We start from the raw sequence: 96,045 nt of genomic DNA, 5'->3' as shown, positions 1-96,045 counted from the left end.
GCGGCATGAGCGGCATGAGCGGCATGAGCGGCATGAGCGGCATGAGCGGCATGAGCGGCATGAGCGGCATGAGCGGCATGAGCGGCATGAGCGGCATGAGCGGCATGAGCGGCATGAGCGGCATGACATCACCCCAAACCGCGCCGTCAACCCCTGAAACACCGTCCGTCGCGACACCAACCCTCGTCGTGGATGACCCCGGGTCACCGCCGAAAAACGTTGAGAACCAGAACGTTGCGACAAACCCGGTTGATCGTCTGGCAGAACCCGGCGACGGGCTGGAGCAGAATGGGCGAAAGGTGCTGAGCTATGCCATGCTGCGGGCCCTCAGACCTGCTCCCGATCTGCGCCCGCCCAGCCGGGAGATCATTCTGCATCTGACGGGTAATATGATGCGGTATATCTGGGGCTTCGATGCCAGAAAGTTCTCAGAGGCGGGGCCGATCCATCTCGCGCTTAACGAGCGGGTGAGGATAACGCTTATCAATGACACGATGATGGAGCATCCGATCCATCTCCACGGGTTCTGGAGCGAGCTTGAAAACGGCCAGGGCGATCTGCGCCCCAACAAGCACACCATCATTTCGCAGCCGGGCTCGAAGCTGAGCTATCTCGTCACGGCAGATACGCCAGGCATGTGGGCGCTTCACTGTCATCTCATCTACCATATGCATCTTGGCATGTTCAGAACGGTGGTGGTGTCATGAAGCACCTGATACGACCTGCCCTCTTTGCTGCCCTGTCTCTTGCTGGTGTCTCACAGGCGCGAGCGGAATCCGCCTCGACAAGCGCCATGCAGTCCATGCCCAGCTATATAGATGGCATCATGCCCGTGATGGATCAGGGTGTCTGGGTTCATGGCCTGCTCAACCAGTTCGAGGGACGCGTGGCCGGACAGAACTCGAGTTTTCGCTGGGACGGCGAAGCCTGGGTGGGTGGTGATTACAACCGTCTCTGGCTGCGATCAGAGGGCACGCTGACAAAGGGACGCATGAGCGACGGTGATCAGGAGCTTCTCTACAGCCGCTCAGTCTCGACCTATTTCGACGTTCAGGGCGGTGTACGAGTGGATCTGGATAGCGGCCCCACCCGCACCTGGGGGGCGTTCGGCATACAGGGGCTGGCGCTCTATCAGTTTGAAGTGCAGGCCACGGCCTATGTGAGCGATCGTGGCCGTTTTGCCGGTCGGTTCGAGGGATCCTACGATATCCCGATCACCAACCGCCTGATCCTGCAACCGCAGGTCGAGCTGAACCTCTATTCGAAACAGGACAAGGCACGTGGCAACGGCGCCGGACTCTCCGAAATCGATACAGGGCTCAGGCTGCGTTATGAGATATGGCGCAAATTCGCCCCCTATGTCGCCATGACCTATGACGGCGCCCTGCAACAGGCGCGCCGGTTCGCCCGCGAGCGAAACGACAGCGCGGGCAATCTGCGCCTGACATTTGGCATCAGAAGCTGGTTCTGAAACCAGCAGGTAGAGCCTTCCTTATTCACTCGCTACGAGAAGTTCTGCCGCCTTCCGGAAAAATCTTAGCGAGTGACGCGCCATGGCGGCTGCGACCGCACGGCGACCCCGGAAGGCGCGATTGACCGAAATACGCTCTGCAGCGATAGCGATTCTCCAGGCTCGGCCAACGGCACCCCGATCATTCACGATCGGGCGTGACCGCGCCTCAATGTCATTCCATTGATGACCTTTTACCCAGCCCTCGCGCATGGTTGAAATCGGCACAAATTATAGACCTGATTTATTGGAAGACCGAATAAAAATACGCAAGATACAAATGAGAATTGTTTATATAGTTTGAATATATCGCAAGAATCCGTTAACTTTGCAGGTAAAATACTTCCCACAGAAGTGTTGCGGAAAAATCACGGTGACTTTCCCAAATCGTGGGTTTTGGTGCGGGAATGTCAATCCGCTTGTCATAGAATGAAATATTGATAGGACGAGGCCAATCGGCCACTCAGGGGGCCAACAATCTGACCTAAAGAGTGTGAACGAACATGCCTGTTTCAAGAACCGGGGGGCTACGTTCTCTCTGGGCTGCCGGAACCGTTCTGGGGAGCTTCTTCCTCAGCATTCAGGCACATGCCCAGACAAAGAGCCTGCAGACGAGCTCAAGTAACGAGACCGCTGCGATGCTCGACCCGGTCGAGAAAATCTCAACAACGACCAATTCTTCTGGCCCGAACAAAGATAGCCCGGCGAGCCTTTTCGGCAGCCCATATGACCGCTCTCAGCCTACGCTGGGCACGGTGCGTCACCCCTATATCCCCGTTCCTGGCAATGAGGCCCTGTTTCCAAAAAGCTTCTCCGACTGGCTCAAACAGCCGACCATGACGGGAGACTGGGGCGGATTGCGTACACGGTTGCAGAATATGGGCATCACGCCCCAGGGCCATTATCTGCAGGACAGTGCCGGCAACCCTGTTGGCGGCAAGACACAGGCAGTTCGTTACGCTCACGAAGTCGGTATCGGCGCTGACGTCAATTTCGCGCAGCTTACTGGCCATAACTACGGCATGTTCCACGTCCTGCTGACCGAGCGTGCTGGTCTCGGCATCGGCCAGAAAATCCCTACACTCAACAGCCCGCAGCAGATCTTCGGTTCTGGCGAGACGATCCGTTTCACACGGCTTTCGTGGGAAATGCAGTGGAGCCGGTATGCCGATACCGAGATTGGCTGGATCAATACCGAAAACGATTTCGGTCAGTCGACCATGCATTGGGGCATGAGTCTCTATTGCCAGTTTGAATCGAACGCCATCTGCGGCATGCCTCAGGCGCTCGCAAGTAATTCGGGCTATGGCTACTATCCGACAGCCCATCCAGGCGCTTTTCTCAAGCTTTATCCGTTTGGTAACGAGCGGATGCTGGTGTCGGCAGGAATCTATAACGTCGACCCCACCATCTCGAACACAGGCTACGCCTGGAAGCTAGGACTGCATAACTCGACAGGCGCCTATCTTCCCTTCCAGATCGGCTATCATTTCGGTGGCACTGACAGCAAAGGGCGCCTACCCACCAACGTGAAATTTGGCGGTTACTGGGATACGTCCGAAGTCAATAATGTCTATGCTCAGCTCGCAGGTTTTGAGTTGTCGAATGCTGCTTTGGGCAATCTGCCCATCGAGAAGGTACGAGGCCGTTACGGCGGCTGGTTCATGGCCGACCAGATGCTTCAGCGCGACAAGAGTGACTCGTCGCGCTCGACAGTGGCGTTCATGTCTTTCACTTGGGGTGACCCACGCACGGCTATTGCGCCTTACTTCATTACCTGGGGTATCGTGCGTAAAGGTACGTTCTGGAACCGACCGAACGACACAATCAGCCTTGGTGGGAAGTTCAACTTCGTCAATCCCAAGCTGGGCGCCTATGTCGGCGCGCTACAGGTCCAGCAAGGCGCCGATAATGGATTGCTGAAGCCGAGCGGTGAACATGCTGGCGAACTCAACTATGGATGGCGTCCGACACAATGGCTGACTGTGCGACCGGGCCTGCAGTATATCTGGCATCCTGGTGGGACGAACCGCTACAAGAATGCCCTTCTCCTCGATTTCGAGACTGGCGTCACCTTCTGAAGTCTGTCCCAATGCCTAAGAAAGCGCCCCTCTCCGGAGGGGCGTTTGTCGTTCCGGCCCTACCCTCCCCGTCAGATATGGTCAAGAAAAAGGGCAAGTCACGGGTGGCCTCCGAGGGGTGGGCATTTCATAAAACTATCATCTTATATCTGTATCTTCTTGTTGCTGGCGCCGATAGAACGAGCCGTCATCTAGATCTATTGAGGTCATACAATGCAGCTTTCCCGTATTTTCGGTGCTCTCTCCCTCTCCCTGGCTCTGAGCTGCGGCGTTTCGCACGCAGCCACCATCACCGGGGCCGGGTCGAGCTTCGCCGCGCCGATTTATGGCGCCTGGGGTGAGACGGCGCAGAAAGCCATTGGCACCTCCGTCAATTATCAGAGCGTCGGTTCGGGCGCCGGACAGAACCAGGCTATCGCGCGCACGGTCGATTTCGGCGCGTCGGACAAGCCAATGGAAGCTGCCAAGCTCGACAGCAACAAGCTCTATCAGTTCCCGACCGTCATGGGCGGCATTGTCGTGATCGTCAACGTGCCTGGCATCGCCCCGGGCAAGCTGAAGCTCGACGGCCCGACCATCGCTGGCCTGTATGACGGCACGATCTCCACCTGGAATGACCCGCGCATTGCCGCCCTGAACCCGGGCCTGAAGCTGCCTGACTCGGATGTTGCGCCCATTCACCGCGCTGACGCATCGGGAACCAGCTTCGTATTTACCTCTTACCTCTCCAAGGTTTCGGCCGCATGGAAGGGCAAGTTCGGCGCAGGCACGTCGATCGCCTGGGCTGGCGGCGCAGGTGCACGCGGCAATGATGGCGTTGCTGCTGGCGTCAAGGAATCCGAGGGCGGTATCGGCTATGTCGAATATGCCTATGCCAGCCGCAACCATCTGAACATGGCGCAGCTGCGCGACCATGACGGCGCCTTCATCAGCCCCAATGCTGCATCATTCTCGGCTTCCGCCTCTCATGCTGACTGGGACCACGCCGATCGCTATGCGGTTGACCTGCTGGATATTGCTGGCGCGAATGCTTGGCCAATCATGAGCGCGACGTTTGTTCTTGTTCCGACCGATCCGAAGGACCCCGCTCAGGGCAAGGCCGTGAAGGACTTCTTCAGCTTCGGCCTCAAGAGCGGCAACCCCGATGCGATCAAGCTGGATTACGTCCCGCTGCCTCAGTCGGTAAAGGATGCCGTGATCAGCAACTGGCCCAAGAACTGAGGGTATTGCGTTCCGGCCTCTTCGGCCGGGACAATCCCGTTTCGATATTTCCTTGATCGGACCGTTCACGCTCTGGAATGCCGCGATGTCGATCCGGTATTCCAGAGCGTTTTTGTTATGTGCCCTGATCATGCCCGGCTGTCTGTCTGACAACGGCGCAGGGCAGTTCCCTGCCAACAGACGTCCAGTCCTCCCCCTCAAGCCAGCGTAGCGCCGGCGCTCCTGCCCCATAAAAAAAGCGCCTCGTGCGAGCGGACATCGTGCCGTCGCCGAGGCGCTTTTCGTTCATGCCGTCAAATCCGGTTTGCTCAGGCGCCAGGCGCTGAACGAAACAACGGCATGCTTATTTGTTCAGGCCCGGCCGAAACGGACGCAATCATCCAGCACGTCGATCGAAATGATCGCTGCATTGGCCGTGTCTTCACGCTCGAGGTCGAGGCGGGCATCACCCTTCGTCCAGCGGCACTGATCGCTCTCGAGAACCGTCCATCCAACATAGGGACGATCCAGAAGGTGAGCATCCTGCCGGATAGCTGCCGAGGCCTCGAAAACCGTGATCTCGCCGATCAGAACCCCGAGCGCGCGCCGATCATCTCTGTGAACACCAATGACGTCATAGGGTCGTGCAGCCGCCGACACCATGCGTACGGTCGAGACATGTTCCGGCAGATGGAAGCTGTAACGCGATCCCGCCATGGAGCGGGGAAGAAGCTCCTGACCATCCTCTGTAACAAGGTGGAAGTTCAGGGCATCCGGCGTTGCGCCTTCGTCCTGCATCTCCTTAAGACCCAGCTTCTCGCGCATGGCCAGAATAGCGTCAGGCTCGACGCAGACTGCCATAAGAGAAATGGCAGTCTCGAAGCTCAGCGTTGTATTGAGAAGCACCGTGGTATTGTTGAACAAGGCGCGATAACCATCATCGCCATAGCTCTCGACACGAGCACCATCAGCCTCGATCACTTCATGATCATGCAGGTCAATGTGGAAATAGCGATATGTGCTCACGCTCTTGTCGAAATAGACCTTTTCCCCATCGACCAGGCTTCGTGCCATGAAAAGTCGGCCCTCAACCTCGATCCCATGGTCGGCGGTCACCCGCAGATCCTTGAACGGCATACCATGGCCGAGCGCACCCTGACGAATAACGACCGGGTAGCCTGCACGGTCATCATGCTCTGCAGCCTTGACCTGGCAGACCCCCACAGACAGCGCCTTGATCGGACGCCAGACTGCTTCACCGTTGCGGAAGACAGCCACTTCATCCGTCAGCGCAAGCGCCTCGACATTCTTGTATCCGGCCGCCGTCAGGATGCGCGTGCCTTCGAGGAAGCAGGGCATCTCCTGATGCGCATCCGGATCGTACACCCCCGGTGCCGTAGCGCCACCCGTTGAAACGTCGTAGGAGACATTTTTGTCACCCGTGGCATTCTGGATAATGAGCGACGTGCTCCCAGGCGCCCAGATAGGAAAGGGTGTCTCGCCAGGTGTCTCACCGTTCTGGTTAGCCCAGTGCAGTTCTGAAGGATCAGGAATTTTGTCATTACTGACCAAAATCCATCCGCCGGATACACTATAGGATACGAAACCGTTCTCGGTTTGATAGCCACCCGTTATGGTCCCCGGGCCGCTGAGCACAACATTGCCCTCTGCATCGACATAGGTCCACGTCGTACCATCGAACTGGGCCTTGAGCGGTCCCACAGGCTGGTTCTCGTTTTTCGCTGCCAAGGTGCCATCTGCATTCATGACATAAAGGTAGACGTCATTCAGCTCTGACGGGAGATAGCCCGATGGCAAGGCAACGCCCGGCATAGCCGCGTGGGCATTCGGATCATAAGTGCCTGGCGAGATGACGCCGCCCGGAATCTGGCCATAGGAGAGCGACGAGCTTCCTGAGGTATCACTCAACTTCAGGGAACTGCTCGTACCGAAGAAATCTGGCACTGACGACGAACCGAGCACATTGCCTGCCTGGTTTGTCCAGGTGACCTTTGACGGGTCAGAAATCTTGTCGTTGCTGAATAAAAGAACGCCTTGCGTCACATCGTACGAGACGAAGCCGTTCTCTGTCTGATAAGCACCGGTCGCCCCGTTTTGCGAGCTGGAGATAATATTCCCCGAAGCATCGGTATAGGTCCAGTTCTTGCCATCGAAACTCGCTGTGAGCGGCCCTATGGGCGCGTTGCCGTGGGTCGCTGTAACCGTACCATCCGAATTGAGCAGATAGACGTAAATATTCTCCAGACTGGTCGGGAGATAACCTTCCGGGAAAGGTACGCCCGGCATAACAGCGTGAGCATTAGGGTCGTAACTACCTTGCGTTACAACGCCGCCTGAGACCTGCGAGAGCGAGAGCGACTGGTCTACAAGCGTATCAGACAATTTGATCGAGGTGGTCCACCCCGCGAAATCAGGAAACCCGTTAGCGCCTGGTACGGACCCAGACTGATTGGCCCATCTTACATGCTCGGGATTGGTAATCTGATCGTTGCTGAAAAGAAGGGCCCCTCGGGACGAATCATAAGTGATGAAGCCATTCTGGGTCTGATACATGCCCGTGGACGCATTGGGCGATGTCGCAACGACGTTTCCAGACGGATCCGTATAGGTCCATGTCTTGCCGTCAAAACTGGCCTTGAGCGGCCCAATGGCAGCATTATTATTGGTGGCCGTTACGGTGCCATCCGAATTCAATAGATAGACATAAACATTATCGAGCGTGGTCGGAAGAAAAGTGTCCGGTAGCGGCAACCCGGGCATAATCACATGCTCATTCGGATCGTAGTTGCCCTGCGTGACAACGCCGCCGGAGACCTGCGAGAGATATAGTGACTTATCGACAATCGTATCCGAAAAAATGATCGAAGAGCTCGACGCCGCAAAATCAGGAAACCCGTTAGCGCCCGGCACAGAACCAGACTGATTGGCCCATCTTACATGCTGGGGATCGTTAATTGGGTCATTGCTGAAAAGAAGGGCGCCACGAGACGAATCATAGGTGATGAAGCTATTGCGGGTCTGATACATGCCCGTAGACGCATTGGGCGATGTCGAGACAACATTTCCAGATGCATCCGTATAGGTCCATGTCTTGCCGTCGAAACTGGCCTTGAGCGGTCCGATGGCAGCATTATTATTGGTGGCCGTAACGGTGCCATCCGAATTCAGCAGATAGACATAGATATTATCGAGCGTCGTTGGCAGGAAAGTGTCCGGCAGCGGATTACCCGGCATCACGTTATGCGCATTCGGGTCATATATCCCCGGAGAGGTCACCCCGCCCGGTATGACCGACAAAGAAGCCGATTGATTGTCTGTCTTGTCAGTAAGCGTAATCGACGTAGTCGATCCGGTAAAACTCGGAAATCCAGCGTCACCGGGCACCGCACCCGATTGATTGGACCAGCTAACCTCGTCGGGTTTGGCAATTTTGTCGTTACTGATCAGATAGGTCAGATTGTAATTGGTGTGGACGACAAATCCGTTTTCCGTCTGGTAGATCCCGGTCATACCCGCCAGAGAGTTCGACACGAGATTGCCGTCACCATCCGTGTAGATCCAGCTCTTGCCATCGTAACTGGCAGTCATTGTCGGAATGGCCTCGTTGTCATAGCCGGCCATGATCGAGCCATCGGGCTTCAGAACATAGATATAGACATTGTGAAGCGTGGTCGGCAGATAGCCATTGGGGAATGCGACACCTGGCATCGTCGCATGCGCGGTCTCGTCATAGCTGCCTGCAGAGGAATTGGCGCCGCCGATAACCTGCTGAAAGGAAATCGGATAGTAGCCATTTTCGTCGGATAGAGTCAGCGAGGTTGACCGGTCCGCATAATCTGGAAACTGCCCGTCTCCGAGAGGGACGCCATTCTGGTTCGCCCAATGTACCTGAGACGGATTCAGGATCTGATCGTTAGTGAAGAGAGTGATCCCCGAATACGGACTCCACGACACGAACCCGTTAGACGACTGAAAAACACCAACAACAGGACTCTGACCCGCCAAAACCACATTACCCTGTGAGTCGACGTAACTCATATCCGCGCTGTTATAGTTTACTGTCAGAGGGCCGATTGCTTCATTATTATAAAGAGCCGTAACCGTGCCATCTGCATTCAACCGATAGGCGTAGACGCTGGGGATTTCGTTCGGGAGATGATTTGAAACTGTGCTCACGTCATTCTTCTCTTTTTTTTGTAGACCAAATCTAGACGATTACCCCGAGTTTTGTTGCGACAAACTATCTCGCGAGATGATTCGTTATAATCAGATACACTATCTGCAAGCAACGGCATGGATATTGGAGGAATATCGACAAAAATACGATATTTTCTACTTAGTGATAGAATATATTTATCGTGAAATTTCGATATATATAAATAAAAAGCCAAAAATTCATAGGACTTATAAATCAAGGCGAATATTATGCAACCATCATGCAAGAGCTTTATAGAAAGCGCCCATTGAAATCCCTAAGGGTAAACAGTTGGTTAAACCCGATCCGGCAACAATAGGGCGCATTCCTTCTTCATTTGAGATGGAATATCAGCACATTAACAGTGAGATAGTCAGATCAGTCGGATGACGACTTTGCAAGAATCTGACCTTCTCCCCCTGGGAAGACGAAGTCACTATTCGCGACAAATCGTGTCATTTCCATTTGCACATGGGATTGTTAGAGCAAACATAAAAATTTTTATTTCTGTTTTCTATTTTGTTTTATGTATTGATCTATATCAATATCTATAAAACGTGAACTTTATTAACTAAACTGAACGTTGACCACCGCTATTCCTTGGGCGCATCGTCAATCCAAGGAATGAACGAACCCGCTTCCATTGAACAATTCCTATCCTCATTCAGGGTGCGGGCTTGTATTTATTCCGTTAAAAAGGAGTATTCGTGATGAAATGGTGGGGTCCAGTCCATGAGCATTACGCCATGACCGATATTCAGTCATTGACGCTCAGTATCGTTGCAACCGTATTCGTTGCGTCTGTTATCGCCGTAACCGTGAGGGCAATGAAGAAAAAGCGCCTTCAGACATCACACATCAAAACACTCTGACGCGAGCTTCCGGTCCGGCTATTTGAGAAGAGGGCGCAAGCCCCGAAAAAAGGCAGCCAGACCGAGGAGGAGGAGCGCGATGGCCATGAGCGGCAAGGCTGCGATGGGAGCGTGAGTAAGGAGCACACCTCCAAACAGGCCACCAGATGAGACGGCCAGGTTCCACGATGTCGTCGCCATAGCCTGCGCCACATCGATGGACGAACCGCTGACATGCGCCATCGCACTTTGCGTCAGGGCGGCAAAACCACCTGTGGACAATCCCCACAGCACGATCGCCAGACATATAACAGGCGGATGAGTCAAACCGCCCATGAGAATAACGCTTGCTCCCACAAATGTCGTCATACTGACGAATGTCAGGGATGCCATATGCCGATCTATCAGCATCCCCGTGACAAATAGCCCCACCACTGATGCCGCCCCGAACAGCAGTAGCAGCGCATCGATACGAGCACTCAGACCAGCGGGCGTTACCAAGGGCTCGATATAGACGTACAGCAGGCTATGTGCCGCGACAAAACTGAAGATGATGGCGAGGGTGGCAAAAACCCCCGGCAGTTTGATCGTGCGAAAAATGCTGAAGCTTATTTCGCCCTGGCTACCCGACGCATCGGGCAGAACGATGATGGCCCAGAGAAGAAGCAAAACCGAAAAGCCACCGAGGGTGGCAAAAGCCCCGCGCCATCCTATCATCTGCCCCAAAGAGGCACTGAGTGGCGCGCCCAGCACGAGGGCAAGCGTCACACCCGAACCGGCCAGAGCAATCGCGCGCCCTCGCTGCCCCTCGGGTGCAAGCCGCGTCGCATAGCCTGCGAACATAGCCCAGATCAGGCCGCCACAGCATCCTGCAATAAAGCGGATGATCAGCGACAGGGTAAAACTGGTCGTGAGTGCATTGCCGAAATTCACGAGTGAGAAACCGATCAACCCGGTGAGAAGGAGTTTCTTGCGCGCCAGGCGGTGAGTGAAAGCTGTAGAAGGCAGAGCGGCAAAGAGCGCTCCAAGGGCAAACGCTGTTATGAACTGTCCTCCCACAGCTTGGGGAACGCGTAACCCGGTCGAGATGGAAGATAACAGCCCGGCAGGCATGATTTCCGTCAGCAGCGTCACGAAGGCAGCCATCGCGAGCACAAGCATGGCATGCACCGGCATGCGCGCTTCCCTTTGTTCAACCGATGCCTGCATTGGAGATATGTCCTTTCCTACTCAGCCGCTTCATTCCCACGTCTGTCTCTGGCACATATTACCCAGCGAAGATGTAGCCAGAGGCTTTCCATAGAGGCGCTGAGTTCGGATTTTGGTTCGAAAAGCCAACTGCGAGACAGACCATGCTGCAGACGCGGCGGTAACGCATCCTGACTAGATAGCCAAGATGCACGCGACCGATTTTGCTATGTGACACGCGTCCGGGCGCCTGTGAGGTATCACGGGCGACGCCTTGGGGGGGCAAAAACCCTACGACATGCCTCTATGAAGAATTTCCAGTCTGAGAGCCCGGACCCGGATGCAGACTCACCCTGATACCTGAAGGTCTGGCTTTAAGTTATCCCAGAGAACAGAGGTAATGGTGGAGCGTAAGCCCTCGAGGCTTCATCTGAAGGAGCACCTCCCCCAGTGATCTCAGTTAGTCGCAGAGCTTGTTGCAAACAGAATCGACTCAGGCCGCGCTCAACGATAACGCGACCTTGAGATATCCGCAAAAGCGCACCAACCCGAACGGAGGGCCGCGTTCACACCGGTTTTTCAGGGGCGAACGTCAGCGACCTCCATCTACAGCGGCCGCGAGCAGCGGTGCGAGTGCGCTTTGCGCGCCGTGGCGAGAGGCTCAGAAAGCTGCGGTCAGACTCAGGTTGAAGGAACGGCCAAGTCCGGCGAGCGGGCCGAGAACCCCCGTCTGCTTGTAATCGCCGAGTGAGAGACCACCGAGCGGCAGATAATATTTCTGGTTCATGACGTTCTCGATACTTCCATCGAGCGTGAATTTGCGCCAGCGATAGCTTGCGCCGAGCCCGAGCAACGCATAGCCGGGCGTTCTAGGCTCGTTGCGCAGCCAGTCGACGGTCGACTTCTTTTTCACCAGCGTCACATCGACCCGGCCAGTCACGTTCTGCCAGGTCTCACGCAGCCCGACCGTGCCGTTGACGGGCATCTGGTGATAGAGCCCGGAATGGGTGACAAAATCCTGACCGCGCACCCAGCTGAACGTGCTGACGATCTTGCCCTGACCAAAACGCTCACTGTCCCACAGGCGATACTGACCCGATCCATTGAGCCCATAGCTCTGGGCGTTGTGGTTGACGAATTGCAGCATCGACAGGCCATTGCTCAACGACCCAATGCGCATCACGTTTATATAGCCTTCGGTATATGTATAAAACGGCTGCAGCTTGACGTTCCACCCCTCCCCTTTCGGGTCATGCCATGTCATCGTGACGCTGGCCGTATTGGCGATTTCGGGGCGAAGATTCAGATTGCCTACATAGCCATTGCCATCGCCAAACCAGCCGATCATGCGCATCGCCATGGCACCACGTCCCCATGCATAGCGTTCGTACAAATTGGGTGAACGCGTCTTGCGCGCATAACCGCCCTCGATCATCAGGCTGTCCAAAGCATGCCAGCGTCCTGTTGCGGTCACGTCGAAATTCGTATCGGTGCGGCCACGTGATGCGGCATTGAAACGCCTGGCAGCCATGATATCGGCCATCTGCATCATGCCCATCCAGGAATAGGGCGCGACCTTGCCCGTGTTCATCATGATCAGGTCATTACGCAAGCCGAGCTGCGTCGAGAAACGCCGCGTCCATTGGGCGTTCCACTCGATATAATGACCCAAGCGGTCACGATGCCCGTTATTGATATTGTGAAAGGTATTGGGCCCCATCATCATGCTGTTGGCCAGCGGTGGCCACCAGTCATTGAGACCGTTATGGTCATAGCCACTACCGATCTTGATTTTGTGACGCGTCGAGAGCGGTATGGTCAGATCGATGGCATATCCCGCCGTGCGGGCATCGGTATTCATGGGCATACCGGTTGTGGCGCTATGACCACCCTTGTCACTCATCATGTTCATGACATGGTCAACGCGCTGCCAGAAGCCGCGCACGTCGAGAGTGGCCCAGTTGAACTCGCCACGATACTTGCCGTTGACGAAGGTCGAGCGATTATTCGTCATATCCATATACTGGTTGGGAAATCCCTCATAGGGAATGTCCTGCTGACCAAAGGTCAGCGCCAGCAGATGATTGTCCTTCTTCAACCCGGCCGTAACGGCATGATTATAGGAAAGATAGCTGGTAGAGCGTACCTGACGGCCGTCTCCGCCTGTATGATAATTGCTGGCATGGGCATAAGATCCGGTATAGCGGATACTGAACATGTCATTGGCAACCGTGACAGTGCCCGAGGCGCCCGAGCCGCCGCCATTGCTGCGATAGTCACCCCTGACATGACCGGTCACGAGTATCTTGCCGCTCTTTGCAAAAAGCGGGTCGCGGCGCTCGACCTTGACGGTGCCACCTGTGCTGTCGCCACCGATACTGACCGGAGTGACGCCCGCAATGGCCTCAGCCGTCGAGACGCTGTCGGGGTCGATATAGGACATCGCCGGGTTCATGTGATTGGGACACGCCGAAGCGATATGCATGCCATCAACGATGGTCGCAACACGATCATCCGCCATGCCATTGAGCACCGGAAGCGCCGATACGCCACCCGCCGAATACATGCTGTAGCCCAGCGACCCTTTAAGCAAGGCCGCTGTATCAGCAGAGTGAATGGCCGTGCGGCGTATGCCTTCGACCCGGAGATATTCCACCTTGCCGTCTTCTTCAGGCGCGAGAACCTGTTTTGTGTCGGTCGCAGCGTGGGCATCGAAGGCGATGATGAGGGCGAGAACTGAGGTGCATCCGAGCGCGAGGCGCGCATGACGGAGCGACCTGCCAGAACGGGGCAGAGTCATGACAAGATTATCCTGATCGAAAACGAGACAAGCCGCTGCCTTCCTGCATTCGCCTTTCGCGAAGCCGGAAAACAGGGGCGCTTGCAAGCAATCAGGTCAGAGGGGGTGCCTGGGCAGGCGGCATGACCCATCGCAACCCGGGTGGCGCACGGCATGGCGGAAGGGTGACAAGCTGACTCAGCTTCAGGCTACGCGCGAAAGCGACAATCAGCGCGATGGCGAGAATGAAAAACCCGAGCTGCAAAAGCGGACAAAGAGCGCAGGCTGAATCATGATGATGCCCGGTGCTGTGGCCCTTGGGCTCGGCTGGCATGACCATGCCCGCCTCATCGCAACCGGTCATATTCTCGGCCATGCCCGTGGGCACCACTCCCGGGGCGGCAATGTCGACGCCGATCAGACGCACAATTTCCGATCGGGGCGTTTCGTCAGGGCGCGCAAGACTCTGGAGCATGAGCGACACGAGAAAAGCCAGAAGGACAGGAACAGCTACAGCAAGACGAGAGATCGTCCTGCCTTTGCGTCTGCTCTGTCGGTTTAGCGTCGCCGCGTTAATCGCCCCGTCCCTTCACGTGTCCGGTCTAGTGGGCAGAGAGTTACAACCTGAAACAGGTGGCGTCCAGAGAGATAAAACAGGACCCGAATACTCCCGCTTCATTCCGGTGACAAAACCGACATCTTCTGGATGTATGCCGATTCGTTGTTGAATAGAAACATATTACGTGAAGGTCTTGGTTTGTATTTCCACTGCCTTCATGGGACAGGCGCCAACCCCCTTTCGGAGCAAAGCACCTGTCAGCCGCTGGATGACGAAGCCGAACCTCAGGCTTCCATGAGGGCCTGACCGATATAGCCGCCCTCTTTGCGTCCGGGACAGGCAAAAAGTCCGCCTCCGATATGGGTCGTATACTGGTTCATCATGTCGAATTTCGACATATTCTCGAAAATCTTCACAAACGCGTTTCGAGGGTCCTGCTGCCAGCTCATGAACAACAACCCGGCGTCCATTTCCATCCCCTGGCGCCACGGCGGCCAGCGCTCGGCCGTGAAGCTCAGACCGTTATCATAGGAGTAGGCCCGCCGCAGGATCTGCGCGCCTCCGTTTTCCTCAGGGGCTGCGAGGCGCGCATGGGAGTTCTGCACCGTTACCAGATTGCCGTCACGGTCCTTCTGCGTGAGGGTAAGGGGCTCGAATTCATCACGGCCTCCTATTGGAGCACCACTCAGCTTCTCACGCCCCATCGTCTCTTCCTGAAAGCTGACCGGTGTGCGATCCCAGTGCTCGAGGGCAATACGAATGATGCGCGATACGAGATAGCTGCCGCCCTGCATCCACGGCAGGTCGGATTGCGCCGCCCAGATATAGCGATCAGCCGACGCCGGGTTTTTCGTGTCGGGATTGATCGTGCCGTCCTTGAAACCCATGAGATTGCGCGGTGTCTTGCCCTTGCCGAAACTCGGCAGGAACCCGGCCTGCGCCCAGCGCGGATTGGCGATATTATAGGCAAGCCGCGTCAGCGCGCGCGACGCATGCAGCGTGGTCTGAGGGTCATTGGCACAGCATTGCACACACAGATCGCCCCCTGAACGTGCATCGACCAGCTGATCGCCGGTAAAGCGCGGCAGATCGGCCATGGCTGGGGTCCGATGGGCCTGCAGCCCGAAACGGTCCTTCCCGTCTTTCACGAATAGGGTCGGACCAAAGCCGATCGTGATGGTGAGATCGCGATCCTTCAGCCCGGCAATCTCGCCTGAATCGACCAGACCCTCGACGGATTTTCCAGCCATCAGGGCGTCTGCCGCCTCGGTCCATTTTTTGAGTAGCGAGACCAGTTCCTCGCGCTTCGTCGTCGCAACGTCGAAGGTGATGAAATAGGCAAAGGGCTGCTGAGGGGTCAGGATACCCGGCTGGTGAATGACCGGCGTTTGAGCGCCAAAAGCCTGTTCAGCGAGAGGTGCGACGCTGCCAAGGGCTACGGAACTCGCGATGAAACCGCGCCTGCCAAGGCGAAAACCTTTTTCCGTATCTGTCATGGCTGACTCACATTCAATGTGTTCATGTCGTCTTCGACATAATAAAAGCTCTTGCCATCGGGGGTCATGGCTAGACCGAACAGATCGCCATTTCCCGGCGGCTGCTGCGCCTGATCGGCGTCGACCCATTGCGCGTAGATCTGCTTCTTGGCCGCCGGGTCAATTTCCACGACCTGACCGTTTCGGCCATTTGCGACGAGCAGATGGTGGCCCGGCACCCAGATCATGGCGAGCGGCCAGTTCAGCAGGCCACCCTTGGTGATGACCCTGCCAACTGCGTCGTTCTGCCGTGTGACCGGCTCGGTACGTGTCAGCGCATTGTCAATGGCCGTCACTTCGTTGTCGTAACCATCGGTCACATAGAGCGTGCCATCGTCATCAAGCGCCAGTCCCGTCGGCCCGAACAGAAAGTTGTCGCGGTCCGCACGCGCCGAAAACCCGCTAGCGACAACGGTCTGCTTTTCAAGAACTGGCGGGCTGTTATCGGGGATGCTGAGTTCGAGGCGGAGAACCGTCGCTTTCTGCAGGATCGGCGGATAATGTGTCTGCGGGTCGACCACATTCGGACCCGGCAGGTCGAAACCTGTCATGGAGACGAAAAGCGTGGCCTTGTCGCCCTGATCGACACTCGCAATATCGCCCCAGGGCGCGTTGATGAGCGGCCCCTTCCAGGTGGTAATATATTTACCGTTGGCATCGAGCAGGATCAGACATCCATCGCCTTTGGTCGTGGTGGTGCCATCCTTGCTGGGGGCGCTACCAACGATGATCCAGCCTTTTTTCAGGATGGTCAGCGCCGTTGTAAGCCCCACCCCGCCCGGGCAGGCCGCAAGGTTGCTGGGCAGATTGGCGAAGAGCCGCGCATTGCCCGACACGGGCGAATAGGCAACGATCGTCGTGCCGGTGCCCTGCAGATTGCTGATATTGTTGAAGTTCGTAACCAGAACTTCGTCCTTTTTCAGCACACCCATATCATGCGGCACGACAACAACGGCGTAGGGGTTCAGATCGCCATTGCCGGGGCTGGTCGATGCCAGCGTCGTATGGCGATGCAGCGTCTCGAGAAACCCCTTCGGATCCGCCTTCGCAGGAGAAGCGGCAGCCACAAGAGTGAGGGCGGTGCAGGCAGCAATCGAAAAACGAGAAAACATGGAACCTCTCACAGCGCGATATTGGTTCTAAACCCGAAGACGAGCTCATCGCGCAGGCGTCGGTCAGGATGGGACGGATTGGGGATGCCGCCACCGGGGTTGAAAATGTACTGGAAATCGGGTTGCCACTGCATCCAGCCGGTAAACTGATACTGATAGGTCAACTCGACATAGGTCTCGCCGCCCTGTGCCGGGGAATAGGCGCCCGAATAGCGCCTGACGGCTCGATCATAATTGGCCAGCGCACCACTGACATGGGTGTAGCCCATACCAATGCCGAACACGTCGTCAGTGCGATATGGCAACGGATCATTGAAGGTGAGACCGAAATTGAGACTGAAATCGATGGGCACGCGATCGGATTGCGGTGTTCCCATTGCACGGCCGAAAATACTGATGGTCCGGTTGGCATCGGTATGGCTGCGCCAGATCATCTGATCCATAACAGCGTAGAAACTGAACGCACCACGATGCGTGCGAGCCGTCCCGTTGCTGTCAGGCGACGCAAGGGATACACCTGTATTATCCCAGAACTGGTCGGCAAAAGGCTCTGAATCGTACCAGCCGCCCACGCGGTAGACATGGGAGAGCGGCTGAACCTCATCGGGTGAAACCATCGCCCCCAGTGCGGGGTAGACATATTGCAACTCGGCAATAGCCAGCACGCCCCGATTGAGCGGAAAGCTTGTGCCGGACGGGTTGGTTATTTGCGGGTCACCGTCGCGATCTCTCGTCGGGCTGCCGCTATAGACACCGCCAAGCAGATAGAGAGGCGTCGCGAGCCAGTATTTGCCACGCACACCGAGGGCAGAGAGCGGATAAGCCGGCCCGCCTCCGGGCATGTCGGCAGAAGGCACCATCGGCCAGCCGAACATCGTATTGGCAAATACCAGAGCATTGCTACTGACCATGTATTCCTGATCGAGGCTCTGCTGGCCAATCTTGATGTCGAGTTTCTGCTGATCGAGGAATTTCTGGTCGTACCAAAACTCCCACAAGCGTGTGGAACGATCGGCCTCGATACCGCTCACTGTCTGCAGGGCCATCAGATTATCGGCGCTGAAATTACGCCCGTGAATCTGCTCCATGCTGACGTTGAAGGTTCCGCCATACAAACCGACAGCACGTTGTGTGTCGACCTGAAGCACGGCGACGGTCAGACCATTATATCCTGCGCCGCGATGACTACCTCCTGTCGGATTACCAAAGACTTCGGAGGTTTCCTGAATGGCGAGAACCGCGCCGTATTTCCCGAGTTCCGGGCGTAATCCCCACATATTACCGAGAAGATTCGATGATCGGCGCCAGTTGGAAAGAAAGCCGAAAACACCCGAAGAGTCGTCATCACTCGCCCCTGCGGCATTGCCGAGATTGACAGGCGGAGGAACAGCGCGTGCCGAGAGCGGTAACGACAGCCCGGTCAGACCCAGGCAGGTCACTAATATTCTCGTTCTTCGGGCCTGAGCCTTCGGGCGTCGCCGTGGTCGGAAATCACACATTTATCGCTCTGGACTTGCTGATATTGATAATCGTTCTCAGTCATACCAGCAAAATTTTGACATGGAAGATTAATAGCCATTAACAAACGAAAACGTGTTCCTTGACTTGGAAATCCCACTTTATGGGACTATTCTTTCTAAAAATACCTCTAGATAAGATCGAATACTAAAAATCAAGGAAAAATATACCAGAGCAGATTACACTTTCCCAATCTCTATCGAGTGAGGCTCCCGTTCAGCCCCAGACCAAATTTGTTATAATGTATCAATTTACACAGAAAGACAGACTCCGTATCCCTGCCCGGTCTGCCCTGCTGCAACGGACTGTCTGACGTGTCGAAATACGCTTTTTTCCTTGCTTCTCCGCTTCTCTGCGCCCTGAGCGTCGCGCCCGACTGCGCATTTGCCGAGAGCCGCGACAAAACCGCCCATGACGAGCGTCAGGAAAAAGCCCCGGTCACTGCCCGGACCCCACCCGCAAAGCGCGAAATCGTGACGGTGCGCCGCCATCGCACCAATGCAGACGGGACAACAGGCCGCTCCATAGGGGGCGGGCTCATGCCCAACCAGTCGGCGCCGCGGTCTCAAAGCGGGGTAAATCGCGATTTCATTGCCAGACAATCGCCAACCGTTTCGCCAGTTGCGATGATCGCCGATCTGCCCGGCGTGGTCTATTCGGGCAATGATCCGCTCGGTACCAATGACGAACAACAGGGGCTTTCAGTACGCGGCCTGGACCAGACCGAAATCGGCTATCTGTTCGAAAACGTGCCAGCAGCACCGCCGCTCTTCCTTGTGCCCTATGCTTCGGCAACCGCAGATAATGAGAACATCGCTTCGATCACCCTGGCGCAGGGCGCGGCAGAAACAGCCTCGCCTCTTTATAATGCGGTGGGAGGTGAATTGTCGGTCAGAATGCGCAAACCATCGGATGAGAGAGGCGGTTTTATAGGCGGATCATGGGGTTCGTATAATCTCAATCGCGAGTTTCTGCGTCTTGAAAGTGGCGTTCTGGGCAAGACGGGTGTGAAGGGCTTCGCCTCCTTCTCCTATCGCAGTGCTGACCAGTGGCGCGGCGCAGGCACGTCCCGGCGCTTTCATACTGATATGCGCCTGATGAAGGAATGGGGTCAGAAAAGCTCGGCCTCAGTGATCTTTTCGTTCAATCGCGACCGGGGCTATTATCTGCTCCCCCCCACACTCGCGCAGTGGCAGCGTCTTGGCACAAACGCCAATTATGCCGCCGATTATGTGCCGGGCGACAGCAGCTACTATAAATATCAGGAAAATGCGCGTGCGCAGAGCTTCCTGTCGGCCCCGGTCTCACTCCATCTCGATCGACATCTGACCCTCGATCTGACGCCCTACTTCATTTATGTCTGGGGCTATGACAGCTACGGAACGACACTGAGCCGAACCAACAGCTATAACGGCGCGATGGCGGCAGGCGCGCTGCAGGTTCCGGCGAGCCTCGGCAATAGCTTCGCCTCGGTTGCTACCGACGTTTATCACCAGTCGCATCCCGGCCTGAACAGCGCCCTCCATTACGAGACGGGGGCGAACCGCCTGTCTCTGGGCTACTGGTATTCCTATTATGATTTCTCCAGTCTTTCACGCTATGTTCTGCCGGACTCACAGGGGGGCGTTTCAAACCAGTGGGGCGCCTTTCCCATCCTCACAGCGGCAGGAGCGCCGCTTTCCTCCTATGACGCACGGCTTCTTCAGCAGATCAATGCGATCTCTCTGACTGACAGGCTTCATCTTCTGGACCGGAAACTCACCCTGTCGGCGGGGCTACGTATGGTGCTGGTCTCGCGCTCGGTAACCAATCTACTGCCCGGGGCGCGCTTTCGCAACGGCGCCAGCTATGCATCACCCCTGCCCCAGTTTTCGGCCGCCTATAATCTGACGCCTCATGACCAGATCTATATCAACGGCACGACAGGCTTTCGGGCGCCGTCTGGCATTTCCAGCTATCAGGACCGTTTCAGCATCGCGACAGGTCGGCAATCGCGCGTTGCCTCCTCAGACATCAAACCAGAATATTCGATCGGTGAGGAGCTTGGCTTCAGGCACAAGGGAATGCTGACGCTTTCTCTGGCGCTCTTCAACTACAATTTCACCAATCGGCAGGTTGCCACGACAACAGTCCTGAACGGTGTCACGACAAGTGAATCGATCAATGGTGGCGGACAGACGGCGCGAGGGGCGCAATTCGAACTCGGCCTGCGCCCGTGGCATGGCTTCAGCCCCTATCTTTCGGGGCAGTATATCCACGCCACGATCGACAACAACATCCAGTCCGGTGCCGATTATCTGCCGACCAAGGGAAAGCGCCCCGTTCGTACTCCGACACTCTCAGGCTCGCTCGGCCTTTCCTATGATGACGGGCAGTTTTTCGGCCTGTTTGACGGGCATTATGTCGGCCCTACCTATTCAACATTCATGAACGATGAGCGTATCCCCGGCTTTGCAACGGCCAATCTCTCTCTCGGCTACCGCCTCCAGAAAACGACAAAGCTGAAGACACCACAAATCCAGCTCAATCTGATCAATCTCGGGCGCTCGGGCTATCTGTCGGGTGTCAGCGGCGTCTCGCTCAATCGTAACGCGACACAAGGGGTGTTTGGCACCACCATCGCCGGGAGGGCGCCGACTTACTTCGTCGGAGGTGGCTTTGCCGGCGTGGTGTCGCTTTCTTCCGGTTTCTGACGGGGCGACAGGCGCCACTCTCAGAGGAGTGACGCTGAGTATGACAGAATGTTGCGAAAGCGAATCAGTGCTTCTCATCGTATAAATCTTATTTTATCGTTTCCGCAATGTAACGGTCGAAAGCGGAGATGACAGGGACGGTCCCCGCACGACCCACAGGGTGCATCCATACCGCAGCCCTGCTCACCCTCGAAACCCTGCCTTGCATTGCCACGGATCCTTACCACTCCAAAGGCGTGCCTGGCTGTATTTTGTTTCGATATCGTATTGTTCCGATTATAATTCCAAAAGGGCTTTTGATGAGACGACGTGCCTCCCTGCTTACCGCCTCACTTGGTGTTTTGAGCGCCATGGCCTGCATGCCCGACGCACGGGCCGAGACCCTTCCCTCGAAGGGTACCCATGGCAGCGTGAGCAAGTCGCGCGCGCCAGCGGTGCAGAAAGCACCCAAAAAATCTTCGCATCGTGCCAAGGCGATATCCGGCGAAGAATCCGTCATCGTGACCGGCACCCATGCGGTCAATCGCAAGGCGCGCGACAGTACGAGCCCCGTTACGGTCATTTCAGCAGCCGAACTGGCGCGATCGGGCCAGCTCAACCTGACCGATGCCCTCACCCGCGTCTATCCGGCCATCAATATCCAAACACGCGGCAGTGATACGGGGGCGTTGACGGCATCAATCCGTATGCGTGGCCTGAACCCCAACCAGGTGCTGGTGCTTGTCGATGGCAAGAGACGCCATGTAACCGGCAACGTCGTGCAGAATCCGGGTCCGCAATTTGGCTCGACCCCGGTCGATCTCAACATGATTCCGGCCAATGCCATCGACCATATCGAAGTGCTCGAAGATGGCGCAGCCGCGATGTATGGCTCTGACGCGATCGCCGGCGTCGTGAACGTCATTACCAAGAAGCAGGATCATGGGCTGAACATGAGCGCCCAGACGGGCGCAAATGCCTATGCCGGAAGCGGCTGGAATTATCAGCTCAACGCCGATGGCGGCATGAAGCTGGGCCGTGACGGCTATCTGCATCTGAGCGGGCAGATCTACCATACGGACCATTTCTTCACGAACACGGTTGATCACAGGTTGCTGCCCTACGCTCCTGCAGGGGCCAATCTCAGCGGCTATTACGGTATCCTGCCGGGCGCCATCAAGGTTCCCTACAACTCCAACAAGATCACCAGCACGCCCGAAGAAACACGTGAGAATCTTGGTATCGATTTCGGCAAGAAGATCTCCGAGACAATCGATTTCTACGGCCTCATTACCTATGGCCACCGCCATGCAGAGGCAATCCAGAACTATCGCGTACCCAGCATCGCGCCGTCTCTTTATCCGCTGGGCTTTTCGCCTATCGAAACAATCGAGGAAAACGACTATCAGGCCAATCTTGGCGTCAAAGGCAGCCATCTTTTCGGGTTCGACTGGGATCTGAGCACAGTTTATGGTGCAGACGAAGAAGACATCATCACCAAGAATACAGCCAATACCGGCATGCTGAGTGCTGCCTGCCAGACCACCGACCGAAGCAAGGCGTATTTCTCGTCGCAGGGCTGCGGCTACTCGCCGACCAGCGCACGGGCGCAGACCTATCGCAACGCGATGTGGACCAATAATCTCGATATAAGGCGCAACTTCAAGATTGCGGATGCCGTACCCATGACCCTGGCCTTTGGTGGTCAGCACAGACTGGAAATGTACGACATCATTGCGGGCGAGCCCCCTGCCTACGAGGCCGGTGGCACTCAGGGCTATGCCGGCGCTGCCCCGCAGAACGCCGGAAGCTGGAGCCGTAATATCTGGGCGGCTTATATCGATGACGATTTCCATCCGCTGCCCAAGCTCGATATCGATCTCGCCGGACGCTTCGAACACTACACAGACTCTGGCAACACTGAAAACGGCAAGGTCTCGGCACGTTACGACTTCACCAAGCGCATCGCTGTGCGCGCCACCATCAGCAACGGCTTCCGCGCACCGACCTTGGCCGAGCAGCATTACAGCGCGCTCAGCGTCGGCCCAACCTCTGCCTCGGGTCTGCTGCCCGTGGCCTCGGAAGCCGCCAGAACGCTCGGTGCAAGCGCCCTGAAGCCTGAACGGTCAACAAGCGCAAGTGGCGGCGTGGTGCTTGAGCCGTTGCCGAATTTTCATGTCGAGGCCGATGTCTATCAGATCAATCTGAGAGATCGTATCGTTCAGGGTGGATCGGTTGTTGGCGCTCAGGCCATCACTGCCATCGAGCAGATGGGCTATACACTTCCCGGTGGCGCAACGCTTACCAACCCCACCGGGTTTTCGGCCTATTACTTCTCCAACGGGGCCAGCACGCGCACCCAGGGCATCGACATCAAGGCCGATTACCGACTGCGCCTGCATCGCTTCGGCAATCTGCTGCTTTCGATGGGGCTGAACATCAACCGTACCCGACTGACGCATAACGGTCTGTCGGCAACAGGCAATCCTCTGCTCAACGCCCAGACCATTTCCTATCTCACCAGTGAGTCACCACGCAGCAAGATCGTGCTCAATGCGTATTATACGATCGGCAACTGGGACGTTAACCTGCGGCAGACCCGCTATGGCGAAACCGTGGGCATGCTGACCTATCAGGACTGGACCCCTGCAAGTGCGATCTGCCCGCTCAACGGCAAGGCACTGCGTGGTTCGAATACGTGCTTTGCGCAATTCAAGAACACACCACGTTGGCTGACCGATCTGGAAGTCGGCTATCGGTTCGGCGAGCACTGGCATGTCGCTGTCGGGGCAAACAACATCTTCAATATCCGCCCGCGCAAGGTTCCGGCCAATCTCGCAAGCTACGGCGTCGGGATCTATGACAGCGCCTCGGCTCAGGTGCCGATGAATGGGGGCTATTATTTCGGACGCGTAAACGCGAATTTCTGAGGCAATCACGCTTCGGTGTGAAAAAAAAGGCCAGAGGCTTTTGCCTCTGACCCTTTTTTATTGGCGTGAGCCCGACGCTTACTGGAACGGCAGGTAACGCAGCGAGAGGAATACCATGTTGTCGTTGGTATGCGGCGTACCGCCAACCCCGCTGAACGAGGTGACATAGGTGTAGGAATACTGGGCGCCAACACGCAGTGTGCCGTAATCGCCGTGCAGATAAGTCCACCAGAAACCGGCCGTACCCTGAACAACACGGTTGATACTGGTCTGGCAGGCGCTGGAAGAAGCCCCTTCGATATCGCAGCCGCCGACGCTGTAAAGCGGGTTGCCATAACCATAATGCTTGCCACCCACGTTGAAATAGGAACGTGAGCGCAGCATTTCCATACCGCCATAAGCATAGAGCTGCAGTGCCTTGGTGGCGTTACCATAAAGCCCGACAAGCACATTTGCCGCAGGCATGGGCTTGACCTGGCCCTTCTGGTCGATCGTCACGTCAGGAATATTGGACGTGCCATAACGACCGATACCCGTACCAACGAGGCCCGACGCCTGGAAGAAGATCTTGTGCGACTTTTCGACCGGCAGGATAAGCCCGCCGCCACCGCCGCCCGCAAGCTTGGTGCTGCTCTGGCCCGTGCCTGTATAGGAGACCCGGCTATGCGCAAAACGCAGCAGCCCGGTCAGCTCGTAATGACCCCAGCCCGGATCGGCTGCCAGCTTGCCGATGATATCCGGCGCAACGTCGGTCGAGTAGTTCGTCGACGGGTTGTTCACGTTCACGCCGGCGTTCTGGTAGGTGCCCGAGGTCGCCCCTGTCGGCAGATACTGACCGCCCGAACCGACAGCGATGACCTGCTGCGGATTTTCGACAGAGACACCCACATTGTAGCGCCCATGATCGAAGCCCTTGACCAGGCGGATCTGCGTGTTGCGGGTCCAGTTGAAGCCCGGAATGTACTGGGCATCGATCGAGAGCGGCACCTGCTCGTCACGGGCGCGCATGCCATGGTTGAACATGGTCAGCAGCGACCAGTTCTGACCACCAAGCAGGGTCAACTCGTCGACATCGTCGATCAGCTGACCGTAGAAGACGCGTTCACGAAGCACATAGGAATTCGACTGGCGGGAATTCGATGACGAGCCCGAGCCCTGGAAATCGGTCTCGATATAGGCCTGGGCGCGGAGATTTCTTGTGATATCGCCTTCGACCAAAGCCGCCAGACGACTTTGACGGGCTGACTCGTGGAATTCGTTGATATGGTAGTTCGGGCTGTTCGCGAACGGGATCGAGCCGAAATTCGACGAAATGTCAGACACGTTGTTACGCGACCTGAACATCGTGGCCGCTTCGACATAACCACCCAGGGTGATACGCACGCCACCGATCTGGATCTGACCACGATGGAGCGGCCCGTAAAGGTCGGTCACGCGACCGGTCGGTGTGCCGGTCAGCTGACCATAAGGCGTTGCTGCATTGACGGGCGGGAGCAGCACATTGCTGTTCGGGCCCGGTGCCGAAGCTGTTGCAAAACCAGCGCCGGGGCTGGCCGCGCCCGACCCGTGCGCCGGTGCCCCGCGATAGCCGTTGCGGGCACCGTAGGGATCATTTTCTTCATTCTGACGCTGCTGTGCCAGCTGGTCATGAATACGCTTCATCTCGCGCTGATGCTCGCGCTTCATGTCAGCGAGCTGCGACTGCATGGCCTTGATCTGCTTCTCCATCAGACTCATCTGATCGAGGCTGGCGGCTCGCACCGGGGTCGCCACGGCGAGCGACGCCAGCGAGACCGATGCCAGCAGCAAGCGACAGGCACGGGGGAAAGAGGTCATGTCAGTATCATCTTCCGATGCTGCGGTTGGTGTGAGCCTCCCTTACTGACTGCGCCTCGCGACTGCCTGCGAAGCTTTGATGACTCCCATATGACGGAATTATGACAGTCATCCCAATACATTGTTTAAAAACGATTTTTTCAAAAGTCTCTTTTTCACTTCATGGCTCTTCTCTAACAAAGTATGGCAAGTTGTGGTTTTGAGGCCACAGATCAGCGTCTGTCGTTTCGAACTCATATTGTGAGCAAATCGATCTGATATTGTTTGTCTGTCGGTTGCAGCGCGGGCATCAGAGTCGCCGCAATCAAGAGGAGATCCAGCCATGAGGCGACGGCAATTTACGTTGGGCCTTGGTGCAAATTTCCTGACTCTGGGCGGGTGCGCGACATCCCCCTTTTCCACCGTCGACAGACTCATGACGCAGGCGGTCCATGACGGAAAAATGCCTGGTGCCATTCTCGTCATCGGGCACCACAATACGGTGGTGCACCGTTCGATCATCGGTCACCGCGCCCTCGTACCAGAGAGGGAAAAGCTCACGCTCGACACAGTCTTCGACATGGCATCGCTGACGAAGCCTCTCGTCACGGCGCTCTGCCTCATGCAACTGGTAGAAGCGGGCAGGCTTTCCCTCGACACGAAGGTCAGCGCGCTCCTTCCCGATTTCGCCGCGAACGGCAAAAGCGATATCAGCCTTCGTCTCCTGCTCACCCATTATTCCGGTCTGCCGCCAGACCTCCCCCTCGCCACGCCATGGCAGGGTCGTGGTGAGGCGCTTCGTCTTGCCTGCGTCTCGCCCCTTATGGCCCGGCCGGGTTCGACATTCATCTATAGCGACATCAATTTCATCGTGCTTGGCAGGATTGTCGAAATCGTTTCAGGCAACAGCCTCCAGCAACAGGCCCGGCAGGGAATTTTTGCGCCCCTCTCCATGAACCATAGTGACTTTCTGCCGCGACCGAGCGAGCAAAAGATCATCGCACCAACGCAGTATCAGGATGATGGAACGATGCTGCGCGGGGTCGTGCACGACCCGACAGCAAGACGTATGGGCGGAATTGCCGGTCATGCCGGCCTTTTTTCTCGTGAAGACGATCTGGTGCGCTATATCACAGCCCTGATTGCGCGCCGGTCAGGACAGAAAAGCGCGTTTCCGCTCTCGAGAGCGGGCGTCCTGCTTATGACGACACCGCAGCAACCCAAAGACAGGCGTGAGCTGCGCGGGCTGGGTTGGGATATCGACACCCATTATTCCTCCCTGCGCGGAGAAGGCTTCCCGCTAGGCTCATTCGGCCATACGGGGTTCACAGGGCCATCGCTCTGGATTGCGCCGGAAAGCGGCAGTTTTGTGCTGATCTTGACAAACAGGGTTCACCCCAGGGGTGGGGTGAGCCTTGTTGCGCTGAGACGCTCAGTGTCTACCGAAGTCGCGCACGTTCTTTCCACGTTGTAAAGCAACCGGACCGAGAGACTGGATACGGCCATTCGGTCTGACGTGCCCTCAGAGGATCGTATAACCGCCGTCGATCAGAAGATCGGCACCATTGATCATCGCAGCACCCGATGAGGCGAGGAAAACGGCTGCAGCCGCAATCTCTTCCGGTATGGCAAAACGACCTGCGGGGATACGCCGTATGGCCGCCTCACCTTTCTCGCCGGCCCAGGCCTTTTTGCCCAGTTCCGTCAGCACGATGGTGGGCGAGAGGGTGTTGACTGTAATGCCGTGCTTGCCCCATTCGGCAGCAAACGTCTTGGACATGCCAATCACGCCGAATTTCGAGGCGCAATATGCGACATGTTCCTCAATCGCGACAGTTCCTGCCTGGGAAGCGAGATTGATGATGCGCCCGCCCTTGCCTGCATCGATCATGACACGGCCCACTATCTGCGTGACGAGAAAACTGCCCCGGAGATTGATCGCGATCGTCTTGTCCCAATGGTCGAGCGACAGCGTCTCAGCAGGCGCGAGAAACACGACACCGGCACAATTGACGAGAATATCGATCGCACCGAAAGCCGCGACCACGTCGGCCACCATCCTGCGCACTGAATCCGGATTGGAAACGTCACAGGAAAACGGTTTTGCCGCCTCGCCCAGTTCAGAAGCCTTCGCTGCGGCATTGTCCTGATTGACATCGACGACAGCAACCTTGGCCCCTTTTCGCACATAGGCGCTTGCGATTGCCGCACCGATACCGGAAGCCCCACCCGTAACAAGCGCGATTTTGCCCTTGAGGCTGAAATCGAGATCAATATCGGCAGCTGAGAAGTTCATCTCCACGATCACACTCCTTGTGATAAATCACATAATGCGTATGACATTTGTGGCAGATGCGTAAGCGGTTCAGCCTGGATATCACGGGGAGTTCAGTGAAACTCCATGTTTAGTGATAATCGTGACAAAGATCACGACGACGAGAAAAGACGTCGCTGCTGCGTAGGAGAAGTAAAAAAGGGTTTTACCGATATCTGTCTTTGCGAGAGCAGGCGATCGCAAAAATGAAGAGTCTGACTAGAGGTATGCTTTGATGAATATACCATAACCACGCAGATAAATCGATTATACCTTAAATATCATGACAATAATTCCTGTTAAAATTAACCATTTATCAGCAAACTGATATATAATAAATAACAGTTCATGTTATGAAAATAACTGCCATCATAACAAATACGATAACATTAACGTGATTATAACGACGAATCGCAAAATTGAGTCGGGATTACCGATCTATTGACGCAATATCATTGTGTCGCCCCAACCTGCGACGGCAGCCAAACAGAACAAGAAAATACGTTTCTCCAAATAATGATACAGCATTGAAATCATTTTTCCTAAAAGGATCAGAATGATGACGGCCAATCGGAATGTATCCATACGTGCAAAGCAGATCGTCAGCTACGATATCGCTCTTTGCAGCACGACTGCCGAAACAATTACCAGGATCGTAGATCACAGCAGCGGACACAGACTCATCTTCGTCGATGAGGGGCTTCCTCCCCAGCACCGGGATGAGTTTCTCAACCAGCTTACTGCGGCGGGCGTCACCTTTACCGTTCGCTCCGTTCCGGGTGACGAAGAGAACAAGACTCTCCCCAATGTGCTCGACGTCGTGAAAGCGATGAACGAATGCGGTGTGAAACGGCGCTCTGCGCCCAGCGTCGTTATAGGGGGCGGTGTCGCCCTCGATATCGTCGGCTTCGCTGCCAGCCTCTATCGACGTGGTGTGCCCTATATACGCGTTCCGACCACATTGCTTTCGATGGTCGATGTAAGCGTTGCAGCCAAGACCGCAGCCAATCATCTGGGCTATCGCAACCGCATCGGCACGTTTCACCCGGCCAGCCTGACACTCGTCAATATGGATTATCTGGGCACCCTGCCACGCCGCCACGTCGCCAATGGGTCGGGTGAAATATTCAAGCTTGCCGTCATCAAGGATGCCAAGCTTTTCGATCTTATCGAGGCCTATTCCTTCAGCCTTGCCAAAAGCCCCGACGATATATTCGAGCGTGAGAAAGAGGCGATCGGCGAGATCATCTTCCGCTCGATCGCGGGGATGGCAGAAGAGCTCGAGCCCAATCTCTGGGAAGGCAATCTCGAGCGCGTGGTCGATTATGGCCATACATTCAGCCCCCTGGTCGAGATGACCCATATTGCCGAACTGCTTCATGGCGAGGCCGTGGCACTCGATTGCCTGTTCAGTGCCATCATCTCCTATCATCGCGGTACATTGTCGCGCCGGGCGCTTGAGCGCCTCTTTCAGGTTGCCTATCGCCTCGATCTGCCCGTTTTCCATCATGGCTTCCAGAACATTGCCCTGTTGATCGACGCGATCGCCGATTCAGCAATCCATCGTGACGGCAAGCAGAATGCGCCGCTCATGAGCGGTATCGGCTCGGCCTATTTCGTCAACGACATCGACGAAACCGAAATCATGCGGGCAGCCGAAGCCATGAAGTGCATCCATGAACAACGCCTGCACGAAAAAACAGAACTCGTCGGGGGCGTCTGATGCAGTATCGCAGCTTGGGAAAATCCGGGCTCGACGTCTCTCTGTTTTCTTTCGGTACGGCCACGTTTGGCCGTACCGACGGGTTTTTCAAAAGCTGGGGAAATGTCGGTCAAAGCGATGCAGACAGGCTCATTGCCTTCTGTATCGATCGGGGCATCAATCTTTTTGATTCGGCCGATAACTATTCCGATGGCGACGCTGAAACCATTCTTGGCGAAGCGCTGCGTGGTCGGAGCAATTCGGTGATCGTCTCAACCAAAACCTCCTGCCCGCTCGGCAGTGGACCAAACCAGTCTGGCGCGTCGCGTTTCCGCCTGATCGAAGCATGCGAAGCGAGCCTGAAACGGCTCAAGCGTGATCATATCGATCTCTACACCATGCATATTTCCGATCAGGTAACACCGGTTGAAGAGACGTTGCGCGCTCTGGACGATCTCATAAGGGCAGGCAAGATACGCTATATCGGCGTCTCCAATTACGCCGCATGGCACCTGATGCGCGCGCTTAGCGTCTCGGAGCGCGCACATTATGCCCGTTATATTGCCTATCAAGGCTATTACTGCCTGATCGGCCGCGATTACGAATGGGAGTTGATGCCCCTGGCCCAGGATCAGGGGCTCGGGTTGATGGCATGGAGCCCCTTAGGCTGGGGCCGTTTGACCGGAAAGCTGCGACGCAACGCGCCACAGAGTGGCGAGGGCCGCATCGCGCAGGGAGGCGCCGCAGGCGGGCCGCCTGTTGATGAATCCTATCTGTATCGCGTGACCGACCAGATGGAACGTATCGAGGAAGAAACAGGGTTCAGCTTTCCCCAGATCGCCCTTGCCTGGCTTAAGGACCGCCCCACGGTTTCGACCATCCTGCTGGGCGCGCGCAAAATCGATCAGCTTGAGGCCTCACTCTGCGCTCTCGACCAGAGCCTGAGCGCAGACCAGAGGTCACGACTGGATGAAGCCAGCCGCCAGCCTGCACCCTATCCTTACTGGCATCAGCAGACGTTGCCGGAACGCAATCCAATCACATCACTTTGGTAAGAAGCGCCTAGGCAAGAACATGTCATCATGGACTTCTTGACAAAGAACTTTCTGGATCGTGTTATTCTTTTCGACATGGCATCGTTTACAGAATTACGATGCATCATGTCGAAGGAAAGACGCTTTGAGTTATGCCGCAACTCTTTCTGGTCAGCGTTTCGTCTTTCGTGACCTTCGCCATCTTCTGGCCAGCGCATCGCCTTTAAGATCTGGCGATGTGCTGGCCGGACTGGCAGCCTCTTCATCCACAGAAAGAGTAGCAGCCCGCCTTGCCCTTGCCGATCTGCCGCTCAGCCATTTCCTGTCCGAGGCCCTGGTACCGTATGAACGAGACGACGTTACCAGGCTGATCATCGACGCACATGACAAGGCAGCATTCGCGCCGATTGCTTCAATGACAATCGGGGGTTTTCGCGACTGGCTGCTTTCCCACCAGGCCGACACGGCACGCCTTGCCGCCATCGCGCCAGGCGTCACCCCGGAGATGGCCGCCGCCGTCAGCAAGATCATGCGCAATCAGGACCTGATTGCCGTAGCGCGCAAAATCGAAATCATTACCCGCTTTCGAAATACAATTGGCCAGAGAGGCGTACTCGCCTCACGTCTGCAGCCCAACCATCCGACCGATGACCTGAAGGGTATCGCGCTCTCGACCCTCGATGGTCTGCTCTATGGCTCGGGCGATGCGGTCATTGGGGTCAACCCTGCCAGCGACAATGTGGAGAACGGTCTTGCCCTGCTCGACATGCTCGACACCATTCGCCAGACCTATGATATCCCGACACAGAGTTGCGTGCTCACCCATGTGACCAACACCGTTGAAATCATCAACCGGGGCGGCGCGGTAGATCTCGTCTTTCAGTCGATTGCCGGCACACAGAAAGCGAATGAAGGGTTCGGCGTTACGCTCGGCCTGCTGCATGAGGCGCATGAAGCCGCGAAAAGCCTCAATCGCGGCACGCTCGGCGATAATCTCATGTATTTCGAGACGGGACAGGGTGCCGCCCTCTCTGCCGGTGCCCATCACGGGATCGACCAGCAAACCGTCGAGACAAGGGCCTATGCCGTCGCCCGGGCGTTCAGCCCGCTTCTGGTCAACACGGTCGTCGGCTTTATCGGGCCAGAATATCTCTATGACGGCAAGCAGATCACAAGAGCCGGGCTGGAGGATCATTTCTGCGCCAAGCTGATGGGCGTGCCGATGGGCTGCGACGTTTGCTACACCAATCACGCCGAGGCGGATCAGGGCGATATGGACGCTCTGATGCTGCTGCTAGGGGCTGCGGGCGTGACCTTCCTGATCGGCGTGCCCGGTGCAGATGATGTGATGCTGAATTACCAAAGCCTCGCATTCAGCGACATTCTGACCACGCGCAGCGTTCTTGGCCTTAACCCTGCCCCGGAATTTGCGGCATGGCTGGAAAAAATGGGGCTTTACGACGCCACCACCGCCCGCGCTCTGGCGCCTCCGCTGCGTGAGACGGAGCTGTCACGCATGATCGGTTTCCAGCCATGAGCGATCTCCCTGAAAAGCCATCGACTGCAAGCGATCCATGGCAAAAACTGCGTGACCTCACGCGCGCGCGCATCGGGCTGGCACGAACAGGCAATGGGCAAACCACCCGGGACGTTCTGAGCTTCCAGGCCGCCCATGCCATGGCACGCGACGCCGTGCACATGGCTTTCGATCTTGACGGCCTGAGACACGACCTTGCCCCTGCCGCGCCTCTCATCGTTTCGAGCGCCGCCCCCGATCGCACGACCTATCTCAGCCGCCCCGATCTGGGGCGAAGCCTTGCCCCGGCATCGAAGGAGCTCCTGCCAAGGGGCGATTGGGATCTCGCTTTCGTTCTCGCGGACGGGCTTTCCGCACAGGCGGTCATGCAACAAGGGCCCGCAGTTTTTCATGCCTGTCGCCGGGCATTGCCAGCATGGCGCATTGCCCCGCCTGTCATTGCGCTGCAGGGCCGCGTTGCGATTGGCGACGATATCGCCGAGGCACTGGGCGCGCGCATGGTGGCGGTGCTGATAGGAGAGAGGCCGGGTCTGAGCGTTCCGAACAGCATGGGAGTCTACCTGACCTATAACCCTGCACCCGGTTGCCCTGATTCACGCCGTAACTGCCTGTCGAATATCCACCTTCATGGCCTGGGCATCGACGAGGCCTGCGTCAAGCTCGTCTGGCTCATGCGCGAAGCACAAACGTTGAAGCTCACCGGTGTGGGCCTCAAGGAGCGCGCACCCCAGCTTTGGGCTCCGGGCACTCCCGAAGCCTCACATCAGACCATCGCTCCCACCCCTGAAAAGAGAGATACGCCATGAGCCAGCCTCCTCAACTGCAGAAAAAGCTCGGTGCGTTTCATCTCTGGGGCATTGCTGTCGGGCTCGTCATTTCCGGAGAGTATTTCGGCTGGAGTTATGGCTGGGCTACTGCGGGCACGCTGGGCTTTCTTGGCGCGACATGCCTGGTGGCGCTGATGTATACGGCCTTCATCTTCAGCTTTACCGAGCTCACCTGCGCCATTCCCCATGCAGGCGGCCCGTTTGCCTACGCCCAGCGCGCCCTTGGGCGTGTGGGTGGCACGGTGACCGGCCTCGCCACATTGGTAGAGTTCATCTTTGCCCCGCCGGCCATAGCGCTGGCCATCGGGGCCTATCTCAATGTCCAGTTTCCAGGGCTTCCGCCGAAGCTGGCTGCAACGGGCGCCTATCTGGCGTTTATGACACTCAATATCGTTGGAGTGCATGTGGCTGCGACCTTCGAGCTCTTCATCACCATTGCCGCCATCATCGAGCTTCTGGTGTTCATGGCCGTTGTCGCCCCGTCCTTCTCCTGGGCGCATTTCACCCATATGGGCTGGGGCACTGCCCCCCATTTCGGATGGGAGGCCATGGGTGGGCTTTTTGCCGCCATACCTTTTGCGATCTGGTTCTTTCTTGCGATCGAAGGCGTGGCCATGGCCGCCGAAGAGGCCCGCAACCCCAAGCGCTCGATACCGATCGCCTATTGTGCGGGTGTGCTGACACTCGTTGCCCTTGCTTTCGGTGTGATGATCTTTGCGGGTGGGTCAGGCGACTGGACGACGCTGGCCAGTCTGAACGACCCCTTGCCAGAGGCCATGAAGCGCGTGGTGGGGCAGCACAGCCCCTGGCTGTCGATGCTGGTGTGGCTCGGGCTGTTCGGGCTTATCGCGTCGCTGCATGGCATAATCATGGGGTTTGCCCGACAGATCTTCGCTCTGGCCCGGGCGAATATTCTCCCCCGCTCTTTGGGTACCCTCCATCACCGGTTTCACACTCCGCATCGCGCCACAATCGCAGGCAGTGTCATAGGCATCCTCGCGATCTATGCCGATAGCATCATTTCCATCCATGGGCAGTCTTTGACTGCGGTTCTGGTCACGCTTTCAGTTTTTGGCGCCCTGACGATGTATGGCGCAAGCATGATCAGCCTGTTTGTCCTGCGCAGGCGCGAGCCCGGCCTCGACCGCAGCTATAAAGCGCCGCTCTATCCGATTTTACCAGCAATCGCGCTCGCTGGCGCCGCCATCAGCTTCGTCGCAGTAACGTATTATAATTTTATATTGTTTCTATACTATACAACCGCACTTATTGTGATCACCATTTACCTTACAATACGCCAGAGATCCGATAAGGGAGGGAAAGGCAGTATTCTTTTATCGGAATGATTATATGGGAAAATCCTGCCTGAGCATTTTCTTGCCCGGCGTCTTCCTGACGCTGGGTGGCCAATCGATCGGCGCGACACTCTCCACGCCGCAAACCATCTCCACAGAAACGCCTGTTTCCGGCGACGCCTTCAAACCTGATACCGTCACACCAGAAGGTGCCAGAACCGGGAACAAAGCTGCGGCTACTCCGGTCAAGCTGAAACAGACCGGCTACTGGCACGACACCGAAATACATCTCACCATTGAGGGTGGCATCGCGGCCAATCCATGGACGACATCCGGGCGCAATTTCGGACAGTTCTTCCTCGACCGCGCCAACACGGTCACGCTCAACCAGATCATGGGTTCCGTGTCACATCCTGTGGCGGATGTAGGATCGGGTTATGGCATCGGTTTCATGGTTGAAATGATGTATGGCTCCGACGCGCGTTTCGATCCGACCACCGGCATGGCAGATAATGCCCTCACGGGCCTGTATCAGTTCGCGCCGACACAGGCGCATGTCGACCTGCATGTTCCATGGCTGGTGCACAACGGCATGGATTTCCAGATCGGACAGTTCTACGGAATCATGGGGGCAGAAGGCATACCCGCCCTCGCCCGACCGTTCTATTCCTTCAGCTATGCTTCTGACTATATCGTCCCGTTCGAGACGATCGGCATCCTCAGCACGACTCATCTGAACGACCATTACAACGCCATACTGGGTATCGATGCCGGAAACTCGACCAGCTTCGGCAGGGCAGGCAACAACAACAAACCCAAAGGCTATATTGGCGTCTCATTTACAGGCCTGTTGGCCGGTCGGCTGGACGGCCATCTAATCGGCCATTTCGGGCCGCAGAGTAATAACGGTGCCCCTGTCGCGTCTGCCGATGGGTGGACAAGCGCCGGTCTTGGCTCGAAAGCCAACGGTCTGATGCAGTATAATGGTGATCTTCTGCTGACCTATCATCTCAGCAAGACGCTCTCGACCACGCTGAACGCCATCTATCTCCGTGACGACGCGACACGAAATGACAGCTATGGTGTGACCGGCTATGTAGCCTGGGATATCAACCCGTCACTAACGCTCAATCTGCGCGGCGAGATCTTTCGCGACAATACAGGGTCGATCATCGCCTCATATGCCAGCATGACGTCTTTCACCAACATGCTGCGTAATGCGCCCTATCCGTATTTCATTGCTCCACCCACAACCTATGGTGCCCTGACCGCGGGGGTGACCTATCGTCCCGACTTCATCAACAGACATATCAAGACAGGCAAGCTGCTTTTCAGGCCTGAACTCAGGCTCGACAAATCGCTGAACGGCACGCAGCCCTTCAATCGTGCCGCCTCGGTTGCCGATCCCGTCATACGCGACGGGACAAATAATATGTTCTGGTTCTCCTGCGACGCCGTCTGGTCATTCTGAGCCGTCGGCAGGAACGCTGCGCTCAGCGTTCCTCCCTGAAATAGGGCGTTCCCAGAGCCGCAGGCGCGGCCATGAAACGGCGCATGCCGGGCAGCAGCATCGCGGGGACGATCATGAACAGGATCGTCCCGAGATAGGGCGTCATGTTGAGAATAGCCGGAGGAACGGGCCACCCCTGCGCCTGCCCGAAGAAACTCAGAGACATCACGAGACCGAACAGAAGCGATGAGGCTGCTGCCAAAACAGGCCGGTAGCCACAGAAGATGACAAGCGCGACCGCGATCCAGCCGCGCCCTGCTATCATGCCCTCAGACCATACGGGCATGACCGAGAGAGTCATGTCCGCGCCAGCCAGACCGGCCAGCGCCCCCCCGATGACTACGGCCCCGAGGCGAAAACGCCTTACCGGAATACCTACAGCATCCGCTGCGCCGGGATTTTCACCAACGGCCCTGAGGCTGAGGCCGAGACGGGTGCGAAACAGGACGATATGGCAGAGCAGAGGCAGAAGCCCGAACGCAAGATAGACAAACGGGCTCTGGTCAAAGAGCGGGCCGACAAGCGGCAGATGTGACAGGACAGGAATGGGCCAGGATGAGAAACCTGCCGCAACCGGCAACCCGGCCACGTTGTGACCGATCACGGCGCTCAATCCGAGCCCGAGAAAGGTCAGGGCCACACCGCATAGCGTCTGGTTGGCCGACCCATTGACCGTGGCAAGCCCCAGAACGAGCGCCCCGCCAGCACCAACCGCAACGGCTGCGAGACATCCAAGCCAGGGAGAAACCGAGGCGTCGGCAGCCAGAACCGCCGTAACCGCGCCAAGAGCCATCAGGCCTTCGACACCGAGATTGATCACACCGGCCCTTTCGGCCAGAACCTCGCCCTGGGCGGCAAGAGCGAGAATGCTGCCATAGGCAAGCGCATGGAGGATAAGCGAGATCCAGAGGGTCATTTCTGCGTCTCCAGCCGTACATAGGCCGCGAGCTCATCACTGACAGCAATTGCGAAGACCAGCAGCCCGGTAATGGCCAGAACGGAAGATGCACTGACCTGCAGCGTCTGCAGGACGATGCCCATGTTGAGAATGACCGCCATGAGGAACGCGGCCGGGATCAGTGCCAGGGCAGATTGCCGGGCAAGCAGCGCCACCACGATACCGAGATAGCCATAGCCATGGGCCAGACCACCCTGAAGCCGGTGTACCGTCCCAAGCGCCTCCATCATGCCACCAAGGCCAGCGAGCGCCCCTGAGAAAACGAGCGCCATGAAAAGACGTGGCGCCACCGACACCCCGGCGTAATGCGCGGCTTCCGGATTCGACCCGCTCAATGTCAGCTCGTAACCGAAGCGACTGCGCCCGAGCAGCAGACCAAGTGCCGTGACAACGGCCAGAGCAAGCGGACCGCCCCAGTGAACGACACCATAAATCGTCGGTATCGCGGCGTGAATTCTCTCGCTCGAGACCTGCGCGCCCGTGACACGATCAGCCCAGGGGCCGGTCACCAGATAATAGACGAGATAGGACGCGATGAAGTTGAGAAGAAGCGTCGTGATGATCTCGCTTACCCCAAGCCAGGCGCGCCCCGCAGCGGGCACGGCGCTCCAGCAGGCACCGGCGATCATTCCGGCCATGGCGGCGAGCGGCAGGGTAACGAAAGCAGGAAAGGGAAGAAACAGCCCGACGGCCGACGCTGCCGTCGCCCCCGCCAGAAACTGCCCTTCGGCACCGATATTCCACAGCCCGGCACGCAGGGCCAGCCAGACGGCAGCCCCCGTCATGAGCAGAGGCGTCATATAGAGGGCCAGGTTTTCAAGACCGAACTCGGTACCGAAGGTCGACGTCACGACAAGCGTTGCCACCGTGCCGAGATTGAGCCCGAGCAGCATCAGCACGAGAGCGAGCACAAGGAAAACGAAGCCCAGCGCCAGGGCCCGACCGATAAAGATGCGCCGGGCCGGAACGACGGAAAGGCGAATACGACGGCTCATGACGACGCGCCTCCATTCCGACCGCTCATCAGAGCGCCGATGCGGGCACGATCATAGTCGCCCCTGGGTACGACGGTCATCAATCTGCCACCGCATAACACGGCGATGCGGTCGCTCAGCGCCATGAGTTCATCAAGGTCTTCTGACACCAGCACCACCGCCCTTCCCTCGTCACGGATATCGGCCAGGGTTTGGCGCATCAGGGCAATCGCACCGATATCAAGACCACGGCTAGGATAGGAGGCCACAAGCGCGCGATGGCTGATCATCCGCTCTCTTGCGAGCACGAGACGCTGCTGATTGCCGCCGGACAAGGCACGAATAGGCGTTGCGGGCTCGGCGAGGCTAACCTGTGCCTGATCAAGCAGCGAGCGGGTAAAGCGCAGTGCCTCTGAAGCGTGATAGGCGAGCCGCCCGCCTATCGGGCTGGTGCGAAACAGACGCATGACAGCATTCTCGGTCACTCCAAGCGCGGGAGCGAGCGCCTTGTGCAGCCGGTCTTCTGGCACATAGCCGATCCCGGCCTCACGAAACGCATTCGGTCCGCGCCCGCGCATGTCCTTGCCATCCACGAGCACATGGCCGGTTTCTGATGAACGCAGCCCTGCCAGAAGATCGGAGAGCTCGGACTGACCATTTCCCGTCACTCCGGCAATGCCAAGAATTTCGCCTGCGCATATTTCCAGCGAGAGCGGATGCAGCCGCATCTGCCCGGCCCCGTCCCGGCATGATACGTTCTCGAGCACCATGACCGCGTCGTCGTCTGTGCGTGGCATCTTGCGCGGATAATCGCTTTTCTGTTCCACCGGACGACCGATCATTTCAGTCACCAGCGTCGAGGGCTCGGTATGAGCGACAAGATGCGTCCCGGAGACGCGTCCGTGGCGAAGCACGGTCACCCGATCGGCAAGCGCCATGATCTCATCAAGCTTGTGACTGATGAGAATGACCGCGCCACCCCCGTCGCGAAAGCGGCGCAGCGCTGCATAAAGCTCGCCCACTTCGAGAGGGCTCAGCACTGCCGTAGGTTCATCAAGGATCAGCAGCCGAGCGCCGCGCGAAAGGACACGCAGGATCTCCACGCGCTGCTGTTCGCCCGATGTGAGCGTATCAATTCTCGCTGAAGGTCTGATATCAAGACCATAGCGTTCAGCCTCGACCTCTGCACGACGCGCCATGGCGGACGCCGAGAGCCTGAATCCTGTCTCGCGCCAGCCGAGTGCCAGATTTTCCGCAACCGTAAAGCGCGAAACCAGCTTGAAATGCTGATGCACCATGCCGATCCCGGCAGCGATCGCCGCCTCGGGACTTTCGAAGCGCACGCCATAGCCGTCGAGGATCAACTCGCCTTCATCGGGCTGATAAAGACCCGTCACGATGTTCATCAGGGTCGATTTTCCGGCCCCGTTTTCGCCCAGCAAGGCGTGGATCTCGCCGGGATAGAAATCAATCGAGACATCCTTGTTGGCCACGACGCCCGGAAAATACTTCGCTATGCCGGAGAGCGTGAGAAGCGGTGGCGCTCCTGCGGGCAGATCTGCCGGACGGGTCTCTTGATTATGCAGGAGATCAGACAAGCCCCGACACTCCCTCGACCTGCCAGCTCCAGTGAAAGATTTCCATATCGGTCATGGTCTGACCGGCAGGGACGCGTATCTGGCAGTTGGAATCCTTGATCGGCCCGACGAAAGGCGACCATCCCGCCAGCATCCTGTCGCGCGCTGCGTCGGCTTCACGCTGTATGGCGAGCGGCACACGAGCACCCCAGCTATCACGGTCTACGCCATGGCCAAGTGTCAGGAACGTGCCTTTGGGACGCCATGTTCCCGCAATACGTGCCGCGATGGTCTCGCGATAATAGGCCTCGAAATCGAGTACGACCGAGCTGACATAGGCTTTTGGCCCGAATTGCCGCATGTCCGTGTTCCACATGGCCGCCCAGACATTGCGTTCCTCTGCCACACGCAGATAGCCGGGATCATCCATGATGCCGCACAGGAAGTCGCACCCGCTATCGATCAGCGCCGCCCCTGCCGAAGCCGCTGCCTGCGGGTCGAACCAGGAATTGATCGAGATGACCCGCATCGTCGCCTCGGGATTGACCGAGCGCGCACCGAGCAATGTGGCATTGGCACTGGCTATGACGGAGGAAGTCGGAAACGATGCCACATAGCCCAGCCGTCCAGTCCGGCTCAGGCGCGCTGCGGCAATGCCAATCACATAGCTGGCATACCAGTGCGTGATGTAATACCAGGCCAGATTACTCGTAACCGCATTGCCATCGCATTCGAGAAACCCGACATCGGGCGCCTGATCGGCAACATCCTTGATGAAGTCACCATAATTCGAGGTCGAAATGACCATCTGCGCGCCCTCGGCCACGAACTGCCGAAACAGGCGCGTGGCATCGGCGGAATAAGGGACGCTCTCGACATAGAGCGAGCGCATTTTCGGGAAATGCGCCTTGAGTGCCCGTATGGCCTTGTCATGCATCTGGGACCAGCCGCCATCATTGATGGGGCTGGTATGGCCGAAAGCCACGAGCAGATCTTCTTCCGCAATCGGAGCAAAGCGCGGCTTTGCCTGGGCCGTCAAAGGCAGGGCCGCCAGCGGGGCCGCTGCGAGAAGGGAGCGACGCGTCAGCAGGGACCGGGGCTTCAATGACACGCGGCGATCCCGGGCATGGTAACGAAACCGGGCAATTGTCTGACCTTTCTGACGAAGCGCCTGATAGCAGGGTAAAGATCCATGGCGATACCGAGATCGCGCGCAAGACCGGCAATCGGGAAGACCGCAATATCGATAAAGCCGACAGACACGCCGGAGAGCCATTCCTGCCCATTGAGATAGGCATGGCTCAGACGATCTTCGAGCACGCGAAAGATCAGTGTCACGTCATCCGTCTCCGCTTTTTCAGGCAGGGTCGCGCCGAGTGCCTGCCGCCGCGCCTGAGAGAAGCTTTCCAGCGCCTCCAGAGCCCATTCGAGCGCGTGCCGTGCCTCGCCTTCCGGCCAGGCGCGTTCGACATCGGGCAGTCGTGAGAAATGACGCAGGATCTCGTAAAGCCCGACGCAATAGACACCTTCATCGTCACCAAGCGTCGGACCGAAAATTTCGGCACGACGATCGGTCTGGATCGTGAGCGGAATAGCGAGCAGCGACGCAGCAAGACGCGCCGCATAGCTTCGCTCGTCCATCACCCAGCCATTGAGGCTCAGCATCGTATTTCTTCCATGGAATCACGCAAACTAAGCAGCCATTCCGCCGCCTTGAGACGCGTCGAGGCGTCTCTGACAGCCAGATGCACCATGGTGACTCCCTCTTCCGGGCTGTGCAGGGCGAGAAGCCGGTCGGAAGACAGGCGCCATTGCCCCTTTTCAAGCACGAGCGCCTCACGCAGTTCCGACAGCGTCACGCGTATGGCGAGACTGCGCACGCCATGCCAGGTGCCTTCTGCCGGAGGTATGAGCGGCCGGTTCTCGCCACTGTCCAGCGCAACCCAGATCAGTCCGGCCTTCTCCTCGACATGGAAACTCTGCGTTCGGATCGTAGAGGGCGGGTTGAGCGCGGGGTGCGCCGGTATGGCCCGGCAACGCCCCTCATGGTCAAACTGCCATCCGTGGTAGAGACAGGCGAGCCTGTTATTGCGGATGAAGCCAAGGCTGAGCCGGACGCCTCGATGGGGGCAGCGATCCTCCCAGCCATGAACCACGCCCTCCTCATCGCGCCAGAGAACAAGTTCCTGCCCCTCATGACGCACGGGCACGACATCGCCGAAAGCAACATCCATCGACAGCGCTACCGGGATCATGCCACGGCTTCCCGCCATTGGGAGACCACACAGCTGGCCGGGCCGATCACGCAGGCCATGATGAACATTCCAACAAGAGCATGAGCTCCGCGCAGCAGAAAAACGATCTCATGACCTTCCAGCCGTTGCGGTGTCATGTCGATGCCCAGAAGCCGGGCCCGGCTTTCGGCAAAATCCCGAAACGCCGCAACATCGAAACGACCGGAAAGATGCAACATGATTGAACTGGTCATTCCCTCTCCGGGTCGGATGCTGGCATTGACCATGATCCTGCCAGTAATATTTTTTTTGACAAGCGCAATGCCGCTACTAATGTGACCGGGCACGCAACGAATGGAAGGATCGGCAGGATGCAAGGGTCACAAAGCGCCGATCCGGTCTCGACACGACAGTGGTATCCTCTCGGCGTGGTCGAAAATCTGACATCCAGCTTCATCGAGACCTGCCTGCTGGGCCAGGCTGTTCGATATAGGCTGGACGAACATGGCCATACCGAAGCCTTTAGTGGCGATCGACTGCTTTCAAGCCGCGCCCGCTATGGCCTTCTCTGGACCACGCTCGATACGGATCATGGCTCTGACGACCTGATACCGGGCATTCCCGAAGCGGATGAAGCAGACAGAAATCTCGTCTGTTGCGGCTCGATTGCGGTCAAGGCGTCGGGCTTGCGTGTCGTCGAGAACTTTCTGGACATGGCGCATTTCCCTTTTGTCCATACCGATATCCTCGGGGCCGAGCCTCATACGGAAGTCGAGCGCTATACGGTCGAGACACGGGCTGAGGGCCGCGAGATCTGGGCAACAGAGTGCCGCTTCTTTCAGCCTCAGGCGGCGCTTTCTGCCGAAGGCGGCCTGATGACGGATTACATCTATCGCATCGCTGCGCCGTTTTCGACGCTGCTTTACAAGACCAGCCCCGATGATCCGGAGCGCAAGGATGTCATTGCTCTGTTCGTTCAGCCCATGACACCCGGAACCTGCCGCGCGCATCCTGTCATGTTCCTGCTGGACAATGACTCCAGCCATGATGCTCTGGTCGAGTTTCAGCAGATGATCTTCCTGCAGGACAGGGTCATTCTCGAAAACCAGCGTCCTGTGGCCATGCCCCTCGACGCAGCAAGCGAAATCCCGACACTGGCTGATCGGTCTTCAGTCGCCTATCGTCGCTGGCTCAAGGCGCAGGGGGTCACTTTCGGCGCGGGTCCAGGCGCCTCTGCCCGATCGAGCCACCCTTCACCCACCGGACTGGAGACAGCATCATGACCTCGATAGCGAAAGAGGCCGATTTCGTCTTTCTGCGCAAGGCCTTCGAGGTTGCCGACCAGTCGCGCCTTGCGGGTGATCATCCCTTTGGCGCGGTTCTGGTCGATGATCAGGGCGCGCTCGTGATGAGCCAGGGCAATGGCTACAGCGCCGAGGGCCATGACATGACAGCCCACGCCGAGCGTCTCCTGGCCAGCCGTGCGAGTAAATCCTTCTCACCGGACCGGCTGCATGGCTTCACGCTCTACAGCTCGGCCGAGCCTTGCGCCATGTGCGCGGGCGCCATCTACTGGGCGGGAATAGGGCGTGTGGTTTACGGCCAGTCCGAGGCGCATCTGAAGGCAATGACCGGCGCGCACCCCGAAAACCCGACCCTTGATCTGCCCTGTCGGCAGGTGTTTGCTGCAGGTCAGACCGCAACCGAGGTGATCGGCCCGCTGCTTGAAGAAGAAGCGGCCGCTCTTCAGCGCAACTTCTGGCGGGAGCACCTCTAAGTTTTTTCAAGCCCGTTCTTTTGGATGAGATGACGATCCGGGTGGCCGCAGGCCCGGAACAGGGTCAGCGCGGATAACTCACTCTTTCAATTGAAAGGCGTTTTCCATGTCCACCTCCCTGCTTGTTACCGATGCCTGCCTCTACCTCGATCGCGGCCTCGAAATTCCGAACGGATGGATCCGTCTCGAAAACGGTCGTGTCGCCGGCTATGGCGCCATGACCACGCCCGCGCCTCAGGCCGCCCGTGTTCTTTCTGCCGGAGGGCGGCTGGTGACACCTGGCATGGTGAACGCCCACCACCACATGTACCAGAATCTCACCCGCGCCTATGCCCCGGTGGTCAACGGCACGCTTTTCGAGTGGCTTCAGGGTCTGTACCCGCTATGGGCAACACTGGATGAAGAGAGTGTCTATCTCTCCTCCTATATCGCCATGACGGAATTACTGCTTGGCGGCTGCACGACATCAATGGATCATCACTATGTCCATCCCCGCCCCAGACTGATCGACGCGCAGATCAAGGCGGCAAGAGATATCGGATTTCGTTTCCACGCCACGCGCGGCTCCATGACGCGGTCGGTCAAGGATGGCGGACTGCCCCCCGACAGCGTGGTGCAGAGCGAAGATGTGATTCTTGAAGACAGTGAGCGCCTTATCGGCCTTTTCCACGATCCCAATCCGGGCGCCATGACCCGTGTCGCCCTTGCTCCCTGTTCTCTCTTCAGCGTGTCGGAAACGATCATGAAAGAGAGCGCCCTCATGGCAGAGCGTCATGACGTGCGCCTTCATACCCATCTCGCCGAGGACCACGACGAGGACGTTTACTGTCGCGAGGTCTATGGCTGCACCCCAACCGAATATTTCGAGCGCTCGGGCTGGGCCAGCCATCGCTCATGGGTGGCTCATTACATCTATCCAACAGGCGACGAGATTGACCGTCTCGCCCATAAAGGTGTCTGCGCCGCGCAATGCCCCTGCTCGAACATGATGATCGGCGGCGGCTCGGCTGACGCGATGGATCTGCGTCGAAGGGGGATGAAGGTTGGTCTGGGCTGCGATGGCTCTGCGTCAACCGATCACGCGTCGCTTTGGCTTGAAGCCCGCATGGCATTGCTTCTGGGGCGTTATCGCAATGGCCCGCATTCCATGACGGCACGAGACGCACTCGACATGGCGACACGAGGGGGGGCCGCCTGCCTGGGATGGGAGGATGAGATTGGCCATCTGCGTCAGGGAGCCTGCGCTGACCTCGTGATATGGCAACTACCCGCTGTGTCGCGTGCCGGTGCGCTGAGCGACCCGGTAGAGGCTCTGCTTCGATGCGCACCAGCGACCGCATGGTACACCATCGTCAATGGCCGCGTTCTTGTCTCGGAAGGCCAGCCCTGCCAGAGCGGGCTGGAAACCGTGCTGCGCGATCACGAACGCGCAGCACGACGCATGCAGAAGCTCGATTGAGAGGAACTGCGCTCACCCCGCCATGAGATTCATCGCGGGTTGAACCTTGCGTGATACGCAATGCTGACGTGAAACCAGCCTCCAGCCCTGCCCGTTAGCAATTTTCCTGAGAAGAACCAGAAAAAGAGGCGCAAGTCTGGAGGCCGGAATGAGTAATCGTCAGGGTTTTGCAGCCTAATCAGTCGCTTCAGGACCAGACAATCCTGTCGACAGAAGCAGCTTTCACACCTCGACCGATTGCAAAACCGCCCTCGATCGAAGATTGTTCGCGGAATAGTCCAATTTCCATCGCCATTGCGGGATCCCGGTTTCCTATGAGTCATGACACGCCCCTGATCGGTATTCTGGTGATCGGTCTCGGGTTGGCCTTTATTCTGGGCACTATTGCCCAGCGCATACGCATTTCGCCGCTGGTGGGCTATCTGCTGGCGGGCATTGCAGTCGGCCCGTTCACCCCGGGCTTCGTCGCCGATCAGCCTCTGGCGTCGGAACTCTCGGAAATTGGCATCATTCTGCTCATGTTCGGGGTGGGTCTTCATTTCTCGCTCAAGGACCTGATAGCGGTCAGGGCTATCGCCGTGCCGGGGGCTCTGTTGCAGGTCGTGGCCTCAGTCGCGATCGGAGCCGGCAGCGCGTGGCTTCTGGGTATGTCCGCTGGCGCCTGCCTCATTTTCGGCATCGCTCTGAGTGTCGCAAGTACGGTTGTTCTTCTGCGCACATTGCAGGAACAGCGTCTGATCGAGACCGAACGCGGCAGATTGTCAGTGGGTTGGCTGATCATTCAGGATCTGGTGACGGTGCTGGCCCTCGTCCTGTTGCCGATTTTTGCGCCTCTGATGAAGAGCGGCGCCCATGAGCCCATCAACATTCCCGGCCTTGCCCTCACCATTGCTCTGACACTGGGCAAAGTAGCTGCTTTCATGGCGTTGATGCTGGTGGTCGGGCGCCGGGTGATCCCGGCCATTCTGCACTACGTGGCCCATACCGGATCACGCGAGCTTTTTCGCCTTGCCCTGCTGGCACTGGCACTTGGTGTCGCATTTATCGCCACTGAGTGGTTCGATGTCAGTTTTGCGCTTGGGGCATTCGTCGCTGGCATGGTGCTCAGCGAGTCCGAACTCTCTCATCGAGCGGCTGCGGAAACACTCCCGCTGCGTGACGCCTTTGCCGTACTGTTTTTCATCTCCGTTGGCATGTTGTTCAACCCGCTGGTTCTGATCAGACAGCCTTTGCCGCTGCTTCTGACCTTTCTGGTCATTCTCGTTGGTACGCCGCTCGCGGTCATTGCCATTCTGAGACTGCTCCGTCAGCCCTGGAACACCACGCTCTTCATCGCCAGCGGGCTGGCCCAGATTGGCGAGTTCTCATTCATTCTCGCAGCGCTGGGCATGAAAATGGGCGTGCTAGACGCACGCGCGCAGGATCTGATTCTGGGGGCGTCGATCCTGTCGATCCTCATCAATCCATTTATCCTTATGGCGACGCAGCGGATCGAAGCCTGGATTACACGGCATACAACCGCGCCAGCCCTGCCCTCGCAGGACGAGGCGGGCATTCTGTTGCCGCCGCCGACGCCAACCCAGCTCGAAAATCATGCCGTTGTGGTGGGTTGTGGCCGCGTCGGGCGTCTTGTCGTCGAAGGGCTTGTTCAGAATGGCTGGCCCGTGCTGGTGGTCGAGACAGGAAAACTGGCCGACAGCTTTGCGGCCAGCAGCACAATCGAACTTCTGGTTGGCAATGCCGCCGAAGCGCGTACGCTTAAAGCCATGGCCCTCGAAAAAGCGCGGCTGCTGATGGTGGCTATTCCCGAGCCGTTCGAAGCCGGTCAGATCATCGCGCAGGCCAAGGCGATCAATCCCGGTCTTATGGTCATCGCCCGTGCCCATTTCGACAGCGCAGTCGAGCATCTCAAGGAGCTTGGAGCCGATCATGTCATCATGGGTGAGCGTGAAATGGCTCTTGCCATGCTTGCCATGACGGCAAACGACCTGCCCTTCGACTCACGTCCTCCCTTGAGCGATCCTTCGTCCGATACAGGGATGGAAGCAGTCCCCGTCTGACCAAAGGCAGCGGCTTGCTGTGCCGCCTCCGACGGGCATCTGAAGCCAGTCTGTCGACAGCAACGTGACGAAGTGTGTCAATTGTGGCTTTTCTGACATAGTCGTCAGGATCGAAATGAGCCAGGTAAGCTTTTCACATTGCTGTCATATCTTAAGCCGTAAACAGTGCTCAACAGTGACAAATGTCATGGTTTCGCACTGACCTGAACGAGGCTTCACCCCCTCTTTCCGGATCGTGGTCGTGCGGAATTGTAACGGATCGTTGCTGAATTCTGATTCTCGGTTTGGAAGATCGACACAATGTTCTCTCGCATGGCGCTCCTCTGTGGCACCACAGCTCTGATGGCATCATTGCTGCCCGACGCACGGGCGCAGGAACCTGCCCATACTGTGGCGCCGACGCCGACACGTCACACCGGACAGAACACCACGCCACGCAGCGCGGAAGCCGCATCGACAGCACCGTCGATGCTGGGTGCAACGGCACCGACCGATGAACGCATCGAAGTGACGGGGCATAATTACGGCGATGGCGTTACACGCCGCGCCTTCGGTGGCGGTTTGATGACGCCTTCCGACAGCCCGAAATCCGTCTCTGCCATCACGCGTGACTTCATCGCGAAACAGAACCCGGCCCTCAACCCGATGCAGCTGATCGCCCTTCTTCCGGGCGCCAATGTGTCTGATACCGACCCGCTAGGCATGACAGGCGGCAATATGTCGGTACGCGGTCTGACAGAATCCCAGATGGGCTTTACGCTCGAAGGCTTTCCGATCAATGACATCGGCAATTTTGCTGTGTATCCGCAGGAAATCGTCGACGCTGAAAACCTGAAGACAGTGCGCCTGGCGCAGGGATCAGCCGATCTCGACAGTCCCCATATCAGCTCATCGGGCGGTGTGGTCGACATGTACATGATCGACCCCAAGAACAAGATGGGCGGCATGGTCGACATCACCTATGGGTCTTTCAACGCGACACGCGGTTTTCTGCGCTTCGATACGGGACGCATAGGTGCCACAAATCTGCGCGCCTATTTCTCCTATTCACAGGGGCGCCAGGACCATTGGCGCGGCCCCGGCTGGGACAACAAGAAGCACGGCGAAATGAAGATCGTGAACGACTGGGGTGATGGCAACCGCATTTCTCTGGCCGTAGTCGGCAATAATATCCAGAACAATGCCTACCCGAACGTGACAAAGGCAAGCTGGGATAAATGGGGCACCGGTATGACCAATCCGGTCGGCTCCAGCGGCCTGTCGCCCACAGACCCGCCGAACACGGTTTATGAATCCAACTACTATGTTCCTTCAAAGGCCGGTTCGGTCAATTACTACAAGACGCGACCGAACCCCTTCACCAATATCTATGCGTCTATGCCGTCGACGTTCAAACTGAACGATCATCTCGTGCTCACGGAAACACCGTATTTCTGGTATGGTTACGGCAATGGCGGTGGCGCCCAATATACCGATATGTCCAAATTCGTTTACGGCAAGCAGACCCTTGCCGGAACGGTGAATGGCGTCGGCAAGGGCATGCAGGTTCTGTATAATCCGTCGCTTACCGAAACCTACCGACCGGGCGCCACAACCAAGCTGACCCTGACGACCGGCGTCAATCGCTTGATGGTCGGTTACTGGTTCGAATACGCCAAGCAGCGCCAGACCGCGCCCTACAGTTTTGTCGGTGCCGACGGCACGCCGCTGAGCCAGTGGGGCGATGACAATAATGTCGTGCTGAGCAATGGTGCGAAGGCCCAGTATCGTAACACTCTGACGCAGACCCAGGTGCATACGCCGTTCATTGGTGACAGCCTCACGCTGCTGCATGGAAAACTGACCATTGATGCCGGGTTGAAATACTCGATCGTCAAACGCTCGGGCACCAACTATCTGCCTGATGTGCGCAGCAAGTATGTGACTACAGACTACAATCAGGCTCTGCCGACTGCCGCGGTTCGTTACAAGATCGATCAGCATAACCAGGTCTTCGTTTCCGTCTCGACGAATTTCCGTATGCCGCAGAACTATGCGCTCTATGATTCCGGCAGCTTCAATCAGAAGACCGGTCTTTATTCCACCCTTGCCAACCCCGATCAGAAGGCTGAAATCTCGATTTCAGAAGAGGCAGGCTGGCGTTATCAGGACGATCTGATTTCGACCGCCCTCACCTATTTCCACTACAACTTCACCAATCGCCTTTATACGCAATCCATTCAGGACCCTGCCTCGGGCGCATTCTACACCACCAATATCAATGCTGGTGGCATGCACTCCGATGGTTTTGACGCCGAATTCGGCACAAGGCCCTTTCATAATGTCCGCCCCTATGTCTCGGTCGAATATCTGCATGCTGTGACGGATAGCAACATCCCTGCCGGGTCAGGTACGGGTGCGGATTATGTGCGCAGTGCAGGCAAGAAAGCACCACAGGCTCCTGACTGGCAGGTCGGTTTTGGCCTCGATTATGATGACGGCAAGCGCTTTGCGAATTTCAACCTGAAATATGTCGCCCGCCAATATGCGACGTTCATGAACGACCAGAGCATTCCCGGCTATGTGCGTATGAATATCGGCCTCGGTTATCGCTTCCCGAAAGTCAGCATCTTCAAAAGCCCGGTCCTGCGTCTGAACCTGCAGAATATCAGCGATAACCGCTATCTGAACTGGATCCAGTCGCCGCAGGCCAACGCCAACGCCACAACCGGCGTCTTCGGCAAGACGATCGCTGGCTCGGCTCCGAGCTACAAGATCGCCTCTCCGTTCGCCGCTCTGGCAACATTGACCAGCGACTTCTGAACTTGGGACCTTCACCTGATATTCCCTCCAGGTAGGGAATATCAGGGATTATATTTACACCGAGACCAGCAAGAGACATCCAGCTTTACGTGCGGCGCCCGCCGCGCAAGAGCATGAGAAACCCGATAGAAAACGAGCAGCCACAGCTGGCTCGGCCCAGGAGGTCTTTCCCGTTACTCTTGCGCGGCGTCGTGCAGTGACCGTCTCGTCACCCGAAAATCCCTATACAGACAAGCCTCTACCCGCGCTCTTGCGCTGACATCACTATGTCTACGTCCAGAGAGGGCGTTGGCTGCGCCAGCTGAGATTAGGTGACTTGCAGGAACCCAACTCATCGCCTCATCATGATCTGCGATATCTGTCAGGGCTGCAGCCATAGGTTTTCGAGAAAGCCTCGCGAAAAGCGCGTTCCGACAGATAGCCAACTCTTGCGGCAACCGACTCAATCTTCATCTTTCGATCCGATCTGAGCAGATCGGCAGCAAAGGCCATGCGCCAGCCTATCAGATGCTCCATCGGCGTCATGCCGACCAGCCGTCGAAAACGATCAGCGAAAGCCGAGCGCGACATGCCAACTTGCTGGGCAAGCCCGGATACGGTCCAGACCATCGAAAGGTCATCATGCATCAACTGCATTGCCCTGTGAATTCTGGTGTCACCCATCGCCCTCAGCCACCCGGCGCCGTCGATCCGGGCATTGTCCCTGATCGCCTGCCTGAGGGTCCGTATCATCAGTATCTCTGCCAACCGGTCGACCGTGGTCGACGCACCGGGCTCGACGCTTAAAATCTCGTCACGCATCATCTTCCGAACCTGACGCGACAAAGTATCGGCCTCACTTGCGGACACATGCAGGATTGGCGGCAATTCCTGGAACAGCAGAGGGGCCTCCGCCGATATGAGCGTAAAACAACCGACCACAAGAGAAACGCCTGCGCCTGTATTCTCCTGATATTCCAGGGTGCTCGTCTCCTGCCATGTCGCAAGCTGGGATGCGGTCAACGGCGTTGTGAAGGCGATCTCGGCATCGCTGCGAAGATGAAAACGGGAGGCAGCAGGAAAAAAGAGAAAATCTCCCTCGCACAAAGTGATGAGCGGCCCTTCGTCCTGATTGATGAGGCACTGCCCCTCCATCACGGCCATGAAAACGGCATGCTGCTTTGGAAAAGCCAGACCATAGCGCCCCGCCAGGGTGATACGCCCCCACACCTCCCCTTGCGTTCTGAGAGACAGGAAGATCCGGTCGAGCAGATCCATTCTACAACGTCCCCTTCACTGAGTGACATCTGGCGCTTTCAGCCGGATTTCTGGATATATAGGGATATATCCGCCAGACCCTATCGATAAGGTTGAGCTCTCACAAGCTGGCAGCACGAAGGAAGACGCCAATCGCTCAGCGCGATCCGCGGCTTTCGCATGATGCCCCTGACGGAAAGAGCTTCACCATGCACACGCTTTACAGCCGCATCGACAAGGCGATGACCGCCATCGCAGCGCATTCGGATCGATATTGTTGTTGCGTCCTCAACGAGCAGGGCCAGGAAATCCTGTTTTTCCGAAGCACCGAAATCCTGCCCTGCAGTGAGGGTTTCAGCCGTGCAAAGGCTGTCACAGCTCATGCCTTTCAGCTCGACACGCAGACGCTGCTTGCCCTGCCGCAAATCACAGGGGCCATCAAGGACACACGCTACTGCTTTCTTGCGGGTGGACTGATCTCTCACAGCCCGACCGGCGAAACGCTGTTCATCGGGCTGTCAAGCGACAAGCCGGACAGCGATCACACGGCAGCACAGGCTGCTGCACAGGCCCTCACCTCCACGGAGATATCGTCATGACCAGCATTCTTATTACCGGCGCCGGAACAGGGTTCGGCCGCATGCTCGCCTTTTCCCTCGCGCGTCGCGGCCACAGCGTGCATGCCAGGGTTGAAATAACCTCGCAGGTCGGCACCTTGCGGCAGGAGGCCGAGGCACTGGGGCTGACGCTCGAAGTCTCGAGGCTCGACATCACTTCAGTTCGTGACCGAGGACGTATTCTTCGCGAAGATTTCGATATCCTCGTCAATAATGCCGGTATCGGTCAGGGCGGCTCGCTCGCCGACATGCCCGACGATATTTTGCGCGAGCAGTATGAAATCAACTTCTTTGCAACGCTCGCCCTGACGCGTGAATATCTCCATGCTCGCAGGAATAGCGGGCCGACACGCATCGTTTTCATGTCGTCCATTGGCGGTATCCTAACCGTTCCGTTTGCAGGTGCCTATTGTGGCTCAAAACACGCGCTAGAAACGCTTGCGCAATCACTGCATCAGGAATTCGCCGAGCGCGATGTTACCATCGCCACCATCAATCCGGGCCCTTATCAGACGAATTTCAACGACCTGATCATGGAAGGGCCGCGCTACTGGCAAAGCGAGAACGATCTCTTCGATTACAGCGCGCTCAGCTTCGACATGCCGCAATACAAGGACGATCAGGATATCGAGACCATGGCCGATATCACACTCGATCCCAAATCACGCTTCCGCAATATCCTGCCACGCGAACTGGAACAGCATATTCGCGAGCAGGAACAGGCAGTCTGGAACTGGTAATCATGTGAGGTCAAGTTGTTACACAGGCGGGTCAGGTCTCAGCGGGTCATGCTCTAGAAAGCAAGCCAGCACTTCAGAGACCACAAAAGGCTGCAACCTGTCTTGGCGAGCGAGAAACAACGCGTGGATTCAGGCGCGTTTTCTCTCGCACGCCAACGCGCAGCATGGCTCCCTCGCTTGGGTTCGAACCAAGATTGGCGGAATCAAAATCCGCTGTCCTATCGATGAGACGACAAGGAATAAGCTGCAGCAGGTCACACAGCGAAACCGCCGTGCGGGCATGCAGTATTTCGTTGATTAGTGCTAGGGGCACGGATCTGGCACAGTTTGACACGATATGACTCGTCTCGAAACGTGCCGGGATAGACCGCAGCGAACTAATGCCTATCAAGGCCAATCTTCAAAAAACGGCGGTTTTCTGCGGGTGAGGATGGTGGGTGCGACAGGGATTGAACCTGTGACCCCTGCCGTGTGAAGGCAGTGCTCTACCGCTGAGCTACGCACCCATCCTGCGGTGACGCGTCTCTAGCAAAGGGCAGGAGACGCGACAAGATGCAAAACGAAAAAACCTGATCAGAAGCCAAACATATGATCGAGCGAGAAGCCGCCTGCCCCGTTTCTCTGGCCATGATAGCCAAACAGGCGGCATGACATGTCACGAATCAGCACGTAGCCGCCAATCCCTGCCTCAGCGAGTTTTTCGGCACCGAAAATCTCGTGCGGCCAGACCATGAACGACCCTGACGGATTGATGCTTATCTTGCGGCGCTCCAGCTCCACACCGGCGTTGGAATAAAGATGGAGGATGGTTTCCGAAGCCTCCGTCCCCTCTACCGATGCGGGATGGATAAGGCAGGAGAAGCTCTCATGCCCTTCCTGACCCAGCTTCAGGAACAGGCGTGTCGTCAGACCCGGCGGCGGGCCGGAATAGGATTGCGGCTCGGAGCGCCAGGTCATGAGCGTATTGAAGATATGACCGCCGAAACTCGTCTCGGCTGAGTGGCCGTTCTCACGGTTCTCGTAGCGCATGAGGGCATGCATCCAGCCATCGCCTTCGCCGCCATCGCGAAAATCATAGACAAGGTCCGCATGACCGGCACGATCGGTCAGTTCATGCAGGGCAATGGCTGTCTCGTGATTACGCGGGAGGTTGCCGAGAAATTTCTGTCCGACCAGCGTTCCTGACTCGTCGAAGATATCCAGCCGCAGCGGCAGGCTGGTGATTTTTTCCGACATCGGGTTTGGCTGCACGACGCTCGTGAAATGCCGTGGGTCGAGAATGGGAAATGGCAGGACGAAGCCGCGCCCCATCGATTTTGGAAGCTTGCGCAGCGACGGCTCGGGCGACAGATCGCGACGCTCGACATTGAGATGCGCAATACGTGTCAGGGCGCCCTGGGTAATTTCGTAGCGCGGCCGGACAAGGTGGTTGCCCGAACGCAGTTCGAGCTGGGCTGGCCAGACGATGCCTGTCACCAGCGCGCCCACATCGAGCGCATAGGTCGAAAACGGCCCAACCGCCACAGGCACCTCGAAATGCTTTTCCTCGCCCATCTGATTGATGGTGATCGCCCCGGCAGGGATCGGCGTTGCATGGCTGTTCTGAATCCAGAGCACCAGCTTCTCACCGTCACGGGGCGCAGGAAGCGTCGCAAAGCGCGGCGACGGCCAGGCATTGGCATCATGCGTGACCGAGAGGCTCGGCTCGCCGTTCTTGCCATAGGTATCGAGTGCGTATTTCACGACATCATGCCCGCGCGCGCCGAGAACATGAATGAAAAGCTGCCCACAGAATGCGGGCAGATTGAAGCGCTTCCGGATGACAGCGCTATCCACCACGATGCCGGCAGGCGCGTCGGGCACTTCTTCCTGCCACTCGGCCAGAATGACGCCATTCTCATCGTAGAGGCGCATCCAGTAACGCACATCGACCGCGTCGTAGTTGCACCAGTAATTGGCCGTCACCAGGCGTGTGCTGAAGCGTGAGTCTTCGCGAAAGAAAGCGAAATTCGTCGCAAAATTCAGCTTGTCGAGATAATTGCGCGGATTGCTCAGCATCCAGTCGGGCAGCTTTGCGGGCTCGAGCGAAAGCACCTGCTGGTTGGAATGTGTCACGCGGGCAAGGCGCGACAACATTTTTTCATGCTCGAATGACAGCGCCAGCACAATCGTCGCATCACCCGCGGAGAGGTCTGTCAGGGCATGCTTTGTGCCACCCAGCCCATCCGGCTGGCCAACCTGCTCGCTGTCATGCGTATAGACGCCTGCGTTTGGTTTCAGGCCCGGATAAAGCGCGACCAAAGTGCGCAGCCAGTTAGCCGGGTCGTAAACCGCGAAAGCGCCCCCTTCTGTCAGTGTCGTTTCCAACCTCCTGAGGGCCTCACTCGCCACCGGATGGGCAAGCGCCTTGTAGAGGATGTTTCCGCCGCCCTGAGCGTCGAAGGTGATGATATCGAGCATGGTCGTCCTGTACCCGTTTTCTTTATTACGGACCCCGCCACTCCTGCTTCAGAGAGCGAGACGCCGAATCATTTCATCTGCCCCTCTGCCGGTATCGTCAAGCGCCGTTACTGACCAGGGGGCCCATTTACCAGTAAAGGGACGAACGCGGTCGGCTTCTGCCAGAGTGCGCACAAACGCTGAAATCCGGCGCGACCGACCCGGCAGATCGATAATCATGACAGGCGCATCGGTTGCAGCGGCTTCAGACATCATCGAAACGCTGTCGGTTGTCACCGCAATGGCGTCTGCACAGGCCAGCAGCCCGTGATAGGGGTTCTCTCCCTCCCCGTCCCAGATCCAGGCAGGATGCGCGGCGAGCCTTTCCTTCAGCACATTCAACGCCTCCGCGTCGGTGCGGCGCGACGGTGTCAGAGCAACGGCAACAGGGGCGCTGTTCATGATCGTGATCAGATGATCGGCGAGACCTCGTGCCTCAGTAACTCCAAAACCAAAACGGCCATTGGCGCCGCCAATCAGCACACTCAGCAGAGCCCTGTCAGGCACAGCCAGACGCTGCTGCCATTTCGCCCGTGCAAGGTCGAGCTTCGCCCTCGTCACACCATGAAGCGCTGTGCGCACCGACACGATATTCGGCCCGGCGATCTCATCATGCACATTGGCGATAATCAGATCGAAGTGACGGGCCGCCATGCGCGGGTTCTGGATCTGCACCAGAGGCAATCCCGTTCGCTTTTTGACCGCAGCGGCGACTGCGCCCCCCGTTCCGCCGACGCTGACAAGCAGCCGCGTCTCTTCGGGCAGCTCGATTGGCGCGGTTGCACGCAATGGCGCAGGACAGAACCGGGTGGGGATACGCTTCCAGAATCCCTCAATACGGACCGGATGGAAATGCCATTCCAGTCCCGCCCGTTCGACAAGACCGCTCGCCTGGGCGCGCATTCCGGCAAAATCTTCAGCAATGATGGCTACACTCATAACTGAACAATTCCTTCACCCGCAGAACTTTGGCAAGAAGCAGTCATGACCGAAGCTTTCTCGACCGACACACCACTTTTCGACCCTCTGATCATCGCCGGACTGAAACAGGTCGGTATCGACAAGCCAAACGAGGTGCAGACGCGCGTTTGGCCGGAAGTGCTGAGCGGCAAGGATGTGCTGCTGATCGCACAGACCGGCTCAGGCAAGACCGCCGCTTATGCGGCGCCAGCGTTCCAGCATCTGCTTGCCTCCAAGGACACGCGTCAGCCGGGTGCGCCCCGTGTACTGATTCTGGCCCCCACACGTGAACTCGTCACCCAGATTGCCGGAGTCTGCCGCCAGATCGGCAGAAGACTGGCCTTCCGCACCCGCCTGCTCTGCGGTGGCCTGCCGAAAGATGCCCAAGTCGAGGCTCTGGCGGAGGGCGTCGATATTGCCGTGGCGACCCCCGGGCGGCTGATCGATCTTCTCATGAGCGGCGCCTGCCGGCTTGATGCCACGACGATGCTCGTGATCGATGAGGTCGATCAGATGCTGGATGAAGACTTCCTGACCGCCATGGACGAGATCATCCCGCATCTTCCGGACAGGCGTCAGGCCATGCTGTGCTCGGCAACACTCCCGGCTGCCGGGCGGGCTCTGGCCAATCGCCTGCTCTACAAGCCGGTCACACTCGAATTCGCCACCCAGACCGTAACGCCGCGACGCATCAAGCAACGAGCAATGTTCGTCGAGACGGAAGAGAAGCCGGCTACGCTCACCCGGCTGTGCGCCGAGACAGAAGGACGCCAGATCGTCTTTCTGCGCACGAAGGCGTCGGTCGACCAGATCGGCAAGCTTCTGCGCAAGGCGGGACTGTCCATCGCCGTGCTGCATGGTGACCTTGCCCAGGGGGCAAGACAGAAAGCAGTCGACGCGCTTCGCGCCGGGCGGGCTCAAATTCTGCTGACCACAGACGTTGCCGCGCGTGGGCTTGATATCGATGACGTGGCTCTGGTCGTGAATTACGACCTGCCAGAAAAAGCCGAGACATATGTTCATCGCATCGGTCGAACCGCCCGCGCAGGCAAGAGAGGTGCCGCACTTGCCTTCTGCACGCGAGATGAACGCGTATTGCTGCGCGCCATCGAAAAAGAGATCGGCTATCGCATCAGCATCGTTTCCTGAGAGGGCTGGCCTTGAGGTTTGTCATGACAGGGGTCTAAACTCTTCGTTATGACCCCTCCCAAGGCCCGACTGATGGACAGCGTCGCGATTCTGGAAAAGCTTATCGCGTTCGACACGACAAGCCGGAACCCCAATGTGCCGCTGATCGAGTGGATCGAATCCTGGCTCGATGCGCATGAGGTGCCCTATTCGCGGCATCGCGGGCCGGAAGACGGCAAATGGAATCTGCACGCCATTCTGGGGCCTCAGGAGAAGGGCGGACTCGCTCTTTCCGGCCATGTCGATTGCGTGCCGGTAGAGGGACAGGACTGGTCGCGTGATCCCTTCACCCTGACCGAAAAGGACGGCAAGCTTTACGCACGTGGTGCTGCCGACATGAAGGGCTTCGTCGCAGCCATGCTGGCGGCCGTCCCGGCTATCAAGGCGAAGACACTCAGCAAACCCGTGCATCTGTTTTTCACCTTCGATGAAGAAATCACCTGCAACGGCGCGCGCTATCTCATCGAAGACGTGAAATTGCGGGATCTGATGCCGGATTTCTGTGTAATCGGTGAGCCCACGCTACTCTCGCCGATCATCGCCCATAAAGGGCGCTTTACCATACGCGTGGACATCAAAGGCCGGCCGGCACACTCGTCACAACCGGCGCTGGGCGCGAATGCCCTGCATGCTATGGGGCGCGCCATCGCTGAAATCGCTGCCATGGCCGATGAATTCGAGCGCGACGGCCCGCATGTCAGCGGCTTCGAACCCGATCACACAACCATGCAGGTCGGGCTCGCGCAGGGCGGCAGCATTCTGAACATCGTGCCCGAACAGGCGAGCTTCGAGATGGAATGGCGCGCTGTTCCGGGCGACAGCAATGAAGCGATTTTTGCGCGCATCCGCCATCGCCTCGCTCCTATCGACCAGGCCCTGCGTGACGCCTGGCCTGAATGCGGTCTGGAGTATACCGCCCTCGTCGACCTCCCCCCTCTGGCACTGCCTGAGAGCGCGCCTCTCGTTTCACTGCTCCAGCAGATTACGGGCCGCAACAGCGCGGGTTATGTCTCGTATGGTACGGAGGCGGGCATCTATCAGCAGGCAGGGTTGCCGACCATTGTCTGCGGACCCGGTGATATTGCCCAGGCCCATAAGCCCGATGAATGGATAGAGCGCGACCAGCTGACGCGGTGCGAAATCATGATCGAGCGCCTCGTGCGACAGGTGTGTCTGGCTCCATGAGTTGTGGGGCTTCACCGCGGGACCATCATCCGGTGCGCAAGCGTCGCCAGCGCCTGCTTCCCACGCTCGCCCTGCCCCGCCGTCTGCCAGACTTTCCCATCCTGATCGAAACGCCCGACCTTACCCCCTGGGAAAAAGGCAATAACGGCATCGCTGGCGTCATTGAACGCGATAGCGGTATGCCAGGCCCCGAGATAACCGTAGTCTCTCTTATTCACGGTAATGAGTTTGCCGGGGCGGCAGCTTCAGACCGCCTGTTGCGCGAGGATATCCGTCCGATTTGTGGCGTGCTGCGCTTTGTTTTTGCCAATATGGCAGCGTTCCGGCGTTTCAATCCCGAAAATCCCACAGCGTCGCGTTTCATCGCTGAAGATCTCAACCGGGTATGGTCGCATGACCGTCTCGACCTTCCCCCCGGTTCTGTCGAGATGGAACGGGCAATAGAATTACTGCCGATCATTCAGCGCAGCGATCTGCTTCTCGACCTGCACTCCATGCTCTGGGAGTCAGCGCCGCTCTTCATCTCGCCTCAGACCGAGCGCTCCATTGCGCTGGCGGGAATGCTCTCGTCGAGATCGGACACTCAGTTCCTCACCCTCACCGATCTCGGTCATGTGGGTGGCGCCCGTCTGATCGAGCATGAGCGATTTATGGCTGCCTCAGGCGCACCTGCCAGCGTTTTGCTTGAAGCCGGACAGCACTGGCGCCCCGAAACGGTAGAAATCAGTGCCCGTGTGATCAGGCAATTTGTCGATAATGCTGCTTTTCTGCATTTCGGCGCACGACATACCGACAACGGTGCTGCGCATCAGGCCACAGTGACCGATAACGTTGTCGCAAGAAGCGCGAGCTTTGCGTTCACTGAGCCCTATCAGGGCGGCCACGTGATCCAGTCGGCAGGGACGGTTATCGCCACCGATGGCGAGGACGAAATCTGTACGCCCTACGACCATTGCGTGCTGATCATGCCCAATCTCTGTGTCAGGCGCGGCCAGCTTGCCGTGCGTCTCGCACGACGTCTCTGACAGCCGCCCCGGTCACGGGGCGACTGGCGAAGGTCTCTCTCAGGCGCCGGGATAAGCGACGTCGTAGATCGGGAAGCGACGGCAGAGCGTCTTGACCTCTTCATGCACGCGCTGCTCGACGGCATCCTGCGCATCGGTGCCGAAAGCGCTCAGAACCTCATCGATCATGCGGGCAATGGTGCGGAACTCTTCCTTGCCAAAGCCACGCGAGGTCGCAGCCGGGCTGCCGAGACGGATGCCCGAGGTGACAAAGGGCTTTTCCGGGTCGAACGGAATGGCGTTCTTGTTGGCCGTGATGCCAGCGCGCTCGAGAGCGGCTTCGGCGATCTTGCCTGTCACCTTCTTGGGGCGCAGATCAACAAGCACCAGGTGGCAGTCGGTGCCGCCGGTCACGATGTCAAAGCCACGCACAACCAGCTCTTCCGCCAGAACGCGGGCATTATCAGCAACCGCCGTCTGATAGGCCTTGAACTTCTCACCCTGCGCTTCGCCGAATGCCACGGCCTTGCCAGCGATGACATGCATGAGCGGGCCACCCTGCAGGCCGGGGAACACGGCCGAGTTTACCTTCTTGGCAATATCGGCGTCATTGGTGAGCACGATGCCACCACGCGGGCCGCGAAGGGTCTTGTGGGTGGTGCTGGTAACAATATGAGCGTGGGGTACAGGGCTCGGGAACAGACCGGCCGCGACCAGACCCGCGAAATGGGCCATGTCAACCATCAGATAGGCGCCGACTTCATCGGCAATACGACGGAAGCGGGCGAAATCGATATGACGCGGATAGGCCGAACCACCAGCCACGATGATCGTCGGCTTGTGCTCGCGTGCCAGACGCTCCATTTCCTCATAATCCAGCGTGCCATCTTCGGCGCGTACGCCGTACTGCACGGCATTGAACCACTTGCCGGAATAATTCGGTGCTGCGCCATGGGTCAGGTGACCACCAGCGGCAAGGCTCATGCCAAGCACAGTGTCACCCGGCTTACCGAGCGCCATGAAAGCCGCCTGGTTGGCATTGGCGCCCGAATGCGGCTGAACATTGGCGAATTCGACCCCGAACAGGGCCTTGATGCGTTCGATGGCAAGATTTTCGACGCGGTCGACATCGACGCAGCCGCCATAATAGCGCTTGCCCGGCAGGCCCTCAGCATATTTGTTGGTCAGAACCGAGCCCTGGGCTTCCAGCACGGCAAAGGACGTGATGTTTTCGGACGCGATCAGTTCGATCCCGTCCTGCTGGCGCACCAGCTCGGCATTGATGATCGCCGCGACCTCTGGATCGGCCTCATTCAGGCCGCGATGAAAGAAATCGTGCTGAGCGGACATGTTCTCGCGAGTTGACATTCTTTTCTCTCCCAGAGGGGGCGCGCAGACGCACAAAATGGCGTATCACGAACGCCAATATCCCAGATTTCCCCCCGCCGCCAACCCGTTTAGCGCGCGTGACACGTTTTAGAGGAAGACTGAATGCCCCAGCCCCTCGCCGCTCTCTGGCGACGCAAACCGATCGATAGCGGTACGAATGACACCGCCGAACATGGCATGAAGCGCGTTATCGGCCCGTTTGCCCTTATCGCGCTGGGTGTCGGGACGACTGTCGGGGCCGGGCTTTTTTCTCTCACAGGTATCGCCGCAGCCCATAATGCCGGGCCCGCCGTTATTCTGGCTTTCGTGGTTGCCGCCATTGCCTGCGGCTTTGCCGCTTTCTGCTATGCCGAGCTTGCCAGCATGATTCCCGCGGCGGGATCGGCCTATTCTTATGCCTATGCGACTCTTGGCGAACTGGTCGCCTGGATCATCGGCTGGGATCTCGTTCTCGAATACACAGTTGGTGCCGCTGCGGTTGCGTCGAGCTGGTCGAGCTATCTGTCTTCCATTCTCGGGCAGTGGAACCTCCACCCGGATCCGAGATGGATGGCCTCGCCCATGACCATGGTAACGCTGGCCGATGGCAGCTCAGCCCATGGCTGGATCAATCTCCCCGCCATGGCGGCGCTCGTTCTGATCGTTCTGCTTCTGCTGCGCGGCATTACCGAATCGACACGCATCAATGCCATTGTGGTGGTGCTCAAGCTCTCCGTCATCCTGGCATTCATGATTTTCTGCACGCCCTATATCCAGAGCGCGCATTATACGCCGTTCATTCCCCCCAATACGGGCGAGTTCGGTCATTTCGGCCTTTCCGGGATCATGCGTGCAGCGGGCATGATCTTCTTTGCCTATCTTGGCTTCGACATCATCGCGACCACGGCACAGGAAGCGAAACGGCCTGAGCGCACCATGCCGATCGGCATTCTGGGCAGTCTGATGATCTGCACCATCATCTATATCGCCTTCGCCTTCGTCCTGACCGGCGTCGTCGATTATCGCCAGATGGAGAATGATGGCAGCCCGGTTGCTACAGCCATCGACGTGACCCATCTCTTCTGGCTGCAGGGTGCGCTCAAATTCAGCATCCTGTTCGGTTATACCTCGGTGCTGATGGGCCTCATGATGGGTCAGGTACGCGTGTTCTACGCCATGTCGCGCGACGGGTTGCTGCCCGCCATTTTCGGTCGCCTGAGCCCTCGCACCCGTGCCCCCGCCGTCTCTCACCTGATCTTTCTTGTCGTCACCTGCCTTCTGGCCGGGCTCGTGCCCATTTCGGTACTGGGCAATATGACCTCCATCGGCACCTTGCTGGCCTTTGTCCTTGTCTGTGTCGGTGTGCTGATCCTGCGTATCCGTGAGCCGAACCGCCCCAGGCTTTTCAAGGCGCCGGGCGGTCTGATCATGCCGATCTGCGGCATCATCAGCTGTGCCGTCGTCATGTTTTCGCTCGATAGCCTGACCTGGCTGCGGCTTGTTCTGTGGCTGATTGCCGGGCTGGGCGTGTATGCCGCCTATGGCTACAAGAAAAGCAAACTCACCACCGGGGAGCTGTCTCGATGATTACTGGCGCCTATCCACTTAGTCGCGCCCGCCGCAACCGCTTTGACGGGTTCACCCGCAAGCTGGTCGCTGAAACCACGCTGACGACCGACAACCTGATATGGCCGATCTTCGTATGTGACGGTCAGAACACGCGGACGCAGGTCAGCTCCATGCCTGGTGTTGAACGCGTCAGTATCGATTTGCTGGAAAGTCATCTTGAGGAAGCTGTGGCGCTCGGCATCCCCGCCGTCGCCCTTTTTCCGATCACCCCACCCGACATCCGTGATTCGAAGGGGCGTGAGGCCACGAACCCCGATAATCTGATGTGCCGGGCAGCCCGCGAAATCAAGCGCCTCTATCCCGATCTGGGGCTAATCGGTGATGTGGCCCTCGATCCCTATACCGACCACGGGCATGACGGGCTGATCGAGAATGGGTATGTCGTCAATGATGCCTCGGTCGAGATACTCGCCCTTCAGGCCATGAACCAGGCCGCTGCAGGCATCGATATCATTGCGCCATCCGATATGATGGATGGCCGCATAGGCGCCATCAGAGCAGCACTCGACAAGGCGGGCTATGAAAACACCCGTATCATGTCCTATGCCGCGAAATATGCCTCGGCATTTTACGGTCCGTTCCGTGACGCGCTTGGGTCGGGCGGCCTGCTTAAGGGCGACAAGAAGACCTATCAGATGGACCCTGCCAATACTGACGAAGCCCTGCGCGAAGTGGCGCAGGATCTACAGGAAGGCGCCGATATGGTCATGGTCAAGCCGGGCATGCCTTATCTGGATATCATCCGGCGTGTGCGCGACAACTTTGCCGTACCGACCTTCGCCTATCAGGTGTCAGGCGAATATGCGATGCTGATGGCCGCCATACAGAATGGCTGGCTCGATCGCGATCGCGCCATTCTGGAAAGCCTCCTCGCCTTCCGGCGCGCCGGATGCAACGGCGTACTGACCTATTTCGCCGTCGAAGCGGCACGGCTTATCGCGCGCGGCGCATGACCCTCACCCGGCAAGCAAGAGGCCATGCGGCCCATGCTGCCGGGCTCGAAGCTGAACGACGCACAGGCGCGTTTCTGCTTAAGAAAGGCTGCTGCATTCTCGCGACGCGATGCAGGACACCCTATGGCGAAATCGATCTCATTGCGGCCTCGCCAAAGAGACTTCTCTTTGTCGAGGTGAAGCAGCGCAGGACCCTTGATGAGGCCGCGTTCGCACTCTCACCTGCCCAGCAGAAAAGGCTGTTACGCGCAGCCGAATATCTCATTCACAAAAACGCTCTGTGGTGCCGGGAAGAGACGCGCTTTGACCTGGCCCTTCATGACATGTCGGGCGGAATGCGCTGGATTCCGGATATCCTGCGGTCCTGTTGAACCGCAAAGTCGCGCAATGAATACGCGACACGCGATGCCTTTTGCAAAAGGCATCGGAACGATCAGTCTGTAGAGGAAAAAGCGAGAGGGTTTGAAAGGATATCCCGACAGGGAATCCTGACAGGCTACGCCAGATCAGCCGTGACGGCGGGCATGATGCGCCTTGCCGCTCACCGGAGCCTTTGCATGGTAGACGACGGTGTGAACCAGCGAACGACGCGACGGCATGGCAGTGTGATGCGCAGCAGCCTGATGGATGGCCGCAGCATGATGGCTATGGCTGACAACGGGGCGATGATAGACTGGGGTGGCGGTCAGTGCGTCGAGGGTAAGCTTGGAGGCTTCCCAGTCGGTGATCTCTCTTGCCTTGGCGTCGGAAGAAGCGAAAGCGGCTCCCGCAACGACAACTGAAGTGACAAGCTTGAGAACCGAAAGACGCCGCATTTTTACTTCCCTCTGAATGACTTCAAGCAGGTTATGCAGGAGACGCTGAGGGCAACAAGAGGCGAAGAAGCAAATTTTTCACGAGAAATTCTGACGTTGCATTACTGCCACAGTTTGGGTCAAAACGGTGGCAGAACGCATAATTTATGGCATAACCAAGGCAGGATCAGACCACTTTTTTGGCGATATTCTTCTCTTCGAAAAGAGACTCCAGTTCGCCGCTCTGGAACATGTCGGTCACGATGTCACAGCCACCGATGAACTCGCCCTTGACGTAAAGCTGGGGCACTGTCGGCCACTGCGAGAAATCCTTGATTCCCTGGCGGATTTCCGCGCTTGCCAGCACATTGGCCGTTTCGAAATCCACACCCATATGGCCGAGGATCTGGACGACACGAGCCGAGAAACCGCATTGCGGGAAAAGCTTGTCGCCCTTCATGAAAAGCATGACAGGGTTGGCGTCGATAAGCTGTTGGATCTGCTGGAAAATGGCTTCTGCCATGGTTCACTCCTGTTCGCGAGAGCCGCGTTGGGTCGATAATACGCGATTATAGACCCAACAAGTCTCGATTGTCAGGGGGTTTGTGTTTTCAGGGCCAGAGCATGCAGCTCTGTCCCCATACGCCCGCCAAACGCATCATAGACCAGCTTGTGCTGGCGCACCCGCGGCAGCCCCGCGAAAGCAGCGCTGACCACGGTCGCAGCATAATGATCGCCATCGCCTGCGAGATCCTGAATCTCGATTACCGCATCAGGCAGAGCTGCCTTGATGGTGCGCTCGATTTCTTCTGCACTCATGGGCATGGATCAGCGCTCCATCAGTTTGGGGAAGAAGGCGGCATTCACCTCACGCATGCGCTCGGCAGAAAGCGACATCCCGTCCTTGAGAACAAGATGAGTGCCCCCCGTGCGACCGAGATGACGAACAGGCACGTGAGCCTTTTCAGCCTCGTCGATCAGCGCAGCTGCATGCTTCGTGGCAATCACGTAGCAGGCCTGATCCTCGCCGAAATAATAGGCATGAAGGCTTGTGCCGTAATGCGGCTTGTCGAGATGACAGCCGACGCCACTTGCCATGACCATCTCGGCAACTGCCACGAGCAGACCACCATCGGCGATGTCATGGCAGGCTTCGACGCAGCCCTTTGCAATCATGCGACGCACGAAGTCGCCATTGCGGCGTTCGGCGTGCAGGTCGACAACGGGCGGCGCACCCTCTTCACGATGGCAGATTTCACGCAGCCAGAGAGACTGGCCAAGCTCACCGCGAATTTCACCAATCAGCACGAGTTCAGCGTGATCGGGCATGCCCAGGCCGATAGCCTTGGTCACGTCCTCGATGACACCGATCGCACCGATCGCAGGGGTCGGCAGGATCGGTTGGCTCAGTCCGCTCGGATGGCTCGTCTGGTTGTAGAGCGAGACATTGCCGCTCACGACCGGGAAGTCGAGCGCACGGCAGGCCTCACCCATGCCCTTGATGGCATCGGCGAACTGACCCATGATTTCCGGCTTTTCAGGGTTGCCGAAATTCAGGTTATCCGTCACGGCCAGAGGCAGGGCGCCAGTTGCCGTGATGTTACGCCAGGCTTCCGCCACGGCCTGGGCCCCACCCGCACGCGGGTCGGCCTGGCAATAGCGCGGTGTGCAATCCGTCGTCATGGCGAGACCGCGCTTCGTACCCTCGACACGCACTATCGCCGCATCCGCTGCACCTGGACGACGAGCTGTCTGGCCACCGACGCCACTGTCATACTGGTTCCATACCCAGGCGCGCGAGGCGAGATCAGGGCAGCCCAGCAGGGTCAGCAGCGCGTGTTCGACACCAGCCGGATCGGCCACTGTGCCCAGACGTGCCGGAGGCTCGGCATGGGTCATCGGACGATGATAAAGCGGTGCTTCATCAGCCAGAGGTGCAAGAGGAATATCCGCCTCGACCTTGCCCAGATGCTTGACCGTGATATGCGCCGTATCCGTAAGAACACCTACGATCGCGAAATCAAGGTCCCATTTCTCGAAAATGGCACGGGCCACATCGGTACGTTCGGGCTTGAGCACCATGAGCATACGCTCCTGGCTCTCGGACAGCATCATTTCATAGGCAGTCATGCCGGTTTCGCGCTGCGGCACATGGTCGAGATCGAGCTCGATGCCCACACCGCCCTTGCCAGCCATCTCGACAGCCGACGAGGTCAGACCGGCAGCGCCCATATCCTGAATGGCCACGATCGCGTCAGTCGCCATCAGCTCAAGACAGGCTTCGATCAGGAGCTTTTCGGTGAACGGGTCACCCACCTGCACCGTCGGGCGCTTGGAGGCAGCATGTTCATCGAATTCGGCCGAAGACATGGTGGCGCCATGAATGCCATCGCGACCGGTCTTGGAGCCGACATAAACAACCGGGTTGCCGATACCAGCCGCTGCTGACAGGAAGATCTTGTCCTGCGACGCGATGCCAACGGTCATGGCATTGACCAGAGGATTGCCGTTATAGGCCGGGTGGAAATTAATCTCGCCACCGACCGTCGGCACGCCGACGCAATTGCCGTAACCGCCAATGCCGCGCACCACGCCGTCGATCACGCGCTGCGTGACAGGCAGGCTTGGATCGCCAAAGCGAAGCGCGTTCAGATTAGCGACCGGACGGGCCCCCATTGTGAACACGTCGCGCAGAATACCGCCGACGCCGGTCGCCGCACCCTGATAGGGTTCGATGAAGGACGGGTGGTTATGGCTTTCCATCTTGAAAACGGCCGCAAGACCGTCTCCGATATCGACGACACCAGCGTTTTCACCCGGTCCATGAATGACCCAGGGAGCCTTTGTCGGCAGCGTCTTGAGATGAACGCGGGACGATTTGTAGGAGCAATGCTCGGACCACATGACCGAGAAGATACCCAGCTCGGTCAGGCTCGGCACGCGGCCCATGATGTCGAGCACCTTCTGGTATTCCTCAGCGGAAAGACCGAAGCGCGCGGCGAGTTCAGCGTTGACGATCATGCTCATGCGACGAGACTCTTCACCAGACCCGAAAACAGCGGCACGCCATCTGTCGCACCGAGATCGGGATCAACCAGGTTTTCAGGGTGCGGCATCAGACCGCAGACGCGCTTGTTGGCGCTCAGAATACCGGCAATCGAACGCTGGCTGCCATTGGGGTTGCTGATGCGGCTTGTCGCATCGAGACCACCCTTGGCGCAGACATAGCGGAAGGCCACACGATCTTCGCCTTCAAGGCGATCAAGCTCGGCTTCCGATGCCGTATAATTGCCATCGCCGTGGGCGAGTGGTGCACGGAAGACATCGCCCTTCGCCCAGTCACGCGTAAAGGCCGTATCGCTGTTCTCGACGCGAAGATAACCGTCCTGCGACAGAAAACGCATTCCGGCATTGCGCAGAAGCGCACCCGGAAGAAGCTGCGCCTCAGTCAGGATCTGGAAACCATTGCAGACGCCAAGCACATAGCCGCCACGTTCGGCAAAGGCGCGCACTTCGCGCAGGATCGGCGAATGGGCGCCCATGGCGCCAGAACGCAGATAATCGCCGAAGCTGAACCCGCCCGGAAGCACGATCAGATCGAGGTCAGGCAGAGACGTGTCGCGGTGCCAGAGCATGGTCGGTGCCTTGCCACTGACGAGACGCAGCGCCTGCTCCATATCGCGTTCGCGATTGGTACCCGGAAAGACGACAATACCCGCTTTCATGGTTTGCCTCCCTGAGCCGAACACGGATAGGAGTCATGCAACGCCGCAAAGACGGCTTTCCCTACCGGATATTTCAGAACGTCCTGATGCGCCTTGAGCCAGGAGATGACCTTGCCGCGCATGGCATCGGTGGTCTCGGCATCAGGCACGCAGAAACCAGCAACCGTGCTGGCGTCGCCATTGCTCTTGGCATTGAGCGCGGAAAGCGCGCCTGAATCGGCCATACCAGCGATATAGGCATCGCACACGGCCTTGCCCTGGGGCTTGGAGCAGATCTGGCCGAAGCGACCAGCCTGCATGGGTGAGAGACGATGCTCATCGGCCTGCGCCACACCGGCAAGGGCGCCCATGGGCAATGCAAGCGCAATTGCCGTCAGGAAAGCCTTTTTCGGCGTCATCCAATGACCTCGACTGCAAAATCCTCGATCACCAGATTGGCCAGCAATTCGCGAGCCATGGCTTCGCCCTGTTCCAGCGCTGCAGAGCGGTCTTCAGTCGCGATTTCCAACTCCATGGTCTTGCCGACGCGCACTTCACCGACATTGGCGAAGCCGAGTACTTCGAGCGCATGACCGATGGCTTTGCCCTGGGGGTCGAGCACGCCTTCCTTCAGCATGACATTGACGCGAATTTTCATTGCATAACCTCCGGTCCTTTAAGATCGCCATTCCCTGCTTCGGGCAGGATGCCCAGGCGGCGAGCCACTTCCTGATAAGCTTCCTCGACACGGCCCATATCCCTGCGGAACCGGTCCTTGTCGAGCTTCTCGCTCGTCTTGGTGTCCCACAGGCGGCAGTTATCGGGTGAAATTTCGTCGGCAAGAACGATGCGCATCTCGTCGTTTTCCCACAGGCGACCAAATTCGAGCTTGAAATCGACAAGCTGGATGCCGATGCCCTGGAACATGCCCGTGAGGAAATCATTGGTACGCAGCGCATAGGCGTTGATCTCGTCGAGATCCTGCGCATTCGCCCAACCAAAAGCCGTAACGTGCTCTTCCGACACCATCGGGTCGTTGAGCGCATCGTTCTTGTAGTAATATTCGAGGATCGAGCGCGGCAGACGTGTGCCCTCGGCAAGACCAAGACGCTTGGCTATCGAGCCAGCGGCGACGTTGCGCACAACCACTTCGAGGGGGATGATCTCGACTTCGCGGATCAGCTGTTCGCGCATGTTGAGGCGACGAACGAAATGGGTCGGGATGCCGATTTCATGCAGGCGAAGCATGAGGTGTTCGCTGATGCGATTGTTCAGCACGCCCTTGCCAGTGATGATGCCCTTCTTCACGCCATTTCCGGCGGAAGCATCGTCCTTGAAATACTGAACGAGTGTTCCCGGTTCGGGTCCCTCGAAAAGGATCTTGGCTTTTCCTTCATAAAGCTGACGACGGCGTGCCATGACGATCTTTCAAAAAAGGTAAAACGGCGTTGCCACGCATATAGCAGCGCAGCCCCGCCGTTCATACCCATGATCGCGCCGTTCTGCCCCCTTTGGCGGGGGCAGGACCATTACTTGGCTGCAGCCGCTTTTTCACGTGCTATCGGAGCAAATGTTCCGTCACGCAGCGATGCTTCAAGCTGTTCCAGCGAACGGCCACGGGTCTCGGGCACATAGCGCAGGACGAAGAAGAAAGAGAGCGCATTCACGGCAGCGAACAGCCAGAACGTCCCACCGGCACCAAGTGCCTTCACCATGCTGAGCGTGGTGAGCGAGATGATGAGATCGGCGCCCCAGTGGCTGGCAGCAACAAGGCTCATACCCGTGCCACGGCAGGAAAGCGGGAATACTTCGGCACCCACCAGCCAGATTGCGACAGAAAGGCTGCCGACGTTGAAGACCACGTAGCCCACGACAGCGGCGGCGGTGACGAATGCACCCCAGCCATGGGTCTGGCCCGTGAAGAACATGAAGCCAAGCAGCACGAGCGATACGACCGCACCGGGAATCATGCGCAGCATGAGGGTACGACGCCCCCAGGCATCAACTGCCCAGCCACCGAAAGCGACCGTACCGACCATGGAAACACCCACGGCCACAGAGGTCAGAAGCGCAGAGGACTGGCCAAACCCGGCATCGGCGAAAATGGTCGGTGCATAATACATGACCGCGTTGATGCCCGTGAGCTGGCAGAGCAGTGCGATACCGACAGCCGCGATGGTGGCCGGACGCACCCAGGGCTTGAACACTTCGGAAAGCGGCGCCTTCTCGTCATGCTGGTCCTGGATGTCCTGCAGCTCCTGATCGGCTTCCGCATCGCTTTTACGCACGCTGCGCAGCACTTCACGCGCCCGCTCGAATTCGCCCTGCATGGCCAGCCAGCGCGGGCTATTGGGCAGGAAGAGCATGCCGACAAACAGAATGACAGCAGGAATGACACCAAGGCCGAACATCAGGCGCCAGGAGTAATCCTGAAGCAGATAACCGGTAACAAAGGAAATCAGCTGACCGAAGGCAATGGCAAACTGGAAGGCCACCACGAGCGAACCACGGCGCTCCGGAGGTGCGATCTCGGCAATATAGATCGGCACGATCTGGGACGATGCACCGATGGCAAGACCAAGAATGAGGCGCGCAAAGGTCAGGACAAAGACCGAATGCGCGAAAGTGACGATCACCGTTCCGATGAGGAACAGCGTCGCGGCAGCAATGATCGTGCGGCGACGACCCAGCTTGTCAGAGAGAGGGGCGGCCGAGATACAGCCGATCAGCGCACCGAGAATAACCGCCGAGGTGACGATCTCGGCACTCTCCGTCGTGAGCTGGAACTGCGGCGTGAGCTGCAGCAGTGCGGCGGAGATGATGCCAGTGTCATAGCCGAACAGAAGACCGCCGGTAGCGGCGATCACGGCAATGAAATTCGTAAGGGCGTGCCCTCGAGGACGTGGTGTGGAAGCCATTTCGAAGCCTTGGTTTTGGAGATCGTCAGATTTGCATCTTAGATTACAGCAAGGTTACTTCCACACGACAATGCGACAAGGTCAACACCCAATATGTGATCTTAACCAAAAATCTTGTTGAAAATGCGGTCTACGGCAACAAGATGTCGTGTGCTGTCCATTGCTTCATCAAGGATCTTCGCATCGACGCGACCGGCAACTTCCGGATCGCGGTCGAGATTCTCGCGGAAGCTGCGCCCGTCAGGCTGGCCAAGCTTGGTCCAGGTCTCCATCGCGTTGTGCTGGACGATACGATAGGCATCCTCACGCGAAATACCCGAGCGAGCCAGAGCCAGCAGCACTTCGCCTGAATGCACGACACCGCCGAGCGATTCGAGATTGGCCATCATGCGATCCGGATAGACCACGAGCTTGTCCATCATCCCGGCCAGACGCATCAGGGCAAAATCGAGACCGATTGTCGCATCGGGGCCGATATTGCGCTCGACAGCCGAGTGGCTGATATCGCGCTCATGCCACAGGGCCACGTTTTCAAGCGCAGGCACCACGTGCGAGCGGATCAGACGGGCAAGACCCGTCAGATTTTCTGAGAGCACCGGGTTGCGCTTGTGGGGCATGGCCGAGCTGCCCTTCTGGCCGGGATGGAAGAACTCTTCCGCCTCGCGCACTTCTGAACGCTGCAGATGGCGCACTTCAACGGCCAGACGCTCGATGCCACTGGCAATCACGCCGAGCGCGCAGAAAAACGCGGCATGGCGATCACGCGGGATCACCTGGGTCGAGACGTCTTCAGCAACGAGGCCGAGACGGTCGGCGACGAAATCTTCGACGCGCGGGTCGATATGAGCATAGGTGCCGACAGCGCCCGAGATGGCACAGATGGCAATTTCCTTGCGGGCTGCCAGAAGGCGCTCACGATTACGGGCAAATTCGGCATAGTGACCCGCAATCTTCAGGCCAAAGCTGGTAGGTTCCGCATGGATGGCATGCGAGCGGCCGATCGTGACCGTATCCTTGTGAGCGAATGCCTGCTTCTTGAGAGCGGCGAGTACTGCGTCGAGATCCTGCAGAAGGAGGTCGGTCGCCTGAACGAGCTGCACCGAAAAGCAGGTGTCAAGCACGTCGGACGAGGTCATGCCCAGATGCACAAAACGGCTCTCCGGCCCGATTTTCTCGGCAAGCCAGGTCAGGAAGGCAATCACATCATGTCGGGTAACGGCTTCGATCTCGTCGATACGCGCGACATCTGCCTCGGAGAAGGCAGCCATGGCGGCATCGCCGCGCTCACGAATGACCTTGGCGGCCTCTTTCGGCATGTCACCCAGTTCTGCCATGGCTTCACAGGCCAGAGCTTCGATCTCGAACCAGATGCGGTAGCGATTGATGGGCGACCAGATAGCGGTCATTTCGGGGCGGCTGTAACGAGGCACCATGGTCGGGCAAACTCCTTGATAGGATCGACGCAACACGCAAGGACGGGTCGAAAAGAGGCCCCCTCTTACCTCAAGATGCCGCCGGGGAACACTCTTTGATCGGGCCGCGCCAACGCACGGAGCGAATTGCGCTCGATCGGCGCTTTCTCTAGCATTGTTCGGATTGAGAAATTCTGGAGGTTGATGTGGCGCCTGATCTTACCTGGCACGCCCTTATTGCGCTTGCACAGGTCGTTCTGATCGACATCACCCTCGCGGGAGATAACGCCGTTGTTATCGGCATGGTCGTACGGGGCCTGCCAGCGCAACAAAGGCGCAAGGCCATTCTGGTCGGTGTCGCTGCGGCGGCTCTCATGCGCATCGCACTCGCGCTTGTCGCCTCACGCCTCTTGTCCGTACTCGGCCTCACCCTGGCAGGCGGCCTGCTTCTGCTCTGGGTCTGCTGGAAAATGTACCAGGAGTTGCGTCATCCCGAGGAAATGTCGGGAGAGGCCAAAAGCGGGTCATTGTCCAAGGCGATTTTCAGAATCATCGTCGCCGATCTCTCGATGAGCCTTGATAACGTACTGGCCGTGGCTGGTGCCGCCATGGGACACCCTTACGTGCTTGTGACTGGCCTCGCCTTCTCTGTCGTGCTGATGGGAGCTGCGGCGACGCTGGTAGCCAATCTGCTGAACCGCTACCGCTGGATCGCCTGGCTCGGCCTCGCCATCGTCGCCTTCGTCGCGTGCGAGCTGATCTATAAAGGCAGCATGGAGGTTGCGCATCATGTCGCGGGTTAAGGCATTTCTCCTGACCGGATCGCTCATTCTTCTGACAGGATGCAGCTCTCACGCCCAGGAGCAGGAGACGCCCTCCGCCGCCTCTGAGGCCCTCGGACAAAATGATTCGGCCCCCGAGAGCCTTGCCTCCCCCTCCGGTGCTGCGAGCACGGATGTCGCGACCCGTCTCGATCAGTGGCTCGCGCTCGTTCAGGCCACGACGCCGCCCAGCGCCAGCGCCTATGCCGATTTTCTGGATCAGACGCCAAGCTGGCCCGAGCGCGCTGTCATGATGGCCCGCTATCAACAGGCACTGGCCACCCGTGCAAGCGATGCAGAACTCCCGCAGCTTTGCCCGCGTGAACCCCTGACAGCCGTACAGGCTTTCATGCGCTGTGCGACGCTCCTGCCCGATGCTGCCAGCCAGGCCCGACGAATTTGGCGCAACGGGGCCGACCGCGAGACTGATTCGAGCCTTATCCTTGCAGAATACAGTGCGTCACTCACACCCGATGATCACTGGGCCCGTTTCCAGCGCCAGATCCGCACGCGACAATTCACCGCAGCCGGGCGGCAGGTCTCCCTTCTGGCGCCACAACGTCAGGCGGGTGCTCGCGCCCTGATCGCCCTGCAATCCAACGCAGCCGACGCCGCCTCGCAATTTGCCGCCCTTCCCGCTTCACAGCGTGCCGAACCCCAGATCATGATCGCGCGTCTGAGGCAGCTGCGCCGCGCCCCTGATCTCGATTCAGCCTATGCGCTCTGGCAGGAAGAAGGCTTTGCAGGGCAGAAGCGCGCGCCGTCATCCGAGTGGACCAATGAACGACTGGCTCTCGCCCGCTCCTTCCTGACCCAGGGCTCGGTGCCCCAGGCGCGGGCCCTGGCCGATGATACAACGCTTTCGACAGGCTCCACCTCGCGGCTCGAGGCCTCCTTCCTGCGCGGCTGGATTGACCTGCGCTTTCAGAAGAACCCGGCCCTGGCGAGACCCGCCTTTGCTGAGCTGTCGCGACAGACCAGCCTGATCACGAAGAGCCGCGGTTATTACTGGCTCGGGCGCAGCTTCGCTGAAGAAGGCATTAGCAGCCAGGCCAGCGCCGCCTATCGTCAGGCGGCCACCATGCCGACGACCTATTATGGTCAGCTGGCGTTGGCTACTCTGGGCGGTCATGATGATACGCTGATTCCGGGTGGCAGCGATGTGGCCGGCCTCGCCACGGCGCTCAGCCGTCTTCCCGCCCTGCAGAGCGGCGGCATCTCACGCGCGGATCTGATCGAGGCAGCGCGGCTGCTTCATGAACGTGGCGATGACGATCATGCCCGTGAGTTCCTGATGCTCGGCTATAGCGCGGTGCAGGACGCCCCGGGCCAGGCCGCTCTGGCCCGGTTTGCGCTGTCTATCGGGTCACTGGAGCCCGCTGTCTTTGCTGCCCGCCGCACAGGCAGGCTGGGTTCAGCGCTCTATCCGGAAGGCTGGCCGGTTCTCGATGCCGCCCAGGCGGAGGGAGACTCCCTGCCCCATGGTCTGGCACTGGGTGTCGCCCGTCAGGAGAGCAGTTTTGACGCGCATGTCAGCAGTCCTGCGCGTGCTATCGGCCTGATGCAGCTGCAAACCGGCACAGCGCAGGATGTTGCCCGTCGCGCTGGCCTGAGCGGCATCGATACCAGCGCCAGTGGATTGCGCGACCCCGCCACCAATCTTGTTCTGGGGCGCACCTATCTGTCGCAGCTCATGACGCGTTTCAATAATGTCGTCCCGCTGGTTCTCTCGGCCTATAATGCCGGGCCTCACCGCACCGATCTCTGGCTGGCCAGTCAGCCTCTCCCGCAGCCCTTGACCCAGGCAGGCATGATCGACTGGATCGAGGGCATTCCTTACGAAGAGACACGCTCCTACATCCAGCGTGTGGAAGAGAACATGGCGCTCTATCGGGTTCTGGAGAAAAACTCCCATGGCTGATGTCCCGGCAGTTCCCCGCTCTCTTAGCGATCAGGCCAGTGAGGTGCTGCAGGCCTTGCGCAGCCGGGGCGACCGTCTCGTCACTGCTGAAAGCTGCACGGGGGGACTGATCGCAGCAACCCTGACAGCCCTTGCCGGATCGTCAGACGCGGTCGAGGGAGGCCTCGTAACCTATTCCAACGCCATGAAGATGTCGGTGCTCGACGTGGCCGAAACGACCCTGGCATCGCATGGTGCGGTCAGCGAGACCGTGGCGGTCGAGATGGCGATGGGCGCGCTGGGTTGCGCCCAGGACGCGACGATAGCGGTGGCGGTGACAGGCATTGCCGGGCCGGGTGGTGGAACAGAGGCCAAACCGGTTGGCACTGTCTGTCTGTGTGTCATGCAAGGCGCAAAGACACCCCAGCGTGAAACGGCTCACTTCGCGGGAGATCGCGAGGCGGTGCGTCTCGCAACAGTCAGCCGGGCCTTCGAGATGATTCTCAAGGCACTTAGCTGAGCTGAAAACACCCGGCCATGCGCGGCCGGGTGCATCGGGTAACAAGATCAGTTATCGATCTGCTGAACCACCTCAAAGCCTTCAAAGACCGGCGGGCCAAGAGTCAGGGGCTTATTGCCACCGGCGCCGGCATGAGCCTTGCGGAACTGCTCAGACTGGGTCCAGGCCTTGAAGGCTTCCTGAGATTCCCAGACCGTGTGCGACGACCAGAGAATATGGTCATCCTTGACTGGCCCGCGCAGCAGCGCGAAGGATTTGAAACCGGGTACGGTTGTCAGCAGCACTTCACGGTCGAGCCAGCGCTGGCGAAACGCGTCTTCGCTCTCGGGAAGAACCTGAAACCTGTTCATTGCGATATACATCGACGATACCTTTTTGACTTCATGATGAACCGGGCAGAATGAGATCATGCGGCAGCAGAAATGGCCGCCCAGTCTCACCGTGATGCCCCAGAACCGTATCAGAAAGACCGAATACGTCCGAGAGCATTCTGGATGTAATGACCCTGTCGGCGGGGCCGGATGCATAGACTCGCCCCTGATCCAGAACCACGATACGATCGGCAAAGGCAGCCGCCCAGTTCAGGTCGTGCAATATGGCCAGACACGCCCCACCCTTGCCACTATGCGCCCGTGCCAGAGACAGGATGAGTCTCTGACGGGCGATATCCTGCGCCGAGACAGGCTCGTCCAGCAGCAGGTATCCCTTTTCGCTGCGCCAGCGCAGCTGAACCAGAACGCGCGCCAGATGCGCACGCTGGCGTTCTCCTCCAGAAAGCGTCGTGACATCGCGCTCAGCGAAAGAGGCAAGACCAACCTCGCCCAGCGTCTGGTCGACCAGCAGGTTCAGCCTCTCCCGGGCCCCAGCCCCGTGCCTCTCCGCCACGCCGAACCGGGCAAGCTCTCCTACCGAGAAGCGGGCCTCAAGGCTCTGGTCCTGCGTGAGCATGGCCCTTTGTGCAGCAAGTTCACGGGGCGAACAGGTGCCAATGCCGCGACCGTCGATCTCGACATACCCCTCGCAGGGGGCGAGCAGCCCCGCTGCCACACGCATGAGAGTGCTCTTGCCTGCGCCATTCGGGCCAATCACGGCAACAAACTCGCCCGGCGCGACAGTCATGGCGACCTGATCGAGCAAGGCCCTGCCCTGACGCCTGACGGTGATGTCTCTCAGCATGAGTGTCATGCCGGAATATCCTGATCGCCGCGACGCATCAGAAGCCAGATGAATATCGGTGCCCCCAGACCTGCCGTGATGATCCCGACAGGCACGTCAGACGGGATGGCAATCAGACGGGCCAGCGTGTCAGAAAGCACCAGAAGCAGAGCCCCCAGCAAGGCGCTGCCGGGGATGAGAAAGCGATGATCCGGCCCGCTGGCCAGCCTGACCAGATGCGGCACGATGACACCGACAAACCCGATCACCCCAGAAAAAGCGACGGCAGGACCGACAGAAAGCGTAACGGCGACAAGGCAGAGAAATTTGACCCGCCCCACGCGACACCCCATGAGGGCGGCATTCTCTTCCCCCAGAAGCAGCAGATTGAGTGGCCGCGCGAGCGCCATCAGCAACACGAGGGAAGAGAGCGTAAACGGTGCCAGAATTTCGATTTCCTGCCAGCGCACCCCGGCCAGACTACCCATCGTCCAGAAGGTCAGATCGCGCAGGGCGGCATCATTGGCGCGATAGAGAAGAATCCCCGTAGCGGCAGAGGCAAGCGCACCCAGCGCGACCCCTGCAAGAACGAGGCGCGACGTCGACACCCTGCCCTGACGTGTTGAAAACCGCTGGAGAATGCCGGTCATGACACAGGCACCGAGCATTCCGCCCGCCGGTATGCCCCAGCGCGCCATGACCCCTGGACCGAACCAGATTACCCCCTCGACGATCATGACGGTCGCACCGAGTGCGGCGCCGGAAGAGACACCGATCAACCCGGGGTCAGCCAGTGGATTGCGAAACAACCCCTGCATCACCGCCCCTGCGGCCCCGAGCCCCGCCCCGACCAGCACAGCCAGCACGATGCGTGGCAGCCTGATGCCGAGCACGATCAACCTCGAGACAGCAGGATTATCGACACCGCCGGGATGGATACCAAAGCCGGTCGCGCCAGACGCCAGAGAGAGCAGTACGCTGGCAACCAGCGCCAGCGAGAGAAGCGTAAAGGCGGGCACTATGGGGAGACGCGAGACGCTCATGCAGGCTGGGTATGGCTCACGATCTGCTGCGCAAGTTCGAGCGCAGCTTCTGCCGTACGTGGGCCAAAGCCAAGCAGCTTTTCGCCTTCCATATCGATGATGGCTTTCTTCTGCCCGGCTGGAGTCAGCATGACAGCCTCATCGGCGAGAAGCGCATCGCGCATGGCCTGCCCACCCTGGCTCATCATCAGGATCACATCCGGCTTGAGGGCAATCAGAGCCTCGCGCTCGAGCGCCTTGTAGCCCTTCATGTCCGCACCGGCATTTGTGGCGCCGGCAAGGGCAATGATGGCATCGGCGGCGGTACCCGTGCCTGCCGCCATCGGACGCCCGTTCACCACACGCATGACGAACAGGACACGCGCCTTTTTGGGGTGGAGTTCTGTCCAAGCCCTGAGTGTGCGCAGCTGGTTGTCAAAGCGCACGACCATTGCCGCGCCCTTTTCCTCTTCCCCGATAATGCGGGAGAGTGTGAGCATGCGGTTGCGCACACCGTCGAGCGATGGCGTTGCATCGACCATCACGATCGGGGTGGAAGATTCCATCACCTGATCGATCGCATTCGCCGGACCCGAGTCATTCATCGCTAGAACAAGGTCGGGCTTGAGCGACAGAATACCCTCGGAAGAAAGCTGGCGCATATAGCCGACCGATCTCTTCTCGCGCAGGGCCGACACAGGATAGGTCGAGGTGATGTCGACCCCGATAATGCGATCTGCGGCACCAAGGGCATAGAGCGTCTCGGTAATCGTGCCGCCAATCGAGACAATGCGCTGCATCGACCCCAGCGTGACCCGCCTGCCGCGGCAATCCTCGATCTGGACACTGCGTTTTTCCCCCGCCCGGGCCGAACGCGCGGCTGCGCTCGTCACGCCGGTTGCAAGGGCGGAAAGCCCGAACTGACGCCGACTGAACAATCTGATGCTCATGAGCCCTCCCTCATCCCTGCTGTCATGGGTCGCTGGCTGTTGCCTCTTTCCCTCACCTGACGCGGCGGAGCTTTAAAGGAAGTTTTTACACCTTGCAAGTGAGAGTCATTCTCAATAATCACTCGCACCGTTCCATTAACGTTTCGTAGGGCCGAACTGATGATCTCAACCCGCCAGGTGCTTTCCCTGTCTTCCGCGCTTGCCATGATCACCCTCCTTACCGGGCCTGCGCAGGCTCAGGATCGTGACACAGGCATCCAGGACCAGACCAAGGCAGGACAACGCAGCGCCTCCAGCAGCAGCACGACAGGCACGACAAAACCTGCCGGGGCGGTACGGAAACAGGCGACAAGCACAGGCAGGTCATCATCGGGTGATATCGCGCTTCCCAGCGTCAAGGTGCATGGCGACAACGATCTGGTCGTGCCCCAGGCAAGCGCCACACTGACCCGCAAGGACATGCTGCGCGTCAATCCGACCGAGCCCTATATGGTCCTGACCGGGCTGCCTGGCGTGTATTTCGAGAATGACGGCTCTCCGTCCCTCGCCATTTCCATCCGTGGCATGCAGGATTTTGGCCGCGTGAACGTGATGGTCGATGGCGCGAGGCAGGATTTCCAGACAAGCAGCCATGGCGCCAATGGCAGCGTCTATGTCGATCCCGCCCTGCTGGCTGGGCTCGATGTGTCACGCGGCACCGTTGCGACGGCTGATGGTGCAGGCGCCATCGCCGGTGTGGTGAACATGCATACGCTCGGCGTGGACGACATCGTCGACTCAGGCAAGCGCTATGGTGTGATGGCGCGCGCGCTCGGCGGCTCAAACAATTATGACGGGTCGGGCATGGTCGGCGCCGGCGTGCGTGTACGCCCCTGGCTCGGTATTGCCGCCGCCTTCAGCATGCGCAGCTCCGGCAATTACGAAGATGGTGCAGGCACCCGCATTCCTGACACCTATCAGCGCATGCAGTCGGGTCTGTTCAAGATCGATATCAAGCCCGGCATGGATCAGAGCCTGACGCTCGGCACGGTGATCTATCATAACCAGTTCGGTCAGGGCACCGAGGGCATTGCAGGCGCCAACAAGATCCAGAACAACCAGGGTAATATCGAATATCGTTTTACCCCGCACGACAACAAGCTCGTTGCCCTGCACGTCAAGGGCTATGTCGTCTCCACGGGGCAGGATAACGCGATGCCTTCCTATCGCGCGCTCACCATCGCTGCGGCCAACATGACCAAATACAATCTGACGACACTCGGCTTCGAGGCCGATAACACGTCGCAGTTCGGTCTTGGTCCGGTTCTTGCCTCACTGAATTACGGTGGCGAGTATTATCACGACAAGGTCGATACTAAGGACCAGACAGGCTATGCCGGATCGACCCCTTCGGGCGGACGTGGCGTCGGCAGCGCCTTCACGCAGCTCGCACTTAACTGGAAGATCGTCCAGCTGACCGGTGCCCTGCGCTATGACAGCTATCACGCATCGGGCAGCGGCGTGAATCTCGCCTCGGGCTTCACCTCCGTCGCAGCCGGTGCCTTCCACAGATCGAGCGGTTCGGATGCGGTCAATCCGAAAGTGACCCTGGCCGTCACACCGGTACACGGGCTTCAGCTCTATGGCAGCTACGGCCTTGGTTTCCGCCCGCCTGCCATGACCGAGCTGTTCATGGCCAGCTCACATCCCGGGCTCAGCTTCCTGAATTTCATCCCCAACCCGAATCTCGCCCCTGAGCAGACCTATGGCTGGGAACTCGGCGCCAAGCTGCATTATCGTGACGTGCTGATGGATGGAGACAAGGTCGAATTCGACGGCGACTATTTCGATACACGCATCAAGAATTACATCGCCCAGACCCGCGTGATCGGTCGCCCGGCCGCAGGGTCCTATATTCCGACATACGGCTATTTCTACCAGAATATGGCTGGCAATACCTTAACCCATGGTTTTGAAGGCCAGGCGAAATACGACAACCGCTTCGTCTTCGCGACCCTGTCCTACACCAACACCACGACCAAGCTGCCCTATGCCGATTACACCGGGTTTGGCGCGCTCCTGACCACGCCACCGCGCTCGGTTCTGGCGGGCACGGTCGGTGTGCATCTGCTCGACAACAAGCTTTCCATCGGCGGCCGCATCCGTGCAGCCACCCAGACGCTCGGACGCCCATCGAGCGCAACAGCGCTATACCCCAAGCAGGGGGGTTATGTGGTGTTCGATCTGTTCGGGTCCTACCAGCTCACCAAACAGATCCAGATGTTCGTCAATGCGGATAACGTGACCAATCGCCGCTACTACACCAGCGCCATCTCGACCATCCCGAACCAGGGACTCACGGTTATGGGCGGTCTGAGCTTCGCTCTGTCGCGCTGATCTGTCACAGTAACGTTACGTGCCCTTGTATAGGGGCACGGGCTGCGGCAGGAGCGGATCAAAAAGCAAGGATCCACTCTCATGCCCGCCACCGAAACGCACTCGACCCAAACCAGCCTGGAAGACAGGCTGGGGCGCTGGGTCAGGCGCTATCTGCACGGGTTCTGGGGCATGTTTGTGCTCTTCGTGCTCAAACAGGGATGGGCCTGTCTTTTCGGCGGGCTCCTTCTGGGGGCCATTCTCGCCTCGCATTATCTCTGGTCGCCGCATTGGCCGATACATCGCTATGATGCGCTGTTCATCTTCGCTCTGGTGACACAGGCCCTGTTTCTGCTGTGCGGTCTCGAGACGCGACAGGAGGCCATGATCATCCTGGTCTTTCATCTGACCGGCACCGCCATGGAGTGGTTCAAGGTATCTGCGGGGTCATGGGCCTATCCCGAGCCCGGTTTTTTCAAGCTCATGCATGTCCCGCTGTTTTCCGGTTTCATGTATGCCTCGGTCGGCAGTTATATGGCGCGCGTCATCAGGGTCTTCGACATGAGCTTCGTGCCCTATCCGCGCTTCGCTCTCTCCCTGACACTGGCGCTTGCCATCTACGCCAATTTCTTCACGCATCATTTCCTGCCCGATCTGCGCTGGGGGCTGGTTCTGGCCACGCTTGTTCTCTATGGCCGCTGCTGGATACGCTATCGTATCGTGGGCACGCATTTCTGGCGCATGAGACTGCCACTGGCAGCCTTCTTTTCAAGCATCGCCCTCTGGGTTGCAGAAAATATCGGCACGTTTACCGGCACCTGGCTTTATGCCCATCGGCACTTCACCTGGGTGGTGCATCCGCAGAAACTGGTTTCATGGTACCTGCTGCTCTATGTGGCTTTCATTACCGTCACCCTGCTCCTCCGCCCCGACAGGGCGGCCGCTGACAGAGCATGAAACGACGCCGACACAACAAATTGGGCCGAACGCGTCTCATCCTGACGACGGGCATGATTATCGCGGCGGGTCTTGTCTGCCGCCTTGCCCCTCTGGGGCTTGATCCGTTTGCGAGAAAATGGAGCGGCTCGGTCTTATGGGGCGCGCTTTTCTGGTGCCTCGCCGCCTTCGTCGTGGGGGGCGACAGACGGTTGTCGCGACTGACGCTCGCCATGTTCGGCTGTTTTGCGAGTGAGACACTCAAACTGGTCCATATCGCACCTTTGGATACCCTGAGAAGAACTGCCGCTGGTGGCTTTCTGCTCGGACATGTCTTCTCCTGGTACGATATGGCGGCCTATCTCGCCGGTATCATTCTGATGGAGCTCGCAAGCGCTATTTCCGTAGTGAGAAGACGGTCTCGTCCATAGATCATCCGGGCAATTGCGTCACACAATCCGCCGCGGTTCGTGAGAGCGGTAAAAGACAGAACAATGACAGCAATATGACTCTTTTATTTCGGTAACGATTTAATAAAACCATAATACTGCATAACAGATTATGTCGATATTTACTGCCCGTAATTCGATCACGAAGCGAAACGGCCCCAATCGATGAAACTCAGACTTAGCCTTGTTCTTTCCGCCAGCCTTCCGGCGCTGCTGATTGCCGGACATGCGACGAACAGGGCTCATGCTCAGGATAGCGCCCCAAGTCAGAAAGCTTCCGTCACTGGCAAGACAACCAGTCATGCGACAGACAAAAAGCCGGTCCGCCAGAAAGACAGGACAAAGGCGCGCTCGAACGCTGTCGATGCCAAGACCCCTGAGTCGATCATCGTGCTCGGCGCCGGTCAGGCTCGCGAAACACAGACGATCTCGCGCACGGCCATTCAGGAATACACACCCGGCACCAGCCCCTTCAAGGCGCTCTCGAAACTGCCCGGTGTGATGTTCACCTCATCAGACCCGCTGGGTTCCTATGAATGGTCACAGCAGATCATCATCCGCGGTTTCGATCAGAGCCGTCTCGGCTTCACCTTCGACGGCGTGCCGCTGGGCAATCTGGCCTATGGCAATGATAACGGTCTTTCGATCGGGCGTGCTCTCCAGACGGAAAACAATGGCCCTGCAACCCTGACCCAGGGCGCAGGTGCAGTCGGCGTTGCCGCCTCGAACGACCTTGGCGGTGCACTGCAATTCACCTCGATCGACCCCTCCGACAAATCCGGTGCCGATGTGAGCGGTACGATCGGCTCGGCGTCAACATGGCGCACCTTCGCGCGTATCAATAGCGGCCTGCTCAAGGGGGGCGGCAAGTTCTACGTTTCCTACAATCATCAGGATGCGAACAAGTGGAAGGGCGATGGCGTTCAGCGCCAGGATCAGGCCAACGCCAAATTCGTCCAGCCTCTGGGCGAACATCTAAAACTGACCGTGTTCGGCGACTGGTCCAAGCGCGCTGAAAACGACTATCAGGATCTCTCCCTCTCCCAGATCAAGACCTATGGCTATAATCTGGACAATATCACCGGCAATTATGCCCTCGCCAAGCAGATTGCCTATGCCTATCAGAACGGGACTGCCTTCCCCAAGGGAATCGAAAACCAAGATACCGTTTATTATAACGCAGGTGGCCTGCGCGAAGACGCGCTGGGCTATGGCAAGCTCGATTTCCGGGTCAATAATCGCCTCTCAGGTTATGTCATGGGCTATGGCCATACGAATACCGGCGAAGGTGTATGGGTCACGCCTTACACCGCCACACCGGCCCAGCTGGGAGGGTCACCCCTCTCCACACGCACAACAGAATACGACATCCACCGTGCCGGGTTTATCGGCAGCCTGACCTACAAGATTGCCAATCACAGCATTGAGGGTGGTTTCTGGTTCGAGAACAACAATTTCAATCAGGCACGCCGCTTCTATCCCCTCGCGCTCGACGGATCGCCCTCTTCCATCCACTGGTATCGCGACAACGCCTTTGCCACGCAGTGGCAGAGCGCCTTCAACACCAAGACCTATCAGGTGCATCTGGGCGATACCTGGAAAATCACGCCAAAGCTGAAGGTCAATTACGGCTTCAAGTCGCTGATCGTTGACAATACGGCGCGCGCCATGAACGGCAATTATCTCGGCACACCTGTCGCCACGGCCTATCCGTCAGGATCGCTGAATGCCAGCAATGGCTTCCTGCCGCAGGTTGGCGCAAATTATCGCTTCAACCATAATCACGAGATCTTCCTCGATTACAGCCGCAATATGGCGGCCTTTGACAGCGCCCAGACATCCGGGCCGTTCTCGACCACGGTGGCAGGATTCCAGGCGCTGCAGGGGCGTCTGAAGCCTGAAATGTCGAATACCGAGGAACTTGGCTATCGCTATCATACCAAAACCTTCCAGGCGACGGTGACCGGCTATTACGTTCAGTTCGAAAACCGCCTTCTTTCGGTGACGCAGGGCGTGGGCATTCAGGGCAATGCCTCGGTTCTCTCGAATGTCGGTGGGGTCATCTCCCGTGGCATCGACACTGCCGTGAACTGGCAGTTTGCTCCAAACTGGTCGATCTTCGCTTCCTATGCCTTCAACAACTCCTTCTATCAGGACGATGTGATGGCGAATGGTACGGTTTCCGCCGCAATCAAGGGCAAGAACGTGGTCGGTATGCCGCGCAACCTCGCCAATCTGCAGCTCGGCTATGACGACGGCCAGATCTGGGGCAACGTCCTTATGCAGATCCAGGATCGTCGCTACTACACCTATACGAACGACGCCTATGTGCCGGCCAACGACGTGTTCAACCTGAATCTCGGCTACCGCTTCAAGAGCCATAATTTCTGGCTGCGCGGGCTTGATACCCAGATCAATGTCTCGAACCTGTTCGACAAGCGCTATGTCGCGACAGTGGGCAGCAACGGCTTTATCAATTCCGACCCCTCGGGCACGTTCCAGACCCTTCAGGCCGCGGCCCCGCGCATGGTATTCTTCACCATCCGCAAGCATTTCAACTGAGAGACGGATCAGCCAGCATGAAACCCAGCCGACGGCATTTTCTCAATCTCGGTGCTGCCGCCCTCGCTGGGGCCATGCTGCCTGAAAACCTGAAACAGGCTCTGGCCATTCCAGCCAATCGGGAAACCGGCACGATCAAGGACGTCAAGCACGTTGTTATCCTGATGCAGGAAAACCGGGCTTTCGACCATTATTTCGGCACGCTGCGCGGTGTGCGCGGCTTTGGTGACCCACGGGCAGAACGCCAGGCTGATGGCAGTTCGGTCTTTGCCCAAAAAGACGAGAAGGGCCGGGCTATCTGGCCCTTCCTCTTCGACACTGTGCATACCTCTGCCGCCTGCCTGAAAAGCCTCGACCATAGCTGGAAAGGCACGCAGGCAGCATGGAATGAGTGGGATAGCTGGGTACCGCACAAGACACCCATGACCATGGGGTATTTCACCCGCAAGGAAATTCCCTATTACTATGCCCTGGCCGATGCCTTCACGATCTGCGACGCCTATCACGCCTCGATCTTCGGGCCGACCAATCCAAATCGTCTCTATTTCTTCACCGGCACGAACGGGCTCGCCGTCGGTTCAGCGGGCAAGCAGGCAGTCGAGAATGTCGATGACGGTAACTGGTCTGCCGACATGGCCCATGACAACCCGAAATTCACGCCTTTCGACTGGACGACCTACCCTGAACGACTGCAAGAGGCCGGTGTCACCTGGAAATTCTACCAGGAATACGACAATTTCGGCGACAACCCCCTCGCCTCGTTCCGCCAGTTCCGCAACCTCGACCGCAACGACTGGCGCTATCTGAACGCCCGCGCCATCGCCCCCGGCTCGAACAAGGAGAACATGCACGAGCTTGAAGGGCGTTACCTTCTGGATGCTTTCGAGCATGATGTTGCAGGCGGCACCCTGCCACAGGTTTCGTGGATCGTTCCGCCAGCTGCCCTGTCGGAACATCCCGAAGCCCCTCCCGGCTTTGGCGAGCATCTGATCTCGAAACTCATCGACATCTTCGTCCGTCACCCCGAGACCTGGGCCAAAACAGTCTTCATTCTGAATTACGATGAGAATGACGGCTTTTTCGACCATGTGCCACCGCCTGTCCCTGCGCTTGCGGGGCAAGGCAGCACGACTGTTTCATCCGCAGGTGAGAGCTATCATGGCGAGCCTGTGGGTCTCGGGCCGCGCGTGCCTGCGCTGATCATCTCTCCCTGGACAAAGGGGGGATGGGTCAATTCGCAGGTATTCGACCACACCTCGATCCTGCAATTTCTCGAAAAGCGTTTTGGCGTCGCATGTCCCACCATCACCCCCTGGCGGCGTGCTGTCTGTGGCGATCTGACCTCCGTCTTCGATTTTTCGAAACCCGACGCTGAATGGTCGGCAGAGCTCCCCAATACCGACGACTATCTGCCACAGACGCGTCTTTCCTGCGCGCATCCGCCGCCGCTCGTGCCGTCACACGGAAGGCTGCCCGTGCAGGAAACGGGGCAGAGGCCGAGCCGCGCCCTGCCCTATCGCTTTGCCGTCACCACTCATGCCGATGATCCGACAAAACTCACTTTCAGTAATACCGGCAGACAAGGTGTCGTCTTCCGCATTCGCCAGACGGGCATGGCTAGCCAGCATCTGACCGTACCCGCAGGCACGATCAGCCTGTTCGCCTGCGCGCCTGAGGGTGTGGTCGAGATCTACGGACCAAACGGTTTTTACCGCCTCCATCGTCCCGCAAGCGGCGTGGTCCTGCTACAGGAGGAAGGAGAGAACAGCTTGCGCCTCGTCTTCTCGGTATCAAACCCAGCCAGCAAAGAGGCGGTCCTGAGTAATCTCTATAACGGCAGGAGTGAAGCGCGTCCGCTCAAGTCCGATACGCAACGCGTCGAGATTGTCGATCTGGGCCCCAGCCAGAACTGGTATCACCTGGAATTGAGAGACCAGGCGGGCACGGTTCTGCTCGCACTGGCCGGACATGTCGAAAACGGATCACCGTCCCATTCTGATCCCCATATGGCCAAAAGCCCGACAAACCCGAGCTGAGAAGAGGCGCGTGTCATTTGGGTTACGCGAGCGTTACAAGAGACCTGCGTCAGCTACGCTCCTGATTGACAGGGCGTGCGCGGGCAGTAGGGTCGCGCGCGATGGTTCCCGCTCGCCGGGATGAAAAGGGAACATGGTGCGATGCCATGACTGCCCCCGCAACTGTAGGTGAAGAGAGCACTGACAAGGGCCCTTGCGGCCCGGCCACTGGGTTTATCCCCCCGGGAAGGCACGTTGTTGCTCGGTGACGCACAAGTCAGGAGACCTGCCATCATCCATGGTCACGGACGAGAACTGATGGGCGGGGTGTCCCGGAAGTGGCAGGTGCAAATCTGCCCATCGTAGTGACGTGAACAGACCGGATAGATCCGCCACCATGCGCCCTCTGCGCCCCTTCAGATCGCTTCTTCTCGCAGGGCTTCCCCTGCTCTCCCTCCCTCAGGCCATCGCGCAGGATCAGGGAGCGAATGACGAATACATTACCGCCCACGGGCAAAGCACAGGGCTCAATGCCCGGCCCGCCATCGGTGGCAGGCTCGGTCTGAGCCTGCAGCATAACCCGGCCTCGATCGCGGTGATCGACCAGAAAATCATCTCGCAGCGCGGTTATGCCCAGGCCGAGCAGGCTGCCGATTTTGCACCGGGCGTCACTTCTGGCGGGTCACCGGGCAACCCGGCGCAGCTCATGATGCGCGGGTTCAGCGGTAATCAGATCCTGATCCTGCGCGACGGGTTCTATTTCGGCCCCACCACCATGGTGAACCGGCCGCTGAACGCCTTCAATCTAGAGGCAGTTGAGGTTCTCAAAGGGCCGTCTTCCGTTCTTTATGGACAAGGCGCTGTGGGTGGCACGGTTGATATGCGCACACGCAGCCCCGACCCGGATCATGCGCATCTGGACACGCTGGTTTCCTATGGCAGCTTCAACACCTGGAACGCAGGCATTGGCGGGTCGATCCCGCTGTCACCGACACTGGCCATACGCAGTGATTTCAGCCGCACCTCGTCAGATGGCTACGTCAAGGGCGCTGATCCCCACAGCAATGACTGGACGACGACCCTGCTCTGGCATCCGTCACAGAATTTCTCGGCCCGACTGGGGATGGATTACCTGACAGATGAGCTTTCCACCTATTATGGCGCCCCTCTGGTGCCGGGTTCTGCCGTCCAGGAGGAAGCCAGGGGTCTCCTGCATTCATCGAGCGGGCTGGTTGTCAGCAAGACCTCGCTTTGGCGCAATTACAATGTTGCCAACCCACGAGCGAGTTCGGTCAATGCCACGCCGACCCTGCATCTGAACTGGATCGTGAACGACTGGCTCACCCTGCATGACAAGGCCTATTTCTCCTATGCCAAACGGCGGTGGGACAATGCCGAGACCTACAGCTATATCGGTAGCGAAGGCGCAGTCGATGCCAGTAATGCCCCAATCGAGCCGGGGCGGATCGGGCGTGACCGGTTCTATGTCTATCAGAACCAGCATCAGATCGGTGATACGATCGACGCCCGCTTTGACTCCACGTTTTTCGGGTTAAAGAACCGTCTGGTGATTGGAGGAGACGCCTATTATCTGCGCTTCATCCGCAATCGTGGTTTTCCCGACGCCAGCTATGCCGACAGTGTCTCGCTGACTGACCCGGAAGGCGGCGCATTGGGCAATTTCGCCGGGGAGTATCCTTGCCGCAAATCGCCAACCACCCTGATCGATGCCGGGCTCTTTCTGGAAGACACGCTTTCACTGACCCGTACTCTGCGTCTGGTTGGCGGATTTCGCTATGATTGGCTCTCGCTCGACCGCCAGAACTACAATCAGAATGGGCAATTCAACACGGCAACGAGCTTCAAGGGCCATTACAACCCTGCCAATTTCCGTATCGGCCCGGTTTACGACATTCTGCCCAATGTCAGCCTCTATGGTGTGTATACGACTGCAGAAGATCCGCCAGGCTCAAACCTGTTCCTTGCCAACAAAGGGCAATTCAGCCGTCTGAGCCACTCGCGTCAGGGGGAAATCGGCGTGAAGGCAAGTGCGCTTTCGGGCCGGCTTGTTACCACACTCTCCCTCTTCGATATCCGACGCACTCGGGTTCTGGTTCAGACAGGTCAGGATTCTGTCTCGACCGCCGGAAGCCAACATTCGCGTGGGGTAGAGGGTCAGGCCGATTGGCGTCTCGACCGCCATTGGAGCCTGTCAGGCAATGTTGCCTATACAGATGCGCATTACGGCACATTCTATCCCGATGCCGCGACAGACGCCTCAGGCAATCAGGTGCCCAACGTACCTGCGGTAACCGCCAATCTCTGGGCTGTATGGTCTTCGGCGCTGGACCTGCCTGTCGATCTCGGCGCAGGCATGCGCTATGTCTCTGCGCGCAAGGGCGATTTTGCCAATACGCTTTCGCTCAAGGATTATGCTCTCGTGAACGTTTTTGCGGGCTGGCATATCCGCAGGGGCTTTACCCTGTACGGTCGCATCGACAATCTTGCCAACAAGCATTTCGTACAATGGGCCGATACGAGCTATCCGTCCGAGGTTCTGATCGGCGCCCCCCGTTCCTTCTCGATCAGCATGCAGGCAGGGTTCTGACACCCCCATGGTCGTCTGACGCTTCCCGTTCTCCGGTCACATGACCGGAGAATAGTTGAGGTCATCACGAAGCCGGACAAGACCCAAACGCTGGTCAAGCTACATCTTGAACGCTGACAGGCGTTGTATCCGGCTTCATCGTCACGTTCGGGAAGAGGGACATCAGACGCGCGACGCGACGGGTCATGCGCGGGTGACTCAGAAAGATCTCGCGGCAAAACCCAGCGAAGGCAGGCATAAGTTTTTCCTGATCTACAAAGGCTGACGGACTCATCTCGTAGTTCAGACGCTTGGCACCACAGGCCAACATCTGTAATGCGGTCAGGGCCTGGTGCTTGTCCTCCAGAAGAAACGCACTTACCGCATCGCAGCTATATTCGCGGGCGCGCGAATAGGCCGGATAGAGAAAAGGCACGAAGAAAGCCGGATAACGGATGAAATGCTTCGCCGAATTGAGATGACCCAGCACGTGATGAGCAATCTCGTGCCCGATGACGAAACGAAGCTGCGCATTGTCCTCAGCTTCGACAAGCGCTGAAGTCAATAGCACATAACGCCCACGCGACAGCCGAAGGGCGAGCGCGTTCATCACGCCGTGAGAATTATAGATAAAGGCTTCAGGCGCCGTCTCAAGGCCGAGCTTCCGACTGACATCGACAAAGATTGCATGCAGTTCCGGGAATTGCTTCTCTGAGAGCACCACCATGCTGCCGACCATCCATGCACGGAACAAGGCTGCCATGAACTTCATCATGACCCAGAGCAGCAGGCCATAGATGACCAAGGCAATCAGCGCAGCAACCGGATTTTTCTGTAGGAAGACACTCAGAATAATCAGCAGCCAAAGCGCGCTACCGATAACGGTCAGAGCCGCACCATATCCCTTTTCCTGGGGATGCTGGTAGATTGAGACATGCGGGGGCATGATTGGTCCTTCACGAGCGAACAATACAAGTAAACAAGTCTACACCTCAAACAAAAAATAAATAGACGGAGAATCTTGATGAAATATTTCCACCGCATCCGTAAGCGTGTAAAAACCAGCTACTGTCTTCAGCAATTTCATGGCTTTTGACGTCAGGTTTGCGCTTTCTCTCCCATCCAAGCTATCTTTGCGTGAAAAATCGAAGGGATGGGTATGAACGATCTGACTGCGGTCCTGGCAGATATCGGTATTTTTGTCTGTGTTCCCTGGGTGCTTTGGCGCCTGCTTGGCCGCGTCATACCCATTGCTGTTATTCCGATCCTGATTGGCATTATGGCCGCCGTCTGGCATCTACCGCTCAAAAGCATCGGCATCCCTTCTTTCTATGGTGATACCATCGGCTGGATCGCCGTACTCGTGCTCGCCTTCACTGCGGGGATGGAGATGTGGCAGCACCCCGAGGGTCAGAGCGCAGAAAACGCCCTCCCGAAACCCGGCCTTGCGCGCCTCTTGGGCGGTGCTGCCATGGCACTGGGTGGGCCTTTTCTGATAGGCACCATCCTCGTTTATTATTTCTTCCTGCCCCTCCCCGGCTGGCACGCGCCCGCTGTCACGCCCGGCATCGCTGCCGCCTCCATCGGTTTGTGCATTGCCGTGAGCGCCCTGCCCGTGCTCATCGGCATCGTCAGGGAGTTGCCGATCGCCGACAAGCCGATCGGACAACTGGCGCTCAAACTCGCGGTCATCGATGACGCCACGCTCTGGATCGGCCTTGCCCTGTTGCAGTTCTCTGCAGAGCGTCAAACCGCCATGCATAGCTGGGGCCTGCGCGAAGGAGGTGCGGCGCTTATGCTCATCGCCTTGGCAACTTGCGGTTCACTGGCGTCACGCCATTTCCGCAATCCTTCGCGGATACTCATCTGGGCTGTGGTCCCGCTTTATCTCAGCCTAGGATCCTGGGCGAGCATGACCCTGGGGCTGCACGAGCTGATCGGCGCCTATTTCGCCGGGGCCTTCATGCCGCCATCATGGGTACGACGCCTGCCCTTCGAGGCTATCTCTACTTTTGCGCTGGTCTGGGTAGCGCCTCTCTTCTTTGGTCATAGCGGAATGCGGATCAATGGCGACGCCTTGACCTGGCCTTCTGTCCTGGCCTCGCTGTCACTCGTCGCCATCTCAATTGTGGTGAAGATCGGCTCAATCTATATTTTCCCGCCAACCGCCGGGCTATCGCGACGTCAGACACTGGGGCTTGGTGCCCTGCTACAATGCAAGGGCCTGATGGAAATCGTGGCGGCGACCATCCTGCACGAGCAAGGTATGCTCTCCGAATTCGCCTTCGCCTCGCTCATGGTACTGGCCGTTATCTCGACCCTGCTCACCGGACCGCTCTTTCACCTGCTCAAACCCAGGAAAGCGCTTCCCTCCTGACGTCGACACGTTCTGTCAGGAGGGAAGCGGTCGCTTTTCACTTATCGGTGTCCGCAAATCTGCAGGAAGGCTGGCCGTCTCTCATTTCGGCATTGCAATCCCTGGCAAAAAGACCGAAAGCGCCGTAAGCGAAAAGGGTCTTGCCATCAGTCGAGAAAACCGCGCGGCGTAACATGTTGGGCAAGGTCAGTTTCTGCCAGCTTTGCCCCCCATCGCAACTGAGATCGAGCGTTGCCCCCGCAGTTATACTGGTATCGGCCAGCTGGCCTTCCTTACGCAGCAGGATTTCCTGATCGGCGATGGTTACGGCGCGGATGCGCCCCTTCTCTGCGATAAAACTACGCAGCTCGCGTCCTGCGGGGCCGGTGAACAATCCTTTGAGGATCAGTTTCGCGCCCCTCCAATGAGCTAGGAGTTGGCCGTTAGGATGAAGCGGGAAAGTCCCCAACAATCTGGGCGTCTGATCCATGGCCTGCGCATAGAGCGATGCTGGAACAGGGTCGTTGAGTGCGATAAACAGCGCCTCATTGGAGGAGGTTGCAGTATTCAGCCACACCCTCTCTCCCAGAAGCGATTGGGTCGTGCGAGCGCGAAACTTGAAATCCCGGGGATAATCGACCTTCCATAGGGCGACACCATACCGTAGCCCGTCATCGGCAAGCCGTTGAAAAGCAGTAACAACGGCGCCGCTGCTTCCGATGGAGGCAGTACAGCTGAAATCGACGTTCTGACAAAAGGACAGTTGCGGCAATGATTTCCAGGCCTGCGTGCCCCGATCGAAACGGTATATCAGGGACTGTCTGCCTCCTTTCAAAATCTTGTCCTCAATCACCATTTTCACGCTCGGGATATCGTCGGGCGTTTCCATCCAATCGATGGTCGTACCGGGGGCAAGAAAATCGGCCTTGCAGTCATAGCCTGTAACCGCCCCTGGACGACATGAGGTGAGACCGATACGAGCCGGCGAGCCTCCGGCCTGAGCAAGATGAAAGCCAATATAGAACCCGTTATCCTTCGACGTGTGATGCATAAAGGCGAGAGTACTGCTATCGGCAATACTCGTAACTTCAGGCGAGGCGAGCTGACGCCAGGCGCTTCTGCCGTTGAGATCCGGGTCGCTCGCTAATAGGAGCATGGGAAGCCCGAACAGCCCGCACAGATCGATCAACTGCGCTTTTGGCAATGCTTTAATGCCACCTGCCGGCCGGAGCACGGGCGCACGCTGCGCGATGGACACGAGGCCGCGTCCGTCACAGATTTCGATACGCTTGCGCGCCAGATAACCGACCATACACGGTATGAGCAGGAGCGGCAGGATACGCAGGAAGAATGTTGCGCCGATCAGAAGGCGGCGAACCGCCTCACTCGAGACGTGAATGAAACCAAGGATCGCCTTGAGGCTGTCATGCGCCGCCAGCAGCAGAATATCCGCTGTGCCTTTTGTCGACCCTGAAAAGAACAGGGCGACGATCAGCGCGAAAATTGCCAGTGTCGCCACAGACCACGCGATGGACAACCGCGTCATACCAGCTTCAGCGAGGCGGTAGCTGGGAAGGAAACAGGTGCCCAGGCAAAACTTGAGACGCATCCATAAGCGCGCGATGAAGCTCATTTCCTTTGCAGGCACGGCCTCGCGGCATTTGACCGGAAACAAGGCCATGAGATGCAATCCAAGGGGAAGCACCGCACAGTAATCGGAAAAACTGGCTCGCTCTCCGTAATGGATTTTATCTTCCTTGCGCCTTCGTACGGCGATCCAGTCTCCCCAATTGATCGCACCGCGCATTTCTCTGAAAGTCGCGACCGCACCGGAATCCAGACCGTATCGATCAGCCATCGTAGTGACGATATTGACAAGGGCACCGTAGTTTTCGGCGCTAGCCCCCAGCTGCGCCGGGTTGGGTAGAAAGCTCAGTATCGCGCAACATAACGATGAAGCCAGCTCAAGCTGGGTTTTGAGCGGCGTCGCATCAATCCTGTTGAAAACAACGTGCCACTCCGGCTGCGTCCACACCACCGACCGTTTCTTGCTTATGGCCTGGATCAGGTGGGTAACGGTTTCTCGCGCAAGCGTCTCGGCGTCATGTGCGCCTTCGCTAGGCCGCTTATCCTCATCGGGCGGTATTGGCCGCTTGAAAGCGAGAACTGACGGCTTCCCTTCGAGCTCTCCGTCAGAAGGCGGCGGCGTCAAACGCGCTGGATATGCCGTGACCCGCGGCGCAGCTTCATCTTCTCTCTCTGCTTCATCTGTCTCGTCGTGCTCACCGTCCCTCTGCTGCTCCTCCGGAACGGGCTGCCTGACGACTGGCGGAGGCTGTACAGGCACTCCCGCCAGAACGCATAGTTCTTCGTAAGAAACCGGGATTACCTTGGTAAACTGACGAGGCATCCCAGCTTCGTCTTCAACTATATCGTCATCGACTTCCCCCGCCTCTTCACGCCGCCGGAGCGTATCGGCCGAGTCAAGAGCGAGAGCCCTTGCCTCGACAAGCAGACCGAAACCGACCGGATCGTCGTCGGGCCGCGTTCGGCGAAGGATTTGTGCATAAGCGCGATTAACAGCGCGCTTGTCACTTGTGGGCTCAAGCCCAAGCAAGCGCCAGGCATCGGGAATTAGCATGACAGGCCGTCTCGATCAGGCGAATGGCAGATTGCGTTCCATCGCGTCCAACCACGCGCCGAACTGCGCCCTGGTCTCGGCCACTTCACGCAATGGCACTTTTCCCACCCGAGCCAGAAAACGCATCAATTCATTACCGATCAGGTCGCGTCGTTCGCCCACTGATTCGGCATAAAGGCGCTCGGCTCTCGCCACAAGCGCGTGGTTCGCGATCTGATCCCTTGGCGCAAGCTTGATCTGCTGCAGGGCGACAAAGCGTTTCTCGATATCCTCGGGCGACAGACCGCTCTGTCCGGCGAAGATTTTTCGGGTTAGCGCCCCTGTCTTTTCCACCAGAATTTCCACCTCGAGAGCACCGCTGACGTCGTAAGTGAAGCAGACCGATACCCTGTCCTTACGGGTGATACCCGTGGGCAGCGCGACGAAGACATCGCCGAGAGTCACATTCATTTCCGGTCGGATATTCTCGCCTTGCAGGATATCGAACAGGATATGCGCCTGTCCGTCGACCAGCGGTACGTAGTGCCGTGTACGACTAATGGGGATGATGCTATTCCGCTCGATGATGACGCTCATAATATTTTCATGGGTGTGACCGTCTTGCGTCGAAGTCCCGAGCGTGAACGGACACACGTCGGTCATCATGAGATCTTCAAGCGCGGAGTCTCGCTGAACCAGCCCTGCCTGCACCGTAGCCCCAAGGCCGATGAGGTGATCCGGTCTTGGATGAGCAAGAGGAAAACGGTGAAACAGTCTGGTCACTAGGGCACGCACCAGAGGCATCCGCGACGCACCGCCGACGAGAATAATCTCATCGATTTCAGCTGCCTCAGCTGATGTATCGGACATAACCCTGACGACCGGCGCGCGTAGCCGTGTCAGGAGTGGCGTCGCATTTTCCTCGAAGCGCTCTCTCGACAATGTCCACTCGACTGGCTCAGAAGCGATATGAAAGCGTTCCTGCGCGATATCCTGAGTGGTCAATGCCTGTTTGAGGCTCTCTGCAGCTCGTATAAGTTGGGCATAGCTTTCAGGACTGAGAGACGAGGCTTCGATCCTTTGATCGGCGAGAAAAAGGGCTGCGATCAAATCGCGAAAGTCATTTCCCCCAAGATTGGAATCGCCGCATGAAGCCCGGATTTCCATGATCCCTTCGAATTTATTGAGCAAGGAGACGTCAAACGTCCCTCCCCCGAGATCAAGCACAAGAAACTGGCCTTCATCTCGGCTCTCCAGCCCGAAAGCCAGGGCTGCAGCCGTAGGCTCATTGACGAGGCGTAGCGCCTCCAGACCGGCGATACGCGCCGCCGCCAACGTCGCGCGGCGCTGTGGCTCTGCGAAATAGGCAGGAACCGAAATGACTGCCTGGGTTACCGTTTCGCCGAGAAACGCTTCGGCATCATGCTTGAAGCTCTTGAGAGCCCTTTTGGAAATTCACGGATGAGCGTTTCGGCGTAGCATTAGGCTTCCCATGGCGATGTGGATCATGGCCTCTGCCACGTCGATACGCTGTTCGTAATCCCTCACCAGTCGGCGCCAGCGG

Annotated in this window: 75 protein-coding genes, 1 tRNA gene, 1 pseudogene and 1 riboswitch; of the genes and pseudogenes, 36 read left to right on the top strand and 41 right to left on the bottom strand. The window is 58.2% G+C overall.

Annotated features, from left to right (window positions below; all coding sequences use genetic code 11):
* A partial coding sequence (locus tag IEV53_RS13390) for a multicopper oxidase domain-containing protein (protein WP_188427333.1) occupies nucleotides 1-707 on the top strand: 707 nt, incomplete at its 5' end.
* Nucleotides 704-1,471: a copper resistance protein B gene (locus IEV53_RS13385; RefSeq protein ID WP_188427332.1), complete on the top strand. Its 768-nt coding sequence runs from the start codon at nucleotides 704-706 to the stop codon at nucleotides 1,469-1,471. The genes IEV53_RS13390 and IEV53_RS13385, both read left to right, overlap by 4 nt.
* Before the next feature lie 21 nt (nucleotides 1,472-1,492).
* Here IEV53_RS13385 and IEV53_RS13380 read toward each other — a convergent pair whose 3' ends face one another.
* A complete protein-coding gene (locus IEV53_RS13380) occupies nucleotides 1,493-1,738 on the bottom strand; it encodes a hypothetical protein (RefSeq protein WP_188427331.1) in 246 nt (81 codons plus the stop codon).
* A gap of 275 nt (nucleotides 1,739-2,013) precedes the next feature.
* Between IEV53_RS13380 and IEV53_RS13375 the strand changes: the two genes are divergently transcribed.
* Together IEV53_RS13375 and pstS are read left to right on the top strand one after the other, a co-directional pair.
* Nucleotides 2,014-3,591 (top strand): carbohydrate porin, encoded by a 1,578-nt coding sequence (locus IEV53_RS13375; RefSeq protein ID WP_229719898.1) that lies wholly within the window; start codon nucleotides 2,014-2,016, stop codon nucleotides 3,589-3,591.
* Between the two features lie 213 nt (nucleotides 3,592-3,804).
* Nucleotides 3,805-4,812, top strand: a complete 1,008-nt coding sequence (gene pstS, locus IEV53_RS13370; protein WP_188427330.1) for a phosphate ABC transporter substrate-binding protein PstS — start codon at nucleotides 3,805-3,807, stop codon at nucleotides 4,810-4,812.
* A gap of 115 nt (nucleotides 4,813-4,927) precedes the next feature.
* Here the strand turns inward: pstS and IEV53_RS13365 are convergent, their stop codons facing one another.
* The 8 genes from IEV53_RS13365 to IEV53_RS13330 all read right to left on the bottom strand — a co-directional run bounded on the left by IEV53_RS13365 (nucleotide 4,928) and on the right by IEV53_RS13330 (nucleotide 18,470).
* Nucleotides 4,928-5,101, bottom strand: coding sequence for a hypothetical protein (locus IEV53_RS13365; RefSeq protein WP_188427329.1), 174 nt, complete (start codon nucleotides 5,099-5,101; stop codon nucleotides 4,928-4,930).
* A 62-nt stretch (nucleotides 5,102-5,163) separates the two neighbouring features.
* Nucleotides 5,164-8,988: a Hint domain-containing protein gene (locus IEV53_RS13360; protein WP_188427328.1), complete on the bottom strand. Its 3,825-nt coding sequence runs from the start codon at nucleotides 8,986-8,988 to the stop codon at nucleotides 5,164-5,166.
* 909 nt (nucleotides 8,989-9,897) lie between these two features.
* On the bottom strand, nucleotides 9,898-11,034 hold the full coding sequence (locus IEV53_RS13355) for an MFS transporter (protein ID WP_188427327.1): 1,137 nt from the start codon (nucleotides 11,032-11,034) through the stop codon (nucleotides 9,898-9,900).
* Nucleotides 11,035-11,707: 673 nt separating this feature from the next.
* Nucleotides 11,708-13,846: a TonB-dependent receptor gene (locus tag IEV53_RS13350; protein WP_188427326.1), complete on the bottom strand. Its 2,139-nt coding sequence runs from the start codon at nucleotides 13,844-13,846 to the stop codon at nucleotides 11,708-11,710.
* 91 nt (nucleotides 13,847-13,937) lie between these two features.
* Entirely contained in the window at nucleotides 13,938-14,300 is a 363-nt protein-coding gene (locus IEV53_RS13345) for a DUF2946 family protein (RefSeq protein ID WP_188427325.1), read from the bottom strand.
* 368 nt (nucleotides 14,301-14,668) lie between these two features.
* The gene (locus tag IEV53_RS13340) at nucleotides 14,669-15,880 is read right to left on the bottom strand and encodes a Dyp-type peroxidase (RefSeq protein ID WP_188427324.1); all 1,212 of its coding nucleotides are present in this window, start codon (nucleotides 15,878-15,880) and stop codon (nucleotides 14,669-14,671) included.
* A complete protein-coding gene (locus IEV53_RS13335) occupies nucleotides 15,877-17,031 on the bottom strand; it encodes an NHL repeat-containing protein (RefSeq protein WP_188427323.1) in 1,155 nt (384 codons plus the stop codon). Before IEV53_RS13335 ends, IEV53_RS13340 begins: the two co-directional genes overlap by 4 nt.
* 8 nt (nucleotides 17,032-17,039) lie before the next feature.
* Nucleotides 17,040-18,470 carry a carbohydrate porin gene (locus IEV53_RS13330; RefSeq protein WP_229719897.1) on the bottom strand — a complete coding sequence of 477 codons (1,431 nt, stop codon included), beginning with the start codon at nucleotides 18,468-18,470 and terminating at the stop codon, nucleotides 17,040-17,042.
* 393 nt (nucleotides 18,471-18,863) lie between these two features.
* Here IEV53_RS13330 and IEV53_RS13325 point away from each other — a divergent pair, with 393 nt between their 5' ends.
* Entirely contained in the window at nucleotides 18,864-21,242 is a 2,379-nt protein-coding gene (locus IEV53_RS13325) for a TonB-dependent receptor (RefSeq protein ID WP_229719896.1), read from the top strand.
* A 299-nt stretch (nucleotides 21,243-21,541) separates the two neighbouring features.
* Nucleotides 21,542-24,151: a TonB-dependent receptor plug domain-containing protein gene (locus IEV53_RS13320; RefSeq protein ID WP_188427321.1), complete on the top strand. Its 2,610-nt coding sequence runs from the start codon at nucleotides 21,542-21,544 to the stop codon at nucleotides 24,149-24,151.
* 78 nt (nucleotides 24,152-24,229) lie between these two features.
* Here the strand turns inward: IEV53_RS13320 and IEV53_RS13315 are convergent, their stop codons facing one another.
* On the bottom strand, nucleotides 24,230-25,987 hold the full coding sequence (locus IEV53_RS13315) for a hypothetical protein (RefSeq protein WP_229719895.1): 1,758 nt from the start codon (nucleotides 25,985-25,987) through the stop codon (nucleotides 24,230-24,232).
* Nucleotides 25,988-26,309: 322 nt separating this feature from the next.
* Between IEV53_RS13315 and IEV53_RS13310 the strand changes: the two genes are divergently transcribed.
* The gene (locus IEV53_RS13310) at nucleotides 26,310-27,440 is read left to right on the top strand and encodes a serine hydrolase domain-containing protein (protein ID WP_188427320.1); all 1,131 of its coding nucleotides are present in this window, start codon (nucleotides 26,310-26,312) and stop codon (nucleotides 27,438-27,440) included.
* 48 nt (nucleotides 27,441-27,488) lie between these two features.
* Here IEV53_RS13310 and IEV53_RS13305 read toward each other — a convergent pair whose 3' ends face one another.
* Entirely contained in the window at nucleotides 27,489-28,262 is a 774-nt protein-coding gene (locus IEV53_RS13305) for an SDR family oxidoreductase (RefSeq protein ID WP_188427319.1), read from the bottom strand.
* Nucleotides 28,263-28,836: 574 nt separating this feature from the next.
* Here IEV53_RS13305 and IEV53_RS13300 point away from each other — a divergent pair.
* The 6 genes from IEV53_RS13300 to IEV53_RS13275 all read left to right on the top strand — a co-directional run bounded on the left by IEV53_RS13300 (nucleotide 28,837) and on the right by IEV53_RS13275 (nucleotide 36,146).
* Entirely contained in the window at nucleotides 28,837-30,003 is a 1,167-nt protein-coding gene (locus IEV53_RS13300; RefSeq protein ID WP_188427318.1) for a sedoheptulose 7-phosphate cyclase, read from the top strand.
* On the top strand, nucleotides 30,003-31,037 hold the full coding sequence (locus IEV53_RS13295; protein WP_188427317.1) for an aldo/keto reductase: 1,035 nt from the start codon (nucleotides 30,003-30,005) through the stop codon (nucleotides 31,035-31,037). The genes IEV53_RS13300 and IEV53_RS13295 overlap by 1 nt, the downstream gene beginning before the upstream one ends.
* Before the next feature lie 124 nt (nucleotides 31,038-31,161).
* Nucleotides 31,162-32,553, top strand: coding sequence for an ethanolamine ammonia-lyase subunit EutB (locus IEV53_RS13290; RefSeq protein WP_188427316.1), 1,392 nt, complete (start codon nucleotides 31,162-31,164; stop codon nucleotides 32,551-32,553).
* Nucleotides 32,550-33,359, top strand: coding sequence for an ethanolamine ammonia-lyase subunit EutC (eutC, locus tag IEV53_RS13285; protein ID WP_188427315.1), 810 nt, complete (start codon nucleotides 32,550-32,552; stop codon nucleotides 33,357-33,359). Before IEV53_RS13290 ends, eutC begins: the two co-directional genes overlap by 4 nt.
* Nucleotides 33,356-34,726, top strand: a complete 1,371-nt coding sequence (gene eat / locus IEV53_RS13280; RefSeq protein WP_188427314.1) for an ethanolamine permease — start codon at nucleotides 33,356-33,358, stop codon at nucleotides 34,724-34,726. The genes eutC and eat overlap by 4 nt, the downstream gene beginning before the upstream one ends.
* Before the next feature lie 4 nt (nucleotides 34,727-34,730).
* Complete coding sequence (locus IEV53_RS13275; RefSeq protein ID WP_188427313.1) at nucleotides 34,731-36,146, top strand: outer membrane beta-barrel protein; 1,416 nt, start codon at nucleotides 34,731-34,733, stop codon at nucleotides 36,144-36,146.
* 22 nt (nucleotides 36,147-36,168) lie between these two features.
* On the opposite strand, the gene IEV53_RS13270 is transcribed toward IEV53_RS13275, so the two are convergent.
* From IEV53_RS13270 to IEV53_RS13240, 7 genes are read right to left on the bottom strand one after another with little or no spacing between them, the layout of a single operon-like run.
* Nucleotides 36,169-37,101: an ABC transporter permease gene (locus IEV53_RS13270; RefSeq protein ID WP_188427312.1), complete on the bottom strand. Its 933-nt coding sequence runs from the start codon at nucleotides 37,099-37,101 to the stop codon at nucleotides 36,169-36,171.
* Complete coding sequence (locus IEV53_RS13265) at nucleotides 37,098-38,138, bottom strand: ABC transporter permease (RefSeq protein ID WP_188427311.1); 1,041 nt, start codon at nucleotides 38,136-38,138, stop codon at nucleotides 37,098-37,100. Before IEV53_RS13265 ends, IEV53_RS13270 begins: the two co-directional genes overlap by 4 nt.
* The gene (locus IEV53_RS13260; RefSeq protein WP_229719893.1) at nucleotides 38,135-39,715 is read right to left on the bottom strand and encodes an ABC transporter ATP-binding protein; all 1,581 of its coding nucleotides are present in this window, start codon (nucleotides 39,713-39,715) and stop codon (nucleotides 38,135-38,137) included. Before IEV53_RS13260 ends, IEV53_RS13265 begins: the two co-directional genes overlap by 4 nt.
* Nucleotides 39,708-40,805, bottom strand: coding sequence for a BMP family ABC transporter substrate-binding protein (locus IEV53_RS13255; protein WP_188427310.1), 1,098 nt, complete (start codon nucleotides 40,803-40,805; stop codon nucleotides 39,708-39,710). Before IEV53_RS13255 ends, IEV53_RS13260 begins: the two co-directional genes overlap by 8 nt.
* Nucleotides 40,796-41,359, bottom strand: coding sequence for a glutathione S-transferase family protein (locus tag IEV53_RS13250; RefSeq protein ID WP_188427309.1), 564 nt, complete (start codon nucleotides 41,357-41,359; stop codon nucleotides 40,796-40,798). The genes IEV53_RS13255 and IEV53_RS13250 overlap by 10 nt, the downstream gene beginning before the upstream one ends.
* Nucleotides 41,353-41,949 (bottom strand): Rieske (2Fe-2S) protein, encoded by a 597-nt coding sequence (locus IEV53_RS13245; protein ID WP_188427308.1) that lies wholly within the window; start codon nucleotides 41,947-41,949, stop codon nucleotides 41,353-41,355. Before IEV53_RS13245 ends, IEV53_RS13250 begins: the two co-directional genes overlap by 7 nt.
* Complete coding sequence (locus IEV53_RS13240) at nucleotides 41,946-42,182, bottom strand: hypothetical protein (protein WP_188427307.1); 237 nt, start codon at nucleotides 42,180-42,182, stop codon at nucleotides 41,946-41,948. The genes IEV53_RS13245 and IEV53_RS13240 overlap by 4 nt, the downstream gene beginning before the upstream one ends.
* Nucleotides 42,183-42,299: 117 nt before the next feature.
* On the opposite strand from IEV53_RS13240, the gene IEV53_RS13235 reads away from it, so the two are divergent.
* The 5 genes from IEV53_RS13235 to IEV53_RS13215 all read left to right on the top strand — a co-directional run bounded on the left by IEV53_RS13235 (nucleotide 42,300) and on the right by IEV53_RS13215 (nucleotide 50,026).
* Nucleotides 42,300-43,211: an aromatic ring-hydroxylating oxygenase subunit alpha gene (locus IEV53_RS13235; protein ID WP_229719892.1), complete on the top strand. Its 912-nt coding sequence runs from the start codon at nucleotides 42,300-42,302 to the stop codon at nucleotides 43,209-43,211.
* Nucleotides 43,208-43,705, top strand: coding sequence for a nucleoside deaminase (locus IEV53_RS13230; RefSeq protein WP_188427306.1), 498 nt, complete (start codon nucleotides 43,208-43,210; stop codon nucleotides 43,703-43,705). Before IEV53_RS13235 ends, IEV53_RS13230 begins: the two co-directional genes overlap by 4 nt.
* 106 nt (nucleotides 43,706-43,811) lie before the next feature.
* The gene (locus IEV53_RS13225; protein WP_188427305.1) at nucleotides 43,812-45,164 is read left to right on the top strand and encodes an 8-oxoguanine deaminase; all 1,353 of its coding nucleotides are present in this window, start codon (nucleotides 43,812-43,814) and stop codon (nucleotides 45,162-45,164) included.
* 314 nt (nucleotides 45,165-45,478) lie between these two features.
* Nucleotides 45,479-47,224 carry a YbaL family putative K(+) efflux transporter gene (gene ybaL / locus IEV53_RS13220; protein WP_188427304.1) on the top strand — a complete coding sequence of 582 codons (1,746 nt, stop codon included), beginning with the start codon at nucleotides 45,479-45,481 and terminating at the stop codon, nucleotides 47,222-47,224.
* 300 nt (nucleotides 47,225-47,524) lie between these two features.
* Complete coding sequence (locus IEV53_RS13215) at nucleotides 47,525-50,026, top strand: TonB-dependent receptor (RefSeq protein WP_229719891.1); 2,502 nt, start codon at nucleotides 47,525-47,527, stop codon at nucleotides 50,024-50,026.
* A 342-nt stretch (nucleotides 50,027-50,368) separates the two neighbouring features.
* Here the strand turns inward: IEV53_RS13215 and IEV53_RS13210 are convergent, their stop codons facing one another.
* Nucleotides 50,369-51,283: an AraC family transcriptional regulator gene (locus IEV53_RS13210; protein WP_188427303.1), complete on the bottom strand. Its 915-nt coding sequence runs from the start codon at nucleotides 51,281-51,283 to the stop codon at nucleotides 50,369-50,371.
* A 188-nt stretch (nucleotides 51,284-51,471) separates the two neighbouring features.
* On the opposite strand from IEV53_RS13210, the gene IEV53_RS13205 reads away from it, so the two are divergent.
* The gene (locus IEV53_RS13205; protein ID WP_188427302.1) at nucleotides 51,472-51,861 is read left to right on the top strand and encodes a heme-binding protein; all 390 of its coding nucleotides are present in this window, start codon (nucleotides 51,472-51,474) and stop codon (nucleotides 51,859-51,861) included.
* Nucleotides 51,858-52,619: an SDR family oxidoreductase gene (locus IEV53_RS13200; RefSeq protein ID WP_188427301.1), complete on the top strand. Its 762-nt coding sequence runs from the start codon at nucleotides 51,858-51,860 to the stop codon at nucleotides 52,617-52,619. The genes IEV53_RS13205 and IEV53_RS13200 overlap by 4 nt, the downstream gene beginning before the upstream one ends.
* Before the next feature lie 431 nt (nucleotides 52,620-53,050).
* On the opposite strand, the gene IEV53_RS13195 is transcribed toward IEV53_RS13200, so the two are convergent.
* From IEV53_RS13195 to IEV53_RS13185, 3 genes are all read right to left on the bottom strand, one after another.
* Nucleotides 53,051-53,125 (bottom strand) — tRNA-Val (locus IEV53_RS13195).
* A 67-nt stretch (nucleotides 53,126-53,192) separates the two neighbouring features.
* Entirely contained in the window at nucleotides 53,193-55,079 is a 1,887-nt protein-coding gene (locus IEV53_RS13190; RefSeq protein WP_188427300.1) for a hypothetical protein, read from the bottom strand.
* A gap of 48 nt (nucleotides 55,080-55,127) precedes the next feature.
* Nucleotides 55,128-56,057, bottom strand: coding sequence for a mitochondrial fission ELM1 family protein (locus tag IEV53_RS13185; RefSeq protein WP_188427299.1), 930 nt, complete (start codon nucleotides 56,055-56,057; stop codon nucleotides 55,128-55,130).
* Between the two features lie 45 nt (nucleotides 56,058-56,102).
* On the opposite strand from IEV53_RS13185, the gene IEV53_RS13180 reads away from it, so the two are divergent.
* From IEV53_RS13180 to IEV53_RS13170, 3 genes are all read left to right on the top strand, one after another.
* The gene (locus tag IEV53_RS13180; RefSeq protein WP_188427298.1) at nucleotides 56,103-57,227 is read left to right on the top strand and encodes a DEAD/DEAH box helicase; all 1,125 of its coding nucleotides are present in this window, start codon (nucleotides 56,103-56,105) and stop codon (nucleotides 57,225-57,227) included.
* A gap of 72 nt (nucleotides 57,228-57,299) precedes the next feature.
* Nucleotides 57,300-58,451 (top strand): acetylornithine deacetylase, encoded by a 1,152-nt coding sequence (gene argE / locus IEV53_RS13175; RefSeq protein WP_229719890.1) that lies wholly within the window; start codon nucleotides 57,300-57,302, stop codon nucleotides 58,449-58,451.
* Entirely contained in the window at nucleotides 58,448-59,476 is a 1,029-nt protein-coding gene (locus tag IEV53_RS13170) for a M14 family metallopeptidase (RefSeq protein WP_188427296.1), read from the top strand. Before argE ends, IEV53_RS13170 begins: the two co-directional genes overlap by 4 nt.
* Before the next feature lie 39 nt (nucleotides 59,477-59,515).
* Here the strand turns inward: IEV53_RS13170 and glyA are convergent, their stop codons facing one another.
* Nucleotides 59,516-60,823, bottom strand: a complete 1,308-nt coding sequence (gene glyA, locus IEV53_RS13165) for a serine hydroxymethyltransferase (RefSeq protein ID WP_371869884.1) — start codon at nucleotides 60,821-60,823, stop codon at nucleotides 59,516-59,518.
* A 123-nt stretch (nucleotides 60,824-60,946) separates the two neighbouring features.
* Between glyA and IEV53_RS13160 the strand changes: the two genes are divergently transcribed.
* From IEV53_RS13160 to IEV53_RS13150, 3 genes are read left to right on the top strand one after another with little or no spacing between them, the layout of a single operon-like run.
* Nucleotides 60,947-62,410, top strand: coding sequence for an APC family permease (locus tag IEV53_RS13160; protein ID WP_188427295.1), 1,464 nt, complete (start codon nucleotides 60,947-60,949; stop codon nucleotides 62,408-62,410).
* Nucleotides 62,407-63,405 carry a porphobilinogen synthase gene (hemB, locus tag IEV53_RS13155; protein ID WP_188427294.1) on the top strand — a complete coding sequence of 333 codons (999 nt, stop codon included), beginning with the start codon at nucleotides 62,407-62,409 and terminating at the stop codon, nucleotides 63,403-63,405. Before IEV53_RS13160 ends, hemB begins: the two co-directional genes overlap by 4 nt.
* Nucleotides 63,402-63,776, top strand: a complete 375-nt coding sequence (locus IEV53_RS13150; protein ID WP_188427293.1) for a YraN family protein — start codon at nucleotides 63,402-63,404, stop codon at nucleotides 63,774-63,776. The genes hemB and IEV53_RS13150 overlap by 4 nt, the downstream gene beginning before the upstream one ends.
* 135 nt (nucleotides 63,777-63,911) lie before the next feature.
* Here the strand turns inward: IEV53_RS13150 and IEV53_RS13145 are convergent, their stop codons facing one another.
* From IEV53_RS13145 to purB, 10 genes are all read right to left on the bottom strand, one after another.
* Nucleotides 63,912-64,220 carry a hypothetical protein gene (locus IEV53_RS13145; RefSeq protein WP_188427404.1) on the bottom strand — a complete coding sequence of 103 codons (309 nt, stop codon included), beginning with the start codon at nucleotides 64,218-64,220 and terminating at the stop codon, nucleotides 63,912-63,914.
* A 166-nt stretch (nucleotides 64,221-64,386) separates the two neighbouring features.
* Nucleotides 64,387-64,722 carry a Grx4 family monothiol glutaredoxin gene (gene grxD / locus IEV53_RS13140; RefSeq protein WP_188427292.1) on the bottom strand — a complete coding sequence of 112 codons (336 nt, stop codon included), beginning with the start codon at nucleotides 64,720-64,722 and terminating at the stop codon, nucleotides 64,387-64,389.
* Between the two features lie 71 nt (nucleotides 64,723-64,793).
* Nucleotides 64,794-65,024, bottom strand: coding sequence for a BolA family protein (locus IEV53_RS13135; protein WP_188427291.1), 231 nt, complete (start codon nucleotides 65,022-65,024; stop codon nucleotides 64,794-64,796).
* Between the two features lie 3 nt (nucleotides 65,025-65,027).
* The gene (purL, locus tag IEV53_RS13130; protein ID WP_188427290.1) at nucleotides 65,028-67,226 is read right to left on the bottom strand and encodes a phosphoribosylformylglycinamidine synthase subunit PurL; all 2,199 of its coding nucleotides are present in this window, start codon (nucleotides 67,224-67,226) and stop codon (nucleotides 65,028-65,030) included.
* Nucleotides 67,223-67,924 (bottom strand): phosphoribosylformylglycinamidine synthase subunit PurQ, encoded by a 702-nt coding sequence (gene purQ, locus IEV53_RS13125; RefSeq protein ID WP_188427289.1) that lies wholly within the window; start codon nucleotides 67,922-67,924, stop codon nucleotides 67,223-67,225. The genes purL and purQ overlap by 4 nt, the downstream gene beginning before the upstream one ends.
* The gene (locus tag IEV53_RS13120; RefSeq protein ID WP_188427288.1) at nucleotides 67,921-68,322 is read right to left on the bottom strand and encodes a Rap1a/Tai family immunity protein; all 402 of its coding nucleotides are present in this window, start codon (nucleotides 68,320-68,322) and stop codon (nucleotides 67,921-67,923) included. The genes purQ and IEV53_RS13120 overlap by 4 nt, the downstream gene beginning before the upstream one ends.
* Complete coding sequence (gene purS, locus IEV53_RS13115; RefSeq protein WP_188427287.1) at nucleotides 68,319-68,561, bottom strand: phosphoribosylformylglycinamidine synthase subunit PurS; 243 nt, start codon at nucleotides 68,559-68,561, stop codon at nucleotides 68,319-68,321. Before purS ends, IEV53_RS13120 begins: the two co-directional genes overlap by 4 nt.
* Nucleotides 68,558-69,322 (bottom strand): phosphoribosylaminoimidazolesuccinocarboxamide synthase, encoded by a 765-nt coding sequence (gene purC, locus IEV53_RS13110; RefSeq protein ID WP_025886165.1) that lies wholly within the window; start codon nucleotides 69,320-69,322, stop codon nucleotides 68,558-68,560. Before purC ends, purS begins: the two co-directional genes overlap by 4 nt.
* 110 nt (nucleotides 69,323-69,432) lie before the next feature.
* Nucleotides 69,433-70,821, bottom strand: a complete 1,389-nt coding sequence (locus IEV53_RS13105) for a sugar porter family MFS transporter (protein ID WP_188427286.1) — start codon at nucleotides 70,819-70,821, stop codon at nucleotides 69,433-69,435.
* A 101-nt stretch (nucleotides 70,822-70,922) separates the two neighbouring features.
* Nucleotides 70,923-72,254 (bottom strand): adenylosuccinate lyase, encoded by a 1,332-nt coding sequence (purB, locus tag IEV53_RS13100; RefSeq protein ID WP_188427285.1) that lies wholly within the window; start codon nucleotides 72,252-72,254, stop codon nucleotides 70,923-70,925.
* Between the two features lie 185 nt (nucleotides 72,255-72,439).
* Between purB and IEV53_RS13095 the strand changes: the two genes are divergently transcribed.
* From IEV53_RS13095 to IEV53_RS13085, 3 genes are read left to right on the top strand one after another with little or no spacing between them, the layout of a single operon-like run.
* Nucleotides 72,440-73,036 carry a TerC family protein gene (locus tag IEV53_RS13095; RefSeq protein WP_188427284.1) on the top strand — a complete coding sequence of 199 codons (597 nt, stop codon included), beginning with the start codon at nucleotides 72,440-72,442 and terminating at the stop codon, nucleotides 73,034-73,036.
* Nucleotides 73,023-74,975 (top strand): lytic transglycosylase domain-containing protein, encoded by a 1,953-nt coding sequence (locus tag IEV53_RS13090; protein ID WP_188427283.1) that lies wholly within the window; start codon nucleotides 73,023-73,025, stop codon nucleotides 74,973-74,975. Before IEV53_RS13095 ends, IEV53_RS13090 begins: the two co-directional genes overlap by 14 nt.
* Complete coding sequence (locus IEV53_RS13085; protein ID WP_188427282.1) at nucleotides 74,968-75,474, top strand: CinA family protein; 507 nt, start codon at nucleotides 74,968-74,970, stop codon at nucleotides 75,472-75,474. The genes IEV53_RS13090 and IEV53_RS13085 overlap by 8 nt, the downstream gene beginning before the upstream one ends.
* Nucleotides 75,475-75,521: 47 nt before the next feature.
* Here the strand turns inward: IEV53_RS13085 and IEV53_RS13080 are convergent, their stop codons facing one another.
* The 4 genes from IEV53_RS13080 to IEV53_RS13065 are packed head-to-tail and all read right to left on the bottom strand — an operon-like array spanning nucleotide 75,522 to nucleotide 78,601.
* A complete protein-coding gene (locus IEV53_RS13080) occupies nucleotides 75,522-75,836 on the bottom strand; it encodes an antibiotic biosynthesis monooxygenase family protein (protein WP_188427281.1) in 315 nt (104 codons plus the stop codon).
* A 19-nt stretch (nucleotides 75,837-75,855) separates the two neighbouring features.
* Entirely contained in the window at nucleotides 75,856-76,659 is an 804-nt protein-coding gene (locus tag IEV53_RS13075; protein ID WP_188427280.1) for an ATP-binding cassette domain-containing protein, read from the bottom strand.
* Nucleotides 76,656-77,672: a FecCD family ABC transporter permease gene (locus IEV53_RS13070; RefSeq protein WP_188427279.1), complete on the bottom strand. Its 1,017-nt coding sequence runs from the start codon at nucleotides 77,670-77,672 to the stop codon at nucleotides 76,656-76,658. Before IEV53_RS13070 ends, IEV53_RS13075 begins: the two co-directional genes overlap by 4 nt.
* Nucleotides 77,669-78,601, bottom strand: a complete 933-nt coding sequence (locus IEV53_RS13065) for a heme/hemin ABC transporter substrate-binding protein (RefSeq protein ID WP_188427278.1) — start codon at nucleotides 78,599-78,601, stop codon at nucleotides 77,669-77,671. Before IEV53_RS13065 ends, IEV53_RS13070 begins: the two co-directional genes overlap by 4 nt.
* A 159-nt stretch (nucleotides 78,602-78,760) precedes the next feature.
* Here IEV53_RS13065 and IEV53_RS13060 point away from each other — a divergent pair, with 159 nt between their 5' ends.
* The 6 genes from IEV53_RS13060 (at nucleotide 78,761) to IEV53_RS13035 (ending at nucleotide 89,526) form a co-directional block, all read left to right on the top strand.
* On the top strand, nucleotides 78,761-80,977 hold the full coding sequence (locus IEV53_RS13060; protein WP_188427277.1) for a TonB-dependent receptor domain-containing protein: 2,217 nt from the start codon (nucleotides 78,761-78,763) through the stop codon (nucleotides 80,975-80,977).
* Nucleotides 80,978-81,058: 81 nt separating this feature from the next.
* Nucleotides 81,059-81,913: a DUF817 domain-containing protein gene (locus tag IEV53_RS13055; RefSeq protein ID WP_188427276.1), complete on the top strand. Its 855-nt coding sequence runs from the start codon at nucleotides 81,059-81,061 to the stop codon at nucleotides 81,911-81,913.
* The gene (locus tag IEV53_RS13050) at nucleotides 81,910-82,323 is read left to right on the top strand and encodes a ribosomal maturation YjgA family protein (RefSeq protein ID WP_188427275.1); all 414 of its coding nucleotides are present in this window, start codon (nucleotides 81,910-81,912) and stop codon (nucleotides 82,321-82,323) included. Before IEV53_RS13055 ends, IEV53_RS13050 begins: the two co-directional genes overlap by 4 nt.
* Nucleotides 82,324-82,506: 183 nt before the next feature.
* Nucleotides 82,507-84,903 (top strand): TonB-dependent receptor, encoded by a 2,397-nt coding sequence (locus tag IEV53_RS13045; protein WP_188427274.1) that lies wholly within the window; start codon nucleotides 82,507-82,509, stop codon nucleotides 84,901-84,903.
* A gap of 17 nt (nucleotides 84,904-84,920) precedes the next feature.
* Nucleotides 84,921-86,939 carry a phosphocholine-specific phospholipase C gene (locus tag IEV53_RS13040; RefSeq protein WP_188427273.1) on the top strand — a complete coding sequence of 673 codons (2,019 nt, stop codon included), beginning with the start codon at nucleotides 84,921-84,923 and terminating at the stop codon, nucleotides 86,937-86,939.
* 85 nt (nucleotides 86,940-87,024) lie between these two features.
* Nucleotides 87,025-87,226: riboswitch (cobalamin riboswitch) on the top strand.
* 89 nt (nucleotides 87,227-87,315) lie between these two features.
* Nucleotides 87,316-89,526: a TonB-dependent receptor gene (locus IEV53_RS13035; protein WP_188427272.1), complete on the top strand. Its 2,211-nt coding sequence runs from the start codon at nucleotides 87,316-87,318 to the stop codon at nucleotides 89,524-89,526.
* A gap of 94 nt (nucleotides 89,527-89,620) precedes the next feature.
* On the opposite strand, the gene IEV53_RS13030 is transcribed toward IEV53_RS13035, so the two are convergent.
* Nucleotides 89,621-90,451: a M48 family metallopeptidase gene (locus IEV53_RS13030; protein ID WP_188427271.1), complete on the bottom strand. Its 831-nt coding sequence runs from the start codon at nucleotides 90,449-90,451 to the stop codon at nucleotides 89,621-89,623.
* A 213-nt stretch (nucleotides 90,452-90,664) separates the two neighbouring features.
* Here IEV53_RS13030 and IEV53_RS13025 point away from each other — a divergent pair, with 213 nt between their 5' ends.
* The gene (locus IEV53_RS13025) at nucleotides 90,665-91,882 is read left to right on the top strand and encodes a cation:proton antiporter (protein WP_188427270.1); all 1,218 of its coding nucleotides are present in this window, start codon (nucleotides 90,665-90,667) and stop codon (nucleotides 91,880-91,882) included.
* 37 nt (nucleotides 91,883-91,919) lie between these two features.
* Here IEV53_RS13025 and IEV53_RS13020 read toward each other — a convergent pair whose 3' ends face one another.
* From IEV53_RS13020 to IEV53_RS13010, 3 genes and pseudogenes are all read right to left on the bottom strand, one after another.
* The gene (locus IEV53_RS13020) at nucleotides 91,920-94,502 is read right to left on the bottom strand and encodes a hypothetical protein (RefSeq protein ID WP_188427269.1); all 2,583 of its coding nucleotides are present in this window, start codon (nucleotides 94,500-94,502) and stop codon (nucleotides 91,920-91,922) included.
* 15 nt (nucleotides 94,503-94,517) lie between these two features.
* Nucleotides 94,518-95,936 (bottom strand): Hsp70 family protein, encoded by a 1,419-nt coding sequence (locus IEV53_RS13015; RefSeq protein ID WP_188427391.1) that lies wholly within the window; start codon nucleotides 95,934-95,936, stop codon nucleotides 94,518-94,520.
* Nucleotides 95,937-96,045 (bottom strand): annotated as a pseudogene (locus IEV53_RS13010) (IS5/IS1182 family transposase); the annotation flags it as partial.

Origin of the sequence: Asaia siamensis (assembly GCF_014635085.1) — a bacterium.
Taxonomy (GTDB): Bacteria; Pseudomonadota; Alphaproteobacteria; order Acetobacterales; family Acetobacteraceae; genus Asaia; species Asaia siamensis.
The sequence above is the reverse complement of the archived record's forward strand: the minus strand, read 5'-3'. Positions and strand labels throughout refer to the sequence as shown.

Excerpts from the sequence above, each read along its gene's own strand:
- IEV53_RS13385 (WP_188427332.1), top strand. The coding sequence starts at position 704 with ATGAAGCACCTGATACGACCTGCCCTCTTTGCTGCCCTGTCTCTTGCT.
- IEV53_RS13375 (WP_229719898.1), top strand. The coding sequence starts at position 2,014 with ATGCCTGTTTCAAGAACCGGGGGGCTACGTTCTCTCTGGGCTGCCGGA.
- pstS (WP_188427330.1), top strand. The coding sequence starts at position 3,805 with ATGCAGCTTTCCCGTATTTTCGGTGCTCTCTCCCTCTCCCTGGCTCTG.
- IEV53_RS13365 (WP_188427329.1), bottom strand. The coding sequence starts at position 5,101 with ATGAACGAAAAGCGCCTCGGCGACGGCACGATGTCCGCTCGCACGAGG.
- IEV53_RS13355 (WP_188427327.1), bottom strand. The coding sequence starts at position 11,034 with ATGCCGGTGCATGCCATGCTTGTGCTCGCGATGGCTGCCTTCGTGACG.
- IEV53_RS13350 (WP_188427326.1), bottom strand. The coding sequence starts at position 13,846 with ATGACTCTGCCCCGTTCTGGCAGGTCGCTCCGTCATGCGCGCCTCGCG.
- IEV53_RS13345 (WP_188427325.1), bottom strand. The coding sequence starts at position 14,300 with ATGCTCCAGAGTCTTGCGCGCCCTGACGAAACGCCCCGATCGGAAATT.
- IEV53_RS13340 (WP_188427324.1), bottom strand. The coding sequence starts at position 15,880 with ATGACAGATACGGAAAAAGGTTTTCGCCTTGGCAGGCGCGGTTTCATC.
- IEV53_RS13335 (WP_188427323.1), bottom strand. The coding sequence starts at position 17,031 with ATGTTTTCTCGTTTTTCGATTGCTGCCTGCACCGCCCTCACTCTTGTG.
- IEV53_RS13320 (WP_188427321.1), top strand. The coding sequence starts at position 21,542 with ATGAGACGACGTGCCTCCCTGCTTACCGCCTCACTTGGTGTTTTGAGC.
- IEV53_RS13315 (WP_229719895.1), bottom strand. The coding sequence starts at position 25,987 with ATGACCTCTTTCCCCCGTGCCTGTCGCTTGCTGCTGGCATCGGTCTCG.
- IEV53_RS13310 (WP_188427320.1), top strand. The coding sequence starts at position 26,310 with ATGAGGCGACGGCAATTTACGTTGGGCCTTGGTGCAAATTTCCTGACT.
- IEV53_RS13305 (WP_188427319.1), bottom strand. The coding sequence starts at position 28,262 with ATGAACTTCTCAGCTGCCGATATTGATCTCGATTTCAGCCTCAAGGGC.
- IEV53_RS13300 (WP_188427318.1), top strand. The coding sequence starts at position 28,837 with ATGATGACGGCCAATCGGAATGTATCCATACGTGCAAAGCAGATCGTC.
- IEV53_RS13295 (WP_188427317.1), top strand. The coding sequence starts at position 30,003 with ATGCAGTATCGCAGCTTGGGAAAATCCGGGCTCGACGTCTCTCTGTTT.
- eutC (WP_188427315.1), top strand. The coding sequence starts at position 32,550 with ATGAGCGATCTCCCTGAAAAGCCATCGACTGCAAGCGATCCATGGCAA.
- eat (WP_188427314.1), top strand. The coding sequence starts at position 33,356 with ATGAGCCAGCCTCCTCAACTGCAGAAAAAGCTCGGTGCGTTTCATCTC.
- IEV53_RS13275 (WP_188427313.1), top strand. The coding sequence starts at position 34,731 with ATGGGAAAATCCTGCCTGAGCATTTTCTTGCCCGGCGTCTTCCTGACG.
- IEV53_RS13270 (WP_188427312.1), bottom strand. The coding sequence starts at position 37,101 with ATGACCCTCTGGATCTCGCTTATCCTCCATGCGCTTGCCTATGGCAGC.
- IEV53_RS13265 (WP_188427311.1), bottom strand. The coding sequence starts at position 38,138 with ATGAGCCGTCGTATTCGCCTTTCCGTCGTTCCGGCCCGGCGCATCTTT.
- IEV53_RS13250 (WP_188427309.1), bottom strand. The coding sequence starts at position 41,359 with ATGCTGAGCCTCAATGGCTGGGTGATGGACGAGCGAAGCTATGCGGCG.
- IEV53_RS13245 (WP_188427308.1), bottom strand. The coding sequence starts at position 41,949 with ATGATCCCGGTAGCGCTGTCGATGGATGTTGCTTTCGGCGATGTCGTG.
- IEV53_RS13240 (WP_188427307.1), bottom strand. The coding sequence starts at position 42,182 with ATGACCAGTTCAATCATGTTGCATCTTTCCGGTCGTTTCGATGTTGCG.
- IEV53_RS13235 (WP_229719892.1), top strand. The coding sequence starts at position 42,300 with ATGCAAGGGTCACAAAGCGCCGATCCGGTCTCGACACGACAGTGGTAT.
- IEV53_RS13230 (WP_188427306.1), top strand. The coding sequence starts at position 43,208 with ATGACCTCGATAGCGAAAGAGGCCGATTTCGTCTTTCTGCGCAAGGCC.
- IEV53_RS13225 (WP_188427305.1), top strand. The coding sequence starts at position 43,812 with ATGTCCACCTCCCTGCTTGTTACCGATGCCTGCCTCTACCTCGATCGC.
- ybaL (WP_188427304.1), top strand. The coding sequence starts at position 45,479 with ATGAGTCATGACACGCCCCTGATCGGTATTCTGGTGATCGGTCTCGGG.
- IEV53_RS13215 (WP_229719891.1), top strand. The coding sequence starts at position 47,525 with ATGTTCTCTCGCATGGCGCTCCTCTGTGGCACCACAGCTCTGATGGCA.
- IEV53_RS13210 (WP_188427303.1), bottom strand. The coding sequence starts at position 51,283 with ATGGATCTGCTCGACCGGATCTTCCTGTCTCTCAGAACGCAAGGGGAG.
- IEV53_RS13205 (WP_188427302.1), top strand. The coding sequence starts at position 51,472 with ATGCACACGCTTTACAGCCGCATCGACAAGGCGATGACCGCCATCGCA.
- IEV53_RS13200 (WP_188427301.1), top strand. The coding sequence starts at position 51,858 with ATGACCAGCATTCTTATTACCGGCGCCGGAACAGGGTTCGGCCGCATG.
- IEV53_RS13190 (WP_188427300.1), bottom strand. The coding sequence starts at position 55,079 with ATGCTCGATATCATCACCTTCGACGCTCAGGGCGGCGGAAACATCCTC.
- IEV53_RS13185 (WP_188427299.1), bottom strand. The coding sequence starts at position 56,057 with ATGAGTGTAGCCATCATTGCTGAAGATTTTGCCGGAATGCGCGCCCAG.
- IEV53_RS13180 (WP_188427298.1), top strand. The coding sequence starts at position 56,103 with ATGACCGAAGCTTTCTCGACCGACACACCACTTTTCGACCCTCTGATC.
- argE (WP_229719890.1), top strand. The coding sequence starts at position 57,300 with ATGGACAGCGTCGCGATTCTGGAAAAGCTTATCGCGTTCGACACGACA.
- IEV53_RS13170 (WP_188427296.1), top strand. The coding sequence starts at position 58,448 with ATGAGTTGTGGGGCTTCACCGCGGGACCATCATCCGGTGCGCAAGCGT.
- glyA (WP_371869884.1), bottom strand. The coding sequence starts at position 60,823 with ATGTCAACTCGCGAGAACATGTCCGCTCAGCACGATTTCTTTCATCGC.
- IEV53_RS13160 (WP_188427295.1), top strand. The coding sequence starts at position 60,947 with ATGCCCCAGCCCCTCGCCGCTCTCTGGCGACGCAAACCGATCGATAGC.
- hemB (WP_188427294.1), top strand. The coding sequence starts at position 62,407 with ATGATTACTGGCGCCTATCCACTTAGTCGCGCCCGCCGCAACCGCTTT.
- IEV53_RS13150 (WP_188427293.1), top strand. The coding sequence starts at position 63,402 with ATGACCCTCACCCGGCAAGCAAGAGGCCATGCGGCCCATGCTGCCGGG.
- IEV53_RS13145 (WP_188427404.1), bottom strand. The coding sequence starts at position 64,220 with ATGCGGCGTCTTTCGGTTCTCAAGCTTGTCACTTCAGTTGTCGTTGCG.
- grxD (WP_188427292.1), bottom strand. The coding sequence starts at position 64,722 with ATGGCAGAAGCCATTTTCCAGCAGATCCAACAGCTTATCGACGCCAAC.
- IEV53_RS13135 (WP_188427291.1), bottom strand. The coding sequence starts at position 65,024 with ATGCCCATGAGTGCAGAAGAAATCGAGCGCACCATCAAGGCAGCTCTG.
- purL (WP_188427290.1), bottom strand. The coding sequence starts at position 67,226 with ATGAGCATGATCGTCAACGCTGAACTCGCCGCGCGCTTCGGTCTTTCC.
- purQ (WP_188427289.1), bottom strand. The coding sequence starts at position 67,924 with ATGAAAGCGGGTATTGTCGTCTTTCCGGGTACCAATCGCGAACGCGAT.
- IEV53_RS13120 (WP_188427288.1), bottom strand. The coding sequence starts at position 68,322 with ATGACGCCGAAAAAGGCTTTCCTGACGGCAATTGCGCTTGCATTGCCC.
- purS (WP_188427287.1), bottom strand. The coding sequence starts at position 68,561 with ATGAAAATTCGCGTCAATGTCATGCTGAAGGAAGGCGTGCTCGACCCC.
- purC (WP_025886165.1), bottom strand. The coding sequence starts at position 69,322 with ATGGCACGCCGTCGTCAGCTTTATGAAGGAAAAGCCAAGATCCTTTTC.
- IEV53_RS13105 (WP_188427286.1), bottom strand. The coding sequence starts at position 70,821 with ATGGCTTCCACACCACGTCCTCGAGGGCACGCCCTTACGAATTTCATT.
- purB (WP_188427285.1), bottom strand. The coding sequence starts at position 72,254 with ATGGTGCCTCGTTACAGCCGCCCCGAAATGACCGCTATCTGGTCGCCC.
- IEV53_RS13090 (WP_188427283.1), top strand. The coding sequence starts at position 73,023 with ATGTCGCGGGTTAAGGCATTTCTCCTGACCGGATCGCTCATTCTTCTG.
- IEV53_RS13085 (WP_188427282.1), top strand. The coding sequence starts at position 74,968 with ATGGCTGATGTCCCGGCAGTTCCCCGCTCTCTTAGCGATCAGGCCAGT.
- IEV53_RS13080 (WP_188427281.1), bottom strand. The coding sequence starts at position 75,836 with ATGTATATCGCAATGAACAGGTTTCAGGTTCTTCCCGAGAGCGAAGAC.
- IEV53_RS13075 (WP_188427280.1), bottom strand. The coding sequence starts at position 76,659 with ATGACACTCATGCTGAGAGACATCACCGTCAGGCGTCAGGGCAGGGCC.
- IEV53_RS13070 (WP_188427279.1), bottom strand. The coding sequence starts at position 77,672 with ATGAGCGTCTCGCGTCTCCCCATAGTGCCCGCCTTTACGCTTCTCTCG.
- IEV53_RS13065 (WP_188427278.1), bottom strand. The coding sequence starts at position 78,601 with ATGAGCATCAGATTGTTCAGTCGGCGTCAGTTCGGGCTTTCCGCCCTT.
- IEV53_RS13060 (WP_188427277.1), top strand. The coding sequence starts at position 78,761 with ATGATCTCAACCCGCCAGGTGCTTTCCCTGTCTTCCGCGCTTGCCATG.
- IEV53_RS13055 (WP_188427276.1), top strand. The coding sequence starts at position 81,059 with ATGCCCGCCACCGAAACGCACTCGACCCAAACCAGCCTGGAAGACAGG.
- IEV53_RS13050 (WP_188427275.1), top strand. The coding sequence starts at position 81,910 with ATGAAACGACGCCGACACAACAAATTGGGCCGAACGCGTCTCATCCTG.
- IEV53_RS13045 (WP_188427274.1), top strand. The coding sequence starts at position 82,507 with ATGAAACTCAGACTTAGCCTTGTTCTTTCCGCCAGCCTTCCGGCGCTG.
- IEV53_RS13040 (WP_188427273.1), top strand. The coding sequence starts at position 84,921 with ATGAAACCCAGCCGACGGCATTTTCTCAATCTCGGTGCTGCCGCCCTC.
- IEV53_RS13035 (WP_188427272.1), top strand. The coding sequence starts at position 87,316 with ATGCGCCCTCTGCGCCCCTTCAGATCGCTTCTTCTCGCAGGGCTTCCC.
- IEV53_RS13030 (WP_188427271.1), bottom strand. The coding sequence starts at position 90,451 with ATGCCCCCGCATGTCTCAATCTACCAGCATCCCCAGGAAAAGGGATAT.
- IEV53_RS13025 (WP_188427270.1), top strand. The coding sequence starts at position 90,665 with ATGAACGATCTGACTGCGGTCCTGGCAGATATCGGTATTTTTGTCTGT.
- IEV53_RS13020 (WP_188427269.1), bottom strand. The coding sequence starts at position 94,502 with ATGCTAATTCCCGATGCCTGGCGCTTGCTTGGGCTTGAGCCCACAAGT.